Annotated in this window: 90 protein-coding genes and 2 pseudogenes; 38 read left to right on the top strand and 54 right to left on the bottom strand. The window is 64.1% G+C overall.

The window, feature by feature from the left end; all coding sequences use genetic code 11:
* Positions 1-359: 359 nt before the first annotated feature.
* The 3 genes from OE747_RS19695 (at position 360) to OE747_RS19705 (ending at position 3,709) form a co-directional block, all read left to right on the top strand.
* Entirely contained in the window at positions 360-2,249 is a 1,890-nt protein-coding gene (locus OE747_RS19695; RefSeq protein WP_263830189.1) for an acyl-CoA synthetase, read from the top strand.
* Positions 2,250-2,260: 11 nt separating this feature from the next.
* Positions 2,261-3,184: an alpha/beta hydrolase gene (locus tag OE747_RS19700; RefSeq protein WP_263830190.1), complete on the top strand. Its 924-nt coding sequence runs from the start codon at positions 2,261-2,263 to the stop codon at positions 3,182-3,184.
* A gap of 141 nt (positions 3,185-3,325) precedes the next feature.
* On the top strand, positions 3,326-3,709 hold the full coding sequence (locus tag OE747_RS19705) for a RidA family protein (protein WP_263830191.1): 384 nt from the start codon (positions 3,326-3,328) through the stop codon (positions 3,707-3,709).
* A 71-nt stretch (positions 3,710-3,780) separates the two neighbouring features.
* Here OE747_RS19705 and OE747_RS19710 read toward each other — a convergent pair whose 3' ends face one another.
* A complete protein-coding gene (locus tag OE747_RS19710) occupies positions 3,781-4,617 on the bottom strand; it encodes an alkaline phosphatase family protein (protein ID WP_263830192.1) in 837 nt (278 codons plus the stop codon).
* Between the two features lie 264 nt (positions 4,618-4,881).
* On the opposite strand from OE747_RS19710, the gene OE747_RS19715 reads away from it, so the two are divergent.
* Entirely contained in the window at positions 4,882-6,117 is a 1,236-nt protein-coding gene (locus OE747_RS19715) for a hypothetical protein (protein WP_263830193.1), read from the top strand.
* An 8-nt stretch (positions 6,118-6,125) separates the two neighbouring features.
* Here OE747_RS19715 and OE747_RS19720 read toward each other — a convergent pair whose 3' ends face one another.
* Positions 6,126-6,812 carry a winged helix-turn-helix transcriptional regulator gene (locus OE747_RS19720; protein WP_263389500.1) on the bottom strand — a complete coding sequence of 229 codons (687 nt, stop codon included), beginning with the start codon at positions 6,810-6,812 and terminating at the stop codon, positions 6,126-6,128.
* 161 nt (positions 6,813-6,973) lie between these two features.
* Here OE747_RS19720 and OE747_RS19725 point away from each other — a divergent pair, with 161 nt between their 5' ends.
* Positions 6,974-7,201, top strand: a complete 228-nt coding sequence (locus tag OE747_RS19725) for a tautomerase family protein (protein WP_164128395.1) — start codon at positions 6,974-6,976, stop codon at positions 7,199-7,201.
* A 68-nt stretch (positions 7,202-7,269) separates the two neighbouring features.
* Here OE747_RS19725 and OE747_RS19730 read toward each other — a convergent pair whose 3' ends face one another.
* The 9 genes from OE747_RS19730 to OE747_RS19770 form a co-directional block, all read right to left on the bottom strand.
* Entirely contained in the window at positions 7,270-8,907 is a 1,638-nt protein-coding gene (locus OE747_RS19730) for an ABC transporter ATP-binding protein (RefSeq protein WP_263830194.1), read from the bottom strand.
* Complete coding sequence (locus OE747_RS19735; protein WP_263830195.1) at positions 8,904-9,719, bottom strand: ABC transporter permease; 816 nt, start codon at positions 9,717-9,719, stop codon at positions 8,904-8,906. The genes OE747_RS19730 and OE747_RS19735 overlap by 4 nt, the downstream gene beginning before the upstream one ends.
* Positions 9,716-10,672 (bottom strand): ABC transporter permease, encoded by a 957-nt coding sequence (locus OE747_RS19740; RefSeq protein WP_164128392.1) that lies wholly within the window; start codon positions 10,670-10,672, stop codon positions 9,716-9,718. The genes OE747_RS19735 and OE747_RS19740 overlap by 4 nt, the downstream gene beginning before the upstream one ends.
* A 15-nt stretch (positions 10,673-10,687) precedes the next feature.
* Positions 10,688-12,271 carry an ABC transporter substrate-binding protein gene (locus OE747_RS19745; protein ID WP_263830196.1) on the bottom strand — a complete coding sequence of 528 codons (1,584 nt, stop codon included), beginning with the start codon at positions 12,269-12,271 and terminating at the stop codon, positions 10,688-10,690.
* A gap of 122 nt (positions 12,272-12,393) precedes the next feature.
* The gene (locus tag OE747_RS19750; protein ID WP_263830197.1) at positions 12,394-14,388 is read right to left on the bottom strand and encodes a CocE/NonD family hydrolase; all 1,995 of its coding nucleotides are present in this window, start codon (positions 14,386-14,388) and stop codon (positions 12,394-12,396) included.
* Positions 14,389-14,439: 51 nt separating this feature from the next.
* Positions 14,440-15,546: a DUF4147 domain-containing protein gene (locus OE747_RS19755; RefSeq protein WP_263830198.1), complete on the bottom strand. Its 1,107-nt coding sequence runs from the start codon at positions 15,544-15,546 to the stop codon at positions 14,440-14,442.
* Positions 15,543-15,980 (bottom strand): D-aminoacyl-tRNA deacylase, encoded by a 438-nt coding sequence (gene dtd / locus OE747_RS19760; RefSeq protein WP_263830199.1) that lies wholly within the window; start codon positions 15,978-15,980, stop codon positions 15,543-15,545. The genes OE747_RS19755 and dtd overlap by 4 nt, the downstream gene beginning before the upstream one ends.
* Positions 15,968-16,882 (bottom strand): carbohydrate kinase family protein, encoded by a 915-nt coding sequence (locus OE747_RS19765; RefSeq protein ID WP_263830200.1) that lies wholly within the window; start codon positions 16,880-16,882, stop codon positions 15,968-15,970. The genes dtd and OE747_RS19765 overlap by 13 nt, the downstream gene beginning before the upstream one ends.
* The gene (locus OE747_RS19770) at positions 16,870-17,538 is read right to left on the bottom strand and encodes a nitroreductase (RefSeq protein ID WP_263830201.1); all 669 of its coding nucleotides are present in this window, start codon (positions 17,536-17,538) and stop codon (positions 16,870-16,872) included. The genes OE747_RS19765 and OE747_RS19770 overlap by 13 nt, the downstream gene beginning before the upstream one ends.
* 139 nt (positions 17,539-17,677) lie before the next feature.
* Here OE747_RS19770 and OE747_RS19775 point away from each other — a divergent pair, with 139 nt between their 5' ends.
* Positions 17,678-18,097, top strand: a complete 420-nt coding sequence (locus tag OE747_RS19775; RefSeq protein WP_263830202.1) for an Hsp20/alpha crystallin family protein — start codon at positions 17,678-17,680, stop codon at positions 18,095-18,097.
* 120 nt (positions 18,098-18,217) lie between these two features.
* On the opposite strand, the gene OE747_RS19780 is transcribed toward OE747_RS19775, so the two are convergent.
* Positions 18,218-19,204: a GlxA family transcriptional regulator gene (locus OE747_RS19780; RefSeq protein WP_263830203.1), complete on the bottom strand. Its 987-nt coding sequence runs from the start codon at positions 19,202-19,204 to the stop codon at positions 18,218-18,220.
* Between the two features lie 133 nt (positions 19,205-19,337).
* Between OE747_RS19780 and OE747_RS19785 the strand changes: the two genes are divergently transcribed.
* Genes OE747_RS19785 through OE747_RS19800 form a run of 4 tightly spaced genes read left to right on the top strand, consistent with a single transcriptional unit; the run spans position 19,338 to position 23,053 of the window.
* The gene (locus OE747_RS19785; RefSeq protein ID WP_263830204.1) at positions 19,338-20,255 is read left to right on the top strand and encodes a BKACE family enzyme; all 918 of its coding nucleotides are present in this window, start codon (positions 19,338-19,340) and stop codon (positions 20,253-20,255) included.
* Positions 20,252-20,797, top strand: a complete 546-nt coding sequence (locus OE747_RS19790; protein WP_318527326.1) for a lipocalin family protein — start codon at positions 20,252-20,254, stop codon at positions 20,795-20,797. The genes OE747_RS19785 and OE747_RS19790 overlap by 4 nt, the downstream gene beginning before the upstream one ends.
* A gap of 34 nt (positions 20,798-20,831) precedes the next feature.
* Positions 20,832-22,295 (top strand): carnitine 3-dehydrogenase, encoded by a 1,464-nt coding sequence (locus OE747_RS19795; protein WP_263830205.1) that lies wholly within the window; start codon positions 20,832-20,834, stop codon positions 22,293-22,295.
* Positions 22,292-23,053 carry an SDR family oxidoreductase gene (locus OE747_RS19800; RefSeq protein WP_263830206.1) on the top strand — a complete coding sequence of 254 codons (762 nt, stop codon included), beginning with the start codon at positions 22,292-22,294 and terminating at the stop codon, positions 23,051-23,053. The genes OE747_RS19795 and OE747_RS19800 overlap by 4 nt, the downstream gene beginning before the upstream one ends.
* A gap of 135 nt (positions 23,054-23,188) precedes the next feature.
* On the opposite strand, the gene OE747_RS19805 is transcribed toward OE747_RS19800, so the two are convergent.
* The 3 genes from OE747_RS19805 to OE747_RS19815 all read right to left on the bottom strand — a co-directional run bounded on the left by OE747_RS19805 (position 23,189) and on the right by OE747_RS19815 (position 24,973).
* On the bottom strand, positions 23,189-23,755 hold the full coding sequence (locus tag OE747_RS19805) for a hemerythrin domain-containing protein (protein ID WP_263830207.1): 567 nt from the start codon (positions 23,753-23,755) through the stop codon (positions 23,189-23,191).
* A gap of 74 nt (positions 23,756-23,829) precedes the next feature.
* The gene (locus tag OE747_RS19810; protein WP_263830208.1) at positions 23,830-24,012 is read right to left on the bottom strand and encodes a hypothetical protein; all 183 of its coding nucleotides are present in this window, start codon (positions 24,010-24,012) and stop codon (positions 23,830-23,832) included.
* 97 nt (positions 24,013-24,109) lie between these two features.
* Positions 24,110-24,973: a helix-turn-helix domain-containing protein gene (locus tag OE747_RS19815; RefSeq protein ID WP_263830209.1), complete on the bottom strand. Its 864-nt coding sequence runs from the start codon at positions 24,971-24,973 to the stop codon at positions 24,110-24,112.
* Positions 24,974-25,079: 106 nt separating this feature from the next.
* Here OE747_RS19815 and OE747_RS19820 point away from each other — a divergent pair, with 106 nt between their 5' ends.
* From OE747_RS19820 to OE747_RS19830, 3 genes are read left to right on the top strand one after another with little or no spacing between them, the layout of a single operon-like run.
* On the top strand, positions 25,080-25,283 hold the full coding sequence (locus OE747_RS19820; protein WP_164128365.1) for a DUF2061 domain-containing protein: 204 nt from the start codon (positions 25,080-25,082) through the stop codon (positions 25,281-25,283).
* A complete protein-coding gene (locus OE747_RS19825) occupies positions 25,276-26,178 on the top strand; it encodes a fatty acid desaturase (RefSeq protein ID WP_263830210.1) in 903 nt (300 codons plus the stop codon). Before OE747_RS19820 ends, OE747_RS19825 begins: the two co-directional genes overlap by 8 nt.
* Positions 26,179-26,198: 20 nt before the next feature.
* Positions 26,199-27,101, top strand: coding sequence for an EamA family transporter (locus OE747_RS19830; protein WP_263830211.1), 903 nt, complete (start codon positions 26,199-26,201; stop codon positions 27,099-27,101).
* A gap of 192 nt (positions 27,102-27,293) precedes the next feature.
* Here the strand turns inward: OE747_RS19830 and OE747_RS19835 are convergent, their stop codons facing one another.
* From OE747_RS19835 to OE747_RS19850, 4 genes are all read right to left on the bottom strand, one after another.
* A complete protein-coding gene (locus OE747_RS19835) occupies positions 27,294-28,736 on the bottom strand; it encodes a DEAD/DEAH box helicase (protein WP_263830212.1) in 1,443 nt (480 codons plus the stop codon).
* A gap of 186 nt (positions 28,737-28,922) precedes the next feature.
* On the bottom strand, positions 28,923-29,870 hold the full coding sequence (locus OE747_RS19840) for a glycosyltransferase family 2 protein (RefSeq protein WP_318527327.1): 948 nt from the start codon (positions 29,868-29,870) through the stop codon (positions 28,923-28,925).
* A 45-nt stretch (positions 29,871-29,915) separates the two neighbouring features.
* On the bottom strand, positions 29,916-31,523 hold the full coding sequence (locus OE747_RS19845) for a peptide chain release factor 3 (protein ID WP_263830213.1): 1,608 nt from the start codon (positions 31,521-31,523) through the stop codon (positions 29,916-29,918).
* Between the two features lie 45 nt (positions 31,524-31,568).
* Positions 31,569-32,015, bottom strand: coding sequence for a c-type cytochrome (locus OE747_RS19850; protein WP_263830214.1), 447 nt, complete (start codon positions 32,013-32,015; stop codon positions 31,569-31,571).
* A 194-nt stretch (positions 32,016-32,209) separates the two neighbouring features.
* Here OE747_RS19850 and OE747_RS19855 point away from each other — a divergent pair, with 194 nt between their 5' ends.
* Positions 32,210-32,605, top strand: coding sequence for a hypothetical protein (locus OE747_RS19855; protein ID WP_263830215.1), 396 nt, complete (start codon positions 32,210-32,212; stop codon positions 32,603-32,605).
* A 3-nt stretch (positions 32,606-32,608) separates the two neighbouring features.
* A complete protein-coding gene (locus OE747_RS19860) occupies positions 32,609-32,992 on the top strand; it encodes a hypothetical protein (protein ID WP_263830216.1) in 384 nt (127 codons plus the stop codon).
* Between the two features lie 15 nt (positions 32,993-33,007).
* Here OE747_RS19860 and OE747_RS19865 read toward each other — a convergent pair whose 3' ends face one another.
* The gene (locus OE747_RS19865; protein WP_404818342.1) at positions 33,008-34,054 is read right to left on the bottom strand and encodes a Hint domain-containing protein; all 1,047 of its coding nucleotides are present in this window, start codon (positions 34,052-34,054) and stop codon (positions 33,008-33,010) included.
* A gap of 138 nt (positions 34,055-34,192) precedes the next feature.
* On the opposite strand from OE747_RS19865, the gene OE747_RS19870 reads away from it, so the two are divergent.
* The 7 genes from OE747_RS19870 to OE747_RS19900 all read left to right on the top strand — a co-directional run bounded on the left by OE747_RS19870 (position 34,193) and on the right by OE747_RS19900 (position 41,320).
* Entirely contained in the window at positions 34,193-34,972 is a 780-nt protein-coding gene (locus OE747_RS19870) for an SDR family oxidoreductase (RefSeq protein WP_263830218.1), read from the top strand.
* A gap of 3 nt (positions 34,973-34,975) precedes the next feature.
* A complete protein-coding gene (locus tag OE747_RS19875; protein WP_263830219.1) occupies positions 34,976-36,082 on the top strand; it encodes a hypothetical protein in 1,107 nt (368 codons plus the stop codon).
* 144 nt (positions 36,083-36,226) lie between these two features.
* On the top strand, positions 36,227-37,276 hold the full coding sequence (locus tag OE747_RS19880; RefSeq protein WP_263830220.1) for a methyltransferase domain-containing protein: 1,050 nt from the start codon (positions 36,227-36,229) through the stop codon (positions 37,274-37,276).
* Between the two features lie 90 nt (positions 37,277-37,366).
* The gene (locus OE747_RS19885; RefSeq protein ID WP_263830221.1) at positions 37,367-38,473 is read left to right on the top strand and encodes an ABC transporter ATP-binding protein; all 1,107 of its coding nucleotides are present in this window, start codon (positions 37,367-37,369) and stop codon (positions 38,471-38,473) included.
* 160 nt (positions 38,474-38,633) lie between these two features.
* A complete protein-coding gene (gene surE, locus OE747_RS19890) occupies positions 38,634-39,416 on the top strand; it encodes a 5'/3'-nucleotidase SurE (RefSeq protein ID WP_263830222.1) in 783 nt (260 codons plus the stop codon).
* Positions 39,413-40,060: a protein-L-isoaspartate(D-aspartate) O-methyltransferase gene (locus OE747_RS19895; RefSeq protein ID WP_263830223.1), complete on the top strand. Its 648-nt coding sequence runs from the start codon at positions 39,413-39,415 to the stop codon at positions 40,058-40,060. Before surE ends, OE747_RS19895 begins: the two co-directional genes overlap by 4 nt.
* 81 nt (positions 40,061-40,141) lie before the next feature.
* Positions 40,142-41,320: a peptidoglycan DD-metalloendopeptidase family protein gene (locus tag OE747_RS19900; RefSeq protein ID WP_263830224.1), complete on the top strand. Its 1,179-nt coding sequence runs from the start codon at positions 40,142-40,144 to the stop codon at positions 41,318-41,320.
* 137 nt (positions 41,321-41,457) lie between these two features.
* On the opposite strand, the gene OE747_RS19905 is transcribed toward OE747_RS19900, so the two are convergent.
* Both OE747_RS19905 and OE747_RS19910 read right to left on the bottom strand, forming a co-directional pair.
* A complete protein-coding gene (locus tag OE747_RS19905; RefSeq protein WP_263830225.1) occupies positions 41,458-42,123 on the bottom strand; it encodes a helix-turn-helix transcriptional regulator in 666 nt (221 codons plus the stop codon).
* A 24-nt stretch (positions 42,124-42,147) separates the two neighbouring features.
* Positions 42,148-42,447, bottom strand: coding sequence for a hypothetical protein (locus tag OE747_RS19910; protein WP_263830226.1), 300 nt, complete (start codon positions 42,445-42,447; stop codon positions 42,148-42,150).
* A 227-nt stretch (positions 42,448-42,674) separates the two neighbouring features.
* Between OE747_RS19910 and OE747_RS19915 the strand changes: the two genes are divergently transcribed.
* Genes OE747_RS19915 through tatC form a run of 3 tightly spaced genes read left to right on the top strand, consistent with a single transcriptional unit; the run spans position 42,675 to position 44,278 of the window.
* Positions 42,675-42,890 carry a twin-arginine translocase TatA/TatE family subunit gene (locus tag OE747_RS19915; protein WP_263830227.1) on the top strand — a complete coding sequence of 72 codons (216 nt, stop codon included), beginning with the start codon at positions 42,675-42,677 and terminating at the stop codon, positions 42,888-42,890.
* Positions 42,891-42,896: 6 nt separating this feature from the next.
* Positions 42,897-43,355: a Sec-independent protein translocase protein TatB gene (tatB, locus tag OE747_RS19920; RefSeq protein ID WP_263830228.1), complete on the top strand. Its 459-nt coding sequence runs from the start codon at positions 42,897-42,899 to the stop codon at positions 43,353-43,355.
* The gene (tatC, locus tag OE747_RS19925) at positions 43,352-44,278 is read left to right on the top strand and encodes a twin-arginine translocase subunit TatC (protein ID WP_263830229.1); all 927 of its coding nucleotides are present in this window, start codon (positions 43,352-43,354) and stop codon (positions 44,276-44,278) included. Before tatB ends, tatC begins: the two co-directional genes overlap by 4 nt.
* Before the next feature lie 49 nt (positions 44,279-44,327).
* Here tatC and OE747_RS19930 read toward each other — a convergent pair whose 3' ends face one another.
* The 3 genes from OE747_RS19930 to OE747_RS19940 form a co-directional block, all read right to left on the bottom strand.
* Positions 44,328-45,911, bottom strand: coding sequence for an adenylate/guanylate cyclase domain-containing protein (locus tag OE747_RS19930; protein WP_263830230.1), 1,584 nt, complete (start codon positions 45,909-45,911; stop codon positions 44,328-44,330).
* A 152-nt stretch (positions 45,912-46,063) separates the two neighbouring features.
* Positions 46,064-46,795: an LrgB family protein gene (locus OE747_RS19935; RefSeq protein WP_263830231.1), complete on the bottom strand. Its 732-nt coding sequence runs from the start codon at positions 46,793-46,795 to the stop codon at positions 46,064-46,066.
* Complete coding sequence (locus tag OE747_RS19940; protein ID WP_263830232.1) at positions 46,788-47,138, bottom strand: CidA/LrgA family protein; 351 nt, start codon at positions 47,136-47,138, stop codon at positions 46,788-46,790. Before OE747_RS19940 ends, OE747_RS19935 begins: the two co-directional genes overlap by 8 nt.
* Before the next feature lie 189 nt (positions 47,139-47,327).
* Between OE747_RS19940 and OE747_RS19945 the strand changes: the two genes are divergently transcribed.
* Positions 47,328-48,170 (top strand): ATP-binding protein, encoded by an 843-nt coding sequence (locus OE747_RS19945; protein WP_263830233.1) that lies wholly within the window; start codon positions 47,328-47,330, stop codon positions 48,168-48,170.
* A gap of 1,089 nt (positions 48,171-49,259) precedes the next feature.
* Positions 49,260-50,789 (top strand): caspase family protein, encoded by a 1,530-nt coding sequence (locus tag OE747_RS19950; RefSeq protein WP_263830234.1) that lies wholly within the window; start codon positions 49,260-49,262, stop codon positions 50,787-50,789.
* Positions 50,790-50,818: 29 nt separating this feature from the next.
* On the opposite strand, the gene OE747_RS19955 is transcribed toward OE747_RS19950, so the two are convergent.
* From OE747_RS19955 to OE747_RS19985, 7 genes are all read right to left on the bottom strand, one after another.
* The gene (locus OE747_RS19955) at positions 50,819-51,463 is read right to left on the bottom strand and encodes an SDR family NAD(P)-dependent oxidoreductase (RefSeq protein ID WP_263830235.1); all 645 of its coding nucleotides are present in this window, start codon (positions 51,461-51,463) and stop codon (positions 50,819-50,821) included.
* A 41-nt stretch (positions 51,464-51,504) separates the two neighbouring features.
* Positions 51,505-51,753, bottom strand: a complete 249-nt coding sequence (locus OE747_RS19960; RefSeq protein WP_263830236.1) for a hypothetical protein — start codon at positions 51,751-51,753, stop codon at positions 51,505-51,507.
* Positions 51,754-51,852: 99 nt separating this feature from the next.
* Entirely contained in the window at positions 51,853-53,340 is a 1,488-nt protein-coding gene (gene purF, locus OE747_RS19965) for an amidophosphoribosyltransferase (protein ID WP_263830237.1), read from the bottom strand.
* A 101-nt stretch (positions 53,341-53,441) separates the two neighbouring features.
* Positions 53,442-54,002: a Hint domain-containing protein gene (locus OE747_RS19970; protein ID WP_263830238.1), complete on the bottom strand. Its 561-nt coding sequence runs from the start codon at positions 54,000-54,002 to the stop codon at positions 53,442-53,444.
* Positions 54,003-54,239: 237 nt separating this feature from the next.
* Positions 54,240-54,794 carry a CvpA family protein gene (locus OE747_RS19975; protein ID WP_263830239.1) on the bottom strand — a complete coding sequence of 185 codons (555 nt, stop codon included), beginning with the start codon at positions 54,792-54,794 and terminating at the stop codon, positions 54,240-54,242.
* 42 nt (positions 54,795-54,836) lie between these two features.
* Complete coding sequence (gene radA, locus OE747_RS19980; protein ID WP_263830240.1) at positions 54,837-56,198, bottom strand: DNA repair protein RadA; 1,362 nt, start codon at positions 56,196-56,198, stop codon at positions 54,837-54,839.
* A 167-nt stretch (positions 56,199-56,365) separates the two neighbouring features.
* The gene (locus OE747_RS19985; RefSeq protein WP_263830241.1) at positions 56,366-56,809 is read right to left on the bottom strand and encodes a paraquat-inducible protein A; all 444 of its coding nucleotides are present in this window, start codon (positions 56,807-56,809) and stop codon (positions 56,366-56,368) included.
* A gap of 109 nt (positions 56,810-56,918) precedes the next feature.
* On the opposite strand from OE747_RS19985, the gene OE747_RS19990 reads away from it, so the two are divergent.
* Positions 56,919-57,362, top strand: a complete 444-nt coding sequence (locus OE747_RS19990) for an acyl-CoA thioesterase (RefSeq protein WP_263830242.1) — start codon at positions 56,919-56,921, stop codon at positions 57,360-57,362.
* Between the two features lie 9 nt (positions 57,363-57,371).
* On the opposite strand, the gene OE747_RS19995 is transcribed toward OE747_RS19990, so the two are convergent.
* From OE747_RS19995 to OE747_RS20010, 4 genes and pseudogenes are all read right to left on the bottom strand, one after another.
* Positions 57,372-58,121 (bottom strand): ABC transporter ATP-binding protein, encoded by a 750-nt coding sequence (locus tag OE747_RS19995; protein WP_263830243.1) that lies wholly within the window; start codon positions 58,119-58,121, stop codon positions 57,372-57,374.
* Positions 58,118-58,900 (bottom strand): MlaE family ABC transporter permease, encoded by a 783-nt coding sequence (locus OE747_RS20000; protein WP_263830244.1) that lies wholly within the window; start codon positions 58,898-58,900, stop codon positions 58,118-58,120. The genes OE747_RS19995 and OE747_RS20000 overlap by 4 nt, the downstream gene beginning before the upstream one ends.
* An 89-nt stretch (positions 58,901-58,989) precedes the next feature.
* Positions 58,990-60,021 (bottom strand): annotated as a pseudogene (gene alr / locus OE747_RS20005) (alanine racemase); the annotation flags it as partial.
* Positions 60,022-60,051: 30 nt separating this feature from the next.
* Entirely contained in the window at positions 60,052-61,005 is a 954-nt protein-coding gene (locus OE747_RS20010; protein ID WP_263830245.1) for an isopenicillin N synthase family dioxygenase, read from the bottom strand.
* A 209-nt stretch (positions 61,006-61,214) separates the two neighbouring features.
* Between OE747_RS20010 and OE747_RS20015 the strand changes: the two genes are divergently transcribed.
* On the top strand, positions 61,215-61,967 hold the full coding sequence (locus OE747_RS20015) for a sulfite exporter TauE/SafE family protein (RefSeq protein WP_263830246.1): 753 nt from the start codon (positions 61,215-61,217) through the stop codon (positions 61,965-61,967).
* Between the two features lie 16 nt (positions 61,968-61,983).
* Here OE747_RS20015 and OE747_RS20020 read toward each other — a convergent pair whose 3' ends face one another.
* The 4 genes from OE747_RS20020 to pyrC all read right to left on the bottom strand — a co-directional run bounded on the left by OE747_RS20020 (position 61,984) and on the right by pyrC (position 66,965).
* The gene (locus OE747_RS20020) at positions 61,984-63,237 is read right to left on the bottom strand and encodes a tetratricopeptide repeat protein (RefSeq protein WP_263830247.1); all 1,254 of its coding nucleotides are present in this window, start codon (positions 63,235-63,237) and stop codon (positions 61,984-61,986) included.
* A gap of 245 nt (positions 63,238-63,482) precedes the next feature.
* The gene (locus OE747_RS20025) at positions 63,483-64,973 is read right to left on the bottom strand and encodes a replicative DNA helicase (protein ID WP_263830248.1); all 1,491 of its coding nucleotides are present in this window, start codon (positions 64,971-64,973) and stop codon (positions 63,483-63,485) included.
* Between the two features lie 196 nt (positions 64,974-65,169).
* Positions 65,170-65,847, bottom strand: a complete 678-nt coding sequence (locus tag OE747_RS20030; RefSeq protein ID WP_263830249.1) for an orotate phosphoribosyltransferase — start codon at positions 65,845-65,847, stop codon at positions 65,170-65,172.
* Positions 65,848-65,924: 77 nt separating this feature from the next.
* Positions 65,925-66,965 carry a dihydroorotase gene (gene pyrC / locus OE747_RS20035; protein WP_263830250.1) on the bottom strand — a complete coding sequence of 347 codons (1,041 nt, stop codon included), beginning with the start codon at positions 66,963-66,965 and terminating at the stop codon, positions 65,925-65,927.
* Positions 66,966-67,070: 105 nt separating this feature from the next.
* Between pyrC and OE747_RS20040 the strand changes: the two genes are divergently transcribed.
* A complete protein-coding gene (locus OE747_RS20040; RefSeq protein ID WP_263830251.1) occupies positions 67,071-67,514 on the top strand; it encodes an SRPBCC family protein in 444 nt (147 codons plus the stop codon).
* Here the strand turns inward: OE747_RS20040 and OE747_RS20045 are convergent.
* From OE747_RS20045 to OE747_RS20070, 6 genes are all read right to left on the bottom strand, one after another.
* Positions 67,505-68,464, bottom strand: a complete 960-nt coding sequence (locus OE747_RS20045) for a phosphoadenosine phosphosulfate reductase (protein WP_263830252.1) — start codon at positions 68,462-68,464, stop codon at positions 67,505-67,507. The genes OE747_RS20040 and OE747_RS20045 overlap by 10 nt on opposite strands.
* Before the next feature lie 85 nt (positions 68,465-68,549).
* On the bottom strand, positions 68,550-69,629 hold the full coding sequence (locus OE747_RS20050; protein WP_263830253.1) for a glycosyltransferase family 2 protein: 1,080 nt from the start codon (positions 69,627-69,629) through the stop codon (positions 68,550-68,552).
* A gap of 6 nt (positions 69,630-69,635) precedes the next feature.
* Positions 69,636-70,334, bottom strand: coding sequence for an FkbM family methyltransferase (locus tag OE747_RS20055; RefSeq protein WP_263830254.1), 699 nt, complete (start codon positions 70,332-70,334; stop codon positions 69,636-69,638).
* Positions 70,335-70,336: 2 nt separating this feature from the next.
* Positions 70,337-72,724 (bottom strand): glycosyltransferase family 2 protein, encoded by a 2,388-nt coding sequence (locus tag OE747_RS20060; protein WP_263830255.1) that lies wholly within the window; start codon positions 72,722-72,724, stop codon positions 70,337-70,339.
* Positions 72,724-73,389, bottom strand: coding sequence for a sulfotransferase (locus OE747_RS20065; protein WP_263830256.1), 666 nt, complete (start codon positions 73,387-73,389; stop codon positions 72,724-72,726). The genes OE747_RS20060 and OE747_RS20065 overlap by 1 nt, the downstream gene beginning before the upstream one ends.
* Before the next feature lies 1 nt (position 73,390).
* The gene (locus OE747_RS20070) at positions 73,391-74,440 is read right to left on the bottom strand and encodes a glycosyltransferase family 2 protein (RefSeq protein WP_263830257.1); all 1,050 of its coding nucleotides are present in this window, start codon (positions 74,438-74,440) and stop codon (positions 73,391-73,393) included.
* Positions 74,441-74,685: 245 nt separating this feature from the next.
* Here OE747_RS20070 and OE747_RS20075 point away from each other — a divergent pair, with 245 nt between their 5' ends.
* A complete protein-coding gene (locus tag OE747_RS20075; RefSeq protein ID WP_263830258.1) occupies positions 74,686-75,594 on the top strand; it encodes an AAA family ATPase in 909 nt (302 codons plus the stop codon).
* A 93-nt stretch (positions 75,595-75,687) separates the two neighbouring features.
* On the opposite strand, the gene OE747_RS20080 is transcribed toward OE747_RS20075, so the two are convergent.
* A complete protein-coding gene (locus OE747_RS20080; RefSeq protein ID WP_263830259.1) occupies positions 75,688-76,605 on the bottom strand; it encodes a trypsin-like serine peptidase in 918 nt (305 codons plus the stop codon).
* Positions 76,606-76,708: 103 nt separating this feature from the next.
* Here OE747_RS20080 and OE747_RS20085 point away from each other — a divergent pair, with 103 nt between their 5' ends.
* Entirely contained in the window at positions 76,709-77,974 is a 1,266-nt protein-coding gene (locus tag OE747_RS20085) for a vWA domain-containing protein (protein WP_263830260.1), read from the top strand.
* A 117-nt stretch (positions 77,975-78,091) separates the two neighbouring features.
* Entirely contained in the window at positions 78,092-78,922 is an 831-nt protein-coding gene (locus tag OE747_RS20090; protein ID WP_263830261.1) for a class I SAM-dependent methyltransferase, read from the top strand.
* 217 nt (positions 78,923-79,139) lie between these two features.
* Here OE747_RS20090 and OE747_RS20095 read toward each other — a convergent pair whose 3' ends face one another.
* The 7 genes from OE747_RS20095 to napE all read right to left on the bottom strand — a co-directional run bounded on the left by OE747_RS20095 (position 79,140) and on the right by napE (position 84,308).
* Entirely contained in the window at positions 79,140-79,646 is a 507-nt protein-coding gene (locus tag OE747_RS20095; protein WP_263830262.1) for a hypothetical protein, read from the bottom strand.
* A 102-nt stretch (positions 79,647-79,748) separates the two neighbouring features.
* Complete coding sequence (locus OE747_RS20100; RefSeq protein WP_318527328.1) at positions 79,749-80,381, bottom strand: cytochrome c3 family protein; 633 nt, start codon at positions 80,379-80,381, stop codon at positions 79,749-79,751.
* On the bottom strand, positions 80,381-80,851 hold the full coding sequence (locus tag OE747_RS20105; protein ID WP_263830263.1) for a nitrate reductase cytochrome c-type subunit: 471 nt from the start codon (positions 80,849-80,851) through the stop codon (positions 80,381-80,383). The genes OE747_RS20100 and OE747_RS20105 overlap by 1 nt, the downstream gene beginning before the upstream one ends.
* Before the next feature lie 2 nt (positions 80,852-80,853).
* Positions 80,854-83,355 carry a nitrate reductase catalytic subunit NapA gene (gene napA, locus OE747_RS20110; protein ID WP_263830264.1) on the bottom strand — a complete coding sequence of 834 codons (2,502 nt, stop codon included), beginning with the start codon at positions 83,353-83,355 and terminating at the stop codon, positions 80,854-80,856.
* Between the two features lie 21 nt (positions 83,356-83,376).
* Complete coding sequence (locus OE747_RS20115; protein ID WP_263830265.1) at positions 83,377-83,640, bottom strand: chaperone NapD; 264 nt, start codon at positions 83,638-83,640, stop codon at positions 83,377-83,379.
* A complete protein-coding gene (napF, locus tag OE747_RS20120; RefSeq protein ID WP_263830266.1) occupies positions 83,633-84,130 on the bottom strand; it encodes a ferredoxin-type protein NapF in 498 nt (165 codons plus the stop codon). The genes OE747_RS20115 and napF overlap by 8 nt, the downstream gene beginning before the upstream one ends.
* Positions 84,131-84,134: 4 nt before the next feature.
* Positions 84,135-84,308: a periplasmic nitrate reductase, NapE protein gene (gene napE, locus OE747_RS20125; protein WP_263830267.1), complete on the bottom strand. Its 174-nt coding sequence runs from the start codon at positions 84,306-84,308 to the stop codon at positions 84,135-84,137.
* 194 nt (positions 84,309-84,502) lie between these two features.
* On the opposite strand from napE, the gene OE747_RS20130 reads away from it, so the two are divergent.
* From OE747_RS20130 to OE747_RS20150, 5 genes and pseudogenes are all read left to right on the top strand, one after another.
* Positions 84,503-85,054 (top strand): YeeE/YedE family protein, encoded by a 552-nt coding sequence (locus OE747_RS20130; RefSeq protein WP_263830268.1) that lies wholly within the window; start codon positions 84,503-84,505, stop codon positions 85,052-85,054.
* 3 nt (positions 85,055-85,057) lie between these two features.
* Positions 85,058-85,651, top strand: coding sequence for a YeeE/YedE family protein (locus tag OE747_RS20135; protein WP_263830269.1), 594 nt, complete (start codon positions 85,058-85,060; stop codon positions 85,649-85,651).
* 179 nt (positions 85,652-85,830) lie between these two features.
* A complete protein-coding gene (locus OE747_RS20140; protein WP_263830270.1) occupies positions 85,831-86,799 on the top strand; it encodes an XdhC family protein in 969 nt (322 codons plus the stop codon).
* Positions 86,796-87,797 carry a molybdopterin-binding protein gene (locus OE747_RS20145; protein WP_263830271.1) on the top strand — a complete coding sequence of 334 codons (1,002 nt, stop codon included), beginning with the start codon at positions 86,796-86,798 and terminating at the stop codon, positions 87,795-87,797. The genes OE747_RS20140 and OE747_RS20145 overlap by 4 nt, the downstream gene beginning before the upstream one ends.
* Positions 87,798-87,913: 116 nt before the next feature.
* Positions 87,914-88,005, top strand: a pseudogene (locus OE747_RS20150) ((2Fe-2S)-binding protein); the annotation flags it as partial.

The raw sequence follows: 88,005 nt of genomic DNA on the forward strand, positions 1-88,005 counted from the left end.
AAGCTGGTCTCCATCGCAGATACCAGCTTGAATCACGTTCAGCGCTGCCTGTGAATCCCTTTTGTCAACACGGCCTAAAAGTTTCAAATCCGCTCATCTAAAATAAAATTGCAAAAGAGGCTGAACTTTCAGCCTCTTTCAACATTTACCTATAGGGCCTTGGCCCGCCGGGTCGCCCCTTCTTTCATGCCCGCTTCATCACTCGGGCCGTAACGTCATCTTTGATCCGCCGTGGCGTCATCGGCGCTTTCTTTGATGCATCCGGTTAAGCGCCAGCTTGCGCCAGGTCGCGTTTCTTCGCATCTTGGTCACAAAGGATGGAATGGCCCGGACAACGGGGCCACAGGGGAGGATCACATATGGCGTTTGCCGGACTCGAAGACCGCGCGCGTATTGAAAACGAAATGCCGTGGGAGGACCGGGATGTTCCGGTGACCCTGCACCAGCTTCTGTCGCGGACAGCCGGAAAATTCCCGAACCGGAGCGCGATCAGCTACCAGCTGTTGTCCGGCCCGACCGACAAGGCGGAAACGCTGACCTGGTCAGAGCTGCTGGCCAAGACCAATCAGGCGGCCAACCTGTTCCGCAAGCTGGGTATCGGGGAAAAGGACGTGGTGGCCTATGTGCTGCCCAACACCAACGAGACGCTGATCACCCTGCTGGGCGGCGCGGTCGCGGGCATCGCGAACCCGATCAACCCGCTGTTGGAGCCCGAGCAGATCGCCGCGATCCTGCGCGAGACCAATGCCAAGGTGGTGGTCACGCTCCGTCCTTTCCCCAAGACTGACATCGCACAAAAGGTGGCCGAGGCGGTGCGCCACGCACCGCATGTGACGACTGTGCTCGAGGTCGATCTGAACCGCTATCTGACGCCGCCGAAATCCTGGATCGTGCCGTTGGTGCGGCCCAAGATGGCGGACAAGGAGCACCTGGCCCATGCCGACTATCTGAGCTTCAACAGAGAGTTGCGCAAGCAGCCGACCGAGCTGCAATTCGCCGACGCAACCCATGACCGTGTGGCCTGCTACTTCCACACCGGCGGTACCACCGGCATGCCCAAGGTCGCCCAGCACAAGTATTCTGGCCTGATCTACAATGGCTGGCTGGGTCACACGCTGCTCTTTACCGAAGAGGACACCATCATGTGTCCGCTGCCGCTATTCCATGTGTTTGCCTGCCACGTCATCATGATGGCGGCGATCTCGTCGGGCGCGCATGTGGTGTTCCCGACCCCGGCAGGTTATCGCGGCGACGGCGTGTTCGACAATTTCTGGAAACTGATCGAACGCTGGAAAGTCACCTTTATCATCACCGTGCCCACCGCGATCTCGGCCAAGATGCAGCGCCCGGTCGATGCCGATATCTCGACCGTCAAGACCGCGTTTTCCGGCTCGGCGCCGCTGCCGGTGGAATTGTTCAAACGGTTCGAGCAGGCAACCGGTGTGACCATCGTCGAGGGTTATGGCCTGACCGAGGCGACCTGCCTCGTGTCCTGCAACCCGGTGGACGGGGAAAAGAAGATCGGCTCGATCGGCATCCCGTTCCCCTATACCGACGTCAAGATCATCAAGGGCACGCCCGATGGCCCGGCGGAATGCGCGGTGGACGAGATCGGCGAAATCTGCATCTCGAACCCCGGGGTCTATGCCGGACATACCTATACCGAAGAGGACAAGAACAAGGATCTGTTCTACTACGGCACCCATCTGCGTACCGGCGATCTGGGCCGGATCGACGCCGACGGCTACCTCTGGATCACCGGCCGGGCCAAGGACCTGATCATTCGCGGCGGTCACAATATCGACCCCGCCGAGATCGAGGAGGCGCTCTTGGGCCACCCGGCGGTGGCCTTTGCCGGCGCCATCGGCCAGCCCGATGCCCATGCGGGCGAGGTGCCCTGCGCCTTTGTCGAACTGGTGGGCGGCGCTTCGGTGACCGAAGCGGAGCTGCTGGAATACTGCAAGGTGCATGTGCACGAGCGCGCCGCGCATCCCAAGCATATGACCATCCTGCCGGAACTGCCCAAGACGGCGGTGGGCAAGGTGTTCAAGCCCGACCTGCGCAAGAATGCGATCACCCGGGTCTATAACGGTGCCCTGGCCGAGGCAGGGGTCGCGGCCCGCGTGGTCTCGGTCATCGACGACAAGAAACGCGGCCTTGTCGCGCAGCTTGACGCCAAGGGAAGCTCGGAACAGGATGTGGCCAAGGTCCTGGGCGCCTATACGCGACCCTGGGAATGGGCAGCCTGAACGGGGAACACATGGATTACAGCCGGCTGATCGACGCGGAAACCTGGGCGTTCATCCGGCGAACCGCCGAGAGCTATCCCGACGATGCCGTCACGCTCGACATCGCGGGACAGCGGCGGGTCTATGACGCCATGTGCCGCGCCTTTTACCGGGGGCGGCCGGATCGGATCAAAACCGAGGACCGGGACGCAAATGGCGTGCCGGTCCGCGTCTATTGGGCGGGGCATCCCACGCGGACCGTTGTCTATGCCCATGGCGGCGGCTTCATCCTGGGCGGTCTCGACAGCCATGACGATGTTTGCGCCGAAATCTGTGCCCAGACCGGATATCGCGTCGTGGCGGTGGACTATCGCCTGTGTCCCGAGTATCGCCACCCGGTCCAGTTTCACGATTGCCGGACGGCGGTCGAATGGGCCGAGGCCGAGTTTCGTGACGCGATCGTACTCGCCGGAGACAGTGCCGGAGGCAATCTGATGGCGGCGGTGGCGCATGCGGCACGGGGACGGCTGAAATGCATCCTGGGGCAGGTGCTGGTCTACCCGGTCCTGGCGGCCAGTGGCGAGGCCCCGTCTTATGCCGAACATGCCGAGGCGCCGATGCTGACCGCTGGGGATGTGGAGTTCTATCAGGACATCCGGTTCGATGGCCCGCGCCCGGCGGGCGATCCGACCTGGGCGCCGCTGTCGGACCGCGATTTCGAGGATCTGCCACCCACGGTGGTCATTACCGCCGATTGCGATCCGCTGCGTGATGACGGGCGGATGTATTGCGAGGCGATCACATCCGCCGGTGGCCGCGCCGCATGGATCAACGAAGAAGGGCTGATCCACGGTTACCTGCGTGCTCGCGGCTCGGTCACGCGCGCGCAGGACAGTTTCGAGCGGATCACGGTGGCCATCGAGGCGCTGGGGCAGGGGATTTGGCCTTACGATTGAGGCAAGCCAGGCCGTGTCCTGGCACATGAACCCTCGGTTGATCATCAAATTTGCGTGCAAGAGCAGATCTTTAGCCCCACTGCGCTGTGCCTGTCGGACCGGGGCTGATAGGGCGCGCGTATCTGCGCAAGGAGGATCAAAATGACTCGTGAATTCATTGTCGATGTCGCCGGGGTGCCTGAATCTCCCTCGCCGATCAGCAATGCGGTTGTTGTCGGAAACACGTGTTGGATCAGCGGTCAGCTTTCGGTTGGACCCGGGGGGTATATTCCCGGAACCGCGCGTGAGGAGGCAGAGATCGCATTTGGCCACGTCTTCCGTATCGCAGAAGCCGCAGGTTTCTCCCCTTCGGACATCGTCTATGTCGATCTGGCATTTGCCGACCTTGATGATCTTCCACAGGTGAACGCCCTTTACGCGACGCTGTTTGCCCCTGGCCATCGGCCAGCGCGGACGGTCTATCAGGCGGCAAGGTTGCCCTTTGGCGGCAAGGTCAAGGTGCAGGCCATCGCCGCGAGAGAGTAGCCCGGTAGGGGACCAAACCGCCTGTTTGCGGGTGCGGGTGACCGGTTTTTTGCCCGGCCACAGGCAGCGGATCATTTCAGAAAGCTGGACGCCTTCATCGTCTCGGCAATCGGCGCGCCCAGACGGCCGAGGATGGTGGGCGCCAGTTGCAACTGGTCGATCACAGTCTCTGCGTCGGGGCCTTCGGCATCGCCAAAGTAGTAAAGCGCGGTTTCCTGCTGCAAGAGGCCGCGCCCGCCGTGATGGCCGCGCTCGTCCTGGCCGTGATCGGCAGTCACGATCACCTCGTAGCCCAGCTGCCGCCAGCGCGGGATAAAGGGCGCCAGCATCTCGTCCATCACGAAACAGGCGTGATCCATCTCGTCGCATTCGTGATAAAACCGGTGCCCCATGCTGTCCAGCGTGCAGGTGTGCAGGATGCCATAGTTCAGCCCGAAGCGCAGGCAGAGGTTGGTCAGCGTCGCGAACAGATCCACGTCCGAGGGCGTCATCTGATTGTCATGCCCGTACCCGGTCATGGTGTGGAACCGGCCATGGTTGATGGTTTCGCTCTCTGGTTCGTCATACTCGATGTCGCGCACGTAATCGAACGGGTGGCGGTTGAAGAATTGCGACCAGAAACTGTGCGTGACCGCTCCGGTCACGCCGCCGCCCGCGCGCACCTGGCTGAAGACGTCCTTGTGCGACAGGCGGAAGACATTGCCGTTACCGGTGCAGCCGTGCTCTTGCGGGCTGACCCCGGTATGGATCGAGGCATAACAGCTGGCCGAAGTCGAGGGCAGCACCGCGCGGTGTTTCCAGACCCGCGCCTCGCCACTGTCCACCCAACCCTCGAGATTGCCGAACAACCGGCGGAAGTTCCGGTAAGGGACACCGTCGAGAATGATGAGGAGAAGCTTGCGGTTCATGCTGGGGTCCCTGACTTGGTCTTCTGCGGTCGATTCGAGCCTGACTGGCTCTGCCCGGAAAGTCATGCCCGTTTGCGCCGAAAAGGAAACCCGGAACGTCAGAAATGTTCAGTTACTGTTCCAGATAACATATGCAAAATATATTGAGTTCAAAGTGTTGTTTTTCATATCTAATCTCACGATTTTGTGATAATCGATTCTTGGGGGCGCGCGTGGCGCGGTACGCGCCACGAAAGCGTGGAGTCTGCATTGAAGAAGTTTTCTTTGTCCTCCCTGATAGCCGCCGCGCTTGCCATCGGACTAGCATCGCCAGCCACAGCACAAGATCGCCCGGGGGCCTATCAGTTGATCCCCAATGCGGTTGCGACCGATGTCACCTACTCCTCGGCGATGATCGACCGGCAGGACAATGTGACCAACAAGGTCGCACTGGCCCTGCGGGCAAGGCAGAACGACATCCTGTTGCAGAACCGGCTCTATCTTGGCGGGCGGGCTTTTGGCTCGGTAATCCACGAGAACACCAATACCGCAGGCAAGTACCCGATCCTGTCCCGGCTGCCGCCCACCCACAAGCCCGGCACGTCCGATACCTATGGCGTGGTCAACGAGATCACTCTGAACGCGACGCTTACCCTGCCGATGGTGACTGCCTTTGTGCAGGGAGAATATACCGAGGTCGAATATCCCGGTCAGGACGATATCCAGTTGCGCAAGTACTGGATTGCCATCGGAGACCTGAACGTCTCTCCCTTCTACCTGGCTTTCGGGCGCAAGACGGTAAATTTCGGGAACCTTGCGACCTATGCGCCGTTCACCCACAGTCACTCGAACCACTACTTCTGGGCCCAGACCAAGGACCCCCTGATCGAACTGGGCTATGTCAGTGACCGCACCTTGGCCAGTTTCAGCCTGATCCCCGGCCATCGGGGCCTGCGGGTGGTCAATACTCCGGACAATGACGGCGATTACGAAAACTACGCGATCAACGTGTCGCACCGGCTGGATATCGGCAATGACCTGGATCTGACGCTGGGCGGCGGGTTCCTGCGTGGCACGATCTATGACAGCACCATCGCGCACCATCCGCCGACCGCCGGGATCAACCGGATCTGGAACAGTGCCTATGACCTGAACGCCACGCTGAGCGGCCAGAATTTCGACGTGATGGCAGAGTTTACCGAGACGACCAACACCTGGCCCGCAACCGGCCATTCGGTACGCGCGATGACGGTGCAGGGGCGCTACCGCTCCATGCTGCTGGGCAAGCCGACCACCTATTCGCTGAGCGCCAGCCGGGGCGTGCAGGGGGCCGACGGCACCCGCTGGGAGAAGATGGACCAGGTCATTCTGGGGGTCGAGATGCAGGTGAACCCGCATTTCCGTCTGGGGGCCGAGTACATGTTCAACGACGGGTTCGTGCCGCTCATCATGCCCACGGTCGTGGCCGATGACGGGGTGCGCTCGCACACGGTGATCGTGGGCGCCAAGCTGGATTTCTGACCCGGCTGTCAGGCGGTCTGCGCCTCGCGCGGGCTCTCGGCAAAGATGCTGGGGCGCAGCCACTGCGTGACATTGCGGGTCAGCGCGGGGTCGCCCTGCATATCCATGTCGCCCGCGCGCATGGCCTCGCGATAGGTGCGGTCACCCATCCAGACATCCGCCATCGTGCGCACGGTGCAGTTGAAGAACACATCGACATCCATGCCGGGATCCTTGAGGCAGACCTCGGTCCGGTCGCCACGCACCACCAGCCACCAGTCCTGCTGTTCCACCAGATCGGCAAACCGGAATTTCAGCACCGCCACCTGACCCGGCAGCTTGGACGTATCGATGCTGCGTTCCAGGTAGAACAGCAGGAATTCAGCATCGAAATCCTGGTCCAGGATCGTGTGCTTGGCCCAGCAGATGCCCCATTCTCCCAGGTTGAACAGGACCGGCATCAGTGCTTCGCAAGCCGGGGTAGGATGGTACTCGTACCCCTTCTGCCCCGGAATACGGCGACGTGTGATCATGGCCTGCTCTTCCAGCGACTTCAGCCGCGCCGTCAGCAGCGAGGGCGAGATATCGCCCAACCCCCGCTGCAACTCGTTGAACCGGCGCGCGCCCATCAGCAATTCGCGGATGATCAGGATCGTCCAGCGCTCGCCGAGTATTTCGGTTGCCTTGGCGATGGGACAGAACTGGCCGTATTGCATGACGGTAACCCCGGTTTCTTGTTCAGTGCAGTTTCTGTAGCGCGTTCCTTCTGAATCTGTAGTGCTTTGCTACAGGTCCTGAACTATAGCGCGGAATGCATCTTTCGTAACGTCCTCATATCGACCGGGCGAACCGGTCAGGCACAGAGGAGGAAAACCAGATGCCGCTCGTAACCGTTGACGTGATCAAGAACGTGTTCACCCCAGAACAGAAGGCGGACATGGTGCGCCGCGTGACCGAGGCGATGATCGCCGTCGAAGGCGAGAACATGCGCCCGTACACATGGGTCCGGGTTGTCGAGGTGGAAGAGGGCGATTGGGCCATCGGTGGCCAGCCACTGACCGCCGCCGCCGTTCAGGCCATCGCACAGGGACAGACGGCGGCCTAGGCAGGCCGCAACACGAAAAAGGCCGGGACCCGCCAAGGTTCCCGGCCTTTTTGCGTTTTCCTATGCGATCAGTTACCGGCGCTTTCCATCTTGCGATGGGCTACCACCTCTTCCAGCCAACCCAGCCGCATCTCGGGAACCGAACTGAGCAAAAGGTCAGTATAGTCGTCGAACGGCGGGCTCAGCACCTGGCTTTTCGAGCCATAGCGCACCACCCGGCCCTGATACATCACCGCAATCGAGTCCGAGATCGCCTTTACCGTCGCCAGGTCGTGGGTGATGAACAGATAGGCCACGTTCTCGATCTTTTGCAGATCCAGAAGCAGTTTCAGGATGCCATCCGCCACCAGCGGATCCAGCGCGCTGGTGACCTCGTCGCAGATGATCATTTTCGGCTTGGCCGCCAGCGAGCGCGCGATGCAGACCCGCTGTTTCTGGCCGCCCGACAGCTCGGCCGGATAGCGGTCGATGAACTTCTCGCCCATCTCGATCTCGTCCAGCAACTCGACGATCCGCTTGCGCTTTTCGGCGCCACGCAGGCCAAAATAGAACTCCAGCGGCCGCCCGATGATGGTGCCCACGGTCTGGCGCGGGTTCATCGCCACATCCGCCATCTGATAGATCATCTGCAACTCGCGCAGATCCTCGCGCGAACGCCCGGCCAGATCGCGGCTGAGTTTCCGCCCGGCAAAGGTAATCTCGCCCTCGCGCGGCGGCAGCAGGCCGGTGATCACGCGGGCCAGCGTCGATTTGCCCGAGCCGCTTTCGCCCACAACCGCCAGCGTCTGGCCGGGATGCAGGTCGACGGTCACATTATGCAGCACGTCAAAGGCCAGCCCCTTGTAGCGGGCCGAGATGCCGGTCACCGACAGCACCGGTTCAGGCGTCGGTTTCTTCTCTTCGTGCTCGATCGAGCGGACCGACACCAGCGCCTGCGTATACTCTTTCTGCGGGCGGTTGATGATCTGGTCGGTCTCGCCATATTCGACCATGTCGCCCATCCGCAGCACCATGATGTCGTCGCTGACCTGCGCCACCACCGCCAGATCGTGGGTGATGTAGAGCGCAGCGACGCCGGTATCCTGGATCGCCTCCTTGATCGCCATCAGAACGTCGATCTGGGTGGTCACGTCCAGCGCCGTGGTGGGCTCGTCGAACACCACCAGATCAGGCTCGGGGCACAGCGCCAGCGCCGTCATGCAGCGCTGCAATTGCCCGCCCGAGACCTGATGCGGATAGCGCTCGCCGATATTGTCAGGATCGGGCAGACCCAACTTGGCGAACAGCGTACGCGCCCGCGCCTCTGCCTCCTTGCGGGTGAACTTGTTCTGTTCCACCGCCGCCTCGATGACCTGTTCCATGATCTTCTTGGCCGGGTTGAACGAGGCCGCCGCCGATTGGCTGACATAGGTCACCTCGCCGCCGCGCAGGCCGCGCACATCCTTGAGCGAGGTCTTGAGAATGTCGCGCCCGTTGACCCAGACTTCTCCGCCGGTGATTTTCACACCGCCGCGGCCATAGGCCATCGAGGCCAGCCCGATGGTGGATTTGCCAGCTCCGGATTCCCCGATCAGCCCCAGCACCTTGCCGCGCTCGAGGTCGAAATCGACCCCGTGCACGATCTCGATATCATGCGGCTTTTCGCCCGGCGGATAGACGGTGGCGCCGATCTTGAGGCCACGGACCTTGAGAAGCGGTTCGCTCATCCCCGGCCTCCTTTCAGCGATGTGGTGCGGTTCAGCACCCAGTCGGCCACCAGGTTGACCGAGATGGCCAGGGTGGCGATGGCCACGGCCGGATAAAGCGCCGCGCCGATGCCATAGACGATGCCGTCCTTGTTCTCCTTCACGATGCCGCCCCAATCGGCAAGCGGCGGTTGCACGCCCAGGCCCAGGAACGACAGGGTCGAGATGAACAGCACCATGAAGATGAAGCGCAGGCCCAGCTCGGCCACCAGCGGTGACAGGGCATTGGGCAGGATCTCGCGAAAGATGACCCAGACGCGGCCCTCGCCGCGCAGTTTGGCGGCCTCGACATAGTCCATCACATTGATGTCCACCGCCACGGCGCGGGCTAGGCGATAGACGCGGGTGGCGTCGAGAAAGCCCATTACCAGGATCAGCACCGGAATGGTCACCGGCACCATGGCCAGCACCACCAGGGCGGTGATCAGCGAGGGGATCGACATGATCAGATCGACCGTGCGCGACATCAGCTGGTCAGCCCAGCCGCCCAGCACGGCGGCCAGAAAGCCCAGGATCGACCCTGTGGTAAAGCTGAGGATGGTGGCCATGGTTGCGACAAAGATGGTGGTGCGCCCGCCATAGATCATCCGGCTCAGCAGGTCGCGGCCGATATTGTCGGTGCCCAGCAGATACTCGCGGCTTGACGGCTCCCACACATCGCCGACCACCTCGGCCATGCCATAGGGGGCCAGCAGCGGGGCAAAGATCGCCCCGATGAAATACATCGCCGTCAGGAAAAGACCGATGGCGGCGGAAATTGGAATGTTCTTCATTTCGGATGCCTCAGTCTGGGGTTGGCCAGAATGGCAACGATATCGGCGACCATGTTCAGCCCGATATAGATCGCGGCAAAGATGACCCCGCAGGCCAGCACCACCGGCACGTCACGCTTGGTCACGTGATCGACCAGATACTGCCCCATGCCGGGATAGACGAACACCACCTCGACCACCACGACACCCACCACCAGATAGGCGAGGTTCAGCATCACCACGTTGACGATCGGTGCGATCGCGTTGGGAAAGGCGTGGCGATAGATGATCTTGAAGTTGGTCAGCCCCTTCAACTCGGCGGTCTCGATATAGGCCGATTGCATCACGTTCAGGATGGCGGCGCGGGTCATCCGCATCATATGCGCCAGCACCACCATGGTCAGCACGATCACCGGCAGGGCGATGGCGTTCAGCTTCTGCCCCAGGCTCATGCTGTCGTTGATCATCGCGAGGGGTGAGAACATGCCCAGCTTCACCGCGACGAAATAGACCAGAACGTAACCGATCAGGAATTCGGGGATGGAAATGGTGGTCAGCGTCACCGCCGAGATCACCTTGTCGGGCCAGCGGTTGCGATAGCGCACAGCCAGCAGACCCAGAAAGATCGCCAGCGGCACCGACACGATGGCGGCCCAGAAGGCGAGGAAAAGCGTATTGCCCAGACGACCGCCGACCGATTCAGCGATGTCGAGCTTGTTGGTCAGCGACTTGCCCAGATCGCCTTGCAGAATGCCGCCCAGCCATTCGAAGTAGCGCGTCAGCGCAGGACGGTCGAGACCCATTTCCTCGCGCAGGTTCGCCAGGGACTCGGGGGTTGCGGACTGTCCCAGGACGGCTTGCGCGGCGTCTCCGGGAAGCGCTTCGGTCAGGCCGAATATCAGGGCCGAAGCGCCAAAGAGGAGCATGAGTCCCAGCGCAAGGCGCTGGGACACAAGTTTCACGATCGGGTGCATGCTGCCGGACCCGGATCAGGCGAACCACATTTTGCGGGTAACCTGACCGCTCATCAACTCGCCGTTGGGGTCGGTTTCCCAACCGGCCAACGTGTTGCTGGTCGCGTCCACGAAGTCGTTGAACATCGGACAGATCAGGCCGCCCTCGTCACGCAGCATCATACCCATCTTCGAGTAGATTTCCTTGCGCTTGACCGGATCCAGTTCGGCGCGGGCCTGCAGCAGCATCGCATCGAAATCGGCGTTCTTGAACTTGGTGTCGTTCCAGTCTGCGGTGGATAGGTACGCGGTCGAGTACATCTGATCCTGCACCGGACGCCCGCCCCAGTACGAGGCGCAGAAGGGCTGTACGTTCCAGACCTCGGACCAGTAGCCATCGCCGGGCTCGCGCTTGATCTCCAGCGGGATGCCAGCGGCGGCCGCGGTCTGCTGGAACAGCGCGGCGGCGTCGACGGCGCCGGGGAAGGCCACATCCGACACACGGAGCTCGATGGGCGAGCCGTCGTGACCGGATGCCTTGTAGTGCTCGGCCGCTTTGGCCAGGTCGAACTCGCGCTGCGGGATCGCGCTGTCGAACAGCGGATAGGCCGCGTTGATCGGCATGTCGTTGCCCACCGAGCCGTAGCCGCGCAGGATCTTTTCCACCATCTCCTCGCGGTTGATGGCGTATTTCAGCGCCAGGCGCAGATCCTTGTTGTCGAACGGCGCCTTGTCCACATGCATGATGAACACATAGTGGCCGCGGCCCGGGGTCGAATGCACGGTCAGGTTCGGCGCACGGCTCAAGAGGCCGGCGACCTTCGGTTCGACACGGTTGATGATATGCACCTGGCCCGACTGAAGTGCTGCGGTCCGTGCGGTGGCATCGTTGATGACCAGGATTTCCACACCGTCGAAATAGCCGTCATCGCCCCAGTAGTTGGCGAATTTCGAATAGACGTGGCGCACGCCCGGTTCGTTGACTTCCATCTTGTAAGCGCCGGTACCGATGCCCGCGCCCGGATCGTCCATGCCGCCATCGGGCTGGATGATCAGGTGATAATCGGCCATCAGATAGGGGAGGTCGGCGTTGGCATCGCTCAGGGTGACCGAGAAATATTCGCCATCGGCCTTCATCGACTCGATGCCCTTCATGATGCCGAGGGCACCCGATTTCGAATCCTCGTTCGAATGGCGCTGCATCGTCTTCAGCACGTCTTCCGAGGTCAGCGTCTTGCCGTTGTGGAATTCGACACCCTGACGGATCTTGAAGGTCCAGGTCTTGGCGTCGGCGCTGGCCTCGACGCTTTCGGCCAGACGGTTCTCGATGGACCCGTCGGCGGCCACGTTCACCAGCGTATCGCCGAACTGATTGCCGTTGTGATAGGGGACCTGGCTGGCATAGGTTGCCGGGTCGAGCGAGTTGGTCGACTCACCGCCGACCGAGCCAAGCTTGACCACGCCGCCGCGCTTGGGTTCCGAGGCCCGTGCCGCCTGTGCAAAGATCGAGCTGGCCACCGCGGCCGACACGCCCAATGCGGCGGCCTTGCCCATGAATTCGCGGCGGGTCATCTTGCCTGCCGTTACGCGGCCGGCCATGAAATCTAGTTGTTCCTTCATCGAAGTCTCCCGGTTGAGTGGTTGGGCGCTTTGCGCGCCGTTTTTGTTGACTGGTGAATCAACGTTTGCGTATTTCGTCGGGCTGGGCAAGCGTGAATGTCCGCTCGCCGCTTGCCGGGCCCTCAGGCCATGTTGCGCCTGATTCGTGACACCTTGTCGTTTTGATACAGTAGCGTGTCGTTTTCGAATGCGGAAATGCCCGATTTGAGGTGGAAATACTCCGCATCCGACCACATTTCGCAGGTCGTTTCCGTTCTCAGCCTGAGCTCGCCGCGCCCTGTTTCACTGGTCCAGTGACAGGACCCGCGCGCCGAGAGGGGGTCATCGGGGTGAATCACCCAGGTTTCCCGCGCGATGGTGCCAGAGATGGCGCCATGGGTCGCGTCCTCGACCAGACCGCTGTCGTCGACAATGATCAGGCGCACCTCGCCGTTGGCCTTGTCGATCTCGGTGCGGCGGATGTTCGATGCCTCGCGCAGGGTGCGGATGTCCCAGGGCGCGTCGCCGTCCTCGGGCGGGAACACCCATTCGTCGGCCTCGCCCGCCGGTCGCTGCGGCAGGTCGATAGCGGCCTCGTGCAGGGTCAGGCAGGTGCGTTCGGGCGAGGGCCAGATCATCGGCCAGTAGGAGGACGACACCGCCACCCTGAGCCGGTGCCCCGCAGGCACGCGGTAGCCGATATGGTCGAGGTCGAAGGCGATGTCATAGACCCGCCCCGGCTCCAGCGCCTCGGGTGCCGCATGGCTATCGCGATGGGTCAGGTTCAGGACGCCATATGTGATCCGGGCCGAGGTGCCATCGGGCAGCACATGGTTAAGCCGCACCGCAATTTGCGCCTGCGGCTTGTCCGAACTCAGCCGCAGGCGGATGCGCGGGGCGCCGACGATATCCATCCGCTGGGGCAGGGGGGCGCTGTCGAAACAGACCGAAAGCGCATCGTCCAGCCGCTGGTCGCCAGGCAGTTCCGGCCCGGCAAAGAACGAGCCGTACTCACCGCAATCCATGCCGGCGTGCAGCGGGGTGCTGACCTGGGCGGTCAGCGATCCTTTGGGATCCAGCCCGGTGTCGGTCAGATGCAGCGTCTCCACCGGCAGGTGGCGGGTGGAGCCGGTCTGTTCCGCGATCCATCGTCCGGGGCGGTAGAGGCTCTTGGTCTCGGGTGCGATCCCGTCCATTACATAGGCGCGGTAATCGGGCTCATCCTCGACGCCGTTCTCGATGCCCTTCAGCCAGCGGTCCCACCAGCGCAGTGCCTCTTGCAGGAACCCGATCCGGGGGCCCGGAATGGCGAAATGCGGGTATTTGTGGATCCACGGCCCATTGATGCCCTTGACCACCGTTTCCAGGTTGTCGACCAGCTGCGGCACCGTGTTCATGTAACTGTCGCCCCAGCCGCTGATCGCCAGCGTGGGCGTCTTGACCGCGCTGAAATCCTCGCAGATCGAGCCATGCTGCCAATAGGCGTCCCGCGTCTGGTGCTGCAACCAGATCTCGGGCAGGAAGGGTTGCGCCCGCAGACGCTCCAGCCACATCTCGCGCCACCCCTCGCCGACCAGCGCCGGGTCGGGCGCGCGGGATGAGAAACACCACATGGTGGCGCCCCAGCCCAGGTTCTCGTTCAACAGGCATCCGCCCTTGAAATGGATATCCTCGGCATAACGGTCCACGGTCGAGCAGAGCGTGATGATCGCCTTGAGCGGTTCGGGCTGCATCGCCGCCACCTGAAGCGAGTTGAACCCGCCCCAGCTGATCCCCATCATGCCGACAGTGCCGCTGCACCAGGGCTGCGCTGCCAGCCAGCGGATTACCTCGACCGCGTCGTCGAGTTCCTGCTGGGTGTACTCGTCCTCCATCACCCCCTGGCTGTCGCCATTTCCGCGGATATCGACCCGGATACAGGCATAGCCGCGCTTGGCCATCCAGGGATGGGTCAGCGCATCGCGGGCACAGGTGCCGTCGCGCTTGCGATAGGGCAGGTATTCCAGGATCGCGGGCACCGGGTCGGTGCCGCTGTCAACCGGGCGCCACACCCGGGCAGACAGCCGTGTGCCATCAGACAGGGTAATGCCCATGTCAGCCAGTTCTTCGATCTCGCGCAGCGCATTGGTCGTGGTCATGGCCGAACTCTTTCAGAGCGTTCGCGGGAATCTGAGCAGGAATGCGACCGTTCAAGCGCGAACTGCGACCAGCAGGTCCATCACATTGGTGCCCGTCGGGCCAGTGGTTAGCAAGGCGCCATGCCGCTCCAGCCAGCTGCCGCTGTCGGCGGCGGCCAGCGCCTCGGCCGCGCCCGGACCCCATGTCTGGCCGGTAACGATTCCGCCCGCAGCCTCGGTCGGACCATCGGTGCCATCGGTGCCACCGACAACAACACACAGGTTTTCCTGCCCGGCGATCCCGCGTGCCAGTGCCAGCGCCAGCCCCTGGTTGCGGCCGCCTCGGCCCGGATTCTCCGGCAGCACCACGGTGGGCTCGCCGCCCAGCACCAGCACACCGGCGGGCAGGGCGCAGAGGCGCGGACCGATCCGGTCCGCCAGCGCGAAGAGATCGTCATGCAGCGCCTCTTCCTCACTCAACACCGCCAGACCCAGCTCACGCGCCCTGGCCGCCGCCGCAGCCCGCGCGATGGCGTTCGAGGCAATGATCTTGGCCGCGCCCCGGAACGCTGCGGTCGCCGGCCGCGCCCCGATCCCCGAGCCGATCACCATCAGGTCGTCACCCGGCACATCGGAAATCGCCAGCACATCCGCCCGGGCGCCCTTGAAGGCCGCCAGCAGGCCGCCGCCCTTGATGCGGGAAATCCGCCGCCGCCGTGCGTTCATCGCGGTGATGTCCAGCCCTTCGGCCAGCATCGCCCGGTTCAGCGCCGCCAGATCGTCCAGCGTCTTGCCTTCCACCAGATCCTCGGCCAGGGACGAGGCTCCGCCCGACACCAGCAGCAACAGGTGACTGCCCGCATCCATCGCCTCGACCGCCTGCCGCAGCGCCCGGCCACCGGCCAGGCTGCGCGCATCCGGCACCGGATGCGCCGCCTCGATCAACTCGACCGAGGCAGGCAGGTCCGCGCCATGGCCGTCCTTGGTCACCACTAGACAGGGCACCGGCCCGAAGTGGTCGAGCGCGGCCCGCGCCATGCTCGCCGCCGCCTTGCCCACCGCCAGAATGCGATCCGGGCGCGGCATGTCCTCCAGCGCGGTGGCAGTGGCGGCATAGCCGCCGACCGCGTCCACCCCGGCCTGCCAGATCGCGCGTGCCATGTCCTCGGGCGTCATCATGTTTCCATCCATATGGTAACGGGTCCGTCGTTGAGCAGCTCGACCTTCATGTCGGCGCCAAACTGCCCGGTTTCCACCGGCACGCCCTGCGCGGCAAGCTGCGCGGCAAAATACCGGTACAGCCGCTCGCCCTCGGCAGGCGGCGCTGCGGTCGAGAACCCCGGCCGGTTCCCGCGCGAGGTGTCGGCGGCCAGGGTGAACTGGCTCACCACCAGCGCCCCGCCGCCGATATCCAGAACCGAGCGGTTCATCTTGCCCGCCTCATCCTTGAAGATGCGCAGGCGCGCGATCTTGGCGGCCAACTGGTCCGCCTGCGCCTCGCCGTCGCCCGCCATGGCGCAGATCAGGATCAACAGGCCCGGCCCGGTCTGGCCGATCCTCTCCCCTTCGACCGTGACCGAGGCATGGGCCACACGTTGGATCAGGGCACGCATGTCAGCAGTTCCTCCCGTGTTGGGGCGGCCGCGCCAGGGCGTGTCACGCTCAGCGCGGCGGCGCGGGTGCCGTGGGTCAGCATCGCTTCGATTTCGGATGGGTCCAACGTCACCGGCTTATCCAGCCGTCCAGCCTGCCAGAGCCAGGCCAGACAGCCCGCGTTCAGCACATCGCCGGCGCCGACCGTATCGGCCACCGCGACGTCGGGGGCGGGCAGGGTGATTTCCGTTCCGCCCTGACGCGCGGTGGCCCCGCGCGCGCCATGGCTGATAATCAGCATCTGACCGGGGCGCACGTCCGGCACTTCTCCCCACCAGTGCAGGTCCTCGTCCGACAGTTTGACCACATCGGCTCGCGCCATCAACCGGCTCAGCCGGGCGCGATAGGAGGCCGCGTCGGTGACAAGCCCGGGCCGGATGTTGAGGTCGAGCCAGATCAATCGGTCCGCCGCCTGCGCCGCCAGTGCCTCGAACGCGGATGCGGCCGGATCGTGGATGAGGCTGATGCCGCCAAACACCAGCGCCCGTATCGTCTCGGGCACCCCGGGCGCGCGGTCAAAGGCGCGTCCGGCGCTTCCTTGGTCATAGAGGTCGAATTGGGTGCCATCCGGCAGCGAATGGGCGAGGGCCAGTGTCGTGGGCTCCGCTCGCCGCTGCGCCAGGGCCAGGTTTACCCCTGCCGCCTCCATCTGTTCGCGCAGCATCCGGCCCATAGGATCGTCCGACAACCCGCCGACAAACCCCGCCGGAACATCCAGCCGGGCCAGGGCGATCGCGGTATTGACGGCGGCACCGCCAGCGACCGGGCGAAACCCCGCGCTGCCGTCAGCCAGCGTGGCGGGGACAAGATCGGCCACCGCCTCGCCACAGCACAGGATCGCGGGGCGGCTCAGCCCCGCCATTCGACGAACTCGGCCAAGGGCGCGCGTTCCGTCCGGAACGCGTTCGCCGGATGCCCGGTGTCGGAATAGCCAAACGAGATGGCGCAGAGGATCAGCCGATCCTCGCCAATCCCGAAATAGCGGTGCAGGAACGGCGCATAAGAGGCGACCGCCGCCTGCGGGATCGTCGCAACCCCCAGCGCCTGTGCCGCAAGCGTGAAGGCGGTGACAAAACCGCCGCAATCCATCGCCCCATAACCGCCCAGCTCGGCGGGACTGGAAACGATGGCGCAATGGGGGGCGTCGAACAGCGAGAAATTCTTCATCATCTGCGCCGCTGACCCTTGGCGGTCGCCCTTTTCCACCCCCACCGCCTCGTACAAGGCCCAGCCGCAGGTGCGGCGGCGATCCTGGTAGACACCGGAATAGCCGGAGGGAAAGGCAAGGTCGGGCTTCGCTGTACCGCGCTGCACTTCCTCCATCAGGGCGGCCCGGAACGCGTCCGTTTCTGCGCCGCTGGTGATCACTAGCTGCCAGGGCTGCGCGTTGCACCAGCTCGGCACCTGCCGCGCCGTGGACAGGATCCGCTCGATATCGGCGCGCGGCACCGGGTCGGCGCGGAACGCCCGGCAGGAATGGCGGGCGGCCAGAAGATCGTCGAGGTCGCTCAGGGTCATCACGTCTTTCTCCTTGTTGTCGCGCACCATGGCGGCAGGGCGGCAAAGGCGCAAGATCGGGTCGTGAATTTGCGCCGGATCAAGGTGCGCGGGCGCAGGCCGTGCGAGACTCGGGCAAAACAGCACAGGAGGACCGACCATGGTTGAAAAATCCGATCACGCTGGCCTCTGGCCATCGCTCTATGACCCGTTCCGCACCTTTGGTGCGAAGCTGGCCGATTGGCTGAGTCCCGCGACCGAAGCATCCGGCAATGACACCGCCTATGACATCTCGATGGAGCTGCCGGGCGTGTCCGAGAACGACATCGAACTGACCGTCGAGAATGGCGTCGTCACCATAAGGGGCGAGAAGAAAACCCATGAAGAGAAGAAAGGCGACACCTGGTATTTCTCCGAGCGCCAGTATGGCGCGTTCCGCCGCTCGTTCCGCCTGCCCGAGGATGCCGAAGGCGCCAAGGCGGAAGCCAGGATGAAGGATGGCGTGCTGCATGTCCGCGTGCCCAAACGGGTCCAGGAGGCCCCGGCCGCGGCACAGAAGATCAAGGTCTCGCGCGGCTGACGCCATGCGCCCTGGCCCGAGGGAGAGAGCGGGCCGGGGCGGTTATTCTCTGGTGTGGGGGCTCTGCCCCCGTCGCGCGTGCCGCGCGACTCCCCCGGAGTATTTGCAGCGAAATGAAGATCAGGGCGCTGCGGGCTGGGTGCGGGCCTGTCGCAGGTCGCGCGCGGACTGGCCGTGCTGGGTGCGAAAGGCGCGAGCAAAGCTCGATTGCGAGGTAAAGCCGGTGGCCTGTGCCACCTCCATCAGCGGGATGTCGGTGTCGGTGACCAGCCGCCGCGCCTCGGCCAGGCGCAGTTGCAGGTAATGGTCCTGCGGCGTGGTGCCCAGGCGCAGGCGGAACTGCTGTTGCAGGGTGCGCGGGCTGGTGCCCAGCGTCTCGGCGATCTCGGCCAGCGGCAGCGGCTCGTCCAGCGCCGCCTCCATCAGCGCATTGGCCCGCGCGGTCAGCTTGTTGTGGCGGTGCGGCGCCCCGGTGCGGCGCTGCGGGGTGCCGGGCTGGGGCGCGCCCTCGTAAAGGAACAGCCCCGCCACCCGGGCGGCAAAGCCCGCGCCGTGACGCGCGGCGATGATATGCAGCATCATCTCGATGGCGGGCATCGCCCCGCCCGAGGTCAGCCGGTTGCCCGAGACGGCAAAGCGGTCGTGGCACACGTCGATGGCCGGAAAGCGGCTGGCGAAATTGTCCAGATCCTCCCAATGAGTAGTGGCGACATGGCCGTCGAGCAGGCCTGCCTCGGCCAAGAGCCACGGGCCGCCGTCGATCCCGGCGATCGTGGCGCCGCCCGCCGCGATGCGGCGCAGCCCGGCCAAGAGGCTGGGCGTGGCATGGCGTGCCAGATGGAACCCCGCCACGACGATCAGGAGGTCGCAGGTTTCGAGCCGTGCCAGCGGCAGGCCCGGCACCATCAGCCCGCAGGTCAGCCGCGCGGGCGCGTCGGTTGCGGTGACATAGTCCCAGTCGAACGCGTGCCGGTCCGCCAGCCGGTTGGCGGCGCGCATCGGATCCACCGCAGCGGCAAAGCTGAGCGTGTTGCAATCGTCCAGCACCAGAAGCGCGCATTTCAGCGCGCGGTGTTCCGGCTGGAGAATGTTTTTTGCGGATTTCATCAAGTTCGATTCGCATTCTGGCAAGTGGTCGCCGCAAGGCTGCGCCAGAGTCGAACACAACGCAAATCGGAATCCGGGGACAAACTTGGGGACAACCCGGGGGAGAAGCCGGTAAAAACAAGGGAAAACCGACATGCCTCTGGAAATGAACCGCGAGGTCTTCATCACCTGCGCCGTCACCGGCTCGGGCGGCACCCAGGATCGCAGCCCACATGTGCCGCGCAGCCCCAAGCAGATCGCCGACAGTGCCATCGCGGCGGCCAAGGCGGGGGCGGCGGTGGTGCATTGCCATGTGCGCGACCCCGAGACAGGGGCGCCCTCGCGCCGGCTGGATTTGTATCGTGAGGTGACCGACCGCATCCGCGACGCCGAGGTCGACGTGGTGCTGAACCTGACCGCCGGCATGGGCGGCGACATGATATTCGGCGATGTCGAAAACCCGCTGCCCTTGCGTGAAAAGGGCACCGACATGGTCGGCGCCACCGAGCGCGTGGCGCATGTGGCCGAATGCCTGCCCGAGATCTGTACGCTCGACTGCGGCACCATGAACTTTGCCGAGGCCGATTACGTTATGACCAACACGCCGGGCATGCTGACCGCCATGGGCCGGATGATGACCGAACTGGGTGTCAAGCCCGAGATCGAGGCGTTCGACACCGGCCACCTCTGGTACGCAAAGCAACTGGTCAAGGATGGCGTGCTGGACGGTCCGGCGCTGGTCCAGCTCTGCATGGGGGTGCCGTGGGGCGCGCCCGATGACCTCAACACCTTCATGGCCATGGTCAACAATGTGCCCGACGACTGGACCTTCAGCGCCTTCTCTTTGGGCCGCAACCAGATGGCCTATGCCGCGGCGTCGGTGCTGGCGGGGGGCAATGTGCGGGTCGGGCTCGAAGATAACCTGTGGCTCGACAAGGGCGTGCTGGCTGAGAACTGGCAACTGGTCGAACGGGCCGCAGGCATCGTGTCGAACATGGGCGCGCGGGTGATTGGCCCCGCCGAAGTGCGCGAAAAGCTGGGCCTGGTGAAACGCGCACCGGTGGCGAAGTGAACCGGCTGGCGGCGGCGCTTGCGGCTGTCTTTGCCCTGGCCGCGTCGGTGGCAGGGGCCGAGACCTATCGCGACCGCTCGGTCGCGATCAACGCGGTGTCGGCGCTGGACATCGACCGCTACCTTGGCCGCTGGTACGAGATCGCGCGCTTTCCCAACCGGTTCGAAGAGGGCTGCGTCGGTGTCACTGCCGACTATGCCCTGCGCGACGACGGACAGGTGAGTGTGACCAACACCTGCCGCAAGGGCGCGCTCGACGGGCCGGTGACCACGGCTGAAGGTGTGGCGCGGGTCGAGGGGCCGGGCAAGCTGTCTGTCACTTTCGTGCCCTGGCTGCCCTTTGCGCGCGGCGACTACTGGGTCCTCTATATCGACGGGGGCTACACCGTCGCCGCCATCGGCACCCCGCGCGGCAAGACCGGCTGGATCCTGGCGCGCGAGCCCCGGATCGGCGCCGATATGCGCGCCCGGGCCGAGGCGGCGCTGACCGCCAATGGCTATGACACGAGCAAACTGATCGACGTGGCACAAGATCCGCGTTGAAACACGGAACATGGACAAAGAAGGAGAGGCCGTCATGACAACGGCTGCAATCATCGGTGGCGGCGTGATCGGCGGCGGCTGGGCCGCGCGCTTTCTGCTCAACGGCTGGGATGTTCGGGTGTTCGACCCCGACCCCGAGGCTGAACGCAAGATCGGCGAGGTGCTGGCCAATGCCCGCCGTTCGCTGCCCGGTCTCAGCGACGTACCGCTGCCGCCCGAGGGTAAGCTCAGCTTTCACGCCGATCTGGGGGACGCGGTCGCAGGGGCCGCGTGGATCCAGGAGAGCGTGCCCGAGCGGCTGGACCTGAAACTGAAGGTCTATCGCTCGATCCAGGAGGCCTGCGATCCGCAGGCGATCCTTGGTTCCTCGACCTCGGGCTTCAAGCCTAGCGAATTGCAGGAGGGCGCGCTACGACCCGGTCAGATCGTGGTGACGCACCCGTTCAACCCGGTCTACCTTCTGCCGCTGATCGAACTGGTGACGACGCCGGAAAACAGCCCCGAGATGATCGAACGCGCCAAGGAGATCATGCGCGGTCTGGGTCAGTTCCCGCTGCATGTGCGCAAGGAGATCGACGCCCATATCGCCGACCGCTTTCTGGAGGCCGTCTGGCGCGAGGCGCTGTGGCTGGTCAAGGACGGCATCGCCACCACCGAGGAGATCGACGAGGCGATCCGCATGGGCTTTGGTATCCGCTGGGCGCAGATGGGCCTGTTCGAGACCTATCGCGTGGCGGGCGGCGAGGCGGGCATGAAGCATTTCATGGCCCAGTTCGGCCCCTGCCTCAGCTGGCCTTGGACCAAGCTGATGGATGTGCCCGAATTCACCGACGAGCTGGTCGACCTGATCGCGGGCCAGTCGGATGCGCAATCGGGCCATCATACGATCCGTGAGCTGGAACGCATCCGCGACAACAATCTTGTCGGCATGATGCGGGCGCTCAAGGCGCAGAACTGGGGCGCGGGCGCGGTGCTGAACACGCATGACGCGGCGCGGAAGCCCCGCGCGCTGCCCAACCTGGAAACTGCCGACCTGAGCCAGCCGATCCTGACGCTGTCGCGCGCGGTGCCGCTCGACTGGACCGACTACAACGGTCACATGACCGAGTCCAAATACCTGGAGGCGTTTGCCAATTCCACCGACCGGTTCATGGAGATCATCGGCTGCGATGCCGACTACATCGCCAATGGCGGCAGCTATTTCACCGCCGAAACCCATATCCGCCATCTGGACGAGACCCATGCCGGGGCGCGGATCCGGGTCGAGACCCAGATGCTGCTGGGGCAGGGCAAGAAGCTGCATCTGTTCCATCGCATGTACGAGGGCGACACGCTCTTGGCCACCGGCGAAAGCTTCCTGTTGCATGTGAGCCTGGAAACCCGCAAGCCCTGCGCGCCGTCACCCGCGATCGAGGCCGCCATGGCCCGCATCACGCAAGCGCAGGCGGGGTTGCCTTACCCCGAGGGCGCAGGCAGCGCGATTCGGAAACCGGCATGAGCGCGCGCGTCCTGATCACTGCCGGCGCCTCGGGCATCGGTCGGGCCATGGCCGAGGCCTTCGATGTGGCGGGCTGCCGGGTCTGGGTGGCGGATGTGGACCAGGCGGCGCTGGCCGCTTGTCCCACCCAATGGCGGCAAAGTGTTGCCGATGTGGCGGATGAGGCCTCGGTTGCAGCGCTCTTTGCCGAAATCGAGGCCGACTGGGGCGGGCTCGACACGCTGTGTTCTAATGCGGGCATCGCCGGACCGACCGCGCTGGTCGAAGATATGCCCCTTGACGGCTGGCGCGCCTGCATCGCGGTCAATCTCGACGGCGCGTTTCTCTGTGCCAAATACGCCGCGCCCCTGCTGAAACGGCAGGGCGCGGGCAGTATCGTGATCACCTCTTCCACCGCGGGGCAGTACGGCTACCCGCACCGCGCGCCCTATGCGGCGGCGAAATGGGGGGTGATTGGCCTTGCCAAGACGCTGGCAATGGAACTGGGGCCGCACGGGATCCGCTGCAACGTGATCTGCCCCGGCGCCGTCGAAGGCCCGCGGATGGAGGGCGTGCTGGCGCGCGAGGCGGCGGCCAAGGGCATGACACGTGACCAGGTCTATGCGGGTTATGCCTCGGGTACCTCGATGGGCCGGTTCGTCGAAGCGGCGGATATCGCCAACATGGCGGTGTTTCTGGGGTCCGACGCGGCACGCCTTGTGTCGGGGCAGGTTATCGCAGTCGATGGCCATACGGTGAACCCCGATCCCAAGGTCTGATCGGGGGCGCACCCGCGCTATCGCGCGGAAACAAGGTTTGGTACAAACCTTGTGGACACGATTTCGTTGAAATCGTGTGGCCGTCGCGCATTGCGGACAGGCCATCGGGTACAAGGACCACTGTTGTTCCTATGGCTATCCCAGATTGTCGGCGCCGTGTTTCAGGATGATCGGCACGATCAGATCCTCTTCATCCTCCAGATGTCGGCCGATCATCCGCTCCAGATCGCCCAGTCCCGCCAACAGCGTCCCGGCGCTGCTGCGCGCCTGAGGGCCATTGGCCTCCTGGATCGCCGCATTTGCCTGCTTCACGAACCGGTTCAGCAGGCCGTCCAGCGCATGGTGGTCCGCATCCAACAGGTCGAACCCCGCCTCGATACGGCTTTCCTTGCTCCTGAGCAGGGGAAAGTAGTGCTGATCCTCTATCTGGTGGTGCCCGTGCAACTGGTTCACGAACATGCCGCCATAGCGCGCGATGCCCTGCGCAAACCCTGCCGCGTCCCGGTCGGCCTCCAGGAACGCCCGGGTCTCGGCCTGCATATGCGCCATGATCCGGCGGAACATCATGTGACGTTCCAGCCAGAAGCTGACCAGACCATGAAAATTGGGATCGGCCTGCCAGCTCTCGCGCGGATGCGCCGCGAGCAGCACCCGCAGCGCTTCGGGCAGGCCGATTCTGGTATCGAAATTCAATTCATCCATTCCGGACGATATACAGCATCAATTGCCGCATGACAGGCACCCGGCAGCGATATTGCGCAGAAAAACCTCCGGCCTCAGCTCTGGTTAGCGCCGCGCATCTGCCGGATGGCACGGCGCACCGCCTGCCAGCTCTCGGCCTCGTCGATATTCCCCATCGCCTTGCAATGCTGCTCCTTCTGGGCAGCTTCCGCCTCGGCCCGGTCGCCATGTGCTGCATAAAGCGCGCGGGCGTATTCGGCACTCCTGATCGCGTCCATCGGGTCTCCTCCGTTCGATTGGTCCGGTTGGTCCTGTCTGGTTTCAGGACCCCCATCATAGCAGAGAACCGCGCCGCGCGCATCCCGCGCGCCAAACTCAGCAGGTTATTGCCGCCCTGAGCTGCCGCAGATGCGCGGGCAGGTCCCGCGCGGTCAGGTCCGCCTCGCGTACCAGCGTGTCGAAATGGCGGGTAAAGACCTCGATCCGGTCGCGGTCGCGGAACGCCATGTAATGGCTGCCCGCGTAAAAGGCGCAGAGCAGCGGGCCAAAGATCGTCATCGGTGCCGAGTAAAGCCGCTTGGCATCGTAGAGATAGATACGCAGGCGCGGGTAGAGCTGCTCGCTCAGCGCCAGGAACCGGTCGATCTGCTCCAGCCGCAGATCCAGCGGCAGCCCGTGGTAATAGCCGGTGGCATGGGCAAAACTGTGCAACTCGAACAGGGGCATGGCGATCTCGTAATCCGACTGGGCGCTGCGCATCCAGGCCAGCCTGTCTTCGGAGGCGCCAATCGCCTGATCCGCCGTCCGCCCCAGGTGCGGCGCGTATTCCCATTCCAGAAAGGCGCGCGTCTTCAGCATGTCGGGCAGGGCGGCGGGCACATAACGGATCTTGTAGCCTGCCGCCTCGCGGTGCCATTCATAGATCCGCTCGTCCACCAGCGCGCGCGGCGCCTCGGCCATGGTCAGCGAACTGGCCAGCAGTTCGGCGGCACTTTCGGGCCGGTCCGACAGGCTCAGGAGCCAGTCGGCCGAAACCCCCAGCGCCGAGGCGCAGGCCCCCACCACATGTGCATTGGGCAGGCGCGCGCCATCGCCAGACAGCAATTGAGAGATCGTCGAGCGATCCACCCCCACTTGCCGCGCCAGCGCGCTCTGGCTGGTCTGGCGCTGCTCCATCGCACGCCCGAGCCGAATCCGGAACTGCGCCGCCCGGTCACGCTTGTCCATCTTTTCCCACATGTGGTGACAATTATCATAGTTGCTGAATTTTGTTAATCATATTCCGAATTCCCGCATGCTTCACGACACGGTAACAGTTTCGTGAAAATTGCAGGCAGGAGACGGAATGGAAACGCGGCGAAGATCGGTCCTGAAGGCGTTGATCTGGAACCTCTTGGGCCTGGTCACGATGACCCTGGTGGGCCTTGCGGCGACAGGATCTGCCGCCATTGGCGGCACGTTGGCGCTGGTCAACACGGCGCTGGGCTTCACCCTCTACCTGGTTTACGAGCGTGTCTGGGCCGGCATCCGCTGGGGCCGCCATGTCTGAGCCGCGCCTGCCCGAGCGCGCCGAATGGGGCACTTTCGCGCTGATCCTCGCCTGCTATGCTGCCTGGCTCTTGGTGATCTTCGGGCTGGCCGGGCTGTCGCTCTGGCTCGCCATTCCGGCGATGGGGCTGGTTGCGGCGCTGCATTCCTCGCTGACGCATGAGGCGCTGCATGGTCACCCGTTCCGCTATCGCTGGCTGAACGAGGCGCTGATGGCGCTGCCGCTGACGCTGTGCATCCCCTACAACCGGTTCCGCGACCTGCATCTGGCCCATCACCTGGATGCAAACCTAACCGACCCCTATGACGACCCCGAGAGCAACTATCTCGACCCCGCCATCTGGTCGCGCCTGCCGGGCTGGCAGCGGCGCCTCTATGCGCTCAATAACACGCTTGCCGGGCGCATGGTGCTGGGTCCGCTGATCGGCACCGCCTGTTTCCTGCGTGACGAGGTGCGCGGTGCGCTGCGCGGCGACCGCGCGATCCTCCTGGCCTGGGCGCTGCACCTGCCGGGCATGGCTGTGGTGCTCTGGGTCGTATCGCTGTCGCCCATGCCCATCTGGGCCTTTGCGCTCTCGGCCTATATCGGGCTGGGCCTGCTCAAGATCCGCACCTTTCTGGAACATCGCGCGCATGAGAAATCGCGCGCCCGCACCGTGGTGATCGAGGATCGGGGGCTGTTGGCGTTCCTGTTTCTCAACAACAACTTCCACGTGGTTCATCACATGAATCCGGGCGCGCCCTGGTATGCGCTGCCCGCGCTCTACAGGGCGGGCAAGGAGCGGTATCTCAGCTGCAACGAGGGTTACAGCTATCGTTCCTATGGCGAGGTGTTCCGCCGCTATTTCTGGCGTGCCAAGGATCCGGTGCCGCATCCGCTCTGGCCAAAGCCCTGATTTGAGGCCACAAGAGGCGCATGAGCCTCTGGATCCCCGTCACCCTCGCCGCCGCGCTGTTTCAGACCGTGCGGTTCATGCTGCAAAAATCGCTGGCGACGGTGAAACTGTCGGCCTCGGGCGCAACCTTTGCCCGCTTCCTCTATTCCGCGCCGCTGGCGCTGGCGGGGCTCTTGATCGCCACTACCGCAGGCGGCTATGACCTGCCGGCGCTTGGCCCCCGGTTCTGGCTGTTTGTTGCCATCGGCGGCACCGCCCAGATCCTCGCCACCATCTGCGTGGTGGCGCTGTTCAAGCAACGCAACTTTGCCGTCGGCATCACCTTCAAGAAGACCGAGGTGATCCAGACTGCGATCGTCGGTTTTGTCATTCTGGGCGAGGGCGTCTCCTTTGGCGCGCTGGGCGCCATCCTGCTGGGACTGGCGGCGGTGCTACTGCTGTCCAAGACACCGGGCGGCAGCGGCGCCTGGTGGCGCCACCTGACCAACCGCGCCTCGCAACTGGGGCTTGGTTCGGGCGTGCTCTTTGCCTTTTCGGCGGTCAGCTACCGCGCCGCCTCGCTGGAACTGGGGGATCTGACGCCCTGGTTCCGGGCGCTGGTGACACTGGCGGCGGTGGTGTCGTTCCAGCTGGTGTCGATGGCGCTCTGGCTCTGGTGGCGCGATCGGGCGCAACTGGCGGCGGTCTGGGCCACGCGGAACACCGGCGCCTTTGTCGGGCTGACCAGCCTTGGCGGATCGTTCTGCTGGTTCCTGGCCTTCACGCTTCAGAACGCGGCCTATGTCAAGGCGCTGGGGCAGGTTGAGCTGATCTTCAGCCTGATGGCCTCGACCCTGTTTTTCCGGGAAAAGATCACGACGCGCGAGATTGCGGGCATCGCACTCCTGGGCCTGTCGATCCTGGCACTGGTGCTGACAATCTGAACCAAAGAGGGGCGCTCCCGCCCCCGGACTGGTGCGCTCTTGCGAGCGCTCCGTCCGGCGTTGGGCCGGGCCGCGCGTGCCGCGCGGCGGTTTTTGCGAGGCGCTGCCTCGCGCTCCGGAGTATTTCTGACCAGAAAGAAGCCCGATTGCACGTGCTTCGTGCTGAGGCCTCTACTCCGGCGGGGGGCGGGCTTAGCCCGCCCGGCGTTCCTCGAAGCTGAGCGCGATGAAGCTGGGCAGATGGTCGCCCATGCCCACCACCTTGGCACCACGATCCTCGGACCGGTCGCGACCGCGTTTGTCGTCGCTCCGGGAGCCGCGTTCGCGTTTGTCCTCGCGCGGCGCGCTGCTTCTGTCCTCGGCCCTGGCCTCGCGCTTGTCCTCGCGCGGCGCCTTGTCGGCCCGCTTCTCGCTCTCGCGGCGCGGTTTGTCCGACTTGCTCTTGCGCTCCTCGCGCCGCGGTTTCGGCTCGGGCAGTTCTTCGAGATTGACCGGGTTCTCCAGCCGCGGGATTTCCTTCTGGATCAGCTTCTCGATCGCGTCGAGCGCCTTTTCGTCGCGCGGGATGCAGAGCGTGATCGCCTTGCCGTCGCGGCCCGCGCGGCCGGTGCGGCCGATCCGGTGCACGTAATCTTCGGGGTGGCCGGGCACGTCGAAGTTGAACACATGGCTGACCGAGGGCACATCCAGCCCGCGCGCCGCCACGTCCGAGGCGACCAGCAGACGCAGTTTGCCTTCGCGGAAGCCATCCAGCGTCCGGGTGCGCTGACTCTGATCCAGGTCGCCATGGATCGGCGCCGCGTCATAGCCGTATTTTTGCAGCGATTTCGCGACGATATCCACATCCGTCTTGCGGTTGCAGAAGATGATCGCGTTGGTGCATTTTTCGCCCTCGGCGTCGATCAGCGCCCGCAGAATGGCGCGTTTCTCGCTGGCCTCGCGGTCGCGGCGGGTGCCCTTGAACTGCACCACACCCTGTTCAATCGTCTCCGACGCGGTGGCCTGGCGGGCCACCTCGATCCGCGCGGGCGCGCTGAGGAAGGTATTGGTGATCCGCTCGATCTCGGGCGCCATGGTGGCCGAGAAGAACAGCGTCTGGCGGGTAAAGGGCGTCAGGCTGAAGATGCGCTCGATATCGGGGATGAACCCCATGTCGAGCATCCGGTCAGCCTCGTCCACCACCATGATCTGCACGCCGGTGAGCAGGAGCTTGCCGCGTTCGAAATGGTCGAGCAACCGGCCTGGCGTCGCGATGAGCACATCGACGCCCCGGTCGATCAGCGCGTCCTGCTCCTTGAAGCTGACACCACCGATCAGAAGCGCCTTGGTCAGTTTCAGGTGCTTGGTATAGGTGTCGAAGTTCTCGGCCACCTGTGCGGCCAGTTCCCGCGTCGGGCAGAGCACCAGGCTGCGTGGCATCCGCGCGCGGGCGCGGCCACGGGCCAGGAGCGTGATCATTGGCAGTGTAAAGCTGGCCGTCTTGCCGGTGCCGGTCTGGGCGATGCCCAGCACATCGCGCCCTTCCAGAGCGGGAGGAATCGCGCCTGCCTGAATCGGGGTGGGGGTTTCGTAACCGGCTTCTTCTACGGCCTTGAGGACCTTGGGATTCAGGTTCAGATCAGAAAATTTTGTCATGTGTGTCCGATATATGCGGACACTCACCGGGCCCGCGCGTCAGTCGTACTGCCGGGCCCGTCATGGGCGCTGCGCCGGTTTGGGCGCGCTACGGCTGGGCGGGGCATAGCAAAAACCCCGGCCAGCGTCAAATGTTGCAGGTGCAGCAAGGGGATTTACGTTCATTGTGGCCAAATGAGCAACAATTCATGCCAAAGATGGAAACTGTTTCCGCGTCACCGCGTCCAGATCCAGTTCGCGCCGTTTCAGCATCCCCGCCGCCTCCAACCGGGCGCGGGCCTCGGGCGACACCGCGTTCATCTCGTCGAAAAAGGCGCGCAGCCCGGCCTCGCCGCTTTCCTCCTCGATGGTGCTCAGCAACTCATGCATGCTCAGCCCGCCCGCCTCGCGCGGGACATTGGGGGCAAGATCGGGCCGGTACGACCCCTTGGCGATGCGATAGCGATAGGCCGCGATCCAGTGATCCCAGTCGGCGCCGTGCCGGTGGCACAGATCGACCCTGTCCATCTCCACCTGTCCAGGGTTCATCTCCTTGTTGCGAAAGATGTTGTGGATACGGAAGTCGACCTTTTCCAGCCCGGTGCGTGCGATCACCTTGCCCGCCACATGGCTCATGAATCCGCCTTTCACAAAGGCGCCATAGGTCGGATATAGCCGCCGCACCGTTTCATCCCGCGCAGGCCCGCCGGGGATGAACGCCTTGTACAGCGCCGGGTCACCCGCCAAAGCCTCAATCGGGCGCATCCGGGCGCACAGGATTTCGGGTCCGAACCCGGCCAGGATACCGCCAAGCGGGGTCTCGGGCCAGATGAATTCGTCCACGTCGATATGCGCCAGCCAGTCCACATCGGCCCGGTTATAGGCATGCCGCGCATTCATCGTCTGGCGCGCCTGATGCTTGGCCGGGCGGGCCAGCTTGCGACGGGTCCAATAGCTGTCATCGCAGGCCCAGACCCGGATGCGCGGATGCGCCTTGAGCCGGGTGAACACGCCCGGATCCGGGTCGTCGAGATAGAGAAACAGCCGGTGCGCGCCCAGTTCCAGATGCCATGCGGCAAACCGCAGGATATCGCGCTCGGGCGCCTTGACGGTCGCCACCACGCCCCAGGTCACGCCCTTGTCGTCCATAGTCATGTTCCTGCCCATTGCCTGTTCCCACAGCCTAGGGCAGGGCGCGGCTCAGGTCATCATCTCTTTGGTCGCGGTCAGCTTCAGCTCGGGGTAATCGCGGATCACCCGGTCGATGTCCCATTGCAGCCGGGTCAGATAGACTACGTCGCCGTCATGGTCATGGGCGATATGCTGTTTGTTGGCGTTGACGAACTTGTCCATCGCCACCTTATCGCCCGCCACCCAGCGGGCCGAGGTGAATTGCGAGCCGTCAAACCGCACCGGCAGCCCGTATTCCAGCTCGATCCGGCTGGCCAGCACCTCGAATTGCAGCGCGCCCACGACACCGACGATAAAGCCCGAGCCGATCATCGGCTTGAACACCTTGGCGGCGCCTTCCTCGGCAAACTGCATCAGCGCCTTTTCCAGGTGCTTGGCCTTCATCGGATCGCCCGCGCGCACGCCCTGCAACAGTTCCGGCGCGAAAGAGGGGATGCCGGTGACCCGCAGCGCCTCGCCCTCGGTCAGCGTGTCGCCGATACGCAACTGGCCGTGGTTGGGGATGCCGATGATGTCCCCGGCCCAGGCCTCTTCGGCCAGTTCCCGGTCCGATGCCAGGAACAGCACCGGGTTCGAGATCGCCATCGGCTTTTTCGACCGCACATGCATCAGCTTCATGCCGCGCTGGAAATGCCCCGAGGCAAGCCGGACAAAGGCCACCCGGTCGCGATGCTTGGGGTCCATGTTGGCTTGAACCTTGAAGACAAAGCCGGAAACCTTTGTTTCGTCAGGGGAAATCTGGCGCGGCTCCGCACTCTGCACCTGCGGCTCTGGCCCGTATTTCCCGATGCCTTCCATCAGTTCCTTGACCCCAAAAGAGTTGATGGCCGAGCCGAACCAGATCGGCGTCATATGCCCTTCGAGCACGGCTTGCGGGTCAAGCGCGGGTAGCAGTTCGCGCGCCATTTCCAGCTCTTCATGCAACTGCTCCAGCAGATGCGCGGGCACGTGTTGCGCCAGCTTGGGGTCGTCAAGCCCATTGATTTCAATGCTTTCGGCGACCTTGTTGCGGTCGGCGCGGTCCATCAGCTCCAGCCGGTCGCGCAGGATGTCGTAACAGCCGATGAAATCGCGGCCCTGGCCGATTGGCCAGCTTGCGGGCGTCACGTCGATCGCCAGCATCTCCTGGATCTCGTCGATGATCTCGAACGTGTCGCGGCTCTCGCGGTCCATCTTGTTGCAGAAGGTCAGGATCGGCAGGTCGCGCAACCGGCAGACCTCGAACAGTTTCTGTGTCTGGCTCTCGACCCCCTTGGCCCCGTCGATCACCATCACCGCCGCATCAACGGCCGTCAGCGTGCGATAGGTGTCCTCGGAGAAATCCGAGTGGCCGGGCGTGTCGACAAGATTGAACCGGAACGTCTTGTAATCGAACGACATTGCCGAGGCCGAGACCGAGATGCCCCGATCCTTTTCCATCTGCATGAAGTCCGACCGTGTGCGCCGCGCCTCGCCCTTGGCGCGCACCTGTCCGGCCATCTGGATCGCGCCGCCGAACAGCAGGAACTTTTCGGTCAGCGTGGTCTTGCCCGCATCGGGATGCGAGATGATGGCAAAGGTGCGGCGCCGCGCGATCTCGGGCGGCAATGCGGGGCGGTTTACGGCGATATCCAACATGGGGGCGCGTATATCAGGTTGCGCCGCCCTTGCAAGAATGCGCGTTTACTGCGGTTTGCGGAAATCCTGATGACAGGATTTGCAGGTGCTGCCGATCCGGGCGAGCGCCGGTTTCAGATCGGCCTCGGTCTCGATCGACACGGCCGCCTCGGCGGCGGCCAGTGTCAGCGCCTCGGACCTCTGACCGAAGGTGTCGAATTCCTGCCAGATTGCCGGCAATGCCTCGGATTTCGGGTCGTGCTCTTCATCCATGAACAGGGTCGGCACGCTGGCCGCATGGGCGGCAATGGCGGCGGCGGCGGCGCGGGCCTCGTCGGCATCGAACGGGGTCTGGCCCTTGGCCATGGCGCCCAGGATCTTGGTATTGTCGGCAATCTGCATCATCGCATGCATCCGCGCCTTGACCGCCGGGTTGCTGACGCCGCTATGGGCCAGCGCGGCGCCTGCGGCCAGTAGCGTGGCGGTGATCGCTGTCGCGAAAATCGGGCGCATCTCATCTCCTCTGCCAAACTGTCGACCAGCGGAAAGCTAGCGCCCGTGGGCCGGTTTCTCAACCTTTGCCGCTACATTGCACGGTTGAACCGAACGATTGGCATGAAAATCCGAACGCGGCGCTATACGAAAGGGCAGGCTGTCCGATGCCCAACGCCGTCCTACCATCGACAGGGTCACATGGGAGAAAACACATGCGCCATCTGCTTGTTCTGGCCGCCCTCGGCTCTGCGGTCCTGCTCAATGCCTCTCCGGCCTTGGCGGAGTGGTCCTTCAACTCCGGCCCGGCTCCGAACGCCTTTGTCCAGACCAACACCAGCACGCTGGAACTACAATGTGACCGTATCCGCTTTGCGCCTGCCGGTTACGAGGACAGCCAGGACATCCTGTCCAAACGCGGCCTATCGCTGCGCTTCATGTCCGATGGCCAGACCGAGGCGGCGGCGTTCCAACTGGGTGATGCCAACGCAATGATCGAGATGGTGGACAATTACCCGGTCGAGATCCGCCTCAACGACATGTCCGACTACGACTTCATCCTCGACCAGATCGCGCGGAACGCCGCGCTGAACCTGTCGATGATCGACTAGGACGTGACCTACGGCATCTTCGATCTCAAGGGTTCAGGCCGTGCGGTCAAGTCGCTGCGCGCCAGCTGCGCCACCTCCACCCAAAGCGCCGCCGCCAGCACGCCCGAAGCGGCCGAAGGCGTGGTCTATTGCGGTGGCGGCGCGGTTCAGCGGGTGATCGAATACGCGATTCTGTCGCAACCCGATGGCCAGTGGGACGCGATCGTCTCCGTCAACGGCGAGACGAACCGCGCGATGACCGCCTATAGCTATTTCGGCAACGCCCAGCCGCCTGCGGGCTTTGTCGTGGCGCTCTTGGGCGAGGATCGGGCGGAATATCTGGTGTTCGAGCAGGATGGCCGCAACTGGCTGGAATTCGGCGACTATTCCTACGAGCAGTGCAACTGAGCCATGGCAACGGGCCTAGCGGTTGGTCGACGCCTTCTTCAAGAGCGCGATGGCGTCGGGCCGGTCCAGCAGACGCCGTGACACGTCCACCCCATGCCCGTCGCCGCGCCCGTGCTGGTCCAGGAGCGGCCGTACATCTTCGATCAGGCCGTCGGGCAGGGCGGGCCGGGTGCGCGGATCGAGCAGCATGGTCTCGGCCGCGATCCCCTCGGCATAGATGATGTGGTGACGGTCGAACAGCAGCTGGAAGTAGTCGACGAATCCGCCCTCCTGCACGAATACCGTCTCGCCATTGACCAGGTGCCGCGCCTTGACCAGCAGTTCGGGGCGGCCCACGCCGATCTCGTCGCGGCGCTGATAGACGAACAGGCGGTGATCGGGGCTGACCACTAGATCGTTTTCATTGTTGAGCGTGCCCGCCCGGATCACGATCGGGGCGAAATCGCCCACCGCGCGCACCGTGCTCTGGCCGATCCAGCGTACCTGCTGCACCCCGTCGTCGCGGGTCAGCACACGGTCGCCCACCGTCAGCTCCTCGATGGGCATCTGCGCGCCCGAGGCCAGCGTGATATGGGTGCCGCGCGTGAACGAGACACAGGCCACCTGCGCGAATTTCTGCCGTGCGTGGTCGCCATCTATTCCCACAAGCGTGTAGTCGGTCTTGGCCACCAGCGGCGCCAGCGGCAACAGGTAGACATCGGCGATATGGCCGTCACCATCGACCTCGACCAGAACGATGGCATCGGTGGTCATGCCGTCGGGACTCATCAGGTTCAGCGCGCAATCCAGGTGCAGCGCATGGCCCGGCCTGCCGCAGTCCGAATCCTCCGCGACGACCAGGGCACCGTCCGCCAGCACCTCCAGCCCCAGGCGGCGGGGCTGCGCATCGGGGCTCAGGCCATAGATGTCGTCCAGCATCAGCTCGTCCATCGGCGCGACCCCGTCGCCCAGATTGGCACCATTCGTCACCCGAAAGGCGCGGGCGGGGTACACGGGTACGGATTGGGCGGGGGCGTGTCTGGTCACGATGTCTAACGGGTGCTGCGGGCTGAGGTCTTTCATCTTCAATCTGTAGGTCGGTTGGTGCAAGTGCAATCCAGTCTGCCGCCAAAATATGGCGGATCTCGGTCGCGTGGGTGGTGATCCGCGGGCAATTGGTGCTAACTCCGCTGCAACGGCATCCAACAGGGAGAACGGGTGATGGATCTGGGTATCGCAGGCAAGAGGGCGCTGGTCTGCGCCTCGTCCAAGGGGCTGGGGCTGGGCTGTGCCCAGGCGCTGGCGGCGGCGGGCGTCGATCTGGTGATGAACGCGCGCGGCGCCGAGGCGCTGGAGGCGGCGGCCGAGGCTGTCCGCGCGGCGCATGGGGTCAAGGTGACGACCGTCGCCTGTGACGTCACCACCCAGGCAGGGCAGGCGCAGGTGATCGAGGCCGCCCAGGGTGTGGACATCCTCGTCACCAATGCCGGCGGCCCGCCGCCGGGCCTCTGGTCGGATTGGGACCGCGACGATTTCATCCGCGCGCTCGACGCCAACATGCTGACGCCCATCGCCTTAATGAAGGCGCTGTTGCCCGGCATGATCGACAAGGGCTGGGGCAGGGTGGTCAACATCACCTCGCAATCGGTTCGCGCGCCGATCCCGGCGCTGGGTCTGTCGAACGCGGCCCGCACCGGTCTCACCGGCTATGTCGCGGGCACCTCGCGACAGGTCGCGCCCTTTGGCGTGACGATCAACAACCTGCTGCCCGGCATCCATGCCACCGACCGCGCCAATGCGCTGGATGGCCCGGTGGCGCAGCAAAAAGGCATCTCGCTCGAAGAGGCGCGCGCCGAGCGCGCCGCCACGATTCCCGCCCGCCGCTACGGCACGCCCGAGGAATTCGGCGCCGCCTGCGCTTTTCTCTGCTCGCAGCATGCGGGCTTCATCGTGGGCCAGAACCTGCTGCACGACGGCGGCGGCACCAACCTGACAATGTAACCCATGGCGCAGGGGTTTTCGCTGAAGGATCAGCTCTTTAACGCGGAAAAGGTCGGCTATCTCGCCGGCCTTTTCGACGGGCCGGGGTTCGACGGTGCCGGGTTCGAGGCGCGGGTGATGCAGCGCCTGCCCGAGCTGGAGCTGAAACAGCGCATCGACTGGATCGCGGCCTGCCTGATGGACAGCCTGCCGGGGGAGCTGCCGCAAGTGGCGGCAGCGATCCTGCGCGCCCTGCCGCCACCGCTCGACCCGACCCTGTCGGACGACGACTTTGGCGATTTCATCTTTGCGCCGCTGGGCGAATGGGTGGCCTCGGCCGGGATCGAACACCCGGACCTGGCACTCGATGTCCTGGCCGAACTCACCCAGCGGTTTTCGATGGAATGGGCGATCCGCCCGTTCCTGAACCGCTGGCCCGATCTGGTGCTGGCGCGGATGCGGGACTGGTGCGATCATGACAGCTATCATGTGCGGCGGCTGGTCAGCGAGGGCACCCGCCCGCGCCTGCCTTGGGGCGCGGGCATCGCGCTGCCGCTCGACGCCGCGCTGCCGCTTCTGGACCGCTTGCACGCCGATCCCACCCGCTATGTCACCCGCTCGGTGGCCAACCACCTGAACGATATCGCAAAAAAGGACCCCGACCTGGTGCTGGACCGGCTCTCCGACTGGCATGCGGCCGCGCGGCACAGCACCAGCGAGCGCCAGTGGATCACCGCCCATGCCCTGCGCGGGCTGGTCAAGGCGGGCCACCCCGGCGCCATGGCGATGCTGGGTTACGACCCCGACGCTCCGGTCTCGGCGATGCTGGAGCTTCCGGCCAGCGCCCGTATCGGCACGGATCTGACCCTGAGTGTGGAGCTGGAGGGAGACGCGGAGCTGCCGGTGCTGGTCGATTACATCGTGTTTTTCCAACGTCCCGGCGGCAAGGTCTCGGCCAAGGTCCACAAGTGGAAACAGGCGCGTCTGACGGGCGGCCGCCTACGGTTGGACAAGCGCCACAAGCTGAAAGGCGACGCCAGCACCTTCACCCTTGTGCCCGGGCCGCACCGGGTCGAGGTGCAGGTCAACGGCCGGGTCCGGGCGATGGGTGTTTTCGAGCTGGACGCGTAGGGGGCGCTGCCCCCGCCGCCCGTTCCGGGCGACTCCCCCGGAGTATTTCCGGCGAAATGAAGACACGGTCACGCTTTCGTAGGTTCGATTGCGTGGACTGAGGCGTTGCGCTAGCTCTTGCGCGCGAGAAAAAAGGGGCCAGCGATGAAACACGAGGCGGTGCAGACCTATTACGGCGAGGTGCTCAAGGGCACATCCGATTTGCAGACCGATGCCTGTTGTACGGCCGCAGAGATGCCCGCGCATCTGAAACCGGTGCTGGCCAAGGTGCATGACGAGGTGATGGCGCGCTATTACGGCTGCGGCCTGATCGCGCCCCTGGCGCTGGAGGGCGCGCGCATCCTCGATCTGGGCTGTGGTGCGGGGCGCGATGTCTATGCGCTGTCGGCCTTGGTAGGGCCGCAGGGCGCGGTGGTGGGCGTCGACATGACCTCGGCGCAACTGGACGTGGCGCGCGCGCATCGCGCCTATCATGCCGAGGTTTTCGGTTATGACGCGCCCAATACCGAATTTCACCTGGGCTTCATCGAGATGCTGGACGAATTGCCGCTGGAACCCGGCTCCTTCGACATCATCGTGTCGAACTGCGTGCTGAACCTGGCCACCGACAAGGCGGCGGTGCTGCGCGGCGCGCAGCGGCTCCTGAAACCGGGCGGCGAGATGTATTTCTCGGATGTCTACGCCGACCGCCGCATTCCGGCAGAGCTGGCCGAGGACGAGGTGCTCTATGGCGAATGCCTGTCCGGCGCGCTTTACTGGAACGATTTCCTGACCCTGGCGCGGCAGGCCGGCTTCGGCGACCCGCGCATGGTGGAAAGCCGGGCGCTGAATGTCGGCAACCCGGCGCTGCAAGACAAGCTCGGGCCGATCCGTTTCCTCTCGGCCACCTATCGCCTGTTCAATCTGGATGGTCTGGAACCGGCCTGCGAGGACTACGGCCAGGCGGTGATCTACAAGGGCACCGTGCCCAACGCGCCGCATGCATTTGTGCTGGACGACCATCATGTCATCGAAACCGGCAAGGTGTTCCCGGTCTGCGGCAATACCTGGCGCATCCTGGCCGAGACGCGCTTTGCGCCGCATTTCGAGTTCATCGGCGATTTCTCCACCCATTACGGAATTTTTGCCGGATGCGGCGGCAACTCGCCGTTCAACGGGCTGGCAGCCGCGCCAGCCACGGGCGGCTGCTGCTGACCGGGGTGCCTTGCGCTGACGGGGCGGGGTTGCTATCCCCGGCCTGAACTCCCGACCAAAAGGCTAGGGATAGGCAGCGAGGCCCGACAGGTGACGGCAGGACGAACCCCTCCGCGGCTCGAGATCCGCAATCTGGTGCGCGTGTTCGACGGGCAGCGGGTGGTCGATGACGTGTCGCTGTCGATCCGCGCCGGGCAGGTGACCTGCCTCTTGGGTCCGTCAGGCTGCGGCAAGTCGACCACGCTGAGGATGATCGCCGGTGTCGAGATGCAGGACAGCGGCGAGATCCATGTCGATGGCAAGCTGATCTGCGACACAGTGTTCCGGGTCCCGCCCGAGCGGCGCGAGATCGGCCTGATGTTCCAGGACTTCGCGCTGTTTCCGCATCTCAGCGTCGCGGGCAACGTGGCCTTTGGTCTAAAGGGCAGCCGCGAGGAGAAACGCGCCCGGGTCGAGGAACTGCTGGCCCGCGTGTCGCTGTCGCGCCATATCGACAGCTATCCGCACCAGCTCTCTGGCGGAGAACAGCAACGCGTGGCGCTGGCCCGCGCCCTGGCGCCACGGCCGCGCATCATGCTGATGGACGAGCCGTTCTCGGGTCTCGACAACCGGCTGCGCGACGGTATCCGCGACGACACGCTGGCGCTGCTAAAGGAAGAGGATGCCGCCGTGCTGCTGGTCACGCACGAGCCGGAAGAGGCGATGCGCATGGCCGACGAGATCGCGCTGATGCGCGATGGGCGGATCGTGCAGCAGGGCGCGCCCTACAACGTCTATACCCGCCCCGTGGACAAGGCGGCGGTGGCGTTTTTCAGCGATGTGAACACGCTCAGGGCGCAGGTCAACGGCGCCCTGGCCAGCACGCCATTTGGCCAGTTCCTGGCGCCCGGCGTTCCCGACGGTACCGATGTCGAGATCGTGTTCCGCCCCCAGCATGTGAAGCTCGATTTCGACCGGGGCGGCAAGGGGCCGCTGCCCACGCCCTCGGACGGGGTCGCGGCGCGCGGCGTGGTCGAACGGGCGCGCTTTCTGGGCGGCGAGAGCCTCGTTGAGTTCCGGATGGATTTCGACGGGTCGATGCTCAAGGCCACGGTGCCCAACGTGTTCATCCCCGAACCCGGCCGGGTCATGTGGCTCACCATTCGCCGCGATCGTTGTTTCGTGTTCCCGACTCCGGTCCGGCGCCAAAAAATCTGAGATTTTTTGTGCCCAGAATTTTTCTGCAAAATTCTGGTGCTTCCCCCTGACCGGTGCGCTTTTGCCATCGACTGATACGCGAATGCCGCAGATCGCGGGTCCGGTACGCTTGCCGTACCGGTGGCCCGCGTCTATCAAGGGCCAAACGGGGCAGGACGACATGCGTATTCTCATCACCAATGACGACGGCATCAACGCGCCGGGGCTGGCGGCACTTGAGGCATTGGCCCGCGACCTCGCGGGTCCCGATGGCGAGGTCTGGACTGTCGCGCCTGCCTTTGAACAGTCGGGCGTCGGCCATTGCATCAGCTATACCCATCCGATGCTGATCGCCAAACTGGGCGCGCGGCGGTTCGCGACCGAAGGCAGCCCGGCCGACTGCGTGCTGGCGGGCCTGCATGACGTGATGAAGGACGCGCCGCCCGATCTGGTCCTGTCCGGGGTGAACCGGGGCAACAACTCGGCCGAGAACGCGCTTTATTCCGGCACGCTCGGCGGCGCGATGGAGGCGGCGCTTCAGGGCCTGCCCGCCATCGCGCTGTCGCAGTTCTTCGGCCCGCGCAATTATGGCCGCGAGGATCCCTTCGAGATCGCCCATAGCCATGGCACCGAGGTCGTGCGCCGCATCCTTGCCGCCTGGCCCGACGAGAGGCCCGACTACCGGCTGTTCTTCAACGTCAACTTCCCGCCCGTTCCCGCCGCCGAGGTCAAGGGCATCCAGGTCGTCCGCCAGGGCTTTCGCCAGGGCTCGCGCTATGCGGTCGAACCGCATCTGTCGCCCTCGGGCAAGCGCTTTCTCTGGATCAAGGGCGGCGACCAGCAGGCGCGCACCGCGCCCGGCACCGATGCCGCCGTCAATCTCGACGGCTATATCTCGGTCACGCCCATGCGCGCGGACCTGACCGCCGAGGACACGCTGGAGGCATTGCAGGCCACCCTATGAACGGACCCGACGCCGAAACCAAGATGCAGTTCCTGTTCGCGCTCCGGTCAAAGGGTGTGACCGACCGGCGGGTGCTGGCGGCGATGGAGGAGGTCGACCGAGGCCTCTTCGTGCGCGGTCTCTTCGCCGAACGCGCCTACGAGGACATGCCGCTGCCCATCGCCTGCGGCCAGACCATCAGCCAGCCCTCGGTCGTCGGGCTGATGACCCAGGCGCTCGAGGTGCACCCGCGCGACAAGGTGCTCGAGGTCGGCACCGGCTCGGGCTATCAGGCGGCGATCCTGGCCAAGCTGGCGCGCCGGGTCTATACCGTCGACCGCCACGCCCGGCTGGTGCGCGAGGCGCAGGCCCTGTTCCAGCGCCTGCAACTGGTCAACATCACCACGATGACCGCAGACGGCTCCTTTGGTCTGCCCGACCAGGCCCCCTTTGACCGGATCATCGTCACCGCCGCCGCCGAGGACGCGCCCGGCCCGCTCTTGGCGCAACTCAAGATCGGCGGTATCATGGTGCTGCCCGTCGGCCAGTCGGACACGGTGCAGACCCTGATCCGGGTCCGCCGCCTTGAAACCGGCTTCGAATACGACGAATTGCGCCCGGTCCGTTTCGTGCCGCTGCTCGAAGGGCTGGGCAAGGATGGCTGAGACGCCCGGTTTATTGCCCCGGGCCGAGTTGATTGACGCGAACCCCCGGACCACATGGGGGGCAGCATTGAGGATAAAGAGATGCGTGTTTCATTCCGAACCCTGACCAGACCCACCCTGGCCTCTGCCGCGCTGGCATTGCTTGCCGCCTGCGAGGGGCCGCTCGACTATGATCTGCGGGGCCAGATCGGCGCCTTCAACACCACCGAGGCGGCGCAGTCGGCCAGGACCGCGCCGCGCCCGAAACCGGACACGCGCGGGGTGATCTCCTATCCCAACTATCAGGTGGCCGTCGCCCGGCGCGGCGACAGCGTGACGGCGCTGGCCGACCGGGTCGGCCTGCCTGCGGGCGAGGTGGCACGGTTCAACGGGCTGCAACAGAATGATACCCTGCGCGAGGGCGAGGTGCTGGCGCTGCCGCGCCGCGTGGCCGAACCGGCGGGGCAGGGCGGCAACATAGATATCGCGGCCCTGGCGGGCAGCGCCATCGACCAGGCCCCTGATACCACCCCGGTTGAGACCACGACGCTGGCGCCCGCCGCGCCCGCGCCCGCAGCCGCCAAACCCGCCGGTCCGGAACCGGTGCGGCACAAGGTGGCGCGGGGCGAGACCGCCTATACCATCTCGCGGCTCTATCAGGTGCCCGTGAACGCGCTGGCCGAATGGAACGGGCTCGGCTCCGATTTCGCCATACGCGAGGGTCAGTATCTGCTGATCCCGGTCAAGGACCAGCCGGCGCCAAAGAAACAGGCGCCAGCCCCCGCCGCCACAGCCGCCACAACCGCCCCCGGAGCGGGGTCGCCGACCCCGACACCGCCTTCGGCCACGAAACCGCTGCCGGATGAGAAAGTTGCCGCCGCCGCGCCCGCAGCACCGGATGTCTCGGTGGGCCAACCCACCGGCAGCAGTAACGCCCAGCTTGCTTTCCCGGTCAAAGGCAAGATCGTGCGACCCTATGAAAAGGGCAAGAACGAAGGCATAGACATCGCGGGCGCCCCCGGCAGTGCCGTCAGCGCCGCCGAAGGCGGCACCGTGGCCGCGATCACCGCCGATGCTGATCAGGTGCCGATCGTGGTGATCCGCCATGCCGACAACCTGTTGACCGTCTATGCCAATGTCGACGGCATCGAGGTGAACAAGGGGGACACCGTCAAGCGCGGCCAGAAAATCGCCCGCCTGCGCGAGGGCGACAATTCCTATGTGCATTTCGAGGTGCGCAAGGGCTTCGACAGTTTCGACCCCGAACCCTATCTCAAGTGAGTGTACGGGCCGGACGGCCCGTGCCTCAGGCGGGAGTATTTTTCAACCAGAAAGAAGCGCAAGCGCGCCCGCGTCTTCATTTCGCCAAAAATACTCCGGGGGAGTCCGCAGGACGGGGGCAGCGCCCCCAGCCCCGCTCAGGGCTGGTAATCGGCCAGGGTCTTGCCCGGCTCGTCGCGGAACAGCTCCGGCAATGGGGCTACCGCCTCGATCAGGTCGATGCGGAACACCCGGAACCCGGCGCGCAGCTCGCACCAGGCGGTCAGCGTCCAGACCCGCCCCCAGTATTCCATATGCAGCGGTCGCACCACGCGGTCGGTCAGTTCCCCGTCGATGCGCCGATAGCTCAGCCGCAGTTTCTGCCGCGCCTTGATCGCGGCCCGGATTGGCGGCATATGCGCCAGGCCGCGCGCGGCATCGGCAAAGGGGTAGACGGCGAATTTCCAGGCATCGGCCTCGGCGATGGTGCCGACGGGCAGCACCGCGTCGATCTTGTCGGCGAGCGTTTGCGCCGCCGCCTTCAGCTCCGGATCCGCCGCCTCGGCGACGATCGCCATGCCAAGGTTCAGCGCCTCCAGCTCGGTCGGGGTCAGGTTCAGCGGCGGCAGGGTGATCTGTTCGCGCACCATGTAACCCATGCCGCGCTCGCCCTCGACCGGAATGCCCGAGGCGGCCAGCGTGTCCATGTCGCGATAGATGGTGCGGACCGACACCTCCAGCCGGTCCGCGATATCCTGCGCGCGGTGCAGCTTGCCGTCGCGCAGGATGCCAATGATGTCGAACAGGCGGTCGCTACGGCGCATGACCCGCCCTTTCGCATCCGCAGATCACATCCGCCAGTGCACCGCCTCGTGCCGCATGCTCAGGCTGTCGGGGGCAATGGCAGTCATCAGCGCCGCCGCGCAATCCGCAGTTTCGAAGGCGCGCGCGGCCGCCTCGGCCGCCGCCGCATCGGTCCAGACCACACAATCGGTCCAGCGCCCGTCGGCGCCCCGGCTCAGCCTGCGGTGCACAAAGCCGGGCAGGGCGCGCACAAAGTCCTCGGTCTGCCGGCTCAGTTCCACAAAACGCGCGGCGCTGACATCGGGGTTCAGCGCGAAGGTGACGATCTCGACGGTCTCGGTCATGGGATATCCTCTTGTCCATGTTGCGATGCTCCCGTGATAGCCACCTTCAACTGACATAAACCTGTCAGGAGAGGCAAGCCCCCCCGGCAAAATCGTAATATTCATCACAAAGGCGGCGCCCGGCGGGCGCCTTCCCCTTTGCGGCAGCACGCGCGCCCGGTAGACCGGACGCCAGACACATTCCCGGAGGCGCACTCGCGCTCCGCTGACGACAAAGGAGATCATCCATGCTCAACAATATCGGCCTTCCCGGCCTTCTGCTCATCGCCGTCGTGGTCCTCGTGCTGTTTGGCCGTGGCAAGATCAGCTCGCTCATGGGCGAGGTCGGCAAGGGCATCACCGCCTTCAAGAAGGGCGTGAATGACGGCACCAAGGAGCTTGAGGACGACGCGGCCCTGGCGGCCAAGGACGTCTCGCCCGAAACCGACAAGGACAAGGCGTAACCGCAGATGTTCGATCTGGGCTGGAGCGAGCTTCTGGTGATCGGCGTTGTGGCGCTGATCGTCGTGGGGCCCAAGGACCTGCCCGTGCTGTTCCGCAATGTCGGGCGCTGGGTCGGCAAGGCCCGGGGGTTGGCGCGTGAATTCAGCCGGGCGATGAACGATGCCGCCGACGAGGCCGGGGTCAAGGATATCTCGAAGGGGCTCAAGGCCGCCACCAACCCGGTGGATTCGGCGCTCGACGGGGTGCGCAAGGCCGCCAGCGACCTGCGCACCGGCGTGGACCCGACCAAATACGACCCCGGCACCGAGACCGGCAAACTGGCGACCGAGCGGGCCGAACAGGCCAAGAAGATCCAGGCCGCTACCGCCCGCGCCGCCGCGGAACGTCGCCTGCGCGAGGCCACGGCCGAGCTTGAAAAGGCCAAGGACGCCGAGGCCGCGCTGAAACCCGGAACCGAGACATGAGCAAGACAGACGAGATCGACGACACCTCTGCCCCGCTGATCGAACACCTGGCCGAGCTGCGCACCCGTCTCATTCGCGCGGTGATCGCCTTTATCGTCGGGATCGTGCTGGCCTTTGTCGTGGCCGAGCCGATCCTCCAGTTCCTCCTGGCGCCGATCGAGGCGACCCTGCGCGAGCTGGGCGACCCGTCGCCGACGCTGCAATACACCTCGCCGCAGGAATACCTGTTCACCCTGTTCCGCATCTCGATGGTGTTCGGCTTTGCGCTGGCCTTTCCGGTAATCGGCTACCAGCTCTGGCGCTTTGTCGCGCCGGGACTCTACCGCTCGGAAAAAGGGGCGTTCCTGCCCTTCATGATCGCCTCGCCCTTCATGTTCCTCTTGGGCGCGTCATTCGCGCAATTCGTGGTGACACCGCTGGCGATGCAGTTCTTTCTGGGCTTTGCAGATGTCAGCTCGATCTTCGCCAACCTGTTGTCGGGGGCTGCGGGGGATGTGCCCGCGGATGTGGCGGTGGTTCCCGAAACCTCCGACGGGGTCCGGATCACCTTCTTCGGCAAGGTCAACGAATCGCTCGACATCACGCTCAAGTTCATCATGGCCTTCGGCCTCTGCTTCCAGCTTCCGGTTCTGCTGACCCTGATGGGCAAGGCCGGGCTGGTCAGCGCCGAGGGGCTGGGCAGCGTGCGCAAATACGCCGTGGTGGCGATCCTGATCCTGGCCGCTCTGGTCACGCCGCCGGATGTGGTGACCCAGCTCATCCTCTTTACCGTGGTCTATGGCCTCTACGAGATCTCGATCTTCCTGGTGGCCCGGGTCGAAAAGAAGCGCGAGGCGCAGTTGCGCGCCGATGGCTATTATGACGACGAACAGGAATTCGACGATCCGCTGATGGCCGAATTCGACGAAGAAGAAAGCAAGTAGGCGCCACGCGTCCGAGACCCCAAAAGGCGCGCCGCCCTGGCGCGCCTTTTCACGTCTGCGGGCGAGGGACCGGCTCTTTCTTCGGCCCGGGCTGTTGCAGTCGTCCGGCCAGCCACCAGGTTTCCACCGGACCGACTCCGTTGACCTCGACCCGACCCCGTGGCTCGAACCTGTAGTTGGCCCGCAACTGCTCCTGTACCGGTTTCGTCGCCTGTATGCGCCCCGGTTCGCCATGGCTCTCCATGCGGCTGGCGATATTCACCGTTTCGCCCCAGATGTCATAGAACAGCTTCTGGTGGCCGATCACACCGGCCACCGCCGGCCCGGCATGCAGGCCGATCCGGATGTCCACACCACCGGCAAAGGTCCGGGCGACCTCCAGCATGTCCAGCGCCATTTCCGCGACCCTGTGCACCGGATCGTCGCAGGCCTCCGGCGCGCCCGCCGCCACCATGTAGGAATCGCCGATCGTCTTGATCTTTTCCAGCCCGTGCCGTTGCGCCAGCTCGTCGAAGACCGAGAACAGGCCATTGAGGAAGTTGACGATTTCCTCCGGCGTCATCTTGGCCGCGCGCGGGGTAAAGCCCTCGATATCTGCAAACAGGATCGCCACCGATGGCAGGCTGTCCGCGATTGTCCTTGTCGGATCGTCCTTGAGCCGGGCGGCGATCTGCTCGGGCAACAGGTTGCGCAGCAACCTCTCGGACCGCGCGTGTTCGGTGGCCAGCTCCGCCCGTTGCGCCTCGACCTTTGCATAGAGCTCCCCCAGCCGTTGGCTGGTCGCGTTCACATCGCGGGCCAGATCCCCCAATTCGTCCCGGTTGGGAACCGTGACCCGCATATCGAACTGCCCTCCCGCGATGGCACCAAGCGTCTCGCCGATCCGCCGGACCGGCCAGATCAGCGAGCTTGAGAACGCATAACCCAGCAGAAACGCGGCACCAATCGCGGCCAGAGCCGAGGCAATGACCATCTCGCGCGAGGATTCATAGGCCAGCGCCGTCGTGCGCGCCGTTTCAGCCATTTCCGCTTCGATGTCCTGAACCTTGGAATAGGCGCCACGCTGCATCCGCAGGGCGATGGGCAAGAAGGTCTGGCGCGCGATGGCGCCTGCCGACTTGTAATCCTTGCTCTCGCGCAGGGTGCCTGCACGCCGGGCAATCTCCTGCAACCGCTTTGCATTTGCCCGCTGCGCCGAGATTTCTGCAGCGTCCGGCTGCCCTGCGCGCCCGATGGTCCGGAGCCCCTGACCGGTGTGAAGCACAAGGTTATTTGTGCCTTCGATCAGAAGAAACGAAGTGTTACTGAAGAAACTGCTGGCTTTCTGCCGCTGCACGTCGTTCGGATCAATGGCCATCGCGGTGGCCAGGGTCACAAGATCGCTCAGGTAAACATACTGATCGTTGAAGAACGCGATGCGTGCCTGATCGCGCAACAACTTCTCGGTCCTGTCGTTGGCCTGCCGCAGTGTTTCCAGCCCGATCCAGGCCAGCCCGGCCATCAACAAAGTGACGCCCAGAAAGGCCGATAGCAGCTTCAGCCGGATCGAAACCGACAGACCTGCAATCGAACGAACCAGGATGTTCGGCCGGGGTGTCGTCTCGTCCGCGTGGTGATCTGGTGATTGCGGCAATGTCCGCCTCCCCAAAGCCCTGCCACTTCAACTAATCACACCGGCAGAGCTGAGACAAACGTCCGGGGCAAATACGCAAGGCCAAATGGCTTTCCCGATCTTGCCCGCCTGTGGCGATCAAACCACAAATCCCAAGAGACGCACAGGCCGCGTCAGACCAGACCGAACCGCACAAGCAGTGCCCAGAGCAAGGGTAGCAGCAGCGCGGTGGCCACCGCGTTCAGCCCCATGGCCAGTCCCGAAAACGCGCCCGCCGTCTCGTTCACCTGCAAGGCCCTCGCGGTGCCGATGCCGTGGCTGGCTGTGCCCATCGCCAGCCCGCGCGCCTGCCAGTCGCGGATGCCCAGCAGGTTCAGCAGCATCGGCCCGAACATGGCCCCGAAGATCCCGGTCACGATCACCAGCACCGCCGTCAGCGAGGGCAGCCCGCCCAGTTGCTCGGCAATGGCCATCGCCACCGGCGCCGTCACCGATTTGGGCGCGACCGAGGCCAGCAGCGCCTCCGATCCGCCCATCAGCCGGGTCACCGCAACCGCCGTCAGGATCGCCGTCAGCGACCCGCACAAGAGGCTGACCGTGATCGCCAGCGCCGAGCGCCTGACCCGGTGCCATTGACGATAGAGCGGCACTGCCAGCGCCACGGTCGCCGGGCCCAGCAGGAAATGCACGAATTGCGCACCCTGGAAATAGGTGCCGTAATCCGTCCCCGTCAGCACCAGCACCGCCACCACGATCAGCACCGCGCCCAGCACCGGGTTCAGGAACGGGCTGCGGCCTCCCCGCTCGAACAGCCAGCTTGCCGCCTGAAAGGCGACCAGCGTCAGCGTCAGGTGAAACAGCGGCGAGGCGCTGAGATAGACCCAGGTTTCGGCCAGACTATCCATCGCTCGGCTCTCTCCGGCCCAGCCAGCGCATCAACAGGCCGGTCACCGCGATGGTGGCCAGCGTGCTGACGACAAGCGCCACGCCCAGCGGCACCAGCGCCTCGCCCAGGAGCCGGAAATGCAGCATCACCCCGGTCCCCGCCGGCACGAACAGCAGCGACATCGCCCGCAGCAATCCTCCCGCCGTCTGTTCCAGCGCCTCGGGCACCTCGCCCCGGATCATCAGGAGCGCGAACAGCGCCAGCATGCCCAGCACCGGCCCCGGCACCGGCAGGTCCAGCGCGCCCACCGCCAGCTCTCCGGCCAGCTGGCACACCAGTATCAATGTCAGGAACCCCAGCATCACGCCCTCCGCTTGCCCCGGACTTGCAGAGTGTCAGTGGGGTCCGCGCGGATCAAGCCGTCTCGCGCCTTGTCTGAGGCTGTACAAAACGGTCAATTCCCCCTCTGGAACAGGTACAAAACGGTCAATCCGGCCCTTGCCGCGCCGCCGCGAACATGGTTTCTGTGCCCGACCGCAGGGAGGAGAGACATGGACAACGACGCGCTCAACCGCATTGCCGAAGCCCTCGAACGCATGGCGCCCGCCCCCCTGCGCGCCCCCGATTTAGCCAGCGCGCCCGCCTTTGTCTGGCATGTCGGGCCGGAACGGCTGGAACCGGTGCGCGATGTCAGCCGGGTCGATCTCGACCTGCTGGTGGGCATCAACCGCTCGCGCGATACGCTCCTGGACAACACCCGCCGTTTCGCCGCCGGGTTCAAGGCCAACAATGCACTTTTGTGGGGTGCGCGCGGCATGGGAAAATCGAGCCTGGTCAAAGCGGTGCACGGCACTCTTCAATCTGAGTTCCCGGATCTGAAACTGGTCGAGCTTCAGCGCGAGGACCTGCCCTCGGTCGCCCGTCTGCTGAACCATCTGCGCAGCGCATCGCAGCGCTTCATCCTGTTCTGCGACGACCTGTCGTTCAGCCATGACGACCAGCATTACAAGTCGCTCAAGGCGGTTCTGGATGGCGGCATCGAGGGACGGCCCGAGAACGTGGTGTTCTATGCCACCTCCAACCGCCGTCACCTGATGCCCCGCGACATGATCGAAAACGAACGCTCCAGCGCCATCAACCCCTCCGAGGCGGTCGAGGAAAAGGTTTCGCTTTCCGACCGCTTCGGTCTCTGGCTAGGCTTCCACCCCTGCGATCAGGACGAATATCTTGCGATGATCGACCGCTATTGCGCTGCATATGGTGTGTCCGTCGCACCCGAGACCCTGCGCGCCGAAGCCATCGAATGGCAGGCCACGCGCGGCGCCCGCTCCGGCCGCGTTGCCTGGCAATTCTTCGTCGATCTGGCCGGACGGCAGGGCGTCAGGTTTGAATGAAACGCTTGGGTGTAGGTGTAGGGTTGTTCCGGTTTATTGGAGCCAGTGATCGTCATTTTGAAATAAACGCTGCTTCGCTGAATCCAATAAATTATTGATCTATGCTCAGTCTAATTCGCTCAGCAAACAAAAGTCAGAGACTTAGTTGAGAGACGCTGAGTGCAAATACTACTCCTAGTGCTTGTCATAGTAAATCAAGCAGGTCATATTCTGTCGGGCTGCTGGAAAGTCCAAGGATTATTTCGCTGACTGTTTCGCATCAGCAATGGTTCGACGAGGTTCTCCTGCAGCTTCCAGGCCAACAACAATTTACTTAGTGGAGCTGCTTTCTCTTCCAATAGATGGCGCCATATTCTCAGCAATATGACTGATATCCAAATCCTCAATCGCTTCAACTTGTTCGCCCGTCAGGTGTCCGCCGTCAAGTTTCTGCCGTTAGCACGTATATATTCCTTCCGCCGGTGATGGTGATAACTATTATGGTTGTGTGGATTTAGTCGAGGTAGTATAAATATTGTTAATTTTCAGTTTCCCATGTTTGTGATACTGACTGCAACCGGATGAAGAGGGGCGTGCCCATGAAAATAGTTAGCCGACTTATCTTCATTTTGGTTTGGTCGTGTTTTTGTTATTGGGTGTTGAGAGGGGCGGTTGTACCGGATGCAATTGAGCCTTTGGTCGTGGGTTTGATGGCGATGATACTGCTTCGGTTTTACAAGTTTTGCTCCGGAAAGTTAAAGGATGGAGAATTGAATTGAGTGCACAACAAGACTTTGGCCTGAGTTGAAACTACGGACTGTGAATTTTACATGGTCTGTTAACGAAACAGATGCGAAATATGGTTTGCATAGGGATGACTGCGAGGGAATTCGATCGATCTTCATAAACTCTGTGCCACTTGCGTCCTTGTACGTTTGTCGACTTTATTTCCTCTCGTCTTACATTGTGCACTCTCGGTCCGTGTTATCTGGCAGTTCTTCGTCGATCCGGCCGGACGGCAAGGCGTGGCGATCTGATCCGGTCCGGTTGATCGGTAACCGACACTGTGGCAGACTGAACCGAACCTCTCTTGAGGGGGGGAGGGATTTTATGCTCAGACTTGTCTTTGCCCTGTTTTTCAGCCTGTTGCCCGCCGTTCTTTGGGCAGAGAAGGTGGCCCTGGTCATCGGCAACGCCTCCTATCAGAACGTGGCGCCGCTGGCCAATCCGGGCCGCGATGCCGAGGCGGTTTCGGCGGCGCTGAGCAGGCAGGGGTTCGAGGTGGTCAAGGTCACCGACCTGACCCGCAGCGCGCTCTACAACACCCTGCGCGAGTTTCGCGACAAGGCCGACCGCGCCGAGGTCGCCATGGTCTATTACGCCGGTCACGGGATCGAGGTCGGCGGCCAGAACTTTCTGATCCCGGTCGACGCGCGCCTCTCGGACGAGCGTGATGCCGACCTGGAGATGATCGGCATGGACGTGGTCCTGCGGCAACTCTCAGGGGCGAAAAAGCTCAAGATGGTGGTGCTGGACGCCTGCCGCGACAACCCGTTTGTCCAGAAGATGCAGCGCGAGAACCGTGGCCGCAACGTGGGTCAAGGTTTGGCCATCGTCTCCAACGCCGAGGCCGCGACACTGATCGCTTACGCCGCCGCCGCGGGCGAGGTGACGCCCGATGGTCTGGCGGGCCAGAACTCCCCCTTCACCTCCGCCTTTCTCAAGGCGCTGGATCTGCCTCCGGCGGATGTGCGCATCCTGCTGGGTGCGGTCCGGGACGAGCTCAACCGCACCGTGCCCGGCGCGGTTCCTTTCGTCTATTCCTCGCTGGGGGCCGAACAGGTGGTGATCAATCCCAATTCGGCCGAGCCAGCACCGGCACCCGTGGTGGTGGAAACACCGGTGGTGAATGACGAAGAGCAGATGCTGCGCGACTATGCCAAGGCGGAGTTCACCGGCACGGTCGAGGGGTGGGATGTGTTCCTTGAAACCCACGCGGCCCAGTCTTCGCAGCTTCTGTACTTGCTGGCGCAGCGCACGCGCAGCCAGTTGGCAAGCCAGCAGGTCGCTGCCCTGCCGCCGCAAACCGGCACCACAGAGCGTACCTCGGCCCCGCCGCCGGTGACCGCGCCCGTTGCCCCGCTTGTCGAGGAACAGAAACAGGCCGCTGTCCAGCTCCCGGTCACCCTTGAGCCTCAGCCTGTGCCCGAACCACCGGCGCCCGTGCTGAGCCGGGACGAGCTGAAGCGGGCGGTGCAAGCGGCGCTCAAGGACCGGGGGTGCTATCGCAGCTCGGTGGACGGCATCTGGGGGCGCGGCTCGCTGGCTGCTCTGGTCCGGTTCAACAAGGCCGCCGGAACCGATCTGCACCTCAACAGCAATTCTGACCCGGAAGTCTTCGCCGCGGTGCTGGAACAGGTCGAGCAGAACGAAGAGGTGATCTGCGTCGTGGCCCAGCCCGCGCCAAAACCGGCGCGAAAAACAACCGCGGCACGCCAACCGGCAACCACAGCAACCGCCCCCGCGCCAGCACCGGCGAAACCTGCGGCCAAATCCGGAGCGCCGACATGCCGTCCAAAATACGGCACCCTCTACGGATCGGACGGATCGCTTTCCGTCGGCCTGCCGCTCTGCCGCTGACGACGCAGCGCGCCGGACAGCAGCGAGGATTACAGCAGCGAGACGAGACGCGCGGCCTCTACGGCGCAGGGCGTCAGGGCCTCGCGGTCCTCTCCCGGAAAAAACCGGGCGCGCAGCGCGGTTGGCATCGGCGCAGGTGCCAGGATGGTCACGCGGGGACCGGTCCGCCCGGTCTCGGCGGCCCAACTGCAGGCCAGCGCCATCTGCGCCGCCTTGGTCGCGCCATAAGCGCCAAAGAACTTCTGGCCTGCGCGCGGATCGTCGAAAAACACCGCCTGGCCGGTTTCTCCCAGCAGGGGCGCGACATAGGGGATCAGAACCGATGTGGCGGTGGCGTTGACCGCGACCGATTTGGTCCAGTCCTTGGCATCGACAAAATTCGCCGGGCTCAAGGGCGCGGCGTGGATGGCCGTGTGCAGCCACAGGTCGAGCCGACCCCAGCGATCGTGAATGCCCCGGCAGAGCGTCGCCATCGCGGCCGGGTCGGTCACGTCCATCGGCGCCAGCGTCGCGCTGCCGCCGCGCGCCTTGATCCGATCGTCCAGTTCCTCCAGCGCGCCGGTGGTGCGGGCCACCGCCACGATATGATGGGTGGGGGCCAGCGCTTCGGCCAGCGCGGCGCCCAGACCGCGCGAGGCGCCGGTGATCAGGGCCAGTTTGGTATCTTGTGTCATGCGCGCGGTTTGACCGCGCCGAGCCCGCCCGTCAAGTGCGTTCAGCTGCCGGGGATGCTGACCCGGCGGGTCTGGCCACCATGCCGCAGCATCAGACCGTCGTCGTCAATGGCAACGATCTCGCCCGCGCGCAGCTTGTCGCCGGGCGCCACCTGTTCGACCTTGCCGCCGGGCAGACGCACCAGGGCGCGCATGTCATCTGCGGGGCCAAAGATGCCCAGGACCGTCAATGCGTTCTTCTGAATGTCGGCGGCCTGAGTTGCCGCCGAGCTGACCTTGCTGTTCGCCATCGATTCGCCTGTCTGTCTGCTTTGCCCCGGCGCCTAACAGGCAGGGCGAGCAAGGACCAGAGGCGCCACGCTTATGAGCAGGAAGCCGCCGCGCGTGGTTTACTCCGCAGCCTTGAGCGCGAAACCCTTGTCGATCATGTCGGACGGCGTGACCGGGTATTCGCCCGAGAAACAGGCGTCGCAATATTGCGGGCAAGCCTTGTCGCGGCCCTTGCTCTCGCCCACGGCGCGGTAAAGCCCGTCGAGCGAGATGAATTTCAGGCTGTCGACCCCCAGATGTTCGCGCATCTCGTCCTCGGTCATGGTCGCGGCCAGCAGTTTTTCGCGTTCGGGCGTGTCGACGCCATAGAAGCACGGCCAGGCGGTGGGCGGGCTGGCGATGCGGAAATGCACCTCCTTGGCGCCCGCATCCAGGATCATGTCCTTGATCTTGCGGCTGGTGGTGCCGCGCACCACCGAATCGTCGACCAGGATCACCCGCTTGCCACGGATCAGCGCCCGGTTCACGTTCAGCTTCAGCCGCACGCCCATGTTGCGGATCTGCTCGGTCGGTTCGATGAAGGTGCGGCCCATATACTGGTTGCGGATGATCCCCATCGCGTAGGGAATGCCGCTTTCCAGCGAGAAACCGATCGCCGCAGGGGTGCCGCTGTCGGGCACCGGGCAGACCAGATCGGCCTCGACCGGGCTTTCCTTGGCCAGTTCGCGGCCGATCGCCTCGCGCGTTTCATAGACGCTGCGCCCGCCCAGAATCGAATCGGGGCGCGAGAAATAGACATGTTCGAAGATGCAGAACTTGGACGGCTGCGGGCGGAAGGGGAAATGGCTCTGCACCCCGCTTTCGGCGGTGATCACCACCATCTCGCCCGGTTCGATCTCGCGGATGAACTCGGCCCCGATGATATCCAGCGCACAGGTTTCCGAGGACAGCACCCAGCCGTCGCCGATCCGACCCAGCACCAGCGGCCGCACGCCCAGCGGGTCGCGCACGCCAATCAGCTTGGTGCGCGTCATCGCCACCACCGAAAACGCGCCCTCGACCCGGCGCAGCGCATCCTCCATCCGCTCGGGGATGTTGCGCTGCAAGGAACGGGCCATCAGGTGGATGATGCATTCGCTGTCCGACGAGGATTGAAAGATCGAGCCGCGCTCGATCAGTTCCCGCCGCAACGCATTGGCATTGGTGATGTTGCCGTTATGGGCAATCGCCGCGCCGCCCATGGCAAACTCGCCAAAGAACGGTTGCACGTCGCGAATCTGGGTCTGCCCCTTGGACCCGGCGGTGGAATAGCGCACATGCCCGATGCCCAGCGGGCCGGGCAGGGTCTCCATCACCGTGGTCGAGGTGAAATTGTCGCGGACATAGCCAAAGCGGCGGGCCGAGTTGAACCCCTGGACCGGGTCATGGGTGACGATGCCGCCCGCCTCTTGTCCCCGGTGTTGCAAGGCATGCAGGCCAAGCGCCACGAAACTGGCGGCGTCCTGAACGCCGATCACCCCGAATATCCCGCATTCCTCGCGCAGTTTGTCGTCGTCAAAGGGATGGGCAATGGGAAAGCGCGGGGCGGGCGTCTGCGGGCTTTGCACGGGGGCAGCTCCGATTCCGTTTCAGGTCAGGCCACCACATAATGCCTCAAACCCCGGCTGTCACGAAAGGATCATGAATTCTTTTGCCGCACCTGCATCTTTCACGCGGCCAGGTCGGCCCCCAATGCGCCGCCGCTCATCATCAGCAGCAGTGCCCGGGCCTGACCATAATTCAGCCGCTTGTAATGAGCCTCGCCATCCGTGCCGGGGCAGAGGACGCGCAAACCGGTCTGCGCCCAGACCAGCTCCTCTGTTGCAAAGCGCGGCACATAGGTGCGGGTATGGGCGGGCGCGATACGGTGCACGCCTTGAAAACCGGCAAGTGCGCCTGCCGGAACCAGCACCATCGGTACTCCGAACAGCCGGTGGCAATCCCGCCCGTTCAGCGCCAGATACTGGCTTTCGGTCAGGGTCAGGTCGGAACAGGCACCAAAGGTGCCGCCCGGAACCCGCCAAAGCGGCGCGTCGTCCTGTTCGCGGCTTTCCAAGTTCAGTACGGCGCGAAAACCGCCATCCCCCATGGCGACACGGTCTCCGGCCCGCAGCCGTTCAACCGGCATCCAGCCTTGGGTGGTTTCAATCAGCGTGCCACAGGTCATCCCGGCGAGGGGGAGGTCAACCGGGGTGAATTCGGCAAAAGCGGTGTGGTGGGAAAGCAGCATCTGGGGGGTCCTCCTGTCGCTGAGGTCTGTTCTGGACTGCCCCCAAGTTGGCTTCGCAATTCCGCCGAATTTTCGACATGATTGCGGCCAAATCAAAGAACCGTTTCCCCTTCGCGGACAGAGCCCGCACCCGGACGGGTATTCCCGGACTTCAGCGAACGCGGGGCAAGATCCTGTTAACCAAGAAAAAACCCGCGCAAGCCGTTGCGCGGGTCGATTCGCTTCGCCGGGGGCGGATTACTTGGCGCAGGTGCCCACCAGGTTCTCGTATTGCTGGGTGATCCAGCCCAGGGCCTGCTCGGGGTTCTGTTCCTCGATCTTGCCGGTCATCCGGGCAAAGACCTGTGCCGAGCGGCTCTCGTCGACGATGGTGAAACTCTGCCCGGTCATGACGGTGTCATAGACAAAGAAGGCGATCGCAACCAACAGGATGCCGCGCGCCACGCCAAAGATGAACCCCAGCGCCTGATCCAGCCCGCCAAGCGCCGAGCGCTGCACCAGCGACGAGAACAGCGGGGTAAAGAAACTCACCACCACCAGCGCCACCGCAAACACCGCGGCAAAGGCCGCAATGACCGACAATTCGCAGCTGTCGGTCAGGAACTCGCCCACCACCGGCAGCTCCCGAATGAGCGGCATCGCCTTAGGGGCAAACAGAAAGGCCAGAACAGCCGCCGCGATCCAGCCCGCAATGGCCATCGCCTCGCGCATGAACCCACGCGCATAGGCCAGCAGAGCCGACAGCACGATGATCAGGGCCACGACCCCGTCGATGATGGTGAAACCTTCCATGGCCCTCGCCTGTTCGTTCCTTGGTGCCCGCTGGGGGCGATACTATCCCGCCCCGAAGAACTCGCCTACGAATCCCACCAGATCCGACGGCCGTTTCAGGGCGATATCCGTCCCGACGGCGGTCTTGCCGCCCGCCGGGGCGATGGCAGAGGTGAAACCAAGTTTTTGCGCTTCTTTCAACCTGTTTTCGGTCTGACTGGCCGGGCGCAGGGCGCCCGAGAGGGAAATTTCGCCGAAAACCACCGTATCGGCGGGCAGCGCCTGATCTTCACGTGCACTGAGAAGTGCCGCGGCCACCGCCAGATCGGCGGCGGGTTCCGAGATCTTGAGCCCGCCCGCCACGTTCAGATAGACATCGAGCCCGGCAAAGGGGATGCCGCAGCGCGCCTCGAGCACGGCGAGGATCATCGCCAGCCGCCCGCCATCCCAGCCCACCACTGTACGGCGCGGCTGGCTGTGGGGCGAGGGGGCGACGAGGGCCTGCAACTCGACCAGCACGGGCCTTGTGCCTTCGATCCCGGCAAAGACCACCGAGCCGGGACTGGGCGTGCCGCGCTCGCTGAGGAACAGGGCAGAGGGGTTGGTAACCTCGGCCAGGCCCGCGCCGGTCATCTCGAAGACGCCGATCTCGTCGGCGGCGCCGAACCGGTTCTTGACGCTTCGCAGGATGCGGAACTGATGGCCGCGCTCACCCTCGAAGTAGAGCACGGTATCGACCATATGCTCGACCACGCGGGGCCCGGCGATCTGACCGTCCTTGGTGACATGGCCGACCATGATCACCGAAACGCCGGTGCGCTTGGCGAATGTGGTCAGCTCATGCGCCGAGGCGCGCACCTGGGACACGCTGCCCGGCGCGCTGTCCACATTGTCGGCCCACATGGTCTGGATCGAATCGATGATCACAAGACCCGGTTTCTCGGCCTCGAGCGTGGTGAGGATGTCGCGCAGGTTGGTTTCGGCGGCCAGTTGCACCGGCGCATCCGCCAGGCCCAGCCGTCTTGCGCGCATGCGCACCTGGGCGCTGGCCTCTTCACCCGAGACATAGAGGGTTTTCAGGCCCTTGCGGGCAAAGGCGGCGGCGGCTTGCAACAAAAGCGTCGATTTGCCAATGCCCGGATCGCCGCCCACCAGGATCGCCGAGGCGGGCACCAGCCCGCCGCCCAGCACCCGGTCAAGCTCGTCTATCCCCGAGCACGCGCGCGGCGGCGGGGTCTCGTCCGAGGCCAGATCGGTAAGCGTGACGGCCCGGCCCCGCTTGGCGCCCAGCGATGTCTTGGCCGGGCCGACCGACAGGCCCGCGTCCTGGCTGATGGTGTTCCATTCGCCGCAGCCTTCGCAGCGGCCCGACCATTTGGTGAAGGACGCCCCGCAGGCGGAGCAGGAGAAAGAGGGTTTTGCCATATGCGCTTAGTGCCCTGTCTTTGGCGACACCTCAAGAGCGGAGCGCTCCCGCCCCCCTCGATGCCCCTGCGGGCCACCTGCGGGCGTTGGGCCGGGCGCCGCTGGCGCGGCGGTGTCTTGCGAGGCTCTGCCTCGCGCTCCGGGATATTTGGAGCAAGAGGAAGGGGTTATGGTGCCTTTTGCCTCTGGCGCTCGGTGAGAAGGCCCAGCGCGATCGAGGCCAGGATGCAGCCGGTGAAGAGATAGAGGCCCCAGGCGACCTCTATGGTCGCATAGGAGATGCCCTTGGCCAGGGTAATGTAGAGCGCGATGAGGAAGATATCGGCCATGGCGAGCTTGCCCAGCACGTGCAGGGCGGGTTGGGCACGCGGATCGAGCAGGTTCCACTGGATCAGGGCGGTGCCGATGGTCTTGAGATAGGGGGCGAAGAGGGCGAATGCGGTGACGATCAGCGCCAGCGCCACATCCGAGGCCCAGAGGCTTTGCAGCCCGGTGATCACGCTGATCTCAGAGAGGCCGAAGATCGGCAGCAGCCCCGCCCGCATCAGCGGCGCGAACCAGGCGATGGGGTAGAGGACCAGCAGCGAGAGGGTGGCGAGGCGGAGGGTCATCGGAATGTCTCGTTGTTTGCGACGACCGACCTAATCAGCCATCCACATGGCCACAAGCCTTGAGCGGTGTGAAACCTGCTATCATGAACGGGGAAAAGAGGAGGTGGTCATGTCAGATTTTGTGTCGTTCCGCTCGGTGGTGGATCCGTCGGATTGCGATTTCCTGGGCCATATGAATGTCTCGCGCTACTTCGCGGCCTGTTCTGATGCCGTTGTTGCGGTCCAGTCCGAAATGGGGCTGACCGCCAGTGACATGCGGGGCGGGAGGCGCCTGTCCTTTGCGGTGGTCCATGCCGACAGCAATTTCCTGGCGGAACTGGCCGCCGGAGACGCGATCTACATGCGGACCAGCGTGGTTGAGTTCGGCGGAAAGTCCCTGACCTTCCGGCATCGGTTGTTCCGGGCCGCGGATGGAAAAGAGGCGTTCCATACGCTGTTCAAATGCGTGCTGCTCAACCTCGAGACCAGGCGCGCCGAAACACTGCCCGAAGAGGTGCGCAGCAAGGCTCTGGAATGGGTGGAGGAGGGGTTTACCGGGATGCCGGGCGTTTAGCGTCTGGCCTCAGCGGACCGCCTCAATCGGCCCTTCCGCACGACCGTGGATGAACTGGTCCAGATAGGGGTCGCCGCTGTCGTCCATCTGCGCCACCGGGCCGGTCCATTGGATCACCCCGCCATGCAGCATCGCCACGTTGTCGGCAATCGCGCGGACGCTGGTCATGTCATGGGTGATGGTCATCGCGGTGGCGCCCATCTCGGTCACGATCTCGCGGATCAGCTCGTTGATCACACCGGCCATGATCGGGTCGAGACCCGTCGTGGGCTCGTCAAAGAAGATGATCTCAGGCTCGGCGGCGATGGCGCGGGCGAGGCCCACGCGTTTCTGCATGCCGCCCGAGAGCTCGGCGGGCAGCCGGTCGGCCACATCCGGTTTCAGGCCCACGCGGCGCAGCTTCTCGATGGCGATGGCGCGGGCCTCGTCAACCGGGCGCTTCAGCGAGCCGCGCAGCAGGCGAAAGGCCACATTCTGCCATACGGGCAGCGAATCGAACAGCGCGCCGCCTTGGAACAGCATGCCAAAGCGGGCCAGAAAGGCGTCGCGGTCGCCGGTATCGGCGGCATCCTTGCCATCGACATAGATCTTGCCGCTGTCGGGCCTGATCAGCCCCAGCACACATTTCAGCGCCACCGACTTGCCGGTGCCCGACCCGCCGATGATCACCGTCGAGGTGCCGCGCGGCACCTCGAGCGTCATCCCCTGCAAGACGCGGTTGTTGCCAAAGGCCTTGTGGACATTCTCCATCCTGATCATATCGAGAAGAACACCCCCGTGAGTACAAAGTTGGCGGCCAGGATCAGCACCGCCGCCGCCTCGACCGAGCCTTTGGTGGCACGGCCCACGCCTTGGGCGCCACGGCCCGAGTTCATGCCATAGTAACAGCCCATCACCGCCGCGATGACGCCGAACACGGCGCCCTTGACCAGGGACGAGACCACGTCGCGGGTTTCCAGGAAATCGACGGTGTTTTGCAGATAGGCGGCGGCGTTGAAGCCGAGGTTCTGCACCGCCACCGTATAGCCACCCATGATGCCGATGATATCGCCGATGCCCACCAGCACCGGCACCGTGATCAGCGCCGCCAGCACCCGGGGCGCGGTCAGGTATTTCATCGGATGGGTCGACAGCGTTACCAGCGCGTCGATCTGCTCGGTCACCTTCATCGTGGCGATCTCGGCCGCGATGGAGGAGGTCACACGCGCCGCGATCATCAGCCCCACCAGCACCGGTCCCAGCTCGCGCACCATACCGATGGCGACGATCTGCGGCACCACCGCCTCGGCATTGAACCGGGCGCCACCGGCATAGATCTGCAAGGCCAGCGCGCCACCGGTGAAGATCGCGGTCAGGCCCACCACCGGCAGCGACAGCCAGCCGATATTGAGCAGCGCCACCCCCAGCTCGCGCGGGTAATAGGGCGGGCGCAGGATGTGGCTGGCCGCGTCCAGGGTGAACAGGGTCACGCGCCCGAAACTGGCCATGACGGACAGGACCAGCCGTCCCAGGCGTGCCAACAGATCAAGTGGGTTCATTCCGCGGCGCTTTCCGAGATAAGGCCGGGACGGACCCGTTGCAGCTTGTCGCGGATCGATTCGACCGCGCGCTCGGCGGCCTCGGCCCGCGCCAGATAGGTCCGCCGGTAGCGTTGTCCCAGCGAGGTCAGAATTTCATACCCGATGGTGCCCGCCGCCTCGGCCAGATCATCGACGGTTTGCAGCCGGTTGAGCAGTTGCAGCGTATCGGGTTCGTGATCCAGATCGGTGATGTCGACGGTGATCAGGTCCATCGAGACGCGCCCGACGACCGGGCAGGCGGTCTTGCCGGCATAAAGTTCGATGCCGCGCCCCAGCGCCCGGTGCAGCCCGTCGGCATAGCCCGCCGCAACGGTCGCGATGCGGCTGGGCCGGGTGGCGGTCCAGGTGTTGGAATAGCCCACGGTCTCTCCCTCGGCCACGTCACGTACCTGGATCACCGGCAGGTCAAGCGTCACCACCGCCTTGGCCTCGTCAAAAGGTTCGCCACCATAAAGCCCCACGCCCGGGCGGCACATGTCAAAGTGATAGTCAGGCCCCAGCAGGATGCCACCGGTGGCGGCGAGCGAACGGCGAACATCAATTTCGCCCGTCATCTCCTTGAAAAGACGAAGCTGTTTCTGGTTCATCTCATGTCCGGGCTCGTCGGCGCAGGCCAGATGAGACATGATCAGGACCGGTTTCTGGCCCAGGGCGATCTCGCGCAGTTGTGTCCAGTCTTCGGGTTCCAGCCCCAGCCGGTTCATGCCCGTGTCCAACTGGATGCCAAACCCGTGGCCCGGCAGGCGCTCGACATGGCGCAGCATCTGATCGACCGAGTTGATCATCGGCGTCAGCGCATGAGCACGCAAGATACTGGCGTCGCCCTCCATATGCCCCGAGAACACACCGATCATCGGGCCGGGGCCTACCGCCTTGCGCACGGCCACGCCTTCCTCGGCGGCGGCGACAAAGAAGCTGCGCGCGCCCGCCTTGGCCAGATGGGCCGCGACGCGGCCCGCGCCCAGCCCATAGCCGTTCGCCTTGACCACGGCGGCGGTCTCGGTCCTGGTGCGTGCATCCAGCGCCCGCCAGTTATCGGCAAGCGCGTCGAGGTCGATGGTCAGATGTGCGGTGCTCATATCCCGTTCATGCCATGGCAAGGCCAGAGGTCAAGGGGAAACGCCCGGGCCGCTGGCGGGTTTATGCGCATCATAGGCCGCTTCCAGTTCCGACCGCAGGAAATCGGCGAATTTCAGCGGCGGGAACTTTGGCGTGCCTGTCCCGGGCAGTGGCTCAATCACCGTGTTCACATGCGGATCGTAGAAGAACGGGCAACTGTACCGTTCGCGGCCCGACCGATTGATCACCCGGTGCGGCGTCGACAAGAGCCGCCCGTTGGACATCCGGTGTAACATGTCGCCCACATTGACGACAAAGCTGCCCGGCAGGCGCGGAACATCCACCCAGTTGCCAGCCGGGGTTTTGACCTGCAAACCGCCGACATCGTCCTGCACCAGCAGGGTCAAACAGCCGAAATCGGTATGCGGGGCCGAGCCATAGAGGTCCTCGGGGCTGGCTGCCGGTTGCGGCGGATAGTGCAGCAGGCGCAGCCAGGTGGTCGGGGTCTCGAAGGCGCGCATCACATATGTGTCAACAACACCAGCGGCTTGCAGGGCAATCCTCATCAATCGATTACCCAGGGCGCTCATCGCCGCGGCATAGGATTCCAGCGTGTCGCGGAATCCCTCCAGCTCGGGCCAGCGATTCGGGCCGGACAGGTAGGTGCCCGGATCGGCCACCGCATCCTCGCGCATCATCATGAAACTGGCCGACTGGTTCGGTCTGGTCACGGTGGCAAGGGTCGAGTTCACGTCGGTCGAGCTGTTGATCGGGATATAGCCGCGATGGCTGCGGTCCACTGCCACCGCCACTTTCCGCTCCATCGGCAGCGCGTGAAACCGGCGCGAGGCGTCGAACAGCGCCTCGATCAGGTCGGGGTCGATGCCATGCTCGGTCACATAGCCAAAGCCGGTGGTGCCATAGGCGGCGCGGAACTCGGCGGCGATCTCGGCGTCAGGGCGCTGGCCCAGCCGGATGACGGGGATTTCTGTAAATTCGGTCATGTCTTTCTCTCTTTGCTGGTCAGGGGAACGGGCATGCAAGACCCGTCGCTAACCGGCAAAGCGCTTGCGGCGGTGGCCGAAATGCCGGGCCAGGATCATCCGGCGCGGCAAGGGGGAAAGACGCGACATCATATGTAGATCAGTGACAAGCGGCCGGGTTGGCGTCAAGCCCCTTGCCAGCGCGCGGTCTTAGCGCTCAGATGCGGCGGATGGCCCTGCCTGACCCGATCACTACCTGTGTGCTGTTTGCCGTGGCCCTGCTGGCCGGGGCGCTGAACGCTGTCGCGGGGGGCGCCACCTTTTTCACCTTTCCTGCGCTGATGGCAGTCGGGCTGCCACCGATGGTGGCAAATGCCACCAATTTTGTGGCGCTGGTCCCCGGAAATCTCGCTGCGCTGCCCGCCTATCGCGCCGAGCTGCGCGTTATCGGCCGCGCGCTCTGGCCGCTCTTGGCGGTCTGCGGTGCGGGCGGGGTGCTGGGCGCGCTGTTGCTGGTGGGGCTGGGCGGCGGCCTCTTCGAGCGTCTGGTGCCCTGGCTGATGGCCAGCGCCACCGCGCTCTTCGCCTTTGCCCCGCGCCTGCGCCGCTGGCTCGCCGCCCGGTCGCTGGGACAGGGGGCCGTCTGGGCGATGCTGTTCCTGTTCTCGGTCTATGGCGGTTATTTCGGCGCCGGTCTGGGCCAGATCATGCTGGCGGCGCTGATCCTGGCGGGTTACGAGGACTTCCACCAGGCCAACGCGGTCAAGAACGCGGTCATCGGCTGGATCAGCGTGCTGGCGGTGGCGATCTACGGCCTCAGCGCCGCCGTCGCCTGGCCCGAGGCGCTGGTAATGATGGCGGGCGCCACGCTGGGCGGCTATGGTGGCGGCACGCTGGCCCGGCACATCCCGCAGAGCCTGTTGCGGGGCTGGGTTATTACCTTTGGTTTGGCCCTGACTGTGTTCTATGCGCTCCGCGGGTGACAGTTCCGCACCGCGCCTACGGCCCGAAGTACCTTGAACGATGGTCTTTCTGGTCTGCCTGCGACAGCGCCTCGAACATTCGGTCGTAGCACTGATCGTCAGCAAAGCATGCCTTCAACCGATCCTTGGGCTCATCCCGCAGGTTGCCCTCGTCATCATATATGTTTGCGGTCTCGGCAAAAATCTCCAAAGACTTTCTCAGCTTGGCATTGGGCTGCTTGTCCCCTCTCCATGATTGATCGAACTTCGGGCTGATGGTGTCCACGAAGGACAGGAAGTTTGAGACTGCCTGTTCCGTTCTTCCAGCCTTGCGAAAGACCTGGCATCCTTCGAAGAACGCTTGTTCGGGGTGTTTCTTGAGAAACTCAAGAACCAGAGGTTCGTTGATTGCCTCGATAGCCTCGTCTTGCTGACCGGCGCGTGCCAGTTCGAATGCCTCTCTCATTGCCGCAACCGCCACAAGTTGACCAGGAGGAGCACTGGCAGCATCCCGGTCAGCAATAGCCGCCGCAGTGTTTCCCGCCAACAAGTGCGCTCGGGACCGCAGGGACCGAAAATACCTGTTTTCAGGTTGTATCTCAATTGCCTGGTCAAGATAGCCGATGGCGGCCTTGTAGTTGCCGTTTTCCTTCAATTCGATCTCGGCGAGTTGCATCAACAGGCCGCTGGCCTCTCTACGCTCAGACTTGGGGAGCTTTGCAAGCGCAGCCAACAGGCTTTCTGTGGTATTCTCGTAGCTTGGGGTCGATTGCCAGCGATACAGCCACGACTTGCCTTCATGAGCCGAGGCCTTTTCCTTGCGGCTCGACCATGGGCTGGCAATGACGCGGTCGCAGGCGGCCATATCCTTCTTGTGAACCGACCAGCAGGCTTCAAGATTTCTGGTGGTGCTTGCCAGAGTCCAGAAAACGATCGGGATCGCCACGCCAATCAGAAAGACCAGAAGGAGCGGCCTGTTCGAGATACGGCCATCCATGATGCGCGAGGGCAACAGGATCGTGTTTACGAAGAGGGGCAGGCCCGAAGTTATCCAAAGCAGTACAAAGAACCCACCCAGGCCATCACCCCAATCATGGCAACCGCCGATGAGAAAACAAAAGAATGCAACACTTGGCTCAAGAAAAATAAAGAAGGTCAACGGGTAAGACAACAAGGAGATCAGCGCGCGCTGCCAACTGCAATCTCTGATCACCCGAAAGAAAGAGACGAGTGACACAATCATTAGGGGAAACCAGCCGAAGACAACAAGTATCTCGAACAATACAGTCATTCGCCGTCCCTTGCCTCCTCAATGAAAGCTAAGTTGCGACCAGGATTAGATGCTTTGACATAGATCAGTATTGGTCTGGCTGAACGCCTTTGGTCCAATCACCAAATTGGGCCACCGTCAGGACGTTGCGTTCAGTAGCAGGTCGGTAGGGTGGGCAGTCTTGCCCACCATTGCCGAGTCCCGGAAATTCTTCGCACGCGCGGTGGGCAGAACTGCCCACCCTACAGCCGCCGACCCGCGGCAGATCAGTACCCTTCGATCTCGCCGCCCTGTTGCCAGGGCTTCACCAAGTTGCCAAAGCGGGTGAACTGCGCCTCAAACGACAGCTCGACCGTGCCAATCGGGCCGTGACGCTGCTTGCCCACGATCACTTCGGCCTTGCCATGCAGCCGCTCCATCGCGGTCTTCCACTCTTCCATCTTGTCCAGCTCGTGATCGCCGGGCTTCTCGCGTTCCTTGTAATATTCCTCTCGGAACACGAACATCACCACGTCGGCATCCTGCTCGATCGAACCCGATTCCCGCAGGTCGCTCAACTGCGGCCGCTTGTCGTCGCGGTTCTCCACCTGACGCGAGAGCTGCGACAGCGCGATGACCGGGATGTTCAGCTCCTTGGCGATGGCCTTCATCCCCATCGAGATCTCGGCGATCTCGTTCACCCGGTTCTCGGCCATGCCCCGGCACAGCTGGAGATAGTCGATCACCAACAGGTCCAGCCCATGCGTCCGCTTCAGCCGCCGCGCCCGGGCGGCAAGCTGGCTGATCGGCAGGGCGGGCGTGTCGTCGATGAACAGCGGACAGGCCTCCAGATCCTTGGCGGCGTTGACGAACCGGCGGAACTCGCCCTCGGTCATGTCGCCCTGGCGGATCTTGTGGCTGGAGATTTCCGAAGCCTCGGCCAGAACCCGGCCCGCCAGCTGCTCGGCGCTCATTTCCAGGCTGAAGAACCCCACCACGCCGCCATCCACCGCGCCTTCGGTGCCATCATGGCGCAACCCGCGCTTATAGGCCTTGGCCACGTTAAAGGCGATATTGGTCGCCAGCGAGGTTTTCCCCATCGATGGACGCCCGGCCAGGATGATCAGGTCGGACGGGTGCAACCCGCCCAGCTGCTTGTCGAGATCGACCAGCCCGGTCGAGATCCCGGCCATGCCGCCGCCGCGCTGATAGGCCTGGTTTGTAACATTGACCGCCTCGGTCACCGCCTTGAGAAAGCTCTTGAATCCGCTGTCGGTCTGGCCCTGCTCGGACAGTTTGTACAGCTTCTGTTCGGCCTCGACGATCTGCTCCTTGGGCTCGCTGGCCACATCGACGCGCGCGGCCTTGTCCGAGATGTCGCGCCCCAGCCGGATCAACTCGCGCCGGATCGCCAGGTCATAGATCATCTGGGCATAATCGCGTACGGCGAATGCGCTGATCGAGGCACCGGCGAGATTGACCAGGTAAGCCGCGCCACCCAGTTCCGCCAGGCCCGCGTCCTCGGCCATGAAGGATTTCAGCGTCACCGGCGAGGCCAGCGCGTTCTTGGCGATGCGGGCGGCGGCCACCTCCCAGATCCGGGCATGTACCGGGTCATAGAAATGCTCGGAGCCGATGATATTGGCGACCCGGTCATAAAGGTCGTTATTGGTCAGGATCGCGCCCAACAACTGCTGCTCGGCCTCAACCGAATGCGGCATGGTGTCCGGGTTCTGGACTTCGGCAGTTGCCTGTCCGATTGTGGTGATCTCGTTCATGTCTGCTCTACCGCCTCTTGGGTCAGAGGTCATAGCCGAGCGTCGCGAGTCGGCCAAGTTGTATGTTTTCTGGGGATATGCTGTGCATATCTCCGCACCCCCCGTATCTTGAAGGATCAGCAGGGGGTACGTCAATATCTGGTGGGGCGGCAGGGTTTTTCGGCCAAGAACCGCCCGGATGCCGTCGCGTCGGGCGTCAGCGTTTGTTGGCGGCCTGCCAGGCGCGCGGATCCTTCAGGAAGGCCTCAACCCCGCTCAGCGTGACCTCGTCAAAGGCCTCTTGCGCGCGGGCCTCGGCCAGCACATCCCACCAGGTGCAGAGGTAATGCAGCGCAACCCCGTGATCGCCCAGCGTCTTTTCCGTCTCGGGGAAGATGTCGTAGTAAAAGATCACCGCCGTATGGCCACAGCTTGCGCCGGTCTCGCGGATCGCATCGACGAACGAGAGTTTCGAGCCGCCATCGGTAGTCAGATCCTCGACCAGCAGCACCCGCTGACCTTCGCTCATCGCGCCTTCAATGCGGGCATTCCGGCCATAACCTTTAGGTTTCTTGCGCACATAGGTCATCGGCAGCGCCATCCGCTCGGCCACCAAAGCGGCAAAGGGAATACCCGCCGTCTCGCCGCCTGCGATATTGTCGAAGGCCTCGAAACCGGCGTTCCGCATCACGGTGACGGTCAGGAAATCCATCAGCGTCGAACGGATGCGCGGAAAGGAGATCAGCTTGCGGCAGTCGATATAGCTGGGCGAGGGCAGGCCCGAGGCCAGGATATAGGGCTCTTTGGTGTTGAAATTCACCGCGCCGATCTCCAACAGCATGCGGGCGGTCAGGCGGGCGATTTCTTCGCGGGTCGGGTAGGTGGCAGGGATCATGGTCAGGTTCCGTTTTTCATGGGCGGGACCAGAATTTTAAGTAAAATTCTGGGACAAATTCTTCGTTGAAGAATTTGTTACCCGGTCACCCTCCAATGCAGCGGGAAGCCGGGATCGAAGACGGTGACGGTGTGCTCCCCGACGGGCAGGGTCTTGGGGATGTCGAGCGGGTCAAGCTTGCCGAGGGTGATCGTGTCGGTATTGACGGGCAGGCCATAAAAGGCGGCACCGTGCAGCGAGGTGAAGCCTTCCAGCTTGTCCAATGCGCCCGCTTCTTCGAACAGATGCGCCAGGCAGGACAGCGCGATGGGCGCGGTGAAACAGCCCGCGGCACAGCATTCGGCCTCTTTTGCATGGGTCGGATGGGGCGCGCTGTCGGTGCCGAGGAAATAGCGGGCATCCCCCGACGTTGCGGCAGCGACCAGCGCCTCGCGGTGCTGACGGCGTTTGAGGATCGGCAGGCAGTAGTAATGCGGGCGCATGCCGCCCACCAGCATGTCATTGCGGTCGAACATCAGGTGCTGGACGGTGATCGTCGCCCCCAGATCCTCGGGGTTGGCGGCTACGTAATCGGCTCCGTCCTTTGTGGTGATATGCTCCATGATCACGCGCAGCCCCGGTGTCGCGCGGCGGATCGGGTCCAGCACCCGGTCGATGAACACCGCCTCGCGGTCGAAAATGTCGATCTCGCGATCGGTGACCTCGCCATGGACGCAGAGCGGGCAGCCGATTTCGGCCATCCGTTCGAGCACCGGCCGTACCTTGTCAAAATCCTTCACGCCGCTGGCGGAATTGGTGGTGGCGCCCGCTGGGTAGAGCTTCACCGAGGTGATCAGCCCGCTCGCATGCGCCGCCGCCAGATCGTCGGGATCGGTCTGCTCGGTCAGGTAGAGCGTCATCAGCGGCTCGAAACTCATTCCCTCGGGCAGCGCGGCCAGGATCCGGCCGCGATACGCGGCCGCCTGCGCCCCGGTCACCACCGGCGGCACCAGGTTCGGCATGACGATGGCGCGGGCGAAATGGCGCGCGGATTCGGGCAGGACGGCAGCCAGCATGGCGCCGTCGCGCAGATGCAGGTGCCAGTCGTCGGGGCGGCGGATCGTGAGGCTCTGGGTCATGCCGCCCCGCTAGCACAGCTGCGGCATCCGGGGAAGGGGGCGAGGCAATTTGCGCGGTTCTCAGCGACCCGCGCGCGCGGCAGTCTGGCCCGACAGGGGGACGTGATGCGCCGCAGGCTGACACTGGAACATACCTATGACACCGATCCCGACCGGCTGTTCCGGCTGGTCACCGATCTCGACACGCTGGATGCGGTGATCCAGCCGTGGATGCGGCTCGATCATCTGCCTTCCGGCCAGGTACGCCAGGGACAGATCATCGATGTCGACCTGTCGCTGCTGGGTCTGTTCCCGTCGCAACCCTACCGGATGGAGGTGACCCTGTTCGACGCCGCCGCCCGGCGCATGACATCCGAGGAGATCGGCCATGGCATGCGCCGCATGGTCCATGAGCTGGAGGTGCGGCCGCAGGGCGGCCGTGCCCGCCTGATCGACCGGATCGAGATCGAGGCCGCAGGCCCGATGGCGCCACTGATTCTGTTCTGGCTGCGGATCACGCATCATTGGCGGCATCACATCCGCAAGCGTCTGCTGAAATCTCAGACCTGACCGGGCGGCGGCGTGAACTTGCCCGCGCGCGCGTCCTCTTCCAACTCTTCCAGACGGCGGCGGAACCGCCGCGCCGGCATCCGCGCGATCACGTTGCGGCAGACCACCATATTCAGATAGGGCCGGTTCTGCCGATCAAGTACGGCCACCAACCCTTTGAGATAGCGGGGATACGACCGGCGCGCGCGGTAGAGCTGAAAGAAGCTGCGCGAATTCAGCTTGCCGGATCCCGCCAGGATCAGGATGCGATAAAGCAGGCTCATATCCAGAAGCCGCGCCTGCAACTCGGCGCCCATATAGCGCATCCGCAGCCGGGTCACATTCGACCGCTGGAACAGGGTGGCATGCATCGCATCCAGCGTTTCGGCCGGATCGTAAAGGACAAAGGCATGGTCGGCCGCATCCAGCATATCGGGGGCATAGCCATAGCGGTCGGTAAACGACACCCGGCGCATCTCGGTGAACCGGTCGTCCCATTCGGTCATGCGCGCATCCAGCGTCGCCTGCGGCTGCACCGCCACCACGGTGGCCCCCGGCGCGGCCACCGAAAAGGCTGCCGCTGCATAGCCACAGGGGCCCGCGCCATAGAACACGACCCGGTTGAAATCCTCAAAGAACCCGTCGTCGATCAGCCGGTCGAAGAAGCCATAGACTTTGGGGTCGCGAAACCATGTGTCCCCCTCGGAAATGATGCACAGATGCGACCAGCCCTTGGACTTCACCAGTTCGAACCCGAACGGCTGATGGGTTTCCGACATGGCACGGATGCCTTCGGCGGTCTCGAAGGTCACGATCAGCGTGGCATCACGGTCGATGAAGGTCGCGAAATGGCGCTCGCCCAGATCCTGGGCCATGCCTTCGGCCTCGGCCTGTTCCAGAAGCTTCTGCTTCCAGACTTCGCGGCGGAATCCGGCGATGGAGTCGTCGATGCTTGTCTGTGCGTCCTGCATAACTGATCCTCGAACCTCCGGCCTCGCGACGGACCGGTTACGGGATCAGGATTTATCGGTGAATTGAGGCCAAATTGGGCAAATCTCAGGCCGGTTTCGGGCCGTTTTCCGGGCTTTCCCCGGCGGCCTCCATCCGGCCCAGATTGGCAAATCCCACCAGCGTCCGCGCCGATGCGGCGTTGATCAGCCGCGATGGCGGGGTCATCAACAGACGTGCGAACAGCGCCCGAAACGGCTCCTGTTTCATCAGCTCGGTAAAGCGTTTCTGCCGCCAGGCCACGGCGCGCTTGTGCAGGCGCGCCAGTTTGGCATCGGCCATCAGCTCTTGCCGGATCGGCCCGGACCGCTCCGCCATCCGGGCAATCGAGGTATCCGTATCGGTGTTGAAATTGCGCTCGATCCAATAATCGACATCCAGCATATGGTCGGAATGTACCGCGCGGCCCCGGTCGGCCTTCAGAACATAGCTTTCCATCGCACCCAGCGGGTAGTGGTTCAGCTGCGCCAGCCCGTAATTCGGGCGGCCAAAGCTGGAGAAGATGCGGCTTTCGCGAAACTGCGCGTCCAGCTCGCGCCCATGGCTGTCGAACCAGCGCGCCTGCTCCAGCCGCTCGTGCACCGGGTTGCGCGGCCGGTGCACGCCCAGCTTCCGGTAAATGCCATCGTTGCGGTAAAGCGTCTTGAACATCGACGCCCGCCAGGGCCAGAACAGGATTTCCGGCGCGCAGCGGGTGAACTGGCCCGTCACCGGTTCATCGACAAAGCGCGTCACGTCGCCATTGCCGAACAGCCGCCATGTCAGGGTGATCGCGCTGGCCTCGGGCAGGGCCGCCAACAGGTCGGGCACCGTGCCATCGCCCGCGTGGATATTGACGAACTCGTCCACGTCCAGCGGCAGGATCCAGTCGGCCTGTTTCACCAGCCTGTGCCTGGAGGCGGATTTCAGCGCGGTGAACTGGATGCCGCCCTTGTCATAAGGGCCGTCGTTGCGCAGGTGCGTCAGCTTGCCCATTTCCGCCAGCCGGTCCAGCATCGCGTCGGTGCCATCCTGGCAGTCGTTCGAAAACACCAGGAAATCGGTAAAGCCCACCGCCCTGTGATGGGCCAGCCATTCCAGCAGAAACGCCGCCTCGTTGCGTACGGTCAGAACGGCCAGAATACGCATGCGCCCTCACCAATCGCTGCGGAATACCGCAACCTTACCCTGCGACCAGCGCGGGAAAAAGACCAGACCGGCGCGGCGCATCGCCTCGAACACCCGGGCGATCCCCTCCTTGCCGATCCATTGCGGATGCAGCTCGATCAGCACCGCGCGCAGACCGCTCAGGTCCAGCTCGGGCAGCAGATCGGCCTCGGCCCCCTCGATATCGCAGATCAGCACGCTGGGCTTGATCCGCGCCAGCGCCTTGGCGCCATCCTGTACCGGCACCTGTACCTTTTCCACCGTGTCGTCATCCTCTGGCAGCGCCTCCAGCGAACTGTCCAGGATCGAGGCGCGCTGGTAAAACACCCGCCGCCCCGGCTTCGGCCCCAGAAGGGCATGATGGATATGCGCGTTAGTGACGCCATTGGCGGCATGCACCGCCTCGATATAGGGGATCAGGCGCGGATTGGCCTCGAAACAATGCACCTCGGCGGCTCTTGTCTTGGTTCCCACCAGCGTCGACATGAACCCGATGCCCGCACCCAGCTCCATCACCACGTCGCCGTCCTGCACCAGCCGATAGGCCGCGCGCGCCTCCTTGGCCTCGTAGCCATCGGTGCGCAGCAGCACCCGTACCCGCTTCGGCAGGATATCCGCATCCAGCGGAAACCGCATCCCGCGCGAGGTGATGAACTTGCCGTCCTCGGTCCGGGCCCCATCCGCCATGCTCAGCTCTCCACATCCAGCGCCAGCGCATAAGCGACACGTTCCGTCCCGCTCAACCGCACCTCCAGCGCCTGTTCGTAAAGCTCCTCGAACTCGGGCATGCCGTGCAGTTCCTCGGCCTTGGCCCGGTGCCAATCCAGCCCCGCCTGATGCAACGCACGCAGCGTGTCGTCGGCCATCAGCCGGTCGTATTCCTCGCGCAGGCGCGGCAGGTTACGCTTGATCGTCACGTCGCGATGGTCGTTCCAGTCCATCCGGATCCAGTAATTCAGCCCGATCGAGCGATCCACATGCAGCGCCCGCCCGCGCTGGCGCTTGACCAGGAAACTCTCGGCGCTGCGCAGCGCGTAGTGATTGAGCTGGAGCAGGTCATAGCCGATGGATTTCTTGGAATTCCGCCAGCCCGATTTCAAAACCTCGCCGGTCATGTCCTGACCCGAGCCATTGACCCATTTCACCTTGTCGCTGAACTCTTCGTCCAGCTTGTTGGGACGGTGGCAGCTGATCTTCTCATAGGCGCCTATATTGCGGAACATGGTCTTGAACCCCCAGACCGTATGCGGCTTGGGGCAGTATTTCGGCGCGCAGGCGTCGAACTGGTCGATGACGAACTCGTCCTTCAGCCCGGTCACGCCATTATGGCCAAACAGCCGCCAGGTCATCGCCACGTTGGTGGCATCCGGCGCGGCGGCAAAGAAATCATCCAGCGTGCCATTGCCGCAGCGGATGTTGATGAACTCGTCCACGTCGATATGGATGATCCAGTCGCTGTTTTTCAGCACCGGTTCCTTCAACGCCTGGTTCAGCGCGTATTGCTGGGGCGAGTTGCCCTTCCACTTGTCGTTGTTGCGGTGCTGCAAAACGCCCAACTCCTGCAACCTTTGCAGGATCTCGTCGGTGCCATCGGAACAGTCGTTGGTGTAGATCAGGAAATTGTCCACCCCGATAGCCCGGTGATAGGCCACCCATTCGACGATATAGGGTGCCTCGTTCTTCATGCAGCCCACGATCAGGTTGCCGGTCCTGCCCTTGGCCAGCTTGCGCGGCTTGGCGGGCTTGAAAGCAGCGGCCAGCTGTTCCTCGTCCACCGCGCCGATCCGGTTATGCGGCGCATAAGAGGATGTGCGCAGCTTCTCGTAATTCTCCACCGCCGCCGGCGGCATCAGCCGCCGCGCCGCCGCGCTCAGCGTGTCGTCCCCGGGCGCGTCTTCCTCGATCACTTCCACGGCCCGCACCAGCGGTTCGGGCAGGGGGGCGGCGGTGATCTGTTCGGCCCGCGCGCTCAGATGCTCCTCGGTCGTCTTGTCGATCCGCCAGCGTGCCGCCAGCAGGTATTGCGAGGCGCGATAGCCGCGCTCGGGATCGGCCTCGGCCCAGGCCGCGGGGGCGGCGGGCGGCGCGAAACAGGCCTCGGTCAATGCCGGATGGAGCGCTGTCAACGCGGCGTTTGCCGCCCGGAACCGCGCAGAGAGCACCGCCAGTCCGCCCGCCTCTGGCGGTGGGCCGTCGGTCGCCACCTCATCCAGCAGCGCGCGCCACAATTGCCGCGTGACCACCTTGTCGCCACTGGCGATATAGCGCAGCAGGATCTCGTTGAATTGCCGCTGCCGTGTCAGCGTCGCCGCCGGGGGCAGGGCGGGCATCTCGGCCACAGCCGCACGCCCGATATTGCGCTCGATCCCGAACATGGCACGCACGAAATCCGTGGCCCCATGCCCGGCCAGTACTTCGGGGTCATAGGGCAGGAACCGGACCGATCCCGGTCCGAACCCCTCTTCCCAGAGCGCCTGCAACGCGGTGAAATCCAGCCAGAAGGCCGGGCCTTGCGTCTCCTCGAACTGGCCTTTCAGCGGGTCGATCGCGGGCATGCCCGCCAGCGCCGTGTTCCACCAGTCGGGCGCCGCCGCCAGCGCCAGTTCCTGGTCCAGCGGCGTGGCCCGCCCTTCGGACACCTGGGTCGCGTAATGCGCCAGCAACAGCCGGGCGGGATCGCCCACCACCGCCACCACCTCGATATCCTCCGACAACGGCGCCAGCAGATCGCGCAGCCGCGCAATCTCCGACGGGCGATGCAACGAGGTCGCCATCTGCGCCGCCGACAGGATCAACGTCTCGGGCTTTGTCTCGTCCACCTCGCGCGTCAGCGCCTCGACCACCTGCACGCGCAGCTTCTCCTGCGCCTCGGGCGCGGTGAAACCCCGGTTATAGCGGAACAGGTCCACATGGCCCGGATCGCTCACCGCCATCGCCAGCCGCATATGGTTACGGGTGCCGGGGCTGCGCGCGAACAGTGCGCCCTGCGCGCGCAGCACATCGCGCTTGGCCTCCAGAATGCCCTGTATCCGCGCCGCACCGGCCACCTCGGGCCCGATATGAAGGATGATCCGCATCACTCGTCCTGACTGTCCGTACCGGCCACGGCGGCCTCCGCCGCCTCGTCCGCCGGATTGTCGTTGACCTTGCCCCACCACCGGATCGGCAGGCCCAGAAAGGCGCCGATCTTCTGCGGCGCCGCTTCGTCCAGAATGTCGTATTCCAGGAAATTCGGATTGCCCGCAAATACCTGCCGACAGAACCGGTTATGCCCGTCGATCCAGCGCACCAGATCCCCCGGTTCGCGCCCATATCTCCCCGGCAGGCCCGGAACATCGAACATCTTCAAGCGCTTGCGGCCCAGATTGGTCCAGCGGATCATGCTGTCGGCCTGCGCCTCGGCCTCGCGATAGGACAGGATGAACTTCGCCCCCGGATGCCGCTCGATGATCGCCGACAACAGGCCCCAGTCGGTTTGCGGCCAGCGGTTCAGATCGCCGCCCACCACGTTGATCTCGCTCAGCGCGTCGAACTCATCCAGCCAGTGCAGCGGATCGCCGGTCTCGAAATAGCCGCGATACATCAGATCGCCCAGGAAATGCCGCGCCACCTCGGGGTTTGCCGACTGGAACTTGCGCACCTTCCAGTCCGCCACCTTCAGCCCCGAGGCACGCAGGGCCACGCCCAGCGTCGTTGTGCCCGACTTGGGCAGGCCGAGGTTTATGACCCTCAGGCGCGCCATGTCAGAGCATCCCCATCTCTAGCAGCATCGCCTCTTCGTCAGGCGGCAGGGCGCGCGCCCGGCGCAACTGCTCCTGCATCTGCATATAGGCGGGCTGCGCCAGCAGCGCATCGCGTTTCTCGCGATGGAGTTGCACCGCCTCGGCATGCAGCGCGCCGATCTCGGCATCGGCCTTCAACGCCTCCAGCGCCGCCTCCAGTTCGGGCAGATAGCGCGCGACGCTGGTATCCTGCCAGGCCGGATCGTTGCGTTCGCGCCAGTATGTGTCGTCAAACGCCCGGTTCTCGCGGTTCACGTCGCCCCGGTCGTTCTTGACCAGGTAACTGTCGAGCGAGCGCAGCGCATAATGGTTCAGCGTTGCAAAATCGCGCGCGCCCTTGGCGGGGAATTTGCGGATGCGGCGCGGATTGGCGGCCACCAGGAACCGGTGCGGCACCTTGCGTCCCGACCCATCGGTCCAGGCCAGGCTCTTCTTGTCACCCTTGCGCTCACTGAAAAACGGCCGGTGTGCGCCAAAATACTGCAAGGGGAAATCCTTGCGGGTCAGCGACTTGACCTCGATCGCGGTCTCGCCGCACCAGATGTCGGGATTGTGGCTGCGGGTGAATTGCGCGATCACCGGCCGGTCCTCGAACGCGTCGATGCCATCATTGGCGAAGAACTGGAAATGCACCGAGATCGCCGCCGGATCGCCACAGGCCTCGATCAGCGCCGGAATGGTGTGATCACCCACATGGATGTTCAGGAACTCGTCCACATCGGCGATCCAGACCCAGTCGGCGCGCTTCACCACCTGCTGATGAGCGGCATCCTTCAACGCCTCCATCTGGTAATTGCGCCCCTCGGCGGGGTTCGGCAGATGCACCACCCGCCCGGCCAGCACCTCCAGATCCTCGCGCGCGGCCAATGCATCGAGCAGTCGGTCGGTGCCGTCGCTGCAATCGTTGGAATAGAACAGGAAATCGGTGACGCCCAAAAGCCGGTTGAAGGCGATCCATTCCAACAGGAACGGCCCCTCGTTCTTGACACAGGTGACGGCCGTTATCCGCATGGACCGGTCCCGCACCCGCAGGTCACTGAAACGTGTCTCACTGTCATCGCCTGTCGCGGACGGTTGCTCCGCCCCCTCGTTGTTTCCAAAGTGATGCCATTTGAGCGCCCAACCGTCAACATTCGCCTAAACATTCGACTTATGTCGCACATCCCCGCGCACAAAACCCTGGCACAGCCGCTTGACGGCGGCGTCGGGGTGATGCCCCATTGGGCCAGAGCGGGAAACCCGAGCGGAGGCAGCAGATGACCAAAGGCCAATCCATCGACGACGTCCAGCGCATGCTGGGCGAACAGGGCTATGTCTGCGGCCGGGCGCTGGCCACCGTGGTGTTCCTGTCGCTGCGCCTCGGTCGGCCGCTGTTTCTCGAGGGTGAGGCGGGCGTCGGCAAGACCGAGATCGCCAAGGCCATCGCCGCCGCGCTGGGCCGCCGCCTGATCCGCCTGCAATGTTACGAGGGGCTCGATGCCGCCTCTGCCGTCTACGACTGGAATTTTGCCGCCCAGATGGTCGCCATCCGCACCGCCGAGGCCGCGGGCGGCGCCGACCGCGCCGCGCTCCAGACCGAGCTGTTCTCGGACGAGTTCCTGATCGAACGCCCGCTCCTGCAAGCCATGCGCCCCGATCCGGCGGGCGCCCCCGTCCTGCTCATTGACGAGCTTGATCGCACTGATGAGCCCTTCGAGGCCTTCCTGTTGGAGGCGCTGTCGGATTTCCAGGTCACCATCCCCGAGCTTGGCACCGTCAAGGCGCCCGAGCCGCCCATCGTCATCCTCACCTCGAACCGCACGCGCGAGGTGCATGACGCGCTGAAACGCCGCTGCCTCTATCACTGGGTCGACTACCCCGATTTCGACCGCGAGGTGGAGATCCTGCATGCGCGCGCCCCCGAGGCCGCCGAGACCCTCAGCCGCCAGGTGGTGGCCTTTGTCCAGACCCTGCGCACCGAGGACCTGTTCAAGAAACCCGGCGTGGCCGAGACCATTGACTGGGCCAAGTGCCTGCTGGCGCTCGACGTGATCGACCTCTCGCCCGAGGTCATCGCCGACACGCTGGGCGCGATCCTGAAATACCAGGACGACATCCAGAAACTCCAGGGCTCCGAGGCCAAGCGCATCCTGGATCAGGCCAAGGCCTCGCTGGAACCCGCCTGATGCTTCTTTCTGGTCCGAAATACTCCGGGGGTGCGGGGGCAGAGCCCCCGCGCGGCGCCCATGGTTAGGCGCGGCCCCGCAACCGGGGCGCGGTCAGTGGCGCGCCATCCAGCCGGTGATCCGGTCGAACTTGTCGCGATTGATCCGCACCGCGCCATTGCCCGATTGCGACCCGGTGGTGTGGATGGCGCAGACCTTCTCGCCCGCGTGCCCTTCCCAGACCGACCACACGCCCGAACCGGACTGGCCACCGGCGGTGTCGATATCATAGAACACCTTGGTATCGGTCACCGACTTGATCACGTCCTTGTGGGTCCACAGCGTCCGCCCGCCCTTGTCGCCGGGATAGCCCGAGACATTGACCCGGTGGTTCGACAGCATCGCCTCGGGTCCGGTGACGATGCCGTGCCAGCCGGTCCGGTCGCCCAGCTCGTCGGCCAGGATCAGCATCCCCATGTCGAACTCGGGGTTCTCGCCAGTGGTCCAGCCCGCCACCGACAGCAGCCGCACCGCCCGGCTGGTGCCAAAAGGCAGCGCGCCATCGTCGCGCGCGGCCTGAAAGATCACCTCGGTCGCCCAGCCACCATTGTCGCGCGAATAGACGCAATGGCCCGCCGTCAGAACATGGTGACGGTTCACCATCGTCCCCGACCCGATAAACCGGCGGCCATCGGGAAAGGTCATCTCCATATGGCCATGCACCGCCCAGGGCCAGCGATCGGCGGGGCTGATGCGGATCCGGTCGTCAAATCCGATCACCACCTCGGTCTGGAAACCGGTCGGGTTCATCAGCGCGTCCAGCTCGTCATCGGCCATGCCGGCGGCGCTGGTCTCGCGCGCCTCGGCAAAGCCCGAAACGCTGGTCTCGGCCAGATCTGCCGCAGGCTCCAGCCCCGGGGTGAAACCGGCGGTCGCGGCGGTATCGCCCACGCGCTCGATGCGCAGGTCCGAGCGTTGCGGGTGCTGCGCCTCGGGCGCCAGCAGGGCATGGGTGGAAAGGAGATCGCTCATGGTCTGTCCTTTGAATGCAGGGTGAAAGAAAGAGATTTGGACTTGCAGAATGGCGCCATCATAGCACGAAAAGCGGCATTTCGAAACATCGCAGGCGGGTATCATGCCTGAATACGCCCCGCTTGCCCTGCCGGAAAACCCGCGTCTGGCGCAGAACATCGTTCATTTCGCCCGCGCCCTGCGCAAGGCGGGATTGCCGATCGGGCCGGGCCGCGTCATCGACGCGGTGCGCGCGGTCGAGGCGGCGGGGTTCACCGAGAAACGCGATTTCTACTGGACGCTGCACGCCTGTTTCGTGAACCGCCCCGAACACCGCGCCGTCTTTGCCCAGGTCTTCCGCCTCTACTGGCGTGACCCGCGCTATCTGGAACACATGATGTCGATGATGCTGCCCGCCATCCGTGGCGTGCAGGAGGAACGCAGCGCTCAGGCCGCCGAGAAACGCGCCGCCGAGGCGCTGCTCGACGGCATCCAGCCCGAATTGCCGGAACCCGAACCCGAAAAGGAAGGCGAGGAAACCCTGATCGAGGTCGACGCCTCGCTCACCATGTCGTCCGAGGAAAAACTCAAGACACTCGATTTCGAGCAGATGAGCACCGAGGAGGTCGCCCGCGCCAAACGCATGCTGGCCCGCCTGACGCTGCCGGTGAAACCGATCCCGTCACGTCGCAGACAGGCCGCTGTTCTGGGCCCCCGCATCGACCGCGCCCGCACCCTGCGCGCCGCCATGCGCCAGGGCGGTGAGATGCACAGCATCGCCCGGGCCGAACCGCGCCCGCGCTGGCCCAATCTTGTGGTGCTTTGCGATATTTCCGGTTCCATGAGCCAATACAGCCGGATCATCCTGCATTTTCTTCACGCTGTCTCCAACGCCAAGGGGCAGGGCTGGGCCAGGGTGCATGCCTTCACCTTTGGCACGCGGCTGACCAATGTCACCCGGCATCTGAAGACCCGCGATGTCGATGCCGCGCTGAAATCCGCCGGGGCCGAGGCGCAGGATTGGGAGGGCGGCACCCGTATTGGCGCCTGCCTTCATGCCTTCAACCGCGACTGGTCGCGCCGGGTGATGGGGCAGGGCGCGGTGGTGCTGCTGATCACCGACGGGCTCGACCGCGACGACCCCGATGCGCTTGCCGCCGAGATGGAGCGCCTGCACCTGTCCTCGCGGCGCCTGATCTGGCTGAACCCGCTCCTGCGCTGGTCCGAATTCGCCCCCAAGGCGCGCGGCATCCGCGCCATGCTGCCCCATGTCGACAGCTTCCGCGCGGGCCATTCCATCGCCTCGCTCGAAGAACTGGCCGAGGTTATCTCGCGCCCCGACGACGTGGGCGAAAAGGCAAGGCTGATGGCGGCAATCCGCGAGGGTTAACCCCAAAGTCACCACACCGCCGGGTTGATGCCGTTTAGCCGCCGGGCAACGGCTCAAGTGCGGACCTGCAAAGACCTCCGAAACTGTGGTATCGTGACTTTGCAAAGAGGGGGGCAAATGACCAAAGCACAAGAGATTTCCGATCATTGGGGCAAGGGAGATGTCTATTCCCGTATCCTGGAAACGATGCAACTGGCCGGGATTGATCCAAATACTCTGACCATCGAACAACTCGCGCCGGTGGACCATTTCCATGCACGGGGGTTCCCGGCCACTGTCGAGCTTGCAGATGCCTTACCCATCCGAGAGGGCGACACCCTCGTCGATATCGGCTGCGGCATTGGCGGCCCCGCCCGGTACCTGGCCAAGCGTTTCAGCTGTCGCGTCGAGGGGATAGACATCACCGCGCCCTTCATCGACGCCGCTAACAAGCTAAGCGCATTGGTCGCGATGCAGGACGCCGTGAGATGCCAACATGGCGATGGTCAGAACCTTCCTTACGAGGACGAAACCTTCGACGGTGGATACAGCCAGCACGTCCTGATGAACGTGCCGGATCGGACTGCCTTTTTCGCCGAGGCCTTTCGGGTCCTGAAGCCCGGCGCCTTCTTTGCGCTCACCGAACACGGGCTGGGTCCAGTGGGCGAACCGCACCACCCGGTGCCTTGGTCCGAAGACGGTAGCGGGGCCCATCTTATGCGTCCGTCGGACACGGTGGATGTCCTCAACGAAACCGGTTTCAGGAATATCGAGGTTACGGATACCGGGGAGAAATACCTGCAAGGATACAAGGCCGCCATGGCGCTCGCGGCCAAGGGTGAAGCGCCGGTTTTCGGCACACATATTCTTTTGGGTGAACTCGCGCCGCAGATCGTGAAGAACGCCGCACGGAATATCGAGGAGCGAAGGACACAACCGGTTCAGATCATTTGTCGCAAACCCGAATAGGCGCGAGGCGAGTTCGCCATACCTGCAAAGCAGTCGCCGTTTGGGTCGGTGCAAGTGGCGGGTCCGGTTGGTCCTCGCCATTTGACGAGACCCCTGTTCTCGGCTCCGGGTTTCAGAACCGAGTATCCAAGGCGGGTAATTACGGGCGTGTTAGGTGGTGTACAAAACGGTCAATTGCCCGTCTGGCGCAGGTACAAAACGGTCAAAACGGGGCCATTCACTCCAGTTGCTTGGCGTTGCACTCGCGCGCCATCTCTATGGCCTTGTAGGTGCCCTTGAGGTTCACGGCAAAGGTATAGGCCTTTTCCGGAAACACGATCATCTCATGTTCCCTGGCCACCGCATCGACCACCGCCGGATCGTCGGTCAGCACGTAACCCCCTGAATATCCTTTGGTAATATTGCCGCGCATGCCGGTTGCCTCACCCACGAACAGCTTTTCCCCCAGCAGGATCGCGATGGCCCCGGCATCGCCCTTCTTGATGCCGGTTTCGGCCTTGGTGAAGACCCCGATATAGGCGACGCCCCGGTCCTTGGTCAGCCCCATCTGCACGACGTTTTCCGCCCCATCCACAGCCTCGATCAGGCAGGATTTCTTGGCCGTGTCGACAAAGACATTCCAGCCTTCGACGCTGCCATAGGGTTGGAATTCTTGCGCCAGAGCGGTTGTGGCGGCAAAACTCGTTCCGACCATCGCAAGAGCTGCGAACGTCTTTTTGTACATTTTTTTCTCCTATAAAACAAAGCATTACAAGGAAACGGGCGGCACAGAGGCCGCCCGTGTCGGTTTCATGCTAACCCGCCGGTGCTGGCCCGGCAAGCGACCTCAACGGTCCAGATAGCTGCTTACGTCCTGGGCCGATCCGGCGCCGATCAGCAGGCTCGCCTGGCCCATGTCGGGCAGTTGGTGGGCGATGCCCTTGTGGCAGTCGATGCAGGTCTTCTCGCCGGTGAACAGCAGCCGCTGGTGGAAGTCCGCCGCCCGCGCGCTCTGGCGTGTGATGTCCATCGACTCGTCGGAATGGCAGTTGCGGCATTCCAGCGAGTCGTTGGCCTCCAGCCGCGCCCACTCGTGCTGCGCCAGCTCCAACCGCTTGTCGAGGAACTTCTCCCGCGTGCTGATGGTGCCAAAGATCTTGCCCCAGACCTCCTTGCTGGCCTGCATCTTGCGCGCGATCTTGTTGGTCCAGTCATGCGGCACGTGGCAATCCGGGCAGGTCGCCCGCACGCCCGAGCGGTTGGTATAGTGGATCGTCGTCTTCAACTCGGCATAGACGTTGTCGCGCATCTCGTGGCACGAGGTGCAGAAGGTCTCGGTGTTGGTCAGTTCCAGCGCGGTGTTGAACCCGCCCCAGAACACGATGCCCATCACGAACCCGCCCATGGTCAGAAAACCCAAGGAATAATGGACACTTGGCCGACGTATCGTGGCCCAGAGCCGTTTCAGGAACCCCAGCATCAGTCAGAGCTCCCCTGGTTGTTCTTCACATAGTCCAGCACCTGGTCGATATCGACAAAACCGTTTTCGACCAGCGGCCGGGCGTCGGTCTGCACCACGTGGCACTGGTTGCAGAAGTACCGGCGCGGAGTGACCGAGGCGAGGAACTGGTTATCCCGGTTCATGAAATGGGTGATCGAGACCATCGGCGCCTGGCTGATCTCAATCGCGGCGCGACTGTGGCAGGACAGGCATTTGTTGGCGTTCAGGTCGATCTGATAGCCGTCGATCTTGTGCGGGATCAGCGGCGGCTGCTCGGGATAGTTGCGCACCTGGCGCAGGTCCGAGTTGATCTCCTTTGCCATCGCTGGCGGTTCCGCCTCTGTATCGAGCGGCGTGCCGCCGCGCAGGGTCGCGATCGAGGTTTGCGCCATCGCCGAACCGGCAACAGCCAGGACAAGGGCGGCGACAAGGGTCAGTTTGCGTTTCATGATCACACTCCCACCGGCACGACGCGCACGGCGCATTTCTTGAAGTCTGTCTGTTTGGACAGCGGATCGGTGGCGTCGAACGTCACCTTGTTGATCAACTGCCGCGCATCGAACCAGGGCACAAAGACCAGCCCCTTGGGCGGCTTGTTGCGGCCCCGGGTCTCGACCCGGCTGATGATGTGGCCGCGCCGGGATTCGACCTTGACGGCGGACCCGCGCCGCACACCCATCGCCTCAGCGTCGTCGGGATGCATATAGACCAGAGCGTCGGGCACCGCCTTGTGCAGTTCGGGCACGCGCTGTGTCATCGAACCCGAATGCCAGTGCTCCAGCACCCGGCCGGTGCTGAGCCACAGCGGATAATCCGCATCGGGGCTTTCGGCGGGCGGTTCATAGGGCAGGGCGAAGATCACCGCCTTGCCATCGGGCTTGCCGTAGAAGTCGAAATCGCTGCCCGGTTTTGCATAGGGGTCCGACCCCTCCTTGAACCGCCACTTGGTTTCCTTGCCATCGACCACGGGCCAGCGCAGGCCGCGTACCTCGTGATAGGTGTCGAACGGGGCGAGGTCATGCGCATGGCCGCGCCCGAACTCGGCATATTCCTCGAACAGACCCTTCTGGATGTAGAACCCGAAATCCTCGCTTTCGTGGTTGCCGTATTCCTTGGCCTTTTCTGTCATTTCGAACTTGTCGACCTGGCCGTTGGCAAACAGCACGTCGAACAGGGTCTTGCCCTTGTAGTCCGGGTTCCCGTCCAGGATCTCGGCCGGCCACACCTCGTCGGTGGTGAAGCGTTTGGAGAATTCCACCAGCTGCCACATGTCCGACTTGGCCTCGCCCGGGGCATTGACCAGCTGGTACCAGAACTGGGTACGGCGTTCGGCGTTGCCATAGGCGCCTTCCTTTTCGACCCACATCGCGGTGGGCAGGATCAGGTCGGCGGCCTCGGCGGTGACGGTGGGATAGGCGTCCGAGACTACGATGAAGTTGTCGGGATTGCGGTAGCCCGGCAGCCCTTCCTCCATCATGTTGGGGGCGGCCTGCATGTTGTTGTTGACCTGAACCCAGTAGCAGTTGATCTCACCATCCTTGAGCTTGCGGTTCTGCAAGACAGCATGGGCACCGACCCATTCCGGCACGGTGCCGGCGGGCAGTTTCCAGATCTTTTCCGCAAACGCCCGGTGCTCGGGCTTGGCGACCAGCAGGTCGGCGGGCAGGCGGTGGGCAAAGGTCCCGACCTCGCGCGCGGTGCCGCAGGCCGAGGGCTGGCCGGTCAGCGAGAAGGGCGAGTTGCCCGGCTGCGAGATCTTTCCGGTCAGCAGGTGGATGTTGTAAATCATGTTGTTGACCCAGACACCGCGGGTGTGCTGGTTCACGCCCATGGTCCAGAGCGACATGACCTTGGTGTCAGGATCGGCGTAGAGCGCGGCGATCTTTTCTAGCGTCTCGGCGGGAACGCCCGACATCTCGGCGGCTTTTTCCAGGGTGTACTCGGAGACGAACTCCGCGAACTCGTCAAAGCTCATCGGTTCGGATTTGCCGGAGTTCGGGTTGGCGGCGGCCTGTTGCAGTGGATGGCTGTCGCGCAGGCCATAGCCGATATCGGTGGCGCCGCGGGCAAAGTTCACGTGCTTGGCCACAAAGTCCTGGTTCACCGCGCCATTCTGGATGATGTAGTTGGCGATGTAGTTCAGGATCACCAGATCGGTGTGCGGGGTGAACACGGCGGGGATATCCGCCAGGTCAAAGCTGCGGTGCTGGAACGTGGACAGGACCGCGACCTTGACATGCGGGTGGCTGAACCGGCGGTCGGCGATGCGGGTCCACAGGATCGGGTGCATCTCGGCCATGTTCGAACCCCAGAGGACGAAGGCGTCCGCATGTTCGAAGTCGTCATAGCAGCCCATCGGCTCGTCGATGCCGAAGGTGCGGATGAAACCGACCACGGCCGAGGCCATGCAATGGCGCGCGTTGGGGTCGATGTTGTTCGAGCGGAAGCCCGCCTTCATCAGTTTCGAGGCCGCATAACCTTCCCAGACCGTCCACTGGCCCGATCCGAACATGCCGATCCCTTGCGGTCCCTTGGCCTTGAGCGTGGCCTTCCACTTCTCGGCCATGATGTCGAAGGCTTCGTCCCATGAAACCGGTTCGAAGTCGCCGTTCTTGTCAAAGACGCCGTTCGACTTGCGCAGCAGCGGCTGGGTCAGGCGATCCTGTCCATACATGATCTTGGACAGAAAATAGCCTTTGACGCAGTTCAGGCCGCGGTTCACCTCGGCCTCGGCGTCGCCGTGAGTGGCGACCACGCGCCCGGCCTTGGTCGCGACCATGATCGAGCATCCGGTGCCGCAGAACCGGCACGCGGCCTTGGACCATTTCAGGTCGGTCAACTGGGCATCGGTCACAAGGTTCTGGGCGGCTGCCGGTATCGGCAGGCCAGCGGCCGCAGCTGCGGCTGCAACCGCCTGGGCCTTGATGACATCTCTTCGGGTCAGGTTTGGCATGGATACCTCCTCGGGGTCCGGCTATTGACCGATTGGGGACAGTCCGCTTTCGGACTGGTGATAGACAAGGGCGGCGCTGACGACGCCGTCGATAAGGCTGAGCCTGTTCAACTCGCCGACGATCTCGGCTTCGCTGGGCGTCTCAAGCGTGACGATGATCTTGCCCGACGGATCGGTCAGCGCCACTTCGGCGGCCGCGCAGGTTTCGATCTCGGCAACGACCGCAGCTATGCGCGACGGTTTGGCGGTCAGCAACAGGCTGGAAATATGGGTCACGTCAGACATTGGCGGTCTCGTTCGGGCTCAGGGTGATGGCGTCCACCGGGCAGGATGACAGGCAGGCGCCGCAGCCTGTGCATGCCTCTGTCTCTATGACGATGCGGCCCACGGGGCGTTGAGAAAAGTCAAGTCGCAGGGCCTGTTCCTCGCAGCTGTCCCGGCACAACTGGCAACTGATGCCCGAGGTCATCATGCAGCCGGGGTCGATGGCCGCGACAAGCATCCAGGGTCGCTGGCCGGTCTCGGCAAAGACGGATTCGGCGCAGGCTTCGGCACAGCGACCGCAGAAGGTGCATTCGCCCCGGCTGAAATCAATGACGGGCGTCCGCCCGGGACCAGGCACCAAAATCGCTTCGGGGCAGGCGGCGATACAGTCTCCGCAACTGGTGCAGCCTTCCATGACCGAGGCTTCGGTGCTCCAGGGCGGACGAAAGACACTCCCACGACCGGTCAGGACAGAGCGGCGGCTGGATGATGCGAAGCGAGCAGCAGACATGGGTTCAGCCCGCGGGCGGCCCATAGATCAGCTGCGACATCCAGATGATGAACCCCCAACCTCCGACGATGGCGACCGCAAGGGCGGGCGCCAGAAACACCGCAAGGGCGATAAAGGCGCGGCGCTCGTCGCGCTTTGCCGGGGCATCTGGGGTTGCGGGGCTGGAGTCTGGCCTCATTTGTCCGGTCCTTTCTGGCGGTCGAACAGGTTTGGTCGCGGTGGCGTAGAGACGTTGAATAGAGAGAGATCGTAGCCGTGTATTTGATTTATGTCATGGAAAGTTTGATCGGCTGATTTGATCCATGTCATGCAAATATTTGAATAATTAATATATTGGAAAATAGGAATGTAATGAATTCTGAGGAGATTGACATGTCTTTAAACTGGAAGGTGGGGGGCCTGCTGCTGGGGTTGGTGTTCTTTGCCGCAGTCCTGCTGGTCAAGCCGATCGGGGTGTCGACCCAGTTTGTCATCGTCGATGGGATCATCGGCGATCTGGTCAATCCGGATCTGGTGACCCAGACCGATGACGGCTTTACTTCGACCAACGCATATCTTGCGAAATCGGGCGGTAAATACGCAAAGTCGGTGGCCAACCCTCTCAACTATTCCTTCATCTTTGTGCTGGCGATGATGCTCGGCGGATTCCTGTCTGTGTTGGCGCGCGGCGGGATTGGTCAAAGCGAACGGAGCATGCCGGAATTGTGGCGTGCCAATTTCGGGGACAATGCAGTCAAGAGATATGCGGTCGCGTTTCTGGGCGGGTTCGTCGTGCTCTATGGCGCGCGGCTGGCAGGGGGCTGTACCTCGGGACATATGATGTCGGGAATGATGCAGACCGCGCTGAGCGGCTACATCTTTGCCGCCGGTGCCTTTGCTGCCGCGATACCCGTTTCCATCCTGATGTTTCGCAAGGAGGCCTGAACCATGTCCTCGATTCTACTCGCCGTTGTCATTGGGGCCGCCTTTGGCGCCGTGCTGGACCGGGTCGGCGCCTCGAACCCGAACGCGATCAACCGCATGCTGAACCTGACCGATCTGCGCCTGGCCAAGTCGATCCTGCTGGCCATTGGCACCGGATCGGTGCTGATGTTCGGCGGTCAGATGCTGGGTCTGGTGGAGGTCGGCCATATGTCGGTCAAGACGGCTTATGCCGGCGTGTTCCTGGGTGGGCTGATGCTGGGGGCCGGTTGGGCCGCGTCGGGCTATTGCCCAGGTACCGGTGTCGTGGCGCTGGCTTCGGGTCGCAAGGACGCCCTGTTCTTTGTCGCTGGCGGATTGCTGGGCGCGGCCGCTTACATGCTGAGCTATCCAGCGTGGAAGGCGTCGGGTCTGCTGGACAAGATCGCAGGCGGGGCGGTGACGCTGGGAACCGTGCCTGGCTCCAGGTACGAAGGTCTGACAGCGCTTCCGGGCGATATCCTGGGGCTGGTGCTGGGCCTCGGTTTCGTGGCGCTCGCCTTTGCCCTGCCAGAACGGCTTGTGCGTCGTGAGGCGACACAGACCGCACCGGCTGAATGAACAAACCCGCGCCGCGGGCGAGGTTAGGTATGACTTCGCGCTGATTGGTGATGGCAATGCCCTTTCCCGGCCCGGCGAGACCACTCTTGCCGGGCCTTTGTTGCGTCAGGCGGCAATGCCGACTTTCGCACCATTGAATTGGCCGCCTTCCTCACCATACTTACAGGGGGGAGGCAGGCATGGAACGATTTGACAACAGCCCGGAGACAGCTCTGAAATGGCACCGACAAGGGCTGGGTGCAGCCCTTGCCACCGTTGTCGAGACTTGGGGAAGCGCCCCGCGCCGGACCGGATCGCAATTGGTGATCGGGGGCGATGGCCGCATTCAGGGATCGGTTTCCGGCGGCTGTGTCGAAGGCGCGGTGATCGTCGAGGCGCTGGAAGCGCTGGACGAGGGCGAAGCGCGGCTGCTCGAGTTCGGGGTCAGTGACGAAGACGCGTTTGCCGTTGGTCTGGCCTGTGGCGGCACCATCAGGGTTCTGGTTGAACCGGTCGGCAAGGTCCTTTCGGAAGAGATGCTGGCAGAACTGGTTGCCGCCCGCAGCCGCCGCGAGGCGCTGGCCTATGAGGTGAACCTGACAACCGGCCACCGCGCGTTGAAGCGCGGCGCCTATCCCGACCGGATGCGGATGGACCGTTCGGGTTTCGAGGAAGATGGCAAGACATTCGTGCTGGTCCACAACCCGCCGCTGCGGCTGATCGTTGTGGGGGCGGTGCATATCGCGCAGGCGCTGGTGCCGATGGCCCGGATCGCCGGATATGACCCGGTGATCATCGACCCGCGCGAAGCTTTTGCCAGCGAGAACAGGTTTCCGGGCGAGACCATCCTGCATGACTGGCCGGACGAGGCCGTGGCGCAACTGGGGCTTGATCCGCGCACGGCGCTGGTGCTGTTGACCCATGATCCCAAGCTGGACGATCCGGCGCTGGAAGCGGGTTTGGCGGCAGATGTATTCTATATCGGCGCGCTTGGCTCGACACGCACGCATTCCAAACGTATGGACCGTATGCGGCAGGCCGGTTTTTCAGCGGCGCAGATCGCGCGCATTCATGGACCCATCGGGTTGGATATCGGCGCCGCTGGCCCGGCAGAGATCGCGGTTGCGATCCTGGCCCAGATGACGGCCGTGTTGCGGGGCAGGGCATGAAGTTTGGTCCCGTCGCCATAGCCGAAGCCGAAGGGGCGATCCTGGCGCATTCGGTAAAGGTGGGTGACAAAAAGCTGCGCAAGGGGCTCAGGCTGGAAGCGACCCATCTCGCACAGTTGAGCGCGGCTGACATTTCGGATGTGATCGCCGCCCGTCTCGATCCTGGCGATTGCCACGAAGACGCGGCCGCGCGCCAGTTGGCGAGGGCCTTGGCGCCTTACCCTACGGCGGCGGGCCTCCGTGTCAGTGACGCCTTTACCGGGCGTGTCAACCTGCTGGCAGACGGGCCGGGCGTGGTAATGCTGGACGTCGGCGCCATCGAACGGTTCAACATGGTGCATCCGATGATCACCGTGGCGACGGTGCCGCAGTATCAGCAGATGGGGCCGGGCGGCATGGTGGCGACGGTCAAGGTCATCTCCTATGCGGTGCCGCAGGTGGATGTTGACCGGGCCGCAACCGCCGCTCATGCGGCGATCCGCCTTGCGGCGCCGGTATACCGGACCGCGAGCCTTGTCGTCACCGATATTCCGGGCGGACCCAGCAATGACAAGGGCATCGCCTCGATCCGGGGGCGGGTCGAGGCGCTGGGCATGGCTCTCGTCGAGGTGCTTACAGTCGCCCACCGCCAATCAGAGCTTGCCGCCGTGCTGCCGGACATTGGCGGAGACCTTGTGATGATCCTGACCGGGTCTGCGACCTCGGACCCCGAGGATGTGGCGCCATCGGCGCTGCGACTTGCGGGCGGACATGTCGAACGGTTCGGTATGCCCGTCGATCCGGGCAACCTGCTGTTTCTGGGCACACTCGGGGACCGGCCGGTCATCGGCCTGCCGGGCTGCGCCCGGTCACCGGCCCTGAACGGGGCCGATTGGGTGCTGTCCCGGGTGGCCTGCGGCATCGCTGTGACGGGGCGCGATATCGCCTGCATGGGGGTCGGCGGACTTCTCAAGGAGATCCCGACGCGGCCACAGCCGCGTGCCGGGCGGAATGGCTGATTTCGAGCTGCAGGGTGTTCCTGCCCAAAGGCCGGTCATCACGATATTTTTGTTCTCAAACGGAATTTGCCGTGTTTTACTCGGCGCAAGGAAGACAATCAAAAAGGGAGGGTTTCATGCCACAGGTCTCGATGACTGTGAACGGTCGTGCTGTAGTAGGTACGGTTGAGGGTCGTGAGTTGTTGAGTGGTTTTTTGCGGGATCATCT

The sequence above is a fragment of the Ruegeria aquimaris genome (genome assembly GCF_025751555.1).
Taxonomy (GTDB): domain Bacteria; phylum Pseudomonadota; class Alphaproteobacteria; order Rhodobacterales; family Rhodobacteraceae; genus Ruegeria_B; species Ruegeria_B aquimaris.

Excerpts from the sequence above, each read along its gene's own strand:
- OE747_RS19695 (WP_263830189.1), top strand. The coding sequence starts at position 360 with ATGGCGTTTGCCGGACTCGAAGACCGCGCGCGTATTGAAAACGAAATG.
- OE747_RS19700 (WP_263830190.1), top strand. The coding sequence starts at position 2,261 with ATGGATTACAGCCGGCTGATCGACGCGGAAACCTGGGCGTTCATCCGG.
- OE747_RS19705 (WP_263830191.1), top strand. The coding sequence starts at position 3,326 with ATGACTCGTGAATTCATTGTCGATGTCGCCGGGGTGCCTGAATCTCCC.
- OE747_RS19710 (WP_263830192.1), bottom strand. The coding sequence starts at position 4,617 with ATGAACCGCAAGCTTCTCCTCATCATTCTCGACGGTGTCCCTTACCGG.
- OE747_RS19720 (WP_263389500.1), bottom strand. The coding sequence starts at position 6,812 with ATGCAATACGGCCAGTTCTGTCCCATCGCCAAGGCAACCGAAATACTC.
- OE747_RS19725 (WP_164128395.1), top strand. The coding sequence starts at position 6,974 with ATGCCGCTCGTAACCGTTGACGTGATCAAGAACGTGTTCACCCCAGAA.
- OE747_RS19730 (WP_263830194.1), bottom strand. The coding sequence starts at position 8,907 with ATGAGCGAACCGCTTCTCAAGGTCCGTGGCCTCAAGATCGGCGCCACC.
- OE747_RS19735 (WP_263830195.1), bottom strand. The coding sequence starts at position 9,719 with ATGAAGAACATTCCAATTTCCGCCGCCATCGGTCTTTTCCTGACGGCG.
- OE747_RS19740 (WP_164128392.1), bottom strand. The coding sequence starts at position 10,672 with ATGCACCCGATCGTGAAACTTGTGTCCCAGCGCCTTGCGCTGGGACTC.
- OE747_RS19745 (WP_263830196.1), bottom strand. The coding sequence starts at position 12,271 with ATGAAGGAACAACTAGATTTCATGGCCGGCCGCGTAACGGCAGGCAAG.
- OE747_RS19750 (WP_263830197.1), bottom strand. The coding sequence starts at position 14,388 with ATGACCACGACCAATGCGCTGCGCGAGATCGAAGAACTGGCTGACATG.
- OE747_RS19755 (WP_263830198.1), bottom strand. The coding sequence starts at position 15,546 with ATGATGACGCCCGAGGACATGGCACGCGCGATCTGGCAGGCCGGGGTG.
- dtd (WP_263830199.1), bottom strand. The coding sequence starts at position 15,980 with ATGCGTGCCCTGATCCAACGTGTGGCCCATGCCTCGGTCACGGTCGAA.
- OE747_RS19765 (WP_263830200.1), bottom strand. The coding sequence starts at position 16,882 with ATGGCGGGGCTGAGCCGCCCCGCGATCCTGTGCTGTGGCGAGGCGGTG.
- OE747_RS19770 (WP_263830201.1), bottom strand. The coding sequence starts at position 17,538 with ATGACCCTGAGCGACCTCGACGATCTTCTGGCCGCCCGCCATTCCTGC.
- OE747_RS19775 (WP_263830202.1), top strand. The coding sequence starts at position 17,678 with ATGGTTGAAAAATCCGATCACGCTGGCCTCTGGCCATCGCTCTATGAC.
- OE747_RS19780 (WP_263830203.1), bottom strand. The coding sequence starts at position 19,204 with ATGAAATCCGCAAAAAACATTCTCCAGCCGGAACACCGCGCGCTGAAA.
- OE747_RS19785 (WP_263830204.1), top strand. The coding sequence starts at position 19,338 with ATGCCTCTGGAAATGAACCGCGAGGTCTTCATCACCTGCGCCGTCACC.
- OE747_RS19795 (WP_263830205.1), top strand. The coding sequence starts at position 20,832 with ATGACAACGGCTGCAATCATCGGTGGCGGCGTGATCGGCGGCGGCTGG.
- OE747_RS19800 (WP_263830206.1), top strand. The coding sequence starts at position 22,292 with ATGAGCGCGCGCGTCCTGATCACTGCCGGCGCCTCGGGCATCGGTCGG.
- OE747_RS19805 (WP_263830207.1), bottom strand. The coding sequence starts at position 23,755 with ATGGATGAATTGAATTTCGATACCAGAATCGGCCTGCCCGAAGCGCTG.
- OE747_RS19810 (WP_263830208.1), bottom strand. The coding sequence starts at position 24,012 with ATGGACGCGATCAGGAGTGCCGAATACGCCCGCGCGCTTTATGCAGCA.
- OE747_RS19815 (WP_263830209.1), bottom strand. The coding sequence starts at position 24,973 with ATGTGGGAAAAGATGGACAAGCGTGACCGGGCGGCGCAGTTCCGGATT.
- OE747_RS19820 (WP_164128365.1), top strand. The coding sequence starts at position 25,080 with ATGGAAACGCGGCGAAGATCGGTCCTGAAGGCGTTGATCTGGAACCTC.
- OE747_RS19825 (WP_263830210.1), top strand. The coding sequence starts at position 25,276 with ATGTCTGAGCCGCGCCTGCCCGAGCGCGCCGAATGGGGCACTTTCGCG.
- OE747_RS19830 (WP_263830211.1), top strand. The coding sequence starts at position 26,199 with ATGAGCCTCTGGATCCCCGTCACCCTCGCCGCCGCGCTGTTTCAGACC.
- OE747_RS19835 (WP_263830212.1), bottom strand. The coding sequence starts at position 28,736 with ATGACAAAATTTTCTGATCTGAACCTGAATCCCAAGGTCCTCAAGGCC.
- OE747_RS19840 (WP_318527327.1), bottom strand. The coding sequence starts at position 29,870 with ATGACTATGGACGACAAGGGCGTGACCTGGGGCGTGGTGGCGACCGTC.
- OE747_RS19845 (WP_263830213.1), bottom strand. The coding sequence starts at position 31,523 with ATGTTGGATATCGCCGTAAACCGCCCCGCATTGCCGCCCGAGATCGCG.
- OE747_RS19850 (WP_263830214.1), bottom strand. The coding sequence starts at position 32,015 with ATGCGCCCGATTTTCGCGACAGCGATCACCGCCACGCTACTGGCCGCA.
- OE747_RS19855 (WP_263830215.1), top strand. The coding sequence starts at position 32,210 with ATGCGCCATCTGCTTGTTCTGGCCGCCCTCGGCTCTGCGGTCCTGCTC.
- OE747_RS19865 (WP_404818342.1), bottom strand. The coding sequence starts at position 34,054 with ATGAAAGACCTCAGCCCGCAGCACCCGTTAGACATCGTGACCAGACAC.
- OE747_RS19870 (WP_263830218.1), top strand. The coding sequence starts at position 34,193 with ATGGATCTGGGTATCGCAGGCAAGAGGGCGCTGGTCTGCGCCTCGTCC.
- OE747_RS19875 (WP_263830219.1), top strand. The coding sequence starts at position 34,976 with ATGGCGCAGGGGTTTTCGCTGAAGGATCAGCTCTTTAACGCGGAAAAG.
- OE747_RS19880 (WP_263830220.1), top strand. The coding sequence starts at position 36,227 with ATGAAACACGAGGCGGTGCAGACCTATTACGGCGAGGTGCTCAAGGGC.
- surE (WP_263830222.1), top strand. The coding sequence starts at position 38,634 with ATGCGTATTCTCATCACCAATGACGACGGCATCAACGCGCCGGGGCTG.
- OE747_RS19895 (WP_263830223.1), top strand. The coding sequence starts at position 39,413 with ATGAACGGACCCGACGCCGAAACCAAGATGCAGTTCCTGTTCGCGCTC.
- OE747_RS19900 (WP_263830224.1), top strand. The coding sequence starts at position 40,142 with ATGCGTGTTTCATTCCGAACCCTGACCAGACCCACCCTGGCCTCTGCC.
- OE747_RS19905 (WP_263830225.1), bottom strand. The coding sequence starts at position 42,123 with ATGCGCCGTAGCGACCGCCTGTTCGACATCATTGGCATCCTGCGCGAC.
- OE747_RS19910 (WP_263830226.1), bottom strand. The coding sequence starts at position 42,447 with ATGACCGAGACCGTCGAGATCGTCACCTTCGCGCTGAACCCCGATGTC.
- OE747_RS19915 (WP_263830227.1), top strand. The coding sequence starts at position 42,675 with ATGCTCAACAATATCGGCCTTCCCGGCCTTCTGCTCATCGCCGTCGTG.
- tatB (WP_263830228.1), top strand. The coding sequence starts at position 42,897 with ATGTTCGATCTGGGCTGGAGCGAGCTTCTGGTGATCGGCGTTGTGGCG.
- tatC (WP_263830229.1), top strand. The coding sequence starts at position 43,352 with ATGAGCAAGACAGACGAGATCGACGACACCTCTGCCCCGCTGATCGAA.
- OE747_RS19935 (WP_263830231.1), bottom strand. The coding sequence starts at position 46,795 with ATGGATAGTCTGGCCGAAACCTGGGTCTATCTCAGCGCCTCGCCGCTG.
- OE747_RS19940 (WP_263830232.1), bottom strand. The coding sequence starts at position 47,138 with ATGCTGGGGTTCCTGACATTGATACTGGTGTGCCAGCTGGCCGGAGAG.
- OE747_RS19945 (WP_263830233.1), top strand. The coding sequence starts at position 47,328 with ATGGACAACGACGCGCTCAACCGCATTGCCGAAGCCCTCGAACGCATG.
- OE747_RS19950 (WP_263830234.1), top strand. The coding sequence starts at position 49,260 with ATGCTCAGACTTGTCTTTGCCCTGTTTTTCAGCCTGTTGCCCGCCGTT.
- OE747_RS19955 (WP_263830235.1), bottom strand. The coding sequence starts at position 51,463 with ATGACACAAGATACCAAACTGGCCCTGATCACCGGCGCCTCGCGCGGT.
- OE747_RS19960 (WP_263830236.1), bottom strand. The coding sequence starts at position 51,753 with ATGGCGAACAGCAAGGTCAGCTCGGCGGCAACTCAGGCCGCCGACATT.
- OE747_RS19970 (WP_263830238.1), bottom strand. The coding sequence starts at position 54,002 with ATGCTGCTTTCCCACCACACCGCTTTTGCCGAATTCACCCCGGTTGAC.
- OE747_RS19975 (WP_263830239.1), bottom strand. The coding sequence starts at position 54,794 with ATGGAAGGTTTCACCATCATCGACGGGGTCGTGGCCCTGATCATCGTG.
- radA (WP_263830240.1), bottom strand. The coding sequence starts at position 56,198 with ATGGCAAAACCCTCTTTCTCCTGCTCCGCCTGCGGGGCGTCCTTCACC.
- OE747_RS19985 (WP_263830241.1), bottom strand. The coding sequence starts at position 56,809 with ATGACCCTCCGCCTCGCCACCCTCTCGCTGCTGGTCCTCTACCCCATC.
- OE747_RS19990 (WP_263830242.1), top strand. The coding sequence starts at position 56,919 with ATGTCAGATTTTGTGTCGTTCCGCTCGGTGGTGGATCCGTCGGATTGC.
- OE747_RS19995 (WP_263830243.1), bottom strand. The coding sequence starts at position 58,121 with ATGATCAGGATGGAGAATGTCCACAAGGCCTTTGGCAACAACCGCGTC.
- OE747_RS20000 (WP_263830244.1), bottom strand. The coding sequence starts at position 58,900 with ATGAACCCACTTGATCTGTTGGCACGCCTGGGACGGCTGGTCCTGTCC.
- OE747_RS20010 (WP_263830245.1), bottom strand. The coding sequence starts at position 61,005 with ATGACCGAATTTACAGAAATCCCCGTCATCCGGCTGGGCCAGCGCCCT.
- OE747_RS20015 (WP_263830246.1), top strand. The coding sequence starts at position 61,215 with ATGGCCCTGCCTGACCCGATCACTACCTGTGTGCTGTTTGCCGTGGCC.
- OE747_RS20020 (WP_263830247.1), bottom strand. The coding sequence starts at position 63,237 with ATGACTGTATTGTTCGAGATACTTGTTGTCTTCGGCTGGTTTCCCCTA.
- OE747_RS20025 (WP_263830248.1), bottom strand. The coding sequence starts at position 64,973 with ATGAACGAGATCACCACAATCGGACAGGCAACTGCCGAAGTCCAGAAC.
- OE747_RS20030 (WP_263830249.1), bottom strand. The coding sequence starts at position 65,847 with ATGATCCCTGCCACCTACCCGACCCGCGAAGAAATCGCCCGCCTGACC.
- pyrC (WP_263830250.1), bottom strand. The coding sequence starts at position 66,965 with ATGACCCAGAGCCTCACGATCCGCCGCCCCGACGACTGGCACCTGCAT.
- OE747_RS20040 (WP_263830251.1), top strand. The coding sequence starts at position 67,071 with ATGCGCCGCAGGCTGACACTGGAACATACCTATGACACCGATCCCGAC.
- OE747_RS20045 (WP_263830252.1), bottom strand. The coding sequence starts at position 68,464 with ATGCAGGACGCACAGACAAGCATCGACGACTCCATCGCCGGATTCCGC.
- OE747_RS20050 (WP_263830253.1), bottom strand. The coding sequence starts at position 69,629 with ATGCGTATTCTGGCCGTTCTGACCGTACGCAACGAGGCGGCGTTTCTG.
- OE747_RS20055 (WP_263830254.1), bottom strand. The coding sequence starts at position 70,334 with ATGGCGGATGGGGCCCGGACCGAGGACGGCAAGTTCATCACCTCGCGC.
- OE747_RS20060 (WP_263830255.1), bottom strand. The coding sequence starts at position 72,724 with ATGCGGATCATCCTTCATATCGGGCCCGAGGTGGCCGGTGCGGCGCGG.
- OE747_RS20065 (WP_263830256.1), bottom strand. The coding sequence starts at position 73,389 with ATGGCGCGCCTGAGGGTCATAAACCTCGGCCTGCCCAAGTCGGGCACA.
- OE747_RS20070 (WP_263830257.1), bottom strand. The coding sequence starts at position 74,440 with ATGCGGATAACGGCCGTCACCTGTGTCAAGAACGAGGGGCCGTTCCTG.
- OE747_RS20075 (WP_263830258.1), top strand. The coding sequence starts at position 74,686 with ATGACCAAAGGCCAATCCATCGACGACGTCCAGCGCATGCTGGGCGAA.
- OE747_RS20080 (WP_263830259.1), bottom strand. The coding sequence starts at position 76,605 with ATGAGCGATCTCCTTTCCACCCATGCCCTGCTGGCGCCCGAGGCGCAG.
- OE747_RS20085 (WP_263830260.1), top strand. The coding sequence starts at position 76,709 with ATGCCTGAATACGCCCCGCTTGCCCTGCCGGAAAACCCGCGTCTGGCG.
- OE747_RS20090 (WP_263830261.1), top strand. The coding sequence starts at position 78,092 with ATGACCAAAGCACAAGAGATTTCCGATCATTGGGGCAAGGGAGATGTC.
- OE747_RS20095 (WP_263830262.1), bottom strand. The coding sequence starts at position 79,646 with ATGTACAAAAAGACGTTCGCAGCTCTTGCGATGGTCGGAACGAGTTTT.
- OE747_RS20100 (WP_318527328.1), bottom strand. The coding sequence starts at position 80,381 with ATGCTGGGGTTCCTGAAACGGCTCTGGGCCACGATACGTCGGCCAAGT.
- OE747_RS20105 (WP_263830263.1), bottom strand. The coding sequence starts at position 80,851 with ATGAAACGCAAACTGACCCTTGTCGCCGCCCTTGTCCTGGCTGTTGCC.
- napA (WP_263830264.1), bottom strand. The coding sequence starts at position 83,355 with ATGCCAAACCTGACCCGAAGAGATGTCATCAAGGCCCAGGCGGTTGCA.
- OE747_RS20115 (WP_263830265.1), bottom strand. The coding sequence starts at position 83,640 with ATGTCTGACGTGACCCATATTTCCAGCCTGTTGCTGACCGCCAAACCG.
- napF (WP_263830266.1), bottom strand. The coding sequence starts at position 84,130 with ATGTCTGCTGCTCGCTTCGCATCATCCAGCCGCCGCTCTGTCCTGACC.
- napE (WP_263830267.1), bottom strand. The coding sequence starts at position 84,308 with ATGAGGCCAGACTCCAGCCCCGCAACCCCAGATGCCCCGGCAAAGCGC.
- OE747_RS20130 (WP_263830268.1), top strand. The coding sequence starts at position 84,503 with ATGTCTTTAAACTGGAAGGTGGGGGGCCTGCTGCTGGGGTTGGTGTTC.
- OE747_RS20135 (WP_263830269.1), top strand. The coding sequence starts at position 85,058 with ATGTCCTCGATTCTACTCGCCGTTGTCATTGGGGCCGCCTTTGGCGCC.
- OE747_RS20140 (WP_263830270.1), top strand. The coding sequence starts at position 85,831 with ATGGAACGATTTGACAACAGCCCGGAGACAGCTCTGAAATGGCACCGA.
- OE747_RS20145 (WP_263830271.1), top strand. The coding sequence starts at position 86,796 with ATGAAGTTTGGTCCCGTCGCCATAGCCGAAGCCGAAGGGGCGATCCTG.